Origin of the sequence: Actinoplanes sp. NBRC 103695 (assembly GCF_030269485.1) — a bacterium.
In the GTDB taxonomy this organism is placed as follows: Bacteria; Actinomycetota; Actinomycetes; order Mycobacteriales; family Micromonosporaceae; genus Actinoplanes.
The window spans coordinates 280,557-370,277 of the sequence record NZ_BSTL01000009.1 but is presented as its reverse complement, the minus strand read 5'-3'; the positions used below and the strand labels follow the sequence as shown (position 1 = coordinate 370,277).

Annotated in this window: 67 protein-coding genes and 1 tRNA gene (1 of these 68 cut by a window edge); 25 read left to right on the top strand and 43 right to left on the bottom strand. The window is 71.3% G+C overall.

Annotated features, from left to right (window positions below):
- Positions 1-462: 462 nt before the first annotated feature.
- Together QSK31_RS18710 and QSK31_RS18705 are read right to left on the bottom strand one after the other, a co-directional pair.
- Entirely contained in the window at positions 463-1,830 is a 1,368-nt protein-coding gene (locus QSK31_RS18710) for an amidase (protein ID WP_285685402.1), read from the bottom strand.
- Positions 1,831-1,862: 32 nt separating this feature from the next.
- Positions 1,863-3,020 carry a cystathionine gamma-synthase gene (locus tag QSK31_RS18705; protein WP_285685401.1) on the bottom strand — a complete coding sequence of 386 codons (1,158 nt, stop codon included), beginning with the start codon at positions 3,018-3,020 and terminating at the stop codon, positions 1,863-1,865.
- A gap of 24 nt (positions 3,021-3,044) precedes the next feature.
- Here QSK31_RS18705 and QSK31_RS18700 point away from each other — a divergent pair, with 24 nt between their 5' ends.
- Together QSK31_RS18700 and msrA are read left to right on the top strand one after the other, a co-directional pair.
- A complete protein-coding gene (locus QSK31_RS18700) occupies positions 3,045-3,482 on the top strand; it encodes an HIT family protein (RefSeq protein ID WP_285685400.1) in 438 nt (145 codons plus the stop codon).
- Between the two features lie 11 nt (positions 3,483-3,493).
- Entirely contained in the window at positions 3,494-4,153 is a 660-nt protein-coding gene (gene msrA / locus QSK31_RS18695) for a peptide-methionine (S)-S-oxide reductase MsrA (protein ID WP_285685399.1), read from the top strand.
- Positions 4,154-4,209: 56 nt separating this feature from the next.
- Here the strand turns inward: msrA and QSK31_RS18690 are convergent, their stop codons facing one another.
- Positions 4,210-5,709: a hypothetical protein gene (locus QSK31_RS18690; protein ID WP_285685398.1), complete on the bottom strand. Its 1,500-nt coding sequence runs from the start codon at positions 5,707-5,709 to the stop codon at positions 4,210-4,212.
- A gap of 793 nt (positions 5,710-6,502) precedes the next feature.
- Here QSK31_RS18690 and ilvA point away from each other — a divergent pair.
- Complete coding sequence (gene ilvA / locus QSK31_RS18685) at positions 6,503-7,750, top strand: threonine ammonia-lyase (protein ID WP_285685416.1); 1,248 nt, start codon at positions 6,503-6,505, stop codon at positions 7,748-7,750.
- On the opposite strand, the gene greA is transcribed toward ilvA, so the two are convergent.
- Complete coding sequence (greA, locus tag QSK31_RS18680) at positions 7,747-8,241, bottom strand: transcription elongation factor GreA (protein WP_285685397.1); 495 nt, start codon at positions 8,239-8,241, stop codon at positions 7,747-7,749. The genes ilvA and greA overlap by 4 nt on opposite strands.
- A 73-nt stretch (positions 8,242-8,314) precedes the next feature.
- Complete coding sequence (locus QSK31_RS18675; protein ID WP_285685396.1) at positions 8,315-8,737, bottom strand: DUF4307 domain-containing protein; 423 nt, start codon at positions 8,735-8,737, stop codon at positions 8,315-8,317.
- Positions 8,738-8,845: 108 nt separating this feature from the next.
- Between QSK31_RS18675 and mca the strand changes: the two genes are divergently transcribed.
- From mca to QSK31_RS18635, 8 genes are all read left to right on the top strand, one after another.
- A complete protein-coding gene (mca, locus tag QSK31_RS18670) occupies positions 8,846-9,730 on the top strand; it encodes a mycothiol conjugate amidase Mca (RefSeq protein ID WP_285685395.1) in 885 nt (294 codons plus the stop codon).
- Between the two features lie 17 nt (positions 9,731-9,747).
- Positions 9,748-10,101 carry a hypothetical protein gene (locus tag QSK31_RS18665; protein ID WP_502872978.1) on the top strand — a complete coding sequence of 118 codons (354 nt, stop codon included), beginning with the start codon at positions 9,748-9,750 and terminating at the stop codon, positions 10,099-10,101.
- Between the two features lie 284 nt (positions 10,102-10,385).
- Positions 10,386-12,920: a putative bifunctional diguanylate cyclase/phosphodiesterase gene (locus QSK31_RS18660; protein ID WP_285685394.1), complete on the top strand. Its 2,535-nt coding sequence runs from the start codon at positions 10,386-10,388 to the stop codon at positions 12,918-12,920.
- A gap of 98 nt (positions 12,921-13,018) precedes the next feature.
- Positions 13,019-13,348: a hypothetical protein gene (locus QSK31_RS18655; RefSeq protein WP_285685393.1), complete on the top strand. Its 330-nt coding sequence runs from the start codon at positions 13,019-13,021 to the stop codon at positions 13,346-13,348.
- A gap of 217 nt (positions 13,349-13,565) precedes the next feature.
- The gene (locus tag QSK31_RS18650) at positions 13,566-14,975 is read left to right on the top strand and encodes a CYTH and CHAD domain-containing protein (protein ID WP_285685392.1); all 1,410 of its coding nucleotides are present in this window, start codon (positions 13,566-13,568) and stop codon (positions 14,973-14,975) included.
- A 133-nt stretch (positions 14,976-15,108) separates the two neighbouring features.
- Complete coding sequence (gene ppk2 / locus QSK31_RS18645) at positions 15,109-16,068, top strand: polyphosphate kinase 2 (RefSeq protein WP_285685391.1); 960 nt, start codon at positions 15,109-15,111, stop codon at positions 16,066-16,068.
- Between the two features lie 305 nt (positions 16,069-16,373).
- Entirely contained in the window at positions 16,374-17,312 is a 939-nt protein-coding gene (locus QSK31_RS18640; protein ID WP_285685390.1) for a ribonuclease Z, read from the top strand.
- Positions 17,275-17,784 (top strand): GNAT family N-acetyltransferase, encoded by a 510-nt coding sequence (locus tag QSK31_RS18635; protein WP_285685389.1) that lies wholly within the window; start codon positions 17,275-17,277, stop codon positions 17,782-17,784. The genes QSK31_RS18640 and QSK31_RS18635 overlap by 38 nt, the downstream gene beginning before the upstream one ends.
- A 401-nt stretch (positions 17,785-18,185) precedes the next feature.
- Here QSK31_RS18635 and QSK31_RS18630 read toward each other — a convergent pair whose 3' ends face one another.
- Positions 18,186-18,518 (bottom strand): hypothetical protein, encoded by a 333-nt coding sequence (locus QSK31_RS18630; protein WP_285685388.1) that lies wholly within the window; start codon positions 18,516-18,518, stop codon positions 18,186-18,188.
- Positions 18,519-18,699: 181 nt separating this feature from the next.
- Here QSK31_RS18630 and QSK31_RS18625 point away from each other — a divergent pair, with 181 nt between their 5' ends.
- The gene (locus QSK31_RS18625) at positions 18,700-19,626 is read left to right on the top strand and encodes a S1C family serine protease (protein ID WP_285685387.1); all 927 of its coding nucleotides are present in this window, start codon (positions 18,700-18,702) and stop codon (positions 19,624-19,626) included.
- A 44-nt stretch (positions 19,627-19,670) separates the two neighbouring features.
- Here the strand turns inward: QSK31_RS18625 and QSK31_RS18620 are convergent, their stop codons facing one another.
- Both QSK31_RS18620 and QSK31_RS18615 read right to left on the bottom strand, forming a co-directional pair.
- Positions 19,671-21,029, bottom strand: coding sequence for a cystathionine beta-synthase (locus QSK31_RS18620; RefSeq protein WP_285685386.1), 1,359 nt, complete (start codon positions 21,027-21,029; stop codon positions 19,671-19,673).
- Between the two features lie 3 nt (positions 21,030-21,032).
- The gene (locus tag QSK31_RS18615) at positions 21,033-21,377 is read right to left on the bottom strand and encodes a YkvA family protein (protein WP_285685385.1); all 345 of its coding nucleotides are present in this window, start codon (positions 21,375-21,377) and stop codon (positions 21,033-21,035) included.
- A 69-nt stretch (positions 21,378-21,446) separates the two neighbouring features.
- Between QSK31_RS18615 and QSK31_RS18610 the strand changes: the two genes are divergently transcribed.
- From QSK31_RS18610 to QSK31_RS18600, 3 genes are all read left to right on the top strand, one after another.
- The gene (locus QSK31_RS18610) at positions 21,447-22,580 is read left to right on the top strand and encodes an SGNH/GDSL hydrolase family protein (protein WP_502872977.1); all 1,134 of its coding nucleotides are present in this window, start codon (positions 21,447-21,449) and stop codon (positions 22,578-22,580) included.
- Positions 22,577-23,368, top strand: a complete 792-nt coding sequence (locus tag QSK31_RS18605) for an SGNH/GDSL hydrolase family protein (protein WP_285685384.1) — start codon at positions 22,577-22,579, stop codon at positions 23,366-23,368. The genes QSK31_RS18610 and QSK31_RS18605 overlap by 4 nt, the downstream gene beginning before the upstream one ends.
- 171 nt (positions 23,369-23,539) lie before the next feature.
- Positions 23,540-24,784 carry an acetyl-CoA C-acetyltransferase gene (locus QSK31_RS18600; protein ID WP_285685383.1) on the top strand — a complete coding sequence of 415 codons (1,245 nt, stop codon included), beginning with the start codon at positions 23,540-23,542 and terminating at the stop codon, positions 24,782-24,784.
- A gap of 47 nt (positions 24,785-24,831) precedes the next feature.
- Here the strand turns inward: QSK31_RS18600 and QSK31_RS18595 are convergent, their stop codons facing one another.
- From QSK31_RS18595 to QSK31_RS18580, 4 genes are all read right to left on the bottom strand, one after another.
- Positions 24,832-25,137, bottom strand: coding sequence for a hypothetical protein (locus QSK31_RS18595; protein WP_285685382.1), 306 nt, complete (start codon positions 25,135-25,137; stop codon positions 24,832-24,834).
- Positions 25,138-25,295: 158 nt separating this feature from the next.
- Entirely contained in the window at positions 25,296-26,126 is an 831-nt protein-coding gene (locus QSK31_RS18590) for a Bax inhibitor-1/YccA family protein (RefSeq protein ID WP_285685381.1), read from the bottom strand.
- Between the two features lie 155 nt (positions 26,127-26,281).
- Positions 26,282-31,012 carry a ricin-type beta-trefoil lectin domain protein gene (locus QSK31_RS18585; RefSeq protein WP_285685380.1) on the bottom strand — a complete coding sequence of 1,577 codons (4,731 nt, stop codon included), beginning with the start codon at positions 31,010-31,012 and terminating at the stop codon, positions 26,282-26,284.
- Between the two features lie 28 nt (positions 31,013-31,040).
- Entirely contained in the window at positions 31,041-39,623 is an 8,583-nt protein-coding gene (locus QSK31_RS18580; protein ID WP_285685379.1) for an RHS repeat-associated core domain-containing protein, read from the bottom strand.
- Positions 39,624-39,861: 238 nt separating this feature from the next.
- Here QSK31_RS18580 and QSK31_RS18575 point away from each other — a divergent pair, with 238 nt between their 5' ends.
- On the top strand, positions 39,862-40,518 hold the full coding sequence (locus QSK31_RS18575) for a DUF6882 domain-containing protein (RefSeq protein WP_285685378.1): 657 nt from the start codon (positions 39,862-39,864) through the stop codon (positions 40,516-40,518).
- Entirely contained in the window at positions 40,518-41,480 is a 963-nt protein-coding gene (locus QSK31_RS18570; RefSeq protein ID WP_285685377.1) for a LuxR C-terminal-related transcriptional regulator, read from the top strand. The genes QSK31_RS18575 and QSK31_RS18570 overlap by 1 nt, the downstream gene beginning before the upstream one ends.
- A 74-nt stretch (positions 41,481-41,554) precedes the next feature.
- On the opposite strand, the gene QSK31_RS18565 is transcribed toward QSK31_RS18570, so the two are convergent.
- The 16 genes from QSK31_RS18565 to eno all read right to left on the bottom strand — a co-directional run bounded on the left by QSK31_RS18565 (position 41,555) and on the right by eno (position 56,599).
- On the bottom strand, positions 41,555-44,602 hold the full coding sequence (locus QSK31_RS18565) for a BTAD domain-containing putative transcriptional regulator (RefSeq protein ID WP_285685375.1): 3,048 nt from the start codon (positions 44,600-44,602) through the stop codon (positions 41,555-41,557).
- A 162-nt stretch (positions 44,603-44,764) separates the two neighbouring features.
- A tRNA-Leu gene (locus QSK31_RS18560) sits at positions 44,765-44,850 on the bottom strand.
- A gap of 76 nt (positions 44,851-44,926) precedes the next feature.
- The gene (locus QSK31_RS18555) at positions 44,927-46,285 is read right to left on the bottom strand and encodes an NAD(P)/FAD-dependent oxidoreductase (RefSeq protein WP_285685373.1); all 1,359 of its coding nucleotides are present in this window, start codon (positions 46,283-46,285) and stop codon (positions 44,927-44,929) included.
- Between the two features lie 93 nt (positions 46,286-46,378).
- Complete coding sequence (locus QSK31_RS18550) at positions 46,379-46,936, bottom strand: hypothetical protein (RefSeq protein WP_285685372.1); 558 nt, start codon at positions 46,934-46,936, stop codon at positions 46,379-46,381.
- An 11-nt stretch (positions 46,937-46,947) separates the two neighbouring features.
- The gene (locus QSK31_RS18545; RefSeq protein ID WP_285685371.1) at positions 46,948-48,309 is read right to left on the bottom strand and encodes a DUF58 domain-containing protein; all 1,362 of its coding nucleotides are present in this window, start codon (positions 48,307-48,309) and stop codon (positions 46,948-46,950) included.
- Positions 48,302-49,300, bottom strand: a complete 999-nt coding sequence (locus QSK31_RS18540; protein WP_285685370.1) for an AAA family ATPase — start codon at positions 49,298-49,300, stop codon at positions 48,302-48,304. Before QSK31_RS18540 ends, QSK31_RS18545 begins: the two co-directional genes overlap by 8 nt.
- A 32-nt stretch (positions 49,301-49,332) precedes the next feature.
- A complete protein-coding gene (locus QSK31_RS18535) occupies positions 49,333-49,944 on the bottom strand; it encodes a hypothetical protein (protein WP_285685369.1) in 612 nt (203 codons plus the stop codon).
- Entirely contained in the window at positions 49,941-50,642 is a 702-nt protein-coding gene (locus QSK31_RS18530; protein ID WP_285685368.1) for a DUF4129 domain-containing protein, read from the bottom strand. The genes QSK31_RS18535 and QSK31_RS18530 overlap by 4 nt, the downstream gene beginning before the upstream one ends.
- 10 nt (positions 50,643-50,652) lie before the next feature.
- Positions 50,653-51,390, bottom strand: coding sequence for a uracil-DNA glycosylase (locus tag QSK31_RS18525; protein ID WP_285685367.1), 738 nt, complete (start codon positions 51,388-51,390; stop codon positions 50,653-50,655).
- Between the two features lie 9 nt (positions 51,391-51,399).
- Positions 51,400-52,317 (bottom strand): HAAS signaling domain-containing protein, encoded by a 918-nt coding sequence (locus tag QSK31_RS18520; protein ID WP_285685366.1) that lies wholly within the window; start codon positions 52,315-52,317, stop codon positions 51,400-51,402.
- Positions 52,314-52,670: a PadR family transcriptional regulator gene (locus tag QSK31_RS18515; protein ID WP_285685365.1), complete on the bottom strand. Its 357-nt coding sequence runs from the start codon at positions 52,668-52,670 to the stop codon at positions 52,314-52,316. Before QSK31_RS18515 ends, QSK31_RS18520 begins: the two co-directional genes overlap by 4 nt.
- A gap of 60 nt (positions 52,671-52,730) precedes the next feature.
- The gene (locus QSK31_RS18510; protein ID WP_285685364.1) at positions 52,731-53,642 is read right to left on the bottom strand and encodes a Ppx/GppA phosphatase family protein; all 912 of its coding nucleotides are present in this window, start codon (positions 53,640-53,642) and stop codon (positions 52,731-52,733) included.
- A complete protein-coding gene (locus tag QSK31_RS18505; RefSeq protein WP_285685413.1) occupies positions 53,639-54,133 on the bottom strand; it encodes an amino-acid N-acetyltransferase in 495 nt (164 codons plus the stop codon). Before QSK31_RS18505 ends, QSK31_RS18510 begins: the two co-directional genes overlap by 4 nt.
- The gene (locus QSK31_RS18500; protein WP_285685363.1) at positions 54,133-54,618 is read right to left on the bottom strand and encodes a DUF501 domain-containing protein; all 486 of its coding nucleotides are present in this window, start codon (positions 54,616-54,618) and stop codon (positions 54,133-54,135) included. Before QSK31_RS18500 ends, QSK31_RS18505 begins: the two co-directional genes overlap by 1 nt.
- Positions 54,619-55,209 carry an FtsB family cell division protein gene (locus QSK31_RS18495; protein ID WP_285685362.1) on the bottom strand — a complete coding sequence of 197 codons (591 nt, stop codon included), beginning with the start codon at positions 55,207-55,209 and terminating at the stop codon, positions 54,619-54,621.
- 106 nt (positions 55,210-55,315) lie between these two features.
- A complete protein-coding gene (gene eno, locus QSK31_RS18490) occupies positions 55,316-56,599 on the bottom strand; it encodes a phosphopyruvate hydratase (protein WP_285685361.1) in 1,284 nt (427 codons plus the stop codon).
- A gap of 179 nt (positions 56,600-56,778) precedes the next feature.
- On the opposite strand from eno, the gene QSK31_RS18485 reads away from it, so the two are divergent.
- Both QSK31_RS18485 and QSK31_RS18480 read left to right on the top strand, forming a co-directional pair.
- Complete coding sequence (locus QSK31_RS18485) at positions 56,779-57,402, top strand: hypothetical protein (protein WP_285685360.1); 624 nt, start codon at positions 56,779-56,781, stop codon at positions 57,400-57,402.
- Positions 57,403-57,445: 43 nt separating this feature from the next.
- Positions 57,446-58,108, top strand: a complete 663-nt coding sequence (locus tag QSK31_RS18480; protein ID WP_285685359.1) for a hypothetical protein — start codon at positions 57,446-57,448, stop codon at positions 58,106-58,108.
- Between the two features lie 132 nt (positions 58,109-58,240).
- On the opposite strand, the gene QSK31_RS18475 is transcribed toward QSK31_RS18480, so the two are convergent.
- The 5 genes from QSK31_RS18475 to mfd all read right to left on the bottom strand — a co-directional run bounded on the left by QSK31_RS18475 (position 58,241) and on the right by mfd (position 66,662).
- The gene (locus QSK31_RS18475) at positions 58,241-58,909 is read right to left on the bottom strand and encodes a class I SAM-dependent methyltransferase (RefSeq protein WP_502872976.1); all 669 of its coding nucleotides are present in this window, start codon (positions 58,907-58,909) and stop codon (positions 58,241-58,243) included.
- A 771-nt stretch (positions 58,910-59,680) separates the two neighbouring features.
- Positions 59,681-61,291 (bottom strand): DUF885 domain-containing protein, encoded by a 1,611-nt coding sequence (locus tag QSK31_RS18470; RefSeq protein WP_285685358.1) that lies wholly within the window; start codon positions 61,289-61,291, stop codon positions 59,681-59,683.
- Positions 61,292-61,322: 31 nt separating this feature from the next.
- Positions 61,323-62,267 (bottom strand): nucleoside triphosphate pyrophosphohydrolase, encoded by a 945-nt coding sequence (locus QSK31_RS18465; protein ID WP_285685357.1) that lies wholly within the window; start codon positions 62,265-62,267, stop codon positions 61,323-61,325.
- Positions 62,267-63,004, bottom strand: a complete 738-nt coding sequence (locus QSK31_RS18460; RefSeq protein WP_285685356.1) for a hypothetical protein — start codon at positions 63,002-63,004, stop codon at positions 62,267-62,269. Before QSK31_RS18460 ends, QSK31_RS18465 begins: the two co-directional genes overlap by 1 nt.
- Positions 63,005-63,026: 22 nt before the next feature.
- Complete coding sequence (gene mfd / locus QSK31_RS18455; RefSeq protein WP_285685355.1) at positions 63,027-66,662, bottom strand: transcription-repair coupling factor; 3,636 nt, start codon at positions 66,660-66,662, stop codon at positions 63,027-63,029.
- Positions 66,663-66,858: 196 nt separating this feature from the next.
- Between mfd and QSK31_RS18450 the strand changes: the two genes are divergently transcribed.
- Positions 66,859-68,616 (top strand): enoyl-CoA hydratase-related protein, encoded by a 1,758-nt coding sequence (locus QSK31_RS18450; protein WP_285685354.1) that lies wholly within the window; start codon positions 66,859-66,861, stop codon positions 68,614-68,616.
- Positions 68,617-68,659: 43 nt separating this feature from the next.
- On the opposite strand, the gene QSK31_RS18445 is transcribed toward QSK31_RS18450, so the two are convergent.
- Positions 68,660-70,180 (bottom strand): lysyl oxidase family protein, encoded by a 1,521-nt coding sequence (locus QSK31_RS18445; protein ID WP_285685353.1) that lies wholly within the window; start codon positions 70,178-70,180, stop codon positions 68,660-68,662.
- Between the two features lie 66 nt (positions 70,181-70,246).
- Positions 70,247-71,875 (bottom strand): lysyl oxidase family protein, encoded by a 1,629-nt coding sequence (locus QSK31_RS18440; RefSeq protein ID WP_285685352.1) that lies wholly within the window; start codon positions 71,873-71,875, stop codon positions 70,247-70,249.
- A gap of 173 nt (positions 71,876-72,048) precedes the next feature.
- On the opposite strand from QSK31_RS18440, the gene ppc reads away from it, so the two are divergent.
- The gene (gene ppc, locus QSK31_RS18435) at positions 72,049-74,844 is read left to right on the top strand and encodes a phosphoenolpyruvate carboxylase (protein WP_285685351.1); all 2,796 of its coding nucleotides are present in this window, start codon (positions 72,049-72,051) and stop codon (positions 74,842-74,844) included.
- Between the two features lie 46 nt (positions 74,845-74,890).
- On the opposite strand, the gene QSK31_RS18430 is transcribed toward ppc, so the two are convergent.
- The 3 genes from QSK31_RS18430 to QSK31_RS18420 form a co-directional block, all read right to left on the bottom strand.
- Positions 74,891-75,208, bottom strand: a complete 318-nt coding sequence (locus QSK31_RS18430; RefSeq protein WP_285685350.1) for a PspC domain-containing protein — start codon at positions 75,206-75,208, stop codon at positions 74,891-74,893.
- Positions 75,209-75,279: 71 nt separating this feature from the next.
- Positions 75,280-77,886: a GGDEF domain-containing phosphodiesterase gene (locus QSK31_RS18425; protein ID WP_285685349.1), complete on the bottom strand. Its 2,607-nt coding sequence runs from the start codon at positions 77,884-77,886 to the stop codon at positions 75,280-75,282.
- A gap of 66 nt (positions 77,887-77,952) precedes the next feature.
- Positions 77,953-79,320, bottom strand: coding sequence for an APC family permease (locus QSK31_RS18420; RefSeq protein WP_285685347.1), 1,368 nt, complete (start codon positions 79,318-79,320; stop codon positions 77,953-77,955).
- Positions 79,321-79,401: 81 nt separating this feature from the next.
- On the opposite strand from QSK31_RS18420, the gene QSK31_RS18415 reads away from it, so the two are divergent.
- Positions 79,402-79,815: a universal stress protein gene (locus QSK31_RS18415; protein ID WP_285685346.1), complete on the top strand. Its 414-nt coding sequence runs from the start codon at positions 79,402-79,404 to the stop codon at positions 79,813-79,815.
- A gap of 335 nt (positions 79,816-80,150) precedes the next feature.
- On the opposite strand, the gene QSK31_RS18410 is transcribed toward QSK31_RS18415, so the two are convergent.
- The 5 genes from QSK31_RS18410 to QSK31_RS18390 form a co-directional block, all read right to left on the bottom strand.
- Complete coding sequence (locus tag QSK31_RS18410; protein WP_285685345.1) at positions 80,151-80,861, bottom strand: ABC transporter permease subunit; 711 nt, start codon at positions 80,859-80,861, stop codon at positions 80,151-80,153.
- Positions 80,861-81,772, bottom strand: coding sequence for an ABC transporter ATP-binding protein (locus tag QSK31_RS18405; protein WP_285685344.1), 912 nt, complete (start codon positions 81,770-81,772; stop codon positions 80,861-80,863). The genes QSK31_RS18410 and QSK31_RS18405 overlap by 1 nt, the downstream gene beginning before the upstream one ends.
- The gene (locus QSK31_RS18400) at positions 81,769-82,632 is read right to left on the bottom strand and encodes an ABC transporter permease (RefSeq protein ID WP_285685343.1); all 864 of its coding nucleotides are present in this window, start codon (positions 82,630-82,632) and stop codon (positions 81,769-81,771) included. The genes QSK31_RS18405 and QSK31_RS18400 overlap by 4 nt, the downstream gene beginning before the upstream one ends.
- Positions 82,625-83,539: an ABC transporter ATP-binding protein gene (locus tag QSK31_RS18395; RefSeq protein ID WP_285685342.1), complete on the bottom strand. Its 915-nt coding sequence runs from the start codon at positions 83,537-83,539 to the stop codon at positions 82,625-82,627. The genes QSK31_RS18400 and QSK31_RS18395 overlap by 8 nt, the downstream gene beginning before the upstream one ends.
- A gap of 735 nt (positions 83,540-84,274) precedes the next feature.
- Positions 84,275-85,534, bottom strand: coding sequence for a glycosyl hydrolase (locus QSK31_RS18390; RefSeq protein ID WP_285685341.1), 1,260 nt, complete (start codon positions 85,532-85,534; stop codon positions 84,275-84,277).
- 186 nt (positions 85,535-85,720) lie between these two features.
- On the opposite strand from QSK31_RS18390, the gene cysC reads away from it, so the two are divergent.
- From cysC to QSK31_RS18375, 3 genes are all read left to right on the top strand, one after another.
- A complete protein-coding gene (gene cysC / locus QSK31_RS18385; RefSeq protein ID WP_285685411.1) occupies positions 85,721-87,229 on the top strand; it encodes an adenylyl-sulfate kinase in 1,509 nt (502 codons plus the stop codon).
- Positions 87,230-87,455: 226 nt separating this feature from the next.
- Positions 87,456-89,171, top strand: a complete 1,716-nt coding sequence (locus QSK31_RS18380; RefSeq protein WP_285685340.1) for a Wzz/FepE/Etk N-terminal domain-containing protein — start codon at positions 87,456-87,458, stop codon at positions 89,169-89,171.
- Positions 89,168-89,721: the beginning of an O-antigen ligase family protein gene (locus tag QSK31_RS18375; RefSeq protein WP_285685339.1), read on the top strand. Its footprint extends 817 nt past the window's final position; only the first 554 of its 1,371 coding nucleotides appear in the window; the start codon lies at positions 89,168-89,170; the stop codon falls past the right edge of the window. Before QSK31_RS18380 ends, QSK31_RS18375 begins: the two co-directional genes overlap by 4 nt.

Below are 89,721 nucleotides of genomic sequence, written 5' to 3'. Positions count from 1 at the left end.
GCGTCGACTGCCATCAATAGCCTCCTACACCCGTTACCTCGCTCACCTGACGCCGACTTCCTACCGAGCGAACCTGAGACGAGCGTTAATACCGCCGCTCAACCCGGTTTGACGAACCAGATACCCAGCGCACGCACCGGCGCGGTGACGTCGAGGTCCCGCCCTGAAGATGGCCGAGGCCCACACGCCCGTGCCGCCGGAGGGTGGCGGCACGGACGAGTACCGGTGCCAGGTGATCGATCCGGGCCTGGCCAAGGCGCAGTTCCTGACCGGGACCCAGGTCATGCCGGAGAAATCGCGGCCCCTGCCGGCCCTTGAAGAGAGCGACCCGGCCGACATCCAGGGCCGCGAGACCGCGTATCCCACCGAGGTCGGCACCGGAACATCCCGGTCACTGCCCGTCAGGACGCGCCGCGCCCTCCGGCCCCATCCATGGGAGCGCCGGAGGGCGACGGCTGACCGTTACACGATCGCCAGGCGCTGCCAGGGGTTGGCGACCTCGAACTGGCCGGCGATGGAGAGCAGCAGCACCTCGGAGTCGGGCGGGCCGACCAGCTGGACCGCCAGCGGGAGACCGTCGGGGCGGGTGCCCACCGGGACCACGATCGCGGGCAGGCCGGCGAAGTTCCAGGGCGCGTTGTAAGGCGCGTACTGGGCGCTGGCCTGGAAGCTCTTGCGCCAGCTCGCCTTCGCCCAGCCGTCCGCCGCCGGGGGCGGGCCGGCCAGAGCAGGCGTGAGCAGCACGTCGACCTTACGGTCGGCGAAAAACGCTATCGACCGCTCCCGCCAGGCGTCGCGCTGCTCCTGGCGTACCCAACCGCGGTTGAAAACGAACTTGCCGAGCCTGGCGTGCATCCGGCTGCGGCGTTGCAGGGACGACAGATCGACGCCCAGCGCCTCGGCCTCGCGGTGCGCCGACGCCAACCAGGTCGCCACGGCCTGCGGGCCCAGCTTGACGCCGTAGTCAGGCTCGGCCGTCAGCGTGCTGTGACCGGCGTCGACCAGCAGTTTCGCGGCGGTGGCCACGGCGTTGCGGTTGGGCTCGTCGGCCTTCGTGCCGGCCACCGGTGACCGCAGCGAGACGCCGACGCGCAGGCGGGACGGCTCGGTCAGCTTCACCGGACGACGGCCCGCCAGCACGCTGAAGCCGACCGCGGCGTCGCCGACCGTGGTGGTCAGCACGCCGTTCTCGGCCATCCCGAACCAGCCGTCGATGCCCAGGTCACAAGGGACCACGCCGCGGCCGGGCTTGAGGCCGACCAGACCGCAGCAGGCCGCCGGGATCCGGATCGAACCCAGGCCGTCGTTGGCGTGCGCCATCGGCACCAGGCCGGAGGCGACCGCGGCCGCGGACCCGCCGGACGAGCCGCCCGGCGTACGGTCCAGCGCCCACGGGTTGCGGGTGGCGAGTTCCTCGTCGTCGGTGAACGGCCACAGGCTCAGCTCCGGCGCCCGGGTCACCCCGACCACGACGGCGCCCGCCCCGCGCAGGCGGCGGACGATCTCGTGGTCCTCCTCGGCCACCGCGGTGCGGACCGCCGCCGAACCGTTCCACGTCGGCAGGCCGGCGACCGCGGTGTTCTCCTTCACCGCCACCGGCACCCCGGCCAGCGGCAGGTTGGAGAGGTCGTCCTGATCGTCGACCTTCTCCGCCTCGGTCATCGCCTCCCCGCCGCGGATCACCCGGAAAGCGTGCAGCTCCGGATCGCTGATCGCGATCTGCTCCAGATGGTCCGCGACCACAGCGGTGGCCGTGGTGTCGCCGCGGCGGACGGCCCGCGCGATCTGTTTCGCGGTGGCGCCCACCAAAGTGGTCGGTACGTATTCCATCGCGTATCCCGTTCTTGCCGGAATGAGAGGCCTCAGGAGACCTCGAGGGCCTGCTCCAGGTCGGCGAGCAGATCCTCAAGCGTCTCGATGCCGACAGACAGTCGCACGAGATCAGAGGGGACTTCAAGCGCTGAGCCCGCAGCACTCAGGTGTGTCATCTGTCCCGGGTGCTCGATCAGCGACTCCACACCGCCCAGAGACTCCGCGAGAATGAACAGCTTCGCCCGGTTGCAGACCTCGATGGCCTGGTCACGGCCACCCGCGAGCCGGAACGACACCATGCCGCCGAACCGTCGCATCTGCTTGGCCGCGATCTCGTGTCCGGCATGCGACTCCAGACCCGGATAGAGCACGTCGGACACCAGGCGGTGGGAGAGCAGATATTGCGAGATGCGCTCGGCGTTGTCGCAATGCCGATCCATGCGTACGCCGAGAGTCTTGATGCCGCGCAGCGTGATCCAGGCGTCGAACGGGCCTGGCACCGCACCCATCGCGTTCTGGTAGAAGGCCAGTTCCTCGCCCAGCCCGTCCTCGGCGGCGACCAGCGCGCCACCGATCACGTCCGAGTGACCGCCCAGGTACTTGGTGGTCGAGTGCACCACGACGTCGGCGCCCAGGGCGATCGGCTGCTGCAGGTAGGGCGAGGCGAACGTGTTGTCCACCACGAGCATGGCGTCGTACTCGTGCGCCATCCCGGCCAGCGCGGCGATGTCGGCGATCTTCAGCAGCGGGTTGGTCGGCGTCTCGGCCCAGATCAGCCGGGTGTGGCCGGGGCGGAAGGCGGCGCGGACCGCGTCCAGGTCGTCCAGCGGCACGGCGGTCCAGTCGAGGCCCCAGTTCTCGGCGACCTTCGCGAAAAGACGATAGGTGCCGCCGTACGCGTCGCCCGGGATCACCACGTGGTCACCCGGCCGGCAGACCGCCCGCAGCAGGCAGTCCTCGGCGGCCAGCCCGCTGGCGAAGGCCAGGCCGCGACGACCGCCCTCGAGCGCGGCGATGCATTCCTGCAGCGCGTCGCGGGTCGGGTTGCCGGAGCGGCTGTACTCGTACCCCAGCCGCGGTGAACCGACCGCGTCCTGCGCGAACGTGCTGGTCTGATAGATGGGCGGGACCACCGCCCCGGTCCGCGGATCCGGTTCCTGCCCGGCGTGGATGGCAAGCGTGTCGAATCCGTACTGATCGGCGCTCATGACCGGCAAGGCTAGTCTTTACTCATGGCGGCTTGCCTGTTCTGCGGGATCGTGGCGGGTGATGTCCCCGCCTTCCGGGTGGCGGACCACCCGTCCGGCGTCGCGTTCCTCGACATCCGGCCGGTGTTTAAAGGCCACGTGCTCGTGGTGCCGCGGCCGCACGTACCCGAGCTCAAAGATCTTGACCTTGACCTGCTGCCCGGCTTCTTCACCCTGGTCCGGGCCCTTTCGGCTGCCGTTCCCGCCGCTTTGGGGGCGAAAGGGACATTCGTCGCGATGAACAACGTCGTGTCGCAGTCCGTGCCGCATCTGCACGCCCACGTCGTGCCCCGGACAAAAGGTGACGGACTTCGCGGATTCTTCTGGCCACGAACGAAGTACGACTCCGACGACGAGGCTTCGTCATTCGCCGAACGCATCGGTAAGGAACTGGACGCCTCCGGCGTTACCTCTACCGGATGAAGGGAGTGACCGTGTTCCTACGGCACAAGAAGCTCGACCTGCCCACCGCTGAGACCGCCCTCCCCGGCCGCCTGCTGGGAATGCCGGTGGCGGACAAGCACACCGAGCTCGGCACCCCGCTGCAGGGCCCGTGGCCGGACGGCTACCAGGTCGCGGTCTTCGGAATGGGCTGCTTCTGGGGCGCGGAGCGGATCTTCTGGCAGCTGCCCGGCGTCTACTCGACCTCGGTCGGCTACGCCGGCGGCGTCACGCCGAACCCCACGTACGAGGAGACCTGCTCCGGCAAGACCGGCCACGCCGAGGTCGTCCAGGTGGTGTACGACCCGGCGAAGATCAGCTACGAGCTGCTGTTGAAGGCGTTCTGGGAGAACCACAACCCGACGCAGGGCATGCGCCAGGGCAACGACGTCGGCACGCAGTACCGTTCGGCCGTCTACACCACGACCGACGAGCAGGCGCGCATCGCGCAGGCGTCCCTGGAGGCCTTCCAGCCGGTGGTGACGGCGGCCGGCCACGGCGAGATCACCACGGAGATCGCGCCGCTGGGCAAGTACTACTTCGCCGAGGACTACCACCAGCAGTACCTTTCAAGTCAGAAAAACCCGTACGGGTACTGCAACCACGGCCCCAACGGCATGACGTGTCCGATCGGCGTCGCCGCGGCCGACTGACCTCAGCAAACAGGTGGGCACCCGCACCGGGTGCCCACCTGATCCTCGACATCGGCCTATCCCGCGTTGAGCTGCCGGAACACCTCGAGCGCCACCGGCACTCCGGCGAGTTTCGCCACCTCGCGAGCCCAGGTGCCGGCCCGTGCCAGAGCCGAGCGGGCAGCGGGCGCATCACCCTTCCTCGCCTCTTGCTCAGCCCGGGCGACCTCGGCGATTGCCAGGTCGTGCTCAGGCTCGGTCGCTTGGCCGCGGAGAGCGGCTCGCAGCTTCGCCAGTTCTGCGGCGAGCACGTCGAGATCGATGTCCGGGCCCGAGTCTGTTTGCTGAATTCCGCTGCCCTGAAAGTTGCCGCCTGACACGTTTGCGTGGCCGCCGATCACCGCGCCCGTGGGGCCGGAATTTTGAATGTTCTGCGCGTTCTCACCGGTTACCATGGTTCCTCCTCCGAATATCGCGTACTGGACATTGATGGCGCCGACGGGTCCGCCGGCACCTCCGCTCGACTGGTCTCTGGCAGCCGGCATGACGGAAGCCGTCAGACCGGGACTTCCCACCTCATCGAGTACCTCGCGAAGGCTGTGCAGTTCGTCTTCGTTGACCAGGGCGTCGAGTCCGTACGCATAGTCCAGCAACGCGCGCTGCGGGAGCCCTTCCGCCGAGATCCTGCGCAACCTTTTTGATTGCTTGTCGAGGTAGGCACGAAGGCTTTCCGACTTCGCGGGATGCAACTTCTTGTCCAGGCAGAGACCGAGGACCGCGCGAAGCACCTCCCGCTCGTTATGGATCCGCCAGAGGTGGAGCCTGAGCGCGCGCAATTCCTCCTTCGAGACCCGAGGGTCGAAGAGGAGGGCCCAGACGGGTATCTGGCTTCCACGCCGGTTCAACGATAGGGGGTAGTGCACGATCATCGGCTCTTCGCCGGCCGGCCACTCCCCCTGTTTGGCCAAGGCGAGATCATCCAGCCCGGAATAGCGGTCATCGTCGTAGAGATCCTCGACGAGGATCAACGGTCGAGCCGCGGTCATCCACCAGGACTCGACTCGCTCCGGCGGGATCCTCAGAGACGTGGTCACCTGGAGTATCCGTTTGGCCACGGCCGGCCCCAGGGTCACGAGTTCCCTGGCTCTGGGTGCGATCATCGGCACGAACATGGGTAACGTCAGAACGCTGAGTGCCGCGGCACGCAAGATCTGGGTACCACTCATCGGCTTCTCCGCCCGCCATCGTTCGACGGTGAAACCGAGATCGACCCGAGCCACGGGACCGGCGACGAAGTATCGCCGGTAGGCCGGGGTCAGTGGAACGCCACCTTCCGCGCCGCGCACCGGCTTGCCGGGACCGTGTGCGAACTTGATCGCGCCGCGCGCGTCGCAGCAGAGGTGTTCGCCGGTCCACGGAAGCGCGCCGCCCCCAGGCCGTTGGCGCACGATGCCCACGCTGCGGACAAAATCATTGTCGACTTTCGGGATGGGCCACGTCGGCCTGTCCAGCCGGCCGGTTTCTCCCAGCCCGAAACTTCGCACGTCGGCGAGCGGAAACTGGACCCTTACAAACACGATGCGGTTCCGATTTTTGGCGCAGGCCTCCCTAACGGCGAACGCTAGGGAAGACTGCCGTGCGGCTAGAAGGGGCTTCCGCCCGCGCCACCTGCCAAGGCTCAGCGACTTTACTCGCTCAGATCCATGAGAGGCGGCGAATAGGTGTTTCAATCAACCGGAGGACCCTGGTAAAGGGAACGCCTCCGGCATGTGATCACTACAATCACTTCTGATGTGTAGTTCCTTTTTCGTTCCAGGAGCCGCCGATGCGGCACCTATATCTGCTCCTCCTTTCCGGGCGAGCTTCCGGACCCCCATTACTCCCCTGTTGACGATCCGGGATTACGTCCCGCCAAGGTCAAGGCGTTGGCGGATTTACTTGCTCGACCGACAACTCCGCCGGTCATCGAACGCACGGCGCACCGGACCCATCAGATCTTCCGACCTCCACCAGCGAACTGATCTTGTCGGACGACCCCCAGAAGCCCTGCGCTGACCAGTCTGCCGCCTCGAAGCCCGCTGTCAAGAAGCCGGTCGATAAAAGTCGAAGACGCGTCAGAGATTTGTCGCGACGAATAGATCAAGAGGCGAAGCGCGACCATCCGGCTCAGGTCGCACGCCAAGTGCAGTCCTCGTAATGGAAGCATCGGTGAAGCCGTCACACGGGCGACGAATTCGCCTCGCCACGCCATCGAGCGGCTGATCGCCTACGCACGCGGGCCGCAGGACGAGGTTCGGCGGCTACCGAGGCGCAGGTGATCCACGGAACAGCGCCGATCGGCGGCTGTTCTGCGACGATCGGGGCATGTCGGTGCTGGATCTGGTGCGGCTGGAAGACATCGAGAAGGCGCGTGACCTGCTGGCCGGGGTGGTGGTGCGGACCCCGCTGGAGGAGTCTCGGCCGCTGACCGAGTCGCTCGGCGTGCCCACGTTTCTGAAGTGTGAGAACCAGCAGCGCGCCGGGTCGTACAAGGTGCGCGGCGCCTACAACCGGATCTCCCGGCTCAGCGAGGCCGAACGGTCGCGCGGGGTGGTCGCCGCCAGCGCCGGCAATCACGCTCAAGGGGTTGCGCTGGCCGCGGGTCTGGTCGGCACGCGGGCCACGGTCTTCATGCCGGAGGGCGCGCCACTGCCCAAGGTCACGGCGACCAAGGGGTACGGCGCGACCATCGAGTACGCGGGACACAGCGTCGACGACGCGCTCGTGGCGGCCAAGGCGTTCGCCGAGCGGACGGGGGCGGTGCTGATCCACCCGTTCGACCATCCGGACGTGATCGCGGGGCAGGGGACGGTCGGGCTGGAGATTCTCGACCAGTGCCCGGCCGTGGGCACGATCATCACCGCGGTCGGCGGCGGCGGGCTGGTGTCGGGGGTGGCGGTGGCGGCCAAGGCGCTGCGGCCGGACATCCGCGTCATCGGGGTGCAGGCGGCGGGCGCCGCGTCGTATCCGCCTTCGCTGGCCGCCGGCTCGCCGCAGAAGCTGACCGCCTCCGACACCATCGCCGACGGCATCGCCGTGCTGCGGCCGGGCGATCTGACCTTCGCGCACGTCAGCAAGCTGGTCGACGAGATCGTGACGGTCACCGACGACGACCTGTCGGCGGCGCTGCTGTTGCTGCTGGAACGGCACAAGATGGTGGTCGAGCCGGCCGGTGCGGCCTCGGTCGCCGCTTTGCGTACGCATCGGCCGGACACGCCGGGGCCGATTGTGGCGATCCTGTCCGGTGGCAACATCGACCCGATGCTGCTGCTCAAGGTGATCGAGCACGGTCTCGCGGCGGCGGGGCGGTTCCTGCGGCTCTCGGTGCGCTGCGGCGATCAGCCCGGTGAGCTCGCCGGGGTGCTCACGAAGATCGCTCAGTACCGGGCGAACGTGATCGACGTGGAACATTCCCGGCAGAACCCGCGGCTCTCGTTCGGGCAGGTCGAGGTGTTCCTGTCCGTGGAGACCCGCGGGCCGGACCACTCGAAGGCGTTGATCGGGGCGCTGCGCGACAGCGGATACGAGCTCACGATGCTGCCGGGGCAGCACCCCGCCACGCGTTACCAGGTGCCTTAGCCCTGGTAGGGCTCCGCCTTCACGACGGTGACCTTGATGTCCGCGCCGGAAGGGGCCGTGTAGGTCACGGTCTGCCCCTCGTTCGCGTCGAGGATCGCCGCGCCGAGGGCGGACTCGGGGCTGTAGACCGTCAGGTCCGTGGTCGACGCGATCTCGCGTGAGCCGAGCAGGAACGTCTCGGTGTCGCTCTGGTCGTCGTCGAAGTAGATGGTGACCACCGAGCCCGGCGCGACCTTGCCGGAGGCCGGCGGCTCGCCCACCTCGGAGGTGCGGAGCAGTTCCTTCAGGTAGAGGATGCGGCCCTCGGCCTTGCCCTGTTCCTCACGGGCGGCGTGGTAGCCCCCGTTCTCCCGGAGATCGCCCTCCTCCCGGCGCGCGTTGATCTCCGCCGCGATGGCCGGACGATTGGCGATCGCCTCGTCGAGCTCGGCCTGCAACCGGTCGTAAGCGTCCTGCGAGAGCCAGGTCTTCGACGCTTCGGAACTGGACACGGTCGATCTCCTCGGTGAAGGGCAACGGAATGTAGCGAATCCCCAACTCTACCAGCGTCATGCGCACCGAGCCTCAGCTCGAAGCGCGGCACCGGACCACGTCGCCGTGGGAGGCGCGAGCGCTGGTGGGTACGTCCTCACGGGCCCTGATGGAGCCTGCCGAGCCTGGGTTCGCGACCCGCACCTCACGCCGCCCGACCTCGGCGCCGTCGTACGACCGGGCACGCAGGACGCACGTCGCCGCACCGGCAGCCGGGACGCGCACGTCGAACTCGATCGTCAGCCTGGTGTCCGAATCGTTCGACCAACCGACGATCTTCGACTCGTAGGCGGTCTGCCCCCACTGGTCGTAGAGACGGACGGTGAGCAGCACGGACGCCACCAGGATGAGGACACCGAAGACGATCGGCACGATGCGCCGGCGCATGCCGGGGGCCCGCCGGTGACCGTAGCGGCCGGGCGGGAAGACCGGTGCTGTGGCGCGCGTCTCGTTCACCTTGGGCGCCTCTCGTGCGTTTTCTGTCGTAGCGATCGGCCAGAATGGCAGTGTTCATTCTTCCAGGGCGCCGGTTCTTCTCCGACGCCCGGCCTGAGGGGTCTTTCGGTGACGGAGCAGTTGCGGTTGATGGCGGTGCACGCGCACCCGGACGACGAGTCGAGCAAGGGCGCGGCGACCATGGCGCGTTACGTGGCCGAGGGCGTCGACGTGCACGTGGCGACGTGCACCGGTGGTGAGCGCGGCAGTGTGCTCAACCCGAAGATGGACCGGCCCGAGGTGCTGGCCGACATCACCAACATCCGGCGCGCCGAGATGGACAGGGCCCGCGAGATCCTGCGCATCAAGCAGGACTGGCTCGGCTTCGTCGACTCCGGCCTGCCCGAGGGCGACCCGCTGCCGCCGCTGCCCGAGGGCTGCTTCGGCCTGCAGGAGCCCAAGGAGGCGGCGCTGCGGCTGGTGAAGTTCATCCGCGAGTTCCGGCCGCACGTGATGACGACGTACGACGAGAACGGCGGCTACCCGCACCCCGACCACATCATGTGCCACAAGATTTCGGTGGTGGCCTTCGACGTGGCCGGCGATCCCGAGGCGCATCCCGAGCTCGGCGAGCCGTGGCAGCCGCTGAAGCTCTACTACAACTCCGGCTGGACCCGTACGCGCATGCTCGCGCTGCACGAGGGGATGCTGGAGCAGGGCCTCGAGTCGCCGTACGCGGAGATGCTGGAGAGGTGGGCCGACCGCGACGATCGCGGCGACAAGATCACCACCCGGATCGAGTGCGGCGAGTACTTCGGGGTCCGTGACGACGCGCTGCGCGCGCATGCCACCCAGGTCGACCCGGACGGCTTCTGGTTCAAGGTGCCGCTGGATCTCCAGCAGAAGGTGTGGCCGACCGAGGACTTCGAGTTGGCCCGTTCGCTGGTCGACAGCCCGGTGCCGGAGTCGGACCTGTTCGCCGGGATCCGGGGCACGGAGTACGCCTCCCGCTGAGGGGTTACTCTCTGTATGTGGACCTCGTAGCAGTCAACAACTTCGGTGACACCCGTGAGGGCGGCTTGGCCGGCCCGATGGGTCTCTTCATCATCGTGATGATGTCCATAGCGACTGTTCTGCTGATTCGCAACATGAATAAGCGCTTGCGTCGGCTTCCCGACAGTTTCGACAACGTCGATGCATCGAGCAAGGGCGCCGGAAAGGTCGATCCGGAGTCCCTCGCGTCCGGCGAAGAGGCCGCCGAGAACGCCGCGGCCGTCGACGACGATCGATCAGATTCGACTGCCGTCGAGACAGAACCGCAGGTCAGCCGCGTGGAGCCGCATGATCGTCCGGCCGCTTCGGACGGCACCGGCATCAAGGGCTGACCATTCGTGTGGCCGTACACAGTGGCCGGATGACCACCGTGGACGGCCATCACTCTTAGTTACACACCGGAGATCGACGATCACATTCCGCCGACCTCTGTTCTCTGCCCGTCGATTGGCTTAGCCTTCCGCCGGGGGCTTCAATGTCCCTTGGACCCTGTGCGGAAGGGGGCGCTGATGTCGACCACATTCAGCCAGCCGCTTCCTCCACTGCAGATGCACGTGCATCCGCCAGTGCCGATGTTGATCAGCTCTCCGGCGGTGGTGGCTCGGGGGGTCCGATGGTGACTTCCTCTCTCACCACTACGGCTCCGCCGCCCGATCGGTTCGGTCTCGTCGGCAGGCCACGCCAGGTCCTCGCCCTCTACGCGACCGTCCTCTGCGCCGCGCTCGTGCTGATCGCCATCGGGCTGCTCACCCCCGGCGCGGCGCCGGACGGGGCTCCGCTGTCGGTGCTCGGCGGGCTCGGCGTCGCCGCCGCCGTCGTCGCCGGTGGACAACTCGCCCGGCTCCGGTTCCGGCTCGGCCGCGGCACCGTCAGCGTGTCCTGGGGCGAGGCCGCGTTCATCATCGGCTCCGCGCTGGTGCCGCCCGGCTGGCTGCCGCTGGCCACCTTCGTCGGTGCCGCCGGCGCGTGGCTGCTCATCTCCTGGCTCAGCGACCACCGCTCGATCGCCGACATCGTCCACCTCGCCGCCTCGCTCACCGTCGGCGCGGCCGGCGCGGCGGCGGTGTCCACGCTGGTCACCTCCGGCGCCCGCACCGGCGACACCCGGCACCTCGTCGGACTCGTGGCGGGCGCCTGCGCGTACCTGGTCATCACCCTCGGCCTGGCCACGCTGACCCTCGCCCTGCACCGCGACGCCTCGGCCGGCCAGATCCTCAGCCGCGCCCTCAACGCCAAGATCCCGATGCTCGTCGGCAACGTGCTGATCGCGCTGCTCGGGCTCTGGGTGCTGATCCGCGAGCCGCTCTGGCTGCTGGCCTTCCCGCCCGCGCTGTGGCTGCTCCAGCGCACCTACCGGTACCACCTGGTCGCCGAGGAGGAGCGCCGCGTCTGGGCGGCGTTCGCCAAGGCCACCGCCGCCCTGCCCGGCGTCGTCGAGGCCGACGTGGTGCGGGCCGGCCTGCGCGGCGCCATGGACGTGTTCGGCGCCCGGCGGGTCGAGATCGAGTTGCGCCGGCCCGGCGGGACGATGCGGCGCTACTACGAGGACGCTCCCGGGCAGGACGTGGCCGCCTCCGGTCTGCCCGGGCCGGTCATCACCCGGAGCATGAGCGTGGCCGGAACGGCGATCGGGGAGCTCACCGTGTGGCTGTCCGAGCCGACGCTGCCCGTGACCCGCGACGAGCTGGCCGTCTCCGCGTACGGCGACGCCCTGGCCGGCGCCCTGCACGACGCCGCCTCCCACGAACGCCTGGTCGAGCTCGAGGCCCGGGTCGCCCGGGACGACGTCCTCGACCAGCTCACCGGCCTGCTCAACCGGTCGGCGTTGCTCGGCGACGGCGACCGGGCGCTGCGGGCCGTCGCCCGCGAACGGCACGTCGCCCTGATGCTGCTCGACCTGCGCCGTTTCCGCGAGGTCAACGACACCCTCGGGCACCGCTCCGGCGACGAGGTGCTCACGGTCATCGCCGAACGCATCACCGACCTGGCCCGCGCCGGCGAGCTGGTCGCCCGGATCGGCGACGACGAGTACGCGCTGCTGATGCCGGCCGTGCTGGCCCTCACCGACTCGGCGTCCCGGCTGCAGGAGGCGCCCAACCCGCTGCCGCAGGTGGTCCGCCGCGCCCGTGACCTGGCCGACCAGCTGGCCCAGCCGATGGAGGTGGCCGGCGTACGGCTCTCCGTCGAGGCCGCCGTCGGCGTCGTCGTCAGCCGCGCCGGCATGGGCGACATGGCCGAGCTGATCCGCCGCGCCGGCCTCGCCCTGCAGCACGCCAAGGACCTGGGCGTCACCGTCGGCACCTACGACAGCGCCCGCGACCTGGGTTCCACCGACCGCCTCGCACTGCTCGCCGAACTCCGCGACGCCCTGCAGGCGACCGACCAGATCGTGCTCGCCCTGCAGCCCGCGGTCGACCTGGAGACCGGCGCGCCCACCGGCGTCGAGGCGCTGACCCGCTGGAAGCATCCGCGCCGCGGCCAGCTTCCGCCGGGCGAGTTCATCCCGATGATCGAGCGCAGCGAGCTGCTGGGCGAGTTCACCCGGTACATCCTGGACCGTTCCCTGGCGTCCGCGGCCGGCTGGGCGCGGGCCGGCTTCGACCTGCCGGTGTCGGTGAACATCTCGGCGCGCAGCCTGCTCGACCCGACCCTGCCCGCCCAGGTCGCCGAGGTGCTGCGCCGGCACCACATGCCGGCGAGCCAGCTGGTCCTGGAGATCACCGAGTCGGTGGCGGTCAGCGACCAGGAGATCGTCGACGAGGTGCTGGCGGGCCTGCGCGAGACCGGCGTCCAGTTGTCCGTCGACGACTTCGGCACCGGCTACTCGTCCCTGACCTTCCTCACCCGGGTGTGCGTCGACGAGCTCAAGGTCGACCGCTCCTTCGTGGACGGCATGATCGATTCCCCGGCGGCCGAGGCGGCCGTCCGCGGGGCGGTCGAACTGGGCGGCCGGCTGAACGCGCGGGTGGTCGCCGAGGGCGTGGAGACGGCCGAGCAGCGGGTGGCGTTGATCGAGCTGGGCTGCACGGTCGCTCAGGGCTACCACTTCTGCAAGCCGCTCCCGGCCGACAAGATCGTCTATGCGCTGCGCCAGCTCGCCGAGGCGGCACCCGCCAAGATTGTCCCCCTCCGCGCGGACGACGCCTCCTGACCGTTCTGAATTAGCCCTTGTGGGTGGAAAAGATCGACATCCGCCTACCTCGCGGTGACACTGAGTGAGGAGAGATCACACTGACCGGGGGGTGCGTTATGCCCGGGTTTCAGACTGACGAGGAGCGGGTCGCCTGGGCGATCGCTGAGTCGCTGCTGGAGAAGGCTCGAGCGATGATGCGCCAGGCCGAGAGTGCGCTGGAGAACTTCAAGCGCGGCAAGGAGATCAACCGGCAGCTCTGCGCGCGCCGCGGGATCAACGACACCGATGCCGAGATTCGCTGGGCGGGCAGCGCCAAGGCCAAGAACGCGCTGGCCGACAACAGCTTCCACACCGGGCTGGCCACGATGTATTTCGGGGCGGCCAACACCTACTACGCACGGGCGCTGTATCTGAGAAACCGCAGCCGCAGCGATCTGGCGGCCTGAACAAAGCGCCGCCCCGACCGGGGCGGCGGTCGGAGCGGCGCTCGAACAAGGCCTCGGGGCCGCCCGGCACGCACGGGGGACGGCCGGGCGAGCCCCGAGGGGTCTGCACCCAAGGATGCGAGTGATTCCTGTGATTCCGCTGAGCGCCCGCAATTGATCCTCTGAGAAAAGTGGGACGCCCTGTGTTACCGCTCGGTTACCCGGCAACATGGACAAGATGCAGATCAGCACGGAGACCGAGCGCAAGTACGACGTGCCCGCGGATTTCGTGCTGCCGGACCTGCCTGGGGCGGCCGACGGCGCGACGCACGACCTCGACGCGACCTACTTCGACACGACCGACCTACGGCTCGCCCGGCACCAGCGCACGCTGCGGCGGCGCACGGGTGGCGACGACGCCGGCTGGCACCTGAAGACGCCGGGCGACGGCTCCAGCCGGACCGAGCACCGGATGCCGCTCGACGGCGAGGACGTGCCCGATGATCTGCTGACCGAGGTCCGGGCGATCGTCCGGGACACTCCGGTGCGGCCCGTCGCACGACTGCGCACGCACCGCCTGGAGACACCGGTGCGCGACGCCAAGGGCCGCATCCGGGCCCTGATCGCGCAGGACACGGTGACCGCGGAGACCGACGACGGCACGCAGACCTGGCAGGAGGTCGAGGTCGAGCTGACCGAGCGCGGCGACAGCAAGCTGCTCGACGAGATGGAGCGTCTCCTGCTCGCCGCCGGCGCCTCCCCAGCCGAGGGCCCGTCCAAGCTGGCCCGCGCACTGGCCGCACGTCTCGCCGCCACGTCACCACGCAAACGACCCAAGATCAAACCCGTTCTGGCGTACGTACGTGAGCAGCGCGACGCCATCCTGGAGCACGATCCGGGCGTACGCCACGGCGACGCCGAAGCCGTGCACAAGATGCGGGTCGGCACCCGCCGCCTGCGCAGCACCCTGAAAACGTTCAAGCGCTCCTTTCCGCCGGACGCCGTCGAGTTCCTCAAGGCCGAGCTCAAGTGGCTGGCCGGTTCGCTGGGCGAGGTCCGCGACGGCCAGGTTCTGGAACACAAGCTGCTGGCCGCCGTGCGGGACGCCGGCGACGAGTTCGCGCCGGTCGCCGACCAGATCCGCGACCACCTCGAGGCCAAGGTGACGGCGGGCACGGCGCAGCTGGCCGACGACCTGAACGGCGAACGCTACTTCCGGCTGCTGGACGCGATCGACGAGCTCATCGCCGGCTGGGACGGCGGCGAGAGCAAACCCCTTCGCCGGGTACGCAAGGCGCTGGACAAAGCCGACCGGCTGCTGGACGAGGCGACCCTGGCGGGCGCGGACGAACCGTTGCACGAGGCCCGGAAGTCCTACAAGCAGGCCCGGTACGCGGTCGAGGTGTTCGCGCCGGAGGCCGGCAAGCCGGGCAAGCAGCTGGTGAAGCGCCTGACCGACCTCCAGGACGTGCTCGGCACGCATCAGGACTCGGTGGTCGCCCAGGAGATCCTCCGCTCCGTGGGGGATGGCTTCCCGCACGGAGTGCTGTGGGAACGTCAGGCCCAGATCGGCCGGGACACCCTCGGCGAGCTGCCCCTGGCGACGCGCGCCTCGCGCAAGCGCGAACTGCGCTCCTGGCTGGGCTAGGGCGTGTCCTGCCGATCAGCCGCACTCTGGACCCCGCCGCAGCCCCGGTTGATCGGCGGGACACGCCCTCGTTCACCTTGGCGCCATCTCCTGGTCGGCGTGCTGTCGGCCTGATTGGGTACTAACTCAAGCTATGCAGGCGGAGGAGAACGGGACTCGCGTTCAGGACGACACGACCACCGAGCCCTACGACGGGCCGAACGAGGCGCTCGGCGGATACCGGGTCGCGGACGACGACGATGACGACCCGGTGCTCCTCAATGCGGACGGCACGCCGGTCGACACGTGGCGCGAGGAGTACCCGTACGGCGAGAGGATGCCGCGGCAGAACTACGACCACGACAAGCGGCTGCTGCAGATCGAGCTGCTGAAGCTCCAGAACTGGTGCAAGTCCACCGGCGAGCGTCTGGTGATCCTCTTCGAGGGGCGGGACGCGGCCGGCAAGGGCGGCACGATCAAGCGCTTCATGGAGCACCTCAACCCGCGCGGCGCCTCCGTGGTCGCCCTGGAGAAGCCCAGCGAGCGGGAGAGCACGCAGTGGTACTTCCAGCGCTACATCAGCCACCTGCCGTCGGCCGGTGAGATCGTGCTGTTCGACCGGTCCTGGTACAACCGGGCCGGCGTCGAGCGGGTGATGGGTTTCTGCAGCCGCCACGAGTACCTCGAGTTCATGCGGCAGGCCCCGGAGCTGGAGCGGATGCTCGTACGCTCCGGCGTCCACCTGGTCAAGTTCTGGTTCTCGGTGTCCCAGGGCGAGCAGCGCACCCGGTTCGCGATCCGCCAGGTCGACCCGGTACGCCAGTGGAAGCTCTCCCCCATGGACCTGGCCTCGCTGGACAAGTGGGACGACTACACCGAGGCGAAGGAGGCGATGTTCTTCTACACGGACACCGCCGACGCCCCCTGGACCGTGGTCAAGAGCAACGACAAGAAGCGCGCCCGGCTGGAGGCCATGCGCTACGTGCTGAGCCGCTTCGACTACGACAACAAGGACGTCGAGGTGGTCGGCACTCCTGACCCGCAGCTCGTCGGGCCGGCGTCGATGGCGGTGGAGGGCGGCGACATGTCCCCCCGCGCATTCCCGCGACTTTAGTGATTTAAAAATCGTTGTCTCCGAGCCTCTCCGGTGGTTAACGTGGCGGTACACGTGAAGGGAGGTGGTCCGAAGTTGTATAGCAACGGGACTCGTGAGGTGGCTGTCCGCTAGCCGCTGTCCTTGACAGCTTCGTCGGCTGCTCTCCTTGCAGCCAAGTAGTGCGTCGAGACCGTGTGGCAGCGGTGCGGCGAATTTCAGATAGCCACCCGACCCCTGGGGATCCGGCCTAGTCCGACCGGACCACGCTACGGCGTGGAAGTCCCCAGGGGTCGCTTAATGTCCGCTTCCGATCAGGTGGCCTCATGCGTGAGCTCGTTGTGCTCGGCACCGCCAGCCAAGTGCCGACGCGCTACCGCAACCACAACGGCTACGTGCTGCGCTGGGACGACGAGACCATCCTGTTCGACCCCGGCGAGGGCACCCAGCGGCAGATGCTGCACGCCGGCCTGGCGGTCACCCCGCTCACCCGGATCTGCGTGACCCATTTCCACGGCGACCACAGCCTGGGCCTCCCGGGCGTCATCCAGCGGATCTCCCTGGACCGCGTCCCGCACCCGGTGGCCGTGCACTTCCCCGCCGGCGGCCAGGTGTTCTTCGACCGGCTGCGGCACGCCACCAGCTTCTGGGACCAGGCCGACCTCGCGGTCCAGCCGGTCGACGCGGGCTTCGCGGTGGAGACCCGCGCGGGGCGGCTCACCGCGCTGCCGCTGCGGCACGTCATCGACACGTACGGGTACCGCCTGGAGGAACCGGACTCGCGGCGGATGATCCCGGCCCTGCTGGACGCGTACAACATCCGTGGCCCGGCGGTCGGGGAACTGCGGCGCACCGGCAGCCTCGGCCCGGTCCGGCTGGACGACGTGAGCGCGCCGCGGCCCGGTCAGCGGTTCGCGTTCATCATGGACACCGGACTGTGCGACGCCGTCTACGAGCTGGCCGAGGGCGTTGACCTGCTGGTCATCGAGTCGACGTTCCTGGCGGCGGACGCCGAACTGGCCGAGCAGGTCGGCCACCTCACCGCCGGGCAGGCAGGCGCCGTGGCCCGCGAGGCCGGCGTACGCACCCTGGTCCTCACCCACTTCTCGCAGCGCTACACCGACCCGGCGGCCTTCCGCACCGAGGCCGCCGAGCAGTTCGACGGCGAGATCGTGGTGGCCGAGGACCTCATGCGAGTGCCCGTCCCGCCACGGCTAACGTCGACGGATGACGACCGCGCAGCTGCGTCCCGGACAGAATCCTGACCTGCCGCACGTCGGCAACCTGCACTTCCGCTCCCGAGCCGACGCCTACCGCCACCTGCTTCGCCCGGAGACCCTGGAATTCGGCGGCGACGGCGCCCTGGCCGAGTGGTGGACCGAACGCTGGAAGTGGGAACAGCCGACCCACCGCCTGACCGTCGCCACCATCGACGCCGACCTGGTCGGCTTCACGTACGTCGGCCCGAGCCCCGACGACGGCGTCCTCGAGCTCTACGCCATCCACGTCGACCCGGCACACGTCGGCACCGGCGTCGGCAGGCTGCTGATGGAGGAAGCGCTGGACCACCTGGGCCCGCGCGCGGTCCTCTGGGTCCTGCCGGGCAACGAGCGGGCGCGGCGCTTCTACGAGAGCGGCGGCTGGCAGCCCGACGGCACGACCAGAGTGGAAAAGATGGGCGACGAGGAGGTCCAGCACATGCGCTACACGCTGACCCGCCCGGATTTGCCGCGTTAGCGGCGAGGGTGACCACTTACGCACGTGGAGCGAAGCGACCCTCGGCGTGAGCAGCGGTCTGTACCCACCACCCCGCTACGACCCGCAATTCATGATCTTGATCTTGATGTGGAATGGCGGGGACACGTGACCGAGTGAATGCGGGGGAACCTGTGGTCACGCGTCCCCGCCAACCGTGCCCGCCCAAAACCGGGGGTTGCGCCTGGCCGGAGGCGCGGACCGGCGGAGGCGTGCCGGTCCGATTCCGTTATGGGCGGGTCTGGGTGCGGGATGCCGCTGTGCTGGCGGGGCACAACGGTGTCACCGCTGATGGACGCCGTCCCGGGCCGATGGATCGGGCCTTGCCGGGGGACGGTCAAGCTCCCGGGGCGGACGTCCGCAGACTCTGATGTGGAGTTGTGTCAGGCAAACGCGCCGCGGTTGCCGCGAGCCGCCGTTCGAGGTCGCTGATTGGGCCGGCGCCTGCGGCCACGAGGGTCGTCGAGGCCGGGCATGGCGCGGATGCTGTTCAGGTCGTGCCGCAACGTCCAGGCCTCCCGCCACGGGCGACGGGATGCCGCCGACGCACGCTCGGCGAGACGACGCGGTGCGCACGGCCACCGCCATCCGCACCAGACGCAGGTGCCGTCCGGATCGGGCCGCATGTGCCGGCCCAGCATCCGCTGCGCGTCCTGCCACAGCAGAGGATCCACCACATCGGCCGGTGCGAGCTCGGTCCGGTCGGCGTTGACCATTCCTCCCCCTCCGTCGTCCTGCGGTTGCGGCGACTTCCGTCACAACACATACAACCGTCGGGGACACCCCCTCGGTCGGACTTTCTGTGCGATTGTCCCCACGGACTGTGACGGTTCCGTGTTCGCCCTCGGCTTAGGGCCAGGTGAGATGGGGTGCGGCCGGAAGGACGTTTCGGCAGACATGGATACCGACGAGGCGCTCGACGCCTACAGCCGCGTGGTGACCGGAGTCGCCACCAGCCTCCTGCCGTCGGTCGCCGCCCTCTCCGTGCGGACACCGCGCGGCGGGGGCGCCGGATCGGCGGTCACCTTCACCGACGACGGATTTCTGCTCACCAACGCGCACGTGGTCAACGGCAGCACCGGCGGCACCGCCGCGTTCGCCGACGGCACCGAATCCCGCTTCGACGTGATCGGCGCCGACCCCCTCTCTGACCTGGCCGTCGTCCGCGTCCACAACCCCGGCGCACCGGCCGCACCCCTCGGCGACGCCGACAAACTCCGCATCGGACAACTCGTCGTGGCCGTCGGCAACCCGATGGGCCTGGCCGGTTCGGTCACCGCCGGCGTGGTCTCCGGCCTCGGCCGTTCGCTGCCCGCCCGGGACGGCCGCCGGATGCGCGTCATCGACAACGTCATCCAGACCGACGCCGCCCTCAACCCCGGCAATTCCGGTGGGGCACTCGCCGACTCGACCGGCCAGGTGGTCGGCGTCAACACCGCCGTCGCCGGGTACGGGCTGGGCCTGGCCGTCCCCGTCAACGAGCCGACCCGGCACATCATCGGCGAACTGCTCGCCCACGGCCGGGTACGCCGCGCCTGGCTGGGCGTAGCCGGAATGCCTGTCCCCCTGCCACCGCCGACCGCCGACCGCCTCGGCCAGAAGCACGGCCTGCGCGTGGTCGAGGTGGTCCCGGGCAGCCCCGCGGGCACGGCCGGGATCTACCTGGGCGACATCCTGATCACCGCGGGCGGGCGGCCGGTGGAAACGGTGCAGGCGTTGCAGCGCCTCATGCTGGGCCCGGCGATCGGCGTGAACCTCCCGATCACCGTCCTGCGCCGCAACGCCTACGTCGACGTGGTCGCCGTCCCGCAGGAGCTGCCATAGGTCGTGTTTCACAACCCGCGCCTGGCCCGGGTTTGAAACACGGCCTACGAGACGTGGGCGAGCAAGTCCTGCCTGGTGACCACGCCGGCGGGCTTGCCGTCGACGAGGACCATGGCGGCGTCGGCGTGCTCGAGCATGGCCACCGCCTCGGAGACCGGCTGGCCGCCGCCGATCATCGGGAGCGGGTCGCCCATGTGCCGTTCGATCGTGTCGTGCAGGTGGGCCTGGCCGGTGAAGATGGCGTCCAGCAACGCCTTCTCCGCGATCGAGCCGGCCACCTCGCCGGTCACGACCGGTGGCTCCGCCTTGAGGACCGGGAGCTGGCTGATGCCGTACTCCCGCATGTAGTCGATGGCGTCGCGCACCGTCTCGGTCGGGTGGACGTGCACCAGCGGTGGCATCGCCCCGCCCTTGTTGGCCAGCATGTCGGCCACCGTGGGCGAGCCGTCCGAGCTGTGCAGGAAGCCGTAGCGGGCCATCCAGCCGTCGTTGAAGATCTTCGACAGGTAGCCGCGTCCGCCGTCGGGGAGCAGCACGACCACCACGTCGTCGGGGCCGGCGCGGCGGGCCACCTCCAGCGCCGCCACCACCGCCATGCCGCAGGAGCCGCCGACCAGCAGGCCCTCCTCACGGGCCAGGCGGCGGGTCATGTCGAACGAGTCCGAGTCGGACACCTCGACGACCTCGTCGCAGACCTCCCGGTCGTACGTGTCCGGCCAGAAGTCCTCGCCGACGCCCTCGACCAGGTACGGCCGGCCGGTGCCGCCGGAGTAGACCGAACCCTCGGGGTCGGCGCCGACGACGCGTACGGTGCCCTGCTCCTTGAGGTAGCGGCCGACCCCGGAGATCGTGCCGCCGGTGCCGACGCCCGCCACGAAGTGGGTGATCCGGCCGGCGGTCTGCTCCCAGAGCTCCGGCCCGGTCTCCTCGTAGTGCGAGCGCGGGTTGGCCGGGTTGCTGTACTGGTCGGGCTTCCACGCGCCGGGGATCTCCCGGGCCAGCCGGTCGGACACGTTGTAGTAGGACCGCGGGTCCTCGGGCGCCACGGCGGTCGGGCAGACCACCACCTCGGCGCCGTACGCCCGCATCACGTTCTGTTTGTCCTCGCTGACCTTGTCGGGGACGACGAAGACGCAGCGGTAGCCGCGCAGCTGGGCCACGAGGGCCAGGCCGACGCCGGTGTTGCCGCTGGTCGGCTCGACGATGGTGCCGCCCGGGCCGAGGAGGCCGGATTTCTCCGCGTCCTCGACCATCCGCAGCGCGATCCGGTCCTTGACCGAACCACCGGGGTTGAAATATTCCACCTTGGCCAGCACTGTGGCCTCGATGCCCGCGGTCACGCTGCGGAGACGCACGAGGGGCGTATTGCCGATGATCTCGACGACGTTGTCGTAGTAGCGCACACCTCAGACTACGACGACCCGATCACGCTGCCGCTCCCACTCCAGGAAGCGCTCGGTCTCGGACAGCATCGTCCCCGCCAGCCAGGTGATCATCACGGCGTCGTCGGCGAGCCCCACGACCAGCAGGGCGGCCTCCGGGATGAAGTCGAACGGCGACACGACGTACGCGGTCATCGCCGCCATCGCGGCCACCCGCCAGCCGCCGTCGTACTCACCTCTGGCACTCGCCTTGATCATCCGGGGCAGCGCGGCGACCCGCTTGCCCAGGGTGGGACCTCCGCGTGAGCCGCGCATGAGCGCACGCCCGAGAGCGGTGAACGCCGAGGCACGTTTGAGCGTCTTAGCCATGACATCTCCTTTCCCCGATTGCTCAAGGATGACTCTCCGACTCAATGGTCGCTTTAACCGGACAGCGAAATGTCGTCTTGGCGCGTTAGCTTGGAGCTTGTGGAGGGGATCAACTGGGGCCGCGCCGGGCGCGCGGCCGGCGCAGTGGCAGGCGGCGTCGCCGGGGCGACGGGCCTGTTTTTGGCATTGCTCCTGCACCAGGCACGTGACGCCCGGCGGATCATCCCCATGGCCGAGGCGCCTCCGCCGCGTGGCGACGGGCTGTACGGGCCGAAGTTTCCCGGCAAGCCACTGAACATGGTGGTCCTCGGCGACTCGACGGCGGCCGGCTACGGCGTGCACCGCCCGCGTGAGACGCCCGGCGCGCTGCTGGCCACCGGGGTGTCCCGGCGGTTGCGCCGACCGGTCCGCCTGCACCGGCTCGCGGTGGTCGGCGCGATGTCGGCCGGCCTGCCCTACCAGGTGGACGCCGCCTTGGAGTACGCGCCGGAGATCGCCGTCATCCTGATCGGTGGCAACGATGTCACTCATTGGAGCGGTTTCGGCGCGGCGGCCAAACAGGCAGGTGACGCGGTCCGGCGGCTGCGCGCCACCGGCTGCAAGGTGGTCGTCGGCACCTGTCCCGACATCGGGGCGATCCAGCCGATCAAACGCCCGCTGCGCTGGCTGGCCCGGCACTGGAGCCGGCAGCTCGCCGCCATTCAGACGGTGGCCGTGGTCGAGGCCGGCGGCAGCACGGTGTCCATCGGTGACCTGCTCGGGCGCCAGTTCGAGGCCGACCCGCTGCGGATGTTCGGCTCGGACCACTTCCATCCGTCGGCCGAGGGGTACGCCCGGGCGGCCGCCGTGATCATGCCGACGCTGATGGCCATGCTCGGCGAGGACGACCGGGTCACGCCCAGCGGGGCGGACACCGTGCGCAGCCTCGAGGAGGCCGCTCAGGAGGCGGTCCGCGCGGCCGGCACCGAGGTCAGCCCGACCGAGGTCAACGGGCGCGCTCGCGGGCCGGCCGGGCTGTGGGCCGAGCTGCGCCGGCACCCGTGGTTCGGCGAGCCGCGCTCCTGGTTCGGGCACCGGGCAGCGGCTTCGCCCACCACTGCAACCTCGCCGGCCGCTGCCGCGTCATCTTCCGAGGAGGCGGTTCCGAGCGGCCGTTCCTCGGCCACGGCCGTAGGGTGGACACCGGAAGGAGGCGAGACATGACGGGCTGGACTTCTCGAGTCGGCAAGGCCGCGGCGACCACGCTGATCGCCGGCGCGGTGGGCAGCGTCGCGTTGATCGCGGGCGAGGCGATCGCCGCGAAAGGGCGGCGGTACGCCAAACCGACCATGGGTCTCGCCCTGCGCACCTCCATGGGCCCGGTGCACGCGCCCAAGCTGCGCCTCGTCCTGCTGGGCGACTCCGCGGCCATCGGCGTGGGCGTCGAGTGGCTCTCCGAGACGGTCGGCGGGCAGCTCGCCCGGATGCTGGCCGAGGGCACATCCGAGACCGGCGAGCGGCACGTGCTGCTCTCCAGCGTCGGCGTGGCCGGTTCCCGCTCCACCGACCTGGCCACCCAGGTGGCCCGCGCGCTGCTCGGCGACAAGCCCGACGTGGCCGTGGTGCTGATCGGCACGAACGACGCCGCCGGGCTGCGCGTCCCCGAGGAGGCCGCGGAATATCTTGGCGCGGCCGTCCGGCGGCTGCGCGAGGCCGGGGTCGAGGTGGTCGTCGGCACGTGTCCCGACCTGGGCGCGGTCCGTTCGATCGCGCCGCCGCTGCGGCAGATCGCCGGGATTCTCGGCCGGCGCGTGGCGAAAGCCCAGATCAGGGCGGTCACCGAGGCCGGTGGCGTGGTGGTCGAGCTGGGCCGGGAGACCGGGGCGGTGTTCCGCGCGGACGCCGGCACGCTCTGCTACGACGGTTTCCACCCGTCCGCCGACGGCTACCGGGTCTGGGCACACGCCCTCTACCCCGCCGTCGAGGAGGCGGCGATGTCCGCCGCGGTCTGACGGGTTTGGGTTTTGAGCGCAACCGCTCACGCAGGTGGAGCGAAGCGACCCTCGGCGTGAGCGACGGTCCGCACGCACCACCCCGCTACGACCTCAAGCTCTTGATCTTGATTTTTGGTGTGAGAAACCTGCACTACCGTCAGATGTTACTGGCGGGTTAACGTGAGTCTCATGCCGGAAGCTGTCATCGTCGCCACCGCCCGCTCCCCGATCGGCCGCGCGGCCAAGGGCTCGCTCAAGGACCTGCGCGCCGACGACCTCGCCGCCACCATCGTCGACGCCGCCCTGAGCAAGGTGCCGCAGCTCGACCGCACCCTCATCGAGGACCTCTACCTGGGCTGCGGTCTGCCCGGCGGCGAGCAGGGCTTCAACATGGCCCGGGTGGTCGCCGTCAAGCTCGGCCTGGACGGGCTGCCCGGCGCCACCCTCACCCGCTACTGCTCCAGCTCACTGCAGACCACCCGGATGGCGTTCCACGCCATCAAGGCCGGCGAGGGCGACATCTTCGTCTCGGCCGGGGTCGAGACCATTTCCCGGTACGCCCGGGGCAGCTCCGACGGCCTGCCGAGCGAGGCGCAGGCGCTGGTCGGGGGCAGCTGGCACAACCCCGAGTTCGTGGAGGCCGAGGCGCGCACCGCGGCCACCGCCCAGGACGGCGGCGTCTGGTCCGACCCCCGCGAGGACGGCAGAATCCCCGACGTCTACATCGCGATGGGCTACACCGCGGAGAACCTCGCCCAGCTCAAGGGCGTCTCCCGGCAGGAGATGGACGAGTTCGGCGTACGCAGCCAGAACCTGGCCGAGAAGGCGATCGCGGACGGCTTCTGGGAGCGCGAGATCACCCCGGTGACGCTGCCCGACGGCACGGTCGTGTCGACGGACGACGGCCCCCGCCCCGGCGTGACGGTCGAGGGCGTGGCCGGGCTCAAGCCGGTGTTCCGCCCCGACGGCCGGGTCACCGCCGGCAACTGCTGCCCGCTCAACGACGGCGCCGCCGCGGTCGTGATCATGAGCGACACGAAGGCCCGCGAGCTGGGCCTCACCCCGCTGGCCCGGATCATCTCCACCGGCGTGACGGCCCTCTCCCCCGAGATCATGGGCCTCGGCCCGGTCGAGGCGTCGAAGCAGGCCCTGGCCCGCGCCGGCATGACCATCGACGACATCGACCTGGTCGAGATCAACGAGGCCTTCGCCGCGCAGGTGATCCCCTCGTACCAGGACCTGGGCATCCCGCTGGACAAGCTGAACGTGAACGGCGGCGCGATCGCGGTCGGCCACCCGTTCGGCATGACGGGCGCCCGGATCACCGGCACGCTGATCAACTCGCTCGACTGGCACGACAAGTCCATCGGTCTCGAGACGATGTGCGTCGGTGGTGGCCAGGGCATGGCCATGGTCATCGAGCGCCTCAGCTAGGTCGTATTTCAAAACCCGGCCAGGCGCGGGTTTTGAAATACGACCTGTCAGAGCAGGCGGCGGGTGTCCTCGACCGCCTGCTCGGCCCGGGCCAGGGCGTCGGCGGGCGGGTCGGCGGCGAGCAGGTCGTCGGTCATCACACGGAGCTGGTCGGGCAGGACCATGTCGTGCACGCGCGGGACCGGCCGGTGCGGGCGGCTCTCGGCGTCCGCGCCCAGGTCGGCGAGCGTCTGGATCAGGGTGTGCACGGCGTCCGCGCGGGTGCCGTCACCGGCCGGGCGGCGCCAGCGGGACTCCTCCCAGTAGGCGATCTGCTTGAGCAGGCGCTCCACGCCGGCGCTGAAGTCGGTCACCGGCCGAAATCTACCGGCGCGACGCGACCGCCCGGGAACGGGACAGCACCCAGGCCGGTCGGGAGACGGCCCGGAAACGGGACAGCGCCCGGGCCGTGGGGAGACGGCACGGGCGCTGTTGGCGACCGGCGAACCGCCGGCCGTCGCTGGGGTGGTGCTCAGTCGTCGCCCTGGAAGTAGCTGATCAGGCGCAGGACCTCCAGGTAGAGCCAGATCAGGCTGACCAGGATGCCGAAGGACGCCGTCCACGCGTAGCGGGCCGGCAGGCCCAGGCGGACGCCCTCCTCGACCTCGTTGAAGCTGAGGATGAAGCTCAACGACGCGACGACGATGCAGACGAGGCTGAAGCCGATGCCGAGGATGCCGTTGTCGCGCAGGCCCGTGTTCACGCCGAAGAGCGAAAGCACGAAGTTGATCAGCATGACCGCGAACAGGCCGCCCATGACGGCGATCAGGCCGCGGGCGAATTTCGGTGTCGCGCGGATGACCCGGGCACGGTAGAGCACCGCCATCAGGAAGAACACGCCGAACGTGGCGAGCACCGCCTGCAGCACGATGCCGTTGTAGAAGCTCTCGAACGTCTTGCTGACCAGGCCGACGAAGGCGCCCTCGACGACCGCGTAAGCGACGACCAGGCCGGGGTTCGCCACCCGGGAGAACGAAATGATCAGACCGAGCACGAGGCCGACGACGGCCGCGCCGATCCACGCCGCGCCGAGCAGCGCGTCGGGAATGAGGTTCCACGCCGCGGTGGCGGAGACGCCGACGATGCCCAGCAGGATGACCGTCTTGACGACGACGTCGTCGATGGTCATCGGCTGCACGGCGGGCGGCGCCGACGGGTAGCCGCCATCAGCCGACGGGTACGGCTGCCCGTAACCCGGCTGACCGGCGGCCGGTCCGTATGGACCTGCCGGGGAATAGCCGGCGGCCCGCTCCCGCTCGGCCGCCTGGCCGAGGCGCGAGAGCACCGGGTTGCTTGTCTTCACTGTGTCCAGCCTCCCTTTGAGGTTGCACGCACGATGGTGCCGTTCAAGAGTAGGCGCAAACGGTCCGCTCCACCCTCCCCGGTGGCTGTGAGCCCGCTGAGAGGCCCAAAAACGTGAGACCCGGCACTACCTGCGGAAATGGGGAAGTGACTCCACTAAAAGCGGCGAGCAGCCGGGCGGCCCAGCTCGGCGATGTCGGCGGCGGACAGGACGCCCTCGTACAGCCGTACGTCGTCGATCTGGCCGGGGAAGAAGTTGGCCCCACCGCCGTTCCACATCGTCCGGCCTACCGTCGTCGGCCCGGTTGCCTGCGGCAGCTGCGGCGCACCCACCGTCTCGGCCTCGAGCTGCCCGTTGACGTAGATGCGCATCCGCTCCTCGGCCTGGTCGTACACGGCCACCAGATGCACCCACTGGCCGGCCGTCACCCGGGTGGCCGACTGGATGGCCTTGGCCTCGCCGGTGGCCCGGTTCGGCCAGACGATGAACTCCCAGCGGCCCTGGTCCGGGCTTGTCTCGATGGCGAACCCGCTGTGCTGGGCGTCGTCCTGGGCGACCACGCCGAACCACGTGTCCGCGGCGCGGCTCGGGCGCACCCACGCCGCCACTGAGAACGACCGGGTGGTCTGCACGACCGGCGTCCCGGTCGCCGCGGCGTCGTTCGAGCCGTCCAGCGACAGGGCGTTGCCCCGCTGACCCGGGCCCCAACCGGCGCCGCCGGTGAGCGATGCCCGATGCCCCAGGCCGGAGGCGTCCGCCGCCGTCGTGCCGGACGTCTCGTCCATCGGCAGGTGGGCGACCAGCCGGGCGGCCGGGTCGCTGCGCAGGACGCCGGCCGGCGCGCGCACCGGCAGGGCGAACCGCTGGTTCGCGCCGCCGTGACAGGCGTGCAGGTAGAGCTTCGCGCCGTTGTCCGAGGCCGGCGCGTCCACGCAGCGGCCGGTCAGCGGGAAGTAGAGCGAGCCGTCCGGGCGGGGCAGGAACTGCTGGAACGGCAGGCCGTTGCACTCCCACAGCTTGATCCGCTTGTCATCCGGGTCGCCGGTGGCCGGCCCGTTGCCGTCCAGACACTTGCCGCCGACCCGCAGCGTGCCGTCGCCCGGCACGGTCACGTGCTGGTTCCACTCGTTGTGGCAGTCCCACAGCTGGACCGCGGTGCCGTTGGCCCGGCCGTACCCGTCCAGGTCGACGCAGCGCCCGGCGATCCCGGTGACCGGGCCCCACGCGGCCTGCGCCGACGGCAGCGTCCACTTCTGGTTGGCGCCGTCATGGCAGGGATAGACGTGCAGCATCGCGGTGTCGTCGGTCTGCGCGTCCAGGCAGTTGCCCGAAGACGGGTTGAGGAGCCGGCCGTTCGGCTGGGCCACCCACTGCTGAGCGGCCAGGCCGTGACAGGTCCACAGGTGCGCGTCGTGCACGCCGTGGCCGTTGATCGGCCCCAGCGCGTCGACGCACTTGCCCATCACCCGGATGGTGCCGTCGCCCGGCAGGGTCACCGCCTGGTTCTCCTTGCCGGCCTGGCAGGGAAACAGGGTCAGTTTGGTGCCGTCCGCCGGGTTGGCGAACTGCACGTCGAGGCATCGGCCGCCCGCCCCGGTCAGCGCACCGGCACGCGCGGCGGGTCGGTCGGCCCGGACCCGGATGTTGCGGAAGGCGACCGCACCGCCCTGCAGACCGACGTGACCGGAGCTCACCAGGCGACCCTCCGGCACCACCTGGTCGTTCACCACCGCGTCGTTGAGCCGGACGGTCACCCGTTTGCCGGCGACCTGGATCTCGTACGCGTTCCACTCGCCCACCGGACGTTCGGCCAGCGTTGCCGGGCCGGCCACCCCGGTCAGCGCGCCGGTGGCGGTGCCGCCCGCGCCGTCGTGCTTGATCTGCGCCTCGACGCCGCGTACGCCGGGACCGCCCGGATCCGTGCCCGGGTCGGGGAAGCCCAGATAGACCCCGGAATCGGCGGACTCCGCCGTGGTCCGGAAGTCCAGCCGCAGCGTGTAGTCGGACGGCAGGTGCTCGGCGGCGTACCAGCGCACCGATGGAGACCCGGACGGGGTCAGCTCGCACCCGGACTCCGTGGCCGTCCCGGCGCCGGCGGTCAGCCAGCCGCGGCTCGACCGCGACCGGCCGTCGTGGAGCGGCGTGAACCCGGCCTCCGCGTCCAGGGTGCAGGAACCGGTGTCGTCGGCGAGTTCCGGCCCGCCGGTGAAGTACCCGGCCACGGTCGCGGCCACCTGGGCGGAACCCGCGTCGTTGCGGATCCGCAGTCGTCCGGTGCGGCCGAGCCGGGCCACGGTGACGCCGGTCTGGGTGGCACCGGCGGCAATGCCGTCCACCGCGGACCGGCCGGACCAGCCCGACTCGGCGGGACCGGCGGACAGCGACGTCCAGCCGTCCCCCGCGCCGGTCAGGGACACCACCGCGGCGGTGGCACCCCGCGGGATCGCGGCCACGTCGCTGACCTGGACCAGCGCGGTGTCGCTGGTGCCGAGCGGGCGTTGCGGCGCGCCGGTGCCGGTCCGGGTGTCGAGCAGCCGCGCGGGGCGGGGCAGCGCGACGTACCGGGAGCCGTCGCCCGCGGCGTACCAGCCGACCACCTCGACAGCGACCCGCACGGTGCCGCGGTCGTTGCGGATGCGTACCGCGCCGTCGTCGCCGATCGCGCTGACGGTCACCGTGTTACGCACCCGGTAGGACGCCGACTCCAGCGTCGTGTACGCCGCCGGCCGGTCCTGGGCGTACACCGCGATGCTGCTCTCCTCGGTGCCCTCCCGCGCGGTGACGTTGAGCTGCACCGCCGTCGCGATGGCCGGCACCCCGCCGACGCCGCGTACGCCGAGCGCGTGAACCTGCCCGGCGGTCAAGGTGGTGTCCAGAATGGCCGCCGGCTGGTCGGCCGGGGTGTAGAGGCCGGCGGCGGCCGGGTCGAACTGACCGAGCAGATCGACCGACGCGTGCGCGGCGCCGCCGGTGTTCCGCAGCCGGATCGCCCGGTCGGAGCCGAGGGTCACGACAGACGTGATCGACCGCTTCTCGCCCGGCATCAGGTCGACCGCGGCCCCGTCGGCCAGCCCGTCGGCGTCCCGGGCCAGCGCCAAGGTGGTCCGCTGGTCGGACCAGGCGGTCAGCGTGACCGCCACCGCGGTCGTGTCCGAGCGGGCACCGTCGACCGGCAGCGTGAAGACCTCACCGTCGGTGAACTGCCGGTTGTGCCCACCGGTCGCGGTCGACGAGTCGAGCAGCCGCGCCGGCACGGCCGCCGGCCGGAACCCGGCGCCGGTGACCGGCTGCGGCACGAACGGCGCACCGAGCGCCAGCGTGCCGTGGCCCCAGACGTTGTCCGACGCGGACGGGTCGGCGCGGTCCTCCAGGATCGTCTGGAGGACCGCCGCGTCCAGGGCGGTGTTGGCGCCCTTCAGCAGCGCCGCGGTGCCGGCCACGTGCGCCGCCGCGAACGAGGTGCCGGCCGCCGCGGGCGCCGGGCCGTAGGTGAAGGTGCTGGTGGCGTCGAAACCGGTCAGGTCCGGCTTGCGCCGGCCGTCGATCGTCGGGCCCTGCGAGCTGTACGCCTGGATCCGGCCGCTGCCCGGGCGGGTCGCGCCGGTGGCCAGCGCGTACGGCGAGGTGGCCGGCTCGAGCACACTGCCGCCCGGCACCGCGAACTGGATGCTGTCCGCGTCGCCCTGCACGAAGAGGTCCGCCCGGGTGCCGGCGTAGGAGGCGCGGGCCGGGACGAAGATGTAGTACTGCTGAATCGCCCCGGTCGAGTTGGTGATCGTCACCGTCTCGGTCGGCGACAGCGGCGTCTGGCTGTCCGCCTGGGCACGCGTCGACAGGCCGGCGATCAACGGGTCGGTCGGCCCGGCCGGGTATTGCGGCCGGCTCATCACGATCAGGTTCAGGTCCTGCCGGGTGGTCGGCCAGCCGTCCCAGCGCAGGAACACCTGGGCCGAGCCACCCGGCGGCAGCGAGAACCCGTTCGTCTCGGCGGTGCCGCTGAACTCCATGTAACTGTTGGCGTTGGCGTCGGCCGCGGTACCGGACCAGTGCTGCTGCGCGGCGTTGCCGGCGGCGTTCACCCAGAGCACGCCGGCCAGTCGGGCGGCGCGGACCACGTCGGCCGGGGTGCCGGTCGCGCCGGTGCCGTCGCCGCGGCCGGTCGCCGGGAAGCCGACCGCCGACAGGATGATCGAGACGCCTTGCGCGCGGAGCCGGTCCGCCGCCGCGGCGAAGGTCACCGAGTCGGGCGCGCAGGCCAGGTGCAGGATCGCGCCGGGAGCGACGTCGTGCAGCGTCTCGGCGACCGCGGTGCCGTGCGAGCTCTGGCCGCTGCCCGGGCAGTCGGCGCCGTGCAGGGTCAGGGCGCTGCCGGTGGGCAGTTCCCCGGCGTCCTGGGCGTCGGCCAGGTCGGCGAACCCGACGTCGATGACGCCCACCTTCACGCCCGCGCCGGTCTTCCCGTCCCGGATCCAGTTGCCCGCACCGGATGCGGCGACGCCCTCCGAGGTCACCGCGAGCGGGATCGCCCGGTCGGGTTGCCGAACCTCGGTGACCGCCCCGGATCCGGCCAGCTCGACCAGCGCCTTCGGCGAGATCTCCGCGCGTACGGTGGAACCGCGCTCACCGGACACCGTGCCACCGGCCCGGCGCACCGCCGCGCGCACCTTCGCCCGATCGGGTCCGTCCACATAGGCCCACACCTTGCCGCCGGTACCGGCGTGTCGCAGCAGGCCCGGGTCGAGTTTGCGCGGAACGCCCGGCACCGTGTAGGCGGCAGGACTCTCCGGCCCGGGCCGCGGGTCGGCGCCCGCCGGCGACGCGACCAGCGCCACGCCGGTCAGCGCCCCGGTCACCGCGGCGACCACGCCGCGCCAGGTTGTCTTCACAATTCCCTCCCCGTTACCCAACACAAGGTCATATGTCGTTCTGGAGCGTGATCAGGACGCCGCCGTGCGGGGTCGCGATGATGATCCGCAGGTGAGTGGGCACCGGATTGGCGCCGTCGTAGATCGGCTCGACGCGGTAGTAGACGGTCTGGCCCAGATCCTTGACCAGGATCGCGACGATCCGCTCGGCGCCGGCGTACATCCCGCTGACGTTCACCATGCGCTGGTATATCGGCGTGAGATTCCGGAGATCGGTGCCGCTGCCACCGAGAGAATGCGCGATCAGATGTCCGGCCGCCATGTCCGGGCTCGGGAGGCCCGGCGGGAGATTGTTGCCCACAGGCGTCCCTCCTGACGGGAGGACCCCTTGGTAGCAGGCCTCGCCTCGGACGGCGCGTCCCCCGGTGTCCCGCTCCGCGTAGCGGATCGGGCCCCCGTTCCAGCTGCCGTCGAAACACCCCTGCCGGGCCGCGTCGTAGGCGGCGCTGCCGTTCGGATCGTCGACGAGGTCTACATAGGAGTACCGCTCGTTGTTCCGGACGTTCGACTTCGCCATCCTCTTCTGCCACCAATCGTGCAGGGACTCGCCCGCGCCGAGGGCGGCGGCCGCCGCCACGGCGATCGTCGCGAACGAGCCCGCGTCGATGATCGGGGCGTCCTCGACCCGGGTGAAGCTGTCCGTGATCCCCGGGCCGGGGTCGATCCGGTTCTCGTCCGGCGGATCGGACGGCACCCTCGGCGGACGCGGCTGCGCGTGCGTTCCCGGCGGGGGCGGCGGGATCGGGACGAAGAGCGGCGGGATCCAGGGCGGTGGTGGCGGCGGCAACGGCGGACGCCAGCCGCGACCGCCGCCGCCTCCGGAGTCGAACCGGTCGTTGATGGTGAAGGTGTCGTCGTAGTAGTTCGTCAGCCGATTGGTCGAGGTGTTGCCGCCACGAGCGCCGCCCGGAACCAGCTCCTGGTGCCAGTTGGCCTCCATGTCCCACGCGAGGACGTAAAGGCAGAACAGGTTGTCGATCGGGTCCAGCCGATGCAGCACCCACATCGTCGCCTCGAGCGGGCTGACGTTCTTCCCGGGAATGCAATGCTCGTGTGCGAACTGCTCGAAGGAACTGCCCCAGCCGCCGGGCTCGTGGCCGGTCGGGTCGGTCAGGCCCAGCGGGTCGGCCTGGGCGTACGCGTAGCGGTTGCCGGCGCCGGCGGCGTCCGGGTCGACGGTCAGCGTGTCGCGGCTGAGGAAGGCGCCGGTGCCGGGGTCGTACCAGCGGGACGCCATGTTGACCGCGCCCGTGGCGGCGTCGGTCCAGCCGCCCTGGTAGCCGACCGACGGGGACTCCCCCGAGGTGGCCGTCGGCGAGCCGAACGGGTCGTAGGAGCGGGAGCCGCCGAGCACCGCCGACCGGTACCTGCCGGTGACGTCGCCGTGCTGGTCGGCGTAGAGCTGATGCCCGGTGCCCGACCCGGCGGTGGCCGCCTTGTCGGCGAACGGCGCACCGGTCGCGTCCCGGCTGACCAGCCGCTGCCCGTCGCTGACCACGGCGTTCGTCGGGCCCTGGTAGAGCAGTGCCTGGTCGCCGTGGGACGCCACGCGGTCGAGGGCGTCGTACGCATAGCTTGTCGTGCCGTCCGAGACCAGGCGCTCGAACGCGTCGAAGCTGGTGGCCCGCCCGCCGGCCGAGCTGAGCGTGCCGCGCGGGGAGTAGGTGTAGCCGGTCGTTCCGTCGGTGAGGAGCCGGTTGCGCTCGTCGTAGGTGGCCGTCCTCGGTCCGGCGCGGGTGCGGTTGCCGGCGTCGTCCCAGCCGTACGACGTGGTGGTCCCGTCCGGCCGGGTCCACTCGACGAGCCGGCCGGCGTCGTCGTAGTCGTAGGAGCTCGCCGACGCCTGGCCGTCGCGGATCTCGGTCTTGCCGGTCACCTTGTCGTCCAGGTCGTACGCGTAGGTGGCGCCGAGCAGGTTCCGCGGCGGAACCCCGCTGTCGATCCGCTGCTCGACCACGTCCCGTTCGAGCCGGCCGAGGTCGTCGTAGCGCAGGACCCGGGACACCCGCGGCGCCGACCGGTCGGTGACGTTGCCCAGCCGACCGGCCGCGTCGTAACCGAAGTCGACGGTCCGCCCGCTGACCGGGTCGGCCATCGAGGCCTGGCGCCCGGCGGCGTCATAGGTGAACGTGGCCGTGCCGGTCGCGTCGGTCCGCGACTGCAGCCCGCCGTCCGCGAAGTAGGCGTACGTCTCGGTGCCTGCCGCACCGGCGGACTCGACCAGCCCGCCGCGGTCGTTGTACCGGTAGGTGGTGTCCCCGCGGGGCCCGCCGGCCAGGGTCAGCCGGCCGTCCGCGTCGTAGCCGAGCCGCCGGTCGGCGGTGGCCGTCTCCGCCCCGGAACCCCGCTCGACCGTGAGCCGTCCCTGCGCGTCGAACTCCCGGGTCCGCTCGACGCCGCCCGGCAGCACCTCGCGGACGGCCTGACCGGCCGCGTCGTAGCCGGTGGTGAACGTGCGCTGGGCCGGATCGGGGTGGGCGGCCGTCGACGGCTCCACCGTGGACTCCGCGAGACCCCACGAGTTGAACGTGTACGTGGTGGCGCGGCCGTTGCCGTCGACATAGCGGGTGGTGTTGCCGGCCGCGTCGTACCCGAGCCCGATCGTGATGCTGTGGTCGTCGCCGGTCCGCGAGGTCCGCGTGACGACGCGGCCCAGGGCGTCGTAGCCGAGCGTCTGCCGCCGGCCTTCCCCGCTGACGGTCGCCACCGGGTTGCCGGCCGCGTCGTACTCCACCGCCGAGCGGCGCAGCACCGAGCCGTTCTTGCTGTCGGTCACCCCGGACGGGCGGCCGAGCAGATCGTAGGAGGCCTCGGCGACCAGGCCGGAGGGGTCGGTAGTGGTGCGCAGGCGACCGGCGATGTCGTACGTGAAGGTGCTGGTCCGGCCCGTCGGGTCGGTGCGCGTGATCTGGTCGCCGGCGGTGTTGTAGGTCGCGGTCGTGACGTTGCCCTGCGGCGTCGTGATGCGCCGGACGCGGCCGGCGTCGTCGTGGGCGAACCGGGTGATCAGGAAGCTCGCCGGGCCGGGAACCCGCTCGACGAGCGTCCGGGTCACCTCGTGGCCGAGGGTGTTGTAGGTGGACCGGGTCTGCGCGCCGCCCGGGGTGGTGGTGGAGAGCAGTTCGCCGGTGCGGCTGTAGGTGTACCGAGTCGTGGACGGCGCGTCCCCGACCGGCGGCGCGGTCTCGCTGAGCAGATCGCCGTACGGGTCGAAGACCGAGGTCGTGACCCGGCCCAGCGGATCGGTGACCCGGTTCGCCCGGCCGAGCGCGTCGTAGCCGATCTGCGTCGTGGCGGTCAGCGGGGCGCCGCCCGGCGGCGTGTACGCCGGGCTCGTCACCGACTGCACCCGGCCCATCGCGTCGAACCCGGTGACGTCGACGTTGCCGTTCGGGTCCTTCTCGTGCGTCGGCTCGCCGAAGGCGTTGCGCGCGGTGACCGTGACCGGCCGTACGCCCGGGGTCCGCACGCCGTCGCGCCACACGTCGACGGCCGGCTGGACGGCCGACGTCATCCGGCCGGTCGCGTCGTACCCGACGGTCGTGGTCTGACCACGCGGGTCGCGGACCGCGATCGGGAGACCCCGCTCGTCGTACGTCGTGACCATGGTGATCTGCACGCCGTCGCCGAGAACCGCGTGCATGTGGGTGGGCTGCCCGTCCGGCCCGTACTCGGTGAGCCTGGTCTCCTGCCGGCCGGGCTGGGCCGCGCCGGTCAGCGTCGTCCGGGTGGCGTTGCCGTCGGCGTCGCGGGTGTACTCGGTGACCCGCTTCTCGCCGGCCGGGTCCACGGTCTCGGTGCGCGGCAACCCGGCCGGGTCGTACGTGTACGTCGTCGCCCGGCCGCCGGCCTCGACCAGCTCGCTGACGTTGCCGGCCGGGTCGTACGACTGCCGGCCCAGCACGACCGATCGCGTGGTGCCGTCGTCGTCCTGGTGGTTCTCCCGCACGACCGTCGCGGGCAGCCCGTCGCCGTAGTAGGTGAAGCGGGTGAGCCGGCCCGTCGCGTCGGTGACCGTGGCCAGGTCACCGGCCGGGTCATAGCTGCGGAACTCCAGCGCCATCGCGGTGGCGGACGGGTTCTGCGGGTCCACGCCGGCGCCCTCGACGCTACGCGCCAGCAGCCGGCGCTGGTCGTCGTACCGGTCGTGCCACACGGTCCCGGCCCGGTCGGTGGTGTCGATCTGCAGACCGTCGAGGCTGTACCCGCGGCTCTCGGTGCGGCCGTCCGGGAACGTCGTGAGGGTCAGCCGGTCGCTCGCGTCGTACCGGTAGGCGGTGGTTCGGGGCGCGTCGCCGCCCTCGGCCGCGGGGGTGGTGTCGCCGACCGTGACGGCGGTCCGGTTGCCGTTGCCGTCGTAGTCGTAGGTCGTGATCCGCTGGTGCCGCTTGCCGGTCACCGCGTTGGTCACCGCCGGCTCGGTGACGGTCTTCACCTGGGACCGCTCGGTCCACGTGGTGGTCGTGGTCCCGAAGGCCACACCGCCGCTGTTGGCCGGTGTGGTCTCCCGGACCCGGCCCAGGCTGTCGTAGGCGTAGCGGGTCCGCAAGCCGGTCGGCGACGTCGTGCTCACCAGGTCGCCGGTGCGCGCGTACGAGTGCGTGGTGGTCTGTCCCCTCCGGCCGGTGGCGACGAGCAGCAGCCCGGCCGGGACAGTGCCGCCACCCTCGGCCGGTTCGCTGCCGGTCGCGTACCGCCACGTCTCCACGGGCGCGGTGGTCACGCCGGCGGGCAGCGGATAGGTGTACTTCAACGGGCGCCCGGCCGGGTCGTACTCGAAGACGGTCTTGAAGCGGTTGTCCTCCGGACCGGACGAGCGGGCGTCGGAGCTGCTGATCAGCCGGTCGTTGCGCGGGTCCAGCGGTTCGCCGGCGTTGAGGAAGTAGCCGGCGTACGAGGTGTTGCAGGAGTTGGCGGCGCGACAGGTGGTCGTGGACAGCACGTTGCCGCGGCGGTCGGTGGTGAACCTGGCCTCGCGGCCGTCCGGGTCCACGACGGCGGCGAGGAAACCCGCGACGTTGTAGCGGTACGACTCGGTCGCGCCGTCGTGGGTCTTGCTCACCGTCCGGCCGCCGTTGTCCGCGTCGAACGTGTAGGTCCAGTCCGGGTAGGGGCCGTGCAGGGTGACCTTGCGGACCGCCTGGTCGCGGACCGGCGGGTCGAGGTTCCAGACCCGGTTCCAGTTGTCGGTCAGGGTGCGGACCCGGTCGAGGGTGTCGTCGTAGGCGACGGTGACGTACCGGCGGTCGTCCTGCGGCAGCGTGATGCCGGTGAGCAGGTCGATCGAACGGGCCGCGTCGAAATGCTGGCGTACGGCCAGCGGGCCGAGGCTGTGCTCGTACAGGGCGACCTCGTCGATGCTGCCCGCGAACGGGAACCGGTCGCCGGTGGTGGCCGGCCAGTCCTTGCCCTGACCGGCGCCGAGCGTGAGCTGGGTCTGACCGCGGTGGTCGATCACCCCGGACGCGGTCACCTGCTGCGCGACGCCGTCGACGTACAGGGTCTGGGTGTCGATCGCGGCGGAGAGCACCGCGTGGTGCCACGCGCCGTCGTTGACCGCGGCGTTGCTCACGGCCTGCCGCGGGCCGGCCGGTTTCGGCACCGGGAACCCGCCGTAGAGCAGACCGTCGGTGCCGACGTAGAGGATCGGCGTCCACGCCTCGGCCGCCTCCGGGTACGCGGCGCCCTTCTGTGAGCTCAGCAGCACCCCGGCGTCGGTGGTCTTGAACCACATCTCGGCGGTCAGCGACATCGAGCGCGAGGCGGCCTCGGCGGGCAGGTCGACCCGGCTGTTCACCCCGTCGAAGACGGCGGCCCGGTCGGCGGTCCCCGCGATCGCCCCGGCGCCGCCCAGCACCACGCCGTCGTAGCGGCCGCCGTCCAGCCCGGCGGCTCGAGCGGTGGCGCTGGTCGCGGTCGTGCCGGTGGTCTCGCCGAGGCGCCAGTACGCGCGCGGCCCGTCGTCGGCCACCGAGCTGCGGTAGTGCGACCCGGTGCCGTAGTGGTAGGTGGTGCAGTTGGGCGCGGCGCCCGGCGCGCAGACCCGGGTCAGCCGGGACCCCTCGTAGGCGTACGTCCAGACCGGCCCGTCGTTGGCCTGCACCGTGGCGACCCGGCCGTTCTGCCAGCCCAGGGTGAGCTTGCGGCCGCTGGTGTCGTTGCGGATCTCGTAGACGTGGTCATTTGCGTCGTACCGCAGCGTCTCGGTCAGCCCGGCCGGGTCCGCCACGGTGATCAGCCGGCCGAGGACGTCGAAGATCCACCGGCTGCCGGTCGCGTCGCGCTGGGTCCAGCGTCCGGTCGCCGAGTCGTAGGTGAGGGTCAGCGCCTGGCCCTGCGGCGCCGCGTACGTGCCGTCGGTGTTGCGCCCGAACCGCACCTGCCGCCCGGTCGGCAGGGTGACCACGACGCTGCCTGAGGTGTCGATGTCGCGGGACAGCCGCATGTCCACGCGCGACGCCCAGCCCAGGCCGAACGCGCTGTCTCGCCTCGGGTCCAGGCTGTTGTACGTGCGGACGACGGTGAGGTCGGGCCCGGCAGTGGCGACCGACGCGTCGGTGACCATAGTGGAGTAGTTGCCGATGCTCGGGTCGAGCCCCGGCGCCTGCACCGAGTCGGGGCTGCCGGCCAGCCGGGCGGTGATCTCCGGCTGCGGCACCTGGGTGCGCAGCGTCAGCGGGCCGGCGTACGGCCCGGCGTCGGCGCCGTCGTGCGCCCGTACCCACCAGAAGTAGGTCTCGGACCAGCGCAGCGCGCCGGCCGGTGGCGTCCAGGTCTGCCCGGTCCAGCCGGACTCGTGGCAGCCGGTCGGCGCGTCGGGGGTGCCGCCGCAGATCTTGAAGTCGTACTTGAGGGTGGCGTCCGCGGGCCAGTTGTCCGGGTTCACGCCCGAGGCGTAGAGCGTCGGCACGATCGAGCCCACTCCGGCGCCGCTGCCGGGCTGCTGGTAGTTCACGGCCGGGCGGACGTTCGTGACCTTCATCGGCGTGGTGCCCTTCGGCACGCCGTACGCGGAGTTGAAGTCCTGTCCCTGCGGGTTGACCATGCCGATCTCGAGCGTGTACTCGTCCGGCGCCAGCGGCGGGATGGTCAGGTCGATCGTGGCCACGCCCATCGGGCCGACGTTCGTGGCGGGTGCGACCGGCGCAGGCGCGGCCACCACCTGGCCGCCCCGCTTGACGGTGAGCCCGAGCCGGTAGCCGCCGCCCGCCTGCCAGGTGCTCGACCCGAGGTTGGTGGCGCGGACCCGGATCCGGCCCGGAGCGTTGTTGGTGGGCTGGAGCAGCTCGTCGGTCTGATACGCGGCGCCCTCCGGCGCATAGGTGACGTCCAGGTACGGCGGGTTGACCGACTCGGCCGCCGCGAACCGCTTGAACCCGGCCGTGTCGCGCTCGTTGGACGCCCGCACCCCGAGACCGTGGAACGCCGCGCCGTGCGTCCACCGGGTCGCGGCGTCCGGGTCGACCCGCAGCGCCTCCCACGCGGCCGGGCACCCGCCGCTGAGGCCGCGATGCGCGAACGACCTGGTGTCGTAGGCGGCGTTGACCGGGGCGCCGGGCCACCGCAGCGAGCTGCCGGACCAGGGCGAGGCCACCTCGAACACGGTCACCGGCGCCGGCGCGCAGGAGGTCGCGTAGTTGTTGAGCAGGACCAGCGAGGCGCCGTTGATGTACTGGTCGCGCAGCCGGGTGGCGAGCTGCCCGAAGTGGAAGTAGGCACGGCCGGCCGTCCGTCCGCCGTCCGGGGTGCCCACCTGCAGGTCCGGCGAGTTCGACTGGTCACCCAGCCCGCTCATCACGAACGTGTCGTCCGCGTCCACCCCGACCGTGGTCGCCGCCGCGATCACGACGCTGACCGTCTCCGCGTCCTTGAAGATCAGATCCTTGCGTACGCCGGACCCGGTCGCGGTCAGCCGCAGGTCCACGCCGGGCCGTACCCCGGCGAACGTCGCCGTGCTCCCCCGCACCACCGGGCGCACCACCCGCCGGCCGGGCTCGTCGACCACGGTCCGCTCGCCGTTCTCGGCGACGATCTCGGCCAGCGGCTCACCGGCGGCGCCGTCCCGGACGGTCAGCCGATACGACGTGCGTGCCGTTCGCCAGCCCGCGCCGTCCCGCTTCAGCCGGGTGTCGACCGGCAACCAGCTGCCGTCCGGCTGCCGCACGTTGACCGGCTGGGTGTGGAGCCGCAGCGTGCGCGTCCCGTCCGGGTTGGTGAACTCGGTGGTGGCCGCGTCCCGGCCGGGCAGCCGCCGGCTCCGCTTCGCGTCGAAGCCGGCCGCCGCCGGACCGGGCGTCAACCGTGCCGGGACCGGACGCGCCACCGCCGGGCGGTCACCGGTCCGGGCCGGGATGCTCAACCGGTCGGCCACCGCGCCGTCCGGGCGGACGGCCTTCCGGGCCGGGAGACGGCCGCCGGCCGCCGTGCTCGCCGCCGGAGCACGATGGCCGGCGCCGGTCGCGGTGCCGCTCGCCTGTTCCGGCGCCGCGTCCGCGTATCCGTCGGCCCGGACCGGCGGATCCGCCAGTGCCGGAACGGCGAACGGCCCGCCGGTCAGAACGAGCAGCACCACGAGGGACAGGACCAGGCCCCGTCTCCGTCTCCGTCCACTGTGCTCCGATCGGCGCATGACGTCCCCCCGGTTTCCGACCGCCCCCGATGTGTGATCGACGCTAAGGTCGGCGGACCGGTCGTGGTGATCCCGGAAACGACCGGCACCGGCCAATGGCCGGATCCGGCCGCGGGTCCGCCGGACGCCCGGCCGCCGTTGGGTACCCTGCGTCTCGTCGCCGAGCGGAAGGGTTGATCAGGTGCACGGCTTCACGGAGGAGTTCGCCCGGCACGTCGGCACCGCCCTGGCCCGCCAGCTGGCGCTGGCCGACCACCTCGGGGAGCGGAGCTGGGCGGTGGACATCACCGCGGGCACGGCGTCATTCGGTGACGATCTGACGTACCGGATCCAGCTGCTGGGCACCGAGGCCCACGACGACGGCACCTGGCTGTGGGCCTGGGCCAACAGCCAGAGCGGACTGCCGGACACGGTGTTGCGGGCGGCCCGGTGGCTGCGCGACCGCGGCCGGTCGACGGGTCCCGTCGAGCTGGCCGAGCCCGGCTTCCCGCTGGAGCGGGCCGACGGGCACCGGCTCGCGCTGCTGGCCTCCGGCCTCACCGGCAACTGCTACTACCGCGGGCCGTACCCGGGTGGGGCGCTCTTCTTCCAGCTCGAGGGTGTGCCGGCGGCGGTGCTGGCGCCGAGCTCCCCGGAACGGGCGACGACCGTGCTGACGCAGGTGATCCAGGCGTACGCGCTGGACCACCGCACCGTGGTGGAGAGCTTCTTCGCCCAGCAGGGCTGGCGGGTGGACGTGGCTCCGGCGGCGGTGACCGGCCACCACCCCGGCGGCACGGCGCTGCGGGTCACGTTCGACGACCTCGGCCGGATCGGCGAGATCAGCGCGGCGGCCTGATGTGGCCCGAACTCTCCGTCGTGCTCTCGGCGGCGGCGGCGGAGCAGTACCAGCATCTCGTGGAGAGCGGCGGCGTGGCGCTCGCCGACGATCCCGGGGTGGAGGACCGGCCGGAGACCCGGGAGCTGATCGGCAAGGGGTTCGCCCGGGTCCGCTACGTCGGGACGCCGCTGCTGGTCGCCGTCGAACCGGCCCGGGCGATCGACAACGCGCTCATCGTGCGTCAGCGGGAGCTGCTCGACCAGGTCGAGGCGCTGGTGCGGCTGCGCGACGGCGCACCCGGGCTGCAAGAGCGATACCGGCTGGCGGCGCCCGGCGACGACACCGACGGCCCGATCCGGGTGCTGACCGACCGGGATGCGATCGGGGCGCTCTCGGTGGAGCTCGCGCTGTCCGCCCGTTCCGAGGTCGCCAGTCTGGAGACCGAGCATTTCAGCCGCCCGCCGGACCCACGGTCGGCACGGCCGCTCCCGGCCGATCTGGTCGCCCGCGGCGTCCGCTTCCGCAACGTCTACAGTCGCGCCGCGCTCGAGGTCGCGGGCGCCCGGGAGATGCTCCGGCTGTCGGTGGAGGCCGGCTGGTCCTCGCGGGCACATCCGGACGTGCCGATGAAGATGGTGCTCGTCGACGACCGGGCGGCGCTGCTCCCGCTCGGGGCCACCGGCATGGAGGGCGCGGTTCTGGTGCGGGCGCCGGTCATCGTGGCCGCCTTGCGCGGCTACTTCGAGATGCTGTGGGCCGCCGCGGTGCCGCTCGACGGCAGCGCGGTCCGGCTCCCACCGGAACAGGACCAGGTGCTGCGTCTGCTGCTGACCGGCATGACCGACGGCGCCATCGCCCGGCACCTGGGCATCAGCGAGCGGACGGTGCGCCGGCATGTCGGCGCGCTCCAGGAGGCGCTGCATGCCGGCAACCGCGTCACCCTCGCCGCCTCCGCTGTCCGGCAGGGGTGGGTCGATTGATCGGACTCACTGCCATTCCCATGGTTCCCGTTCAGCCATGAGCCGGAGCGTGCCGAAACCCGCTGTCCGTACGCTTACCCGTACTCCGCCCGTACCCCGGCCCGTGCCCCGGCGCGCAGCTCGGCACGCAGTTCGGCCGCGCCGGGATGGCCCAGCTCGTCGAGGATCGCCAAGGCCCGCCGGTACGCGTCCTCCGCCGCCGCCCGGTCACCGAAATGGTCGTACGCGCGGCCGAGATTGGTGAGCGTCTCGGCCATCGGATAGCGCGCACCCACTCCCTGGTAGAGCTCGAGCGCCCGCAGGTAGCAGACCTCGGCCCGGCCGCGGTCGCCCAGGTGGCGGCGCGCGAGCCCGATGCTGTCCCAGGTGGCCGCCTCGGTGTAGCGGTCCCCGGTCTCCTGGAGCAGGGCCAGCGCCTCCTCGCACGCGGCCAGCGCCCGCTCGTGTTCGCCGAGCTGCGCCCGGTGCCAGCCGATCGTGTTCAGCGTCCAGGCGCGCTCGATGTCCCGGCTGCCCGGCGGGAACAGGGTCAGCGCTTCCTCGGCCCGGGCCAGCGCCGCCGCCGGCTGCGCCAGGTGGTCGTGCACGCGGGCGAGGCCGAGCAGGGCGGTCACCCGGCCGAGGTGGTCGCCGGTCGTGGTGCTCCGGGCGAGCGCCAGCTCGTAGTGCCCGGCCGCCTCGTCGACGCGGTCCAGGCCGGTGCAGGCGCGGGCGATGGCTCGGTGCGCGAACGCCTGCCCGGTCACGTCGTCCTGCCGGACCGCGGCGTCGAGGGCGATCCGCTGGGTCGCCAGCAGTTCGTGCCACGACCCGCGCCGATCGAGGAAGTTCCACATCGTCCACGCCAGCTGCCAGCAGTGCGTACCGAACCCGTCGGCCGCCCGCGCCACGACCGCGCTGAGCACGAGATGTTCCGCGCCGAACCAGACCAGCGCCTCCTCGGCGTCGCCGACCCGCCGGACCACAGTGCCGGGGTGCGGCGGCGGCGGTGCGATCGGCCGGCGGCCCGGGTTGAGGAGCAGCGCGGCGGACAGCGCGGTGTGCAGATAGTGGTCGAGCATCCGCGCCGTGGCGGCCTTCCGCTCCGCCTCGCCGCACACGTCAACGGCAAGTTCTCCGGCGTACGCGCGGAGCAGGTCGTGCAGGGCGAACCGCCCCGGCCTCGGCTCGGCCAGCAGCTGCGCCCGGACCAGCTCCGCCACCAACGGCCGTACCTCGGCCGGCTCGGCACCGGCCAGGCTCGCCGCGGCGTCGACCGACACCTCCGGGCCGGGATGCAGCCCCAGCAGCCGGAACAGCTCACCAGCGCCCGGGCTGAGCAGGCAGTAGGACCAGGAGAAGACCGAGCGCACATCGGCTGCGGGACTGCCGGTGGACAGCACGTCGAGCCGGCGCCGCTGGTCGCGGAGCTCGCCGGCGAGTGTCGCCAGCCGCAGTCCGGCCGTCGTCGCCGCCCGGGCGGCGACGATGGCCAGGGCGAGCGGCAGCCGGGCGCACCGCTCGACGACCTCCGCGGCGGCGCCCGGCTCGGCCGCCGTCCGTGCCCGGCCGAGACGGCCGACCAGCAGATCCTCCGCCTCCTGTGCGTCCGGTAGGCCGAGCGGCAGCGCCTCGGCGCCGGCGGTCGCGACCAGCCCGGCGAGTGGATCCCGGCTGGTGACCATCACCAGGCACCCGGCGCTGCCGGGCAGCAGGTGCCGGACCTGGTCGTCGTCGCGGACGTTGTCCAGCACGACCAGCATCCGCCGGTCGGCCAGCAGACTGCGGAAGAGCGCCGCCTGCGCGTCCAGCTCGGTCGGCAGCCGCTGGGCCGGGACACCGAGGGCGTGCAGGAACCGGCCCAGCGCCGCGGCCGGGGTGACCATCACCCCGGACGGGTCGAAGCCGCGCAGGTCGGCGTAGAGCTGCCCGTCGGGGAAATCGTCGCGGGCCCGGTGCGCCCAGCGGAGCGCGAGGGTGGTCTTGCCGATCCCGGCCGCCCCGGTGATCGCGACGACGACCACGCCGCGCCGGCGCCGGGCGGCGAACGCGTCCAGCCGGGCCAGCTCGGCGCGGCGTCCGGCGAACCGCGCGACATCGGCCGGCAGCTGGGCCGGAAAGGGATCCGCCGGCCGGTTGCCACCGGCCCGGCGCAGCGCGGCGTCCCGGGCGGCGGCCAGTTCGGCGCCCGGGTCGAGGCCGAGTTCGTCGGCGAGCCGGCGACGGACGGCGTCGAACATGGCCAGCGCGTCGGCGGTCCGACCGGCGGCCGCGAGCGCGCCGACGAGGCGGGCGTGGACCGGTTCGTGCAGCGGATGCTCCCCCGCCAACCGGCGCAGCCCCGGCACGGCGAGCTCGGGCCGGCCCTCGGCGGCGGCCAGGTCGGCGTGGCGCAGCGCGGCCGCGACCCACTCCTCCTCCAGCATCGTGACGAGGGAGTGCCCGCGCAGTTCCGGCACGTCGGCCAGCGGCGCCCCACGCCACAGCTGCAGCGCCTCGCCGAGCACCCCGCGCTCGGCGTACGGGTCACCGGCGAGCTCGGCCCGCCGCCGCAGCGCCCGGAACGCGAGCAGGTCCGACCAGTCCTCGCCGAGCCGCAGCCGGTAGCCGTTCACCACGGAGTCCAGCGTCCCGTCCCGCCGCTCGGGGTCGACCTCCGCCCGCAGCCGGGAGACGCAGGTCTGCAGCGCGCCGACCGCGGACCGGGGCGGCTCGTCCGGCCAGAGCAGGTCGATCAGCTCCGAGACGGTCACCACCTCGCCGGCGTCCGCGGCCAGCCGCGCCAGCACCGCGCGGCGCCGGCCGCCCGGAAGCGGGACCTCGGCGCCGCCCCGGCGCATCACGAGCGGGCCGAGCACGCCCACCCATACCGGGCCGGCCGAGGGCGGCGCCGCGCGCTCAGCGCGGGCGGCGGCGGGTGCCTCGGTGGTGGCCGAGAGCCAGGCCGCGGCGATGTCCGGCGCCGGATTCAGGGCGTCGACGAGAGCCCGCACGGAGAGCAGCCTCGGCCGGCGGGTCCGGCCCTGTTCCAGGTCCCGCAGGGTGGCCAGGCTGAGACCGGAGCGCTCGGCCAGGTCCCGCTGGCTCAGCCCGGCCGCCCCGCGATGGGCCCGGATCAGCGACCCGAGTGACAAGGCATCCATGATCGCGACCGTAGTGAACCGGCGTCGTCCGGCCAGGAGAGAATTGTTCGGTAGTTGTCCGCACCTCGGGTCCGCGGGAGTCGCGCGAACCTCGATGACGGGTTTGGCCGGTCCTGCGTCATCCGGGAGACGATGACCGATTCCACCGGAAACGATCCACCCTGGTGCCCGGGGCGGGGGTCGAACCCGCACGCCTGTGAGGGCAGCCGCTTTTAAGGCGGCCGTGTCTGCCTTTCCACCACCCGGGCCTGGAGAGGGGCTGTGCTCACCGTATCTGCTGGCCAGCGCCCGGCAAGACGCCGGACGGCTGAGTACACCCCGGTCCTACCGGATGCCCGCACCCACCGGCTCGGACGGTCGGTGGCTGGTCAGCGGGGGTGTCACGTCGGTGAACTCCTCCCGCGGCTCGTGCAACTGTCCGAGCGAGATCGTCTCCCGGCGGAACACGAACGCGAGCGTCCAGTCGGCGACCACGCGCGCCTTGCGGTTGAACGACGGGATGCGGCTGACGTGGTAGGTCCGGTGCATGAGCCAGGCCGGCAGGCCGGTCAGCTTGATGCCGTAGACGTGCGCCACGCCCTTGTGCAGACCCAGGCTGGCGACGCTCCCGGCGTACTTGTGCTTGTAGGGCTTGGGAACCCCGCCCAGGATCACCTGGCGGATGTTGTCGGCCAGCACCTTGGCCTGGCGCACGGCGTGCTGCGCGCTGGGTGAGCAGAACGCGCCCTCGGGCTTGGTGAGGTCGGGCACCTGGGCGCAGTCGCCCGCGGTCCACGCGCCGTCGAGCACCCGGTCGCCGTCCACCACCTGCAGCGTCGGCAGGGCGACGACGTGGCCACGCGGGCCCCGCGGCAGGTCGGTGCGGTCGAGCATCGGCGACGGCTTCACCCCGGCCGTCCAGACCAGCGTCTCGGCCTTGAACCGGTCGCCGTCGCTCAGCTCGACCCAGCCGTCCACGCATGACTCCAGGCGGGTGTCCAGCCGTAGGTCGATGCCGCGCTTGTCGAGCTGCCTCGCGGCGTACGCCCCCATCTGGGGACCGACCTCGGGCAGGATGCGGTTGGTTGCCTCGACCAGGACGAAGCGCACCTCCTCCTGCCGGAGCTCGGGGTAGCCGGAGAGGGCGTCGCGAACCACGTCCTCCATTTCGGCCAGCGCCTCGATGCCGGCGTAGCCGCCGCCGACGAACACGAAGGTCAGCGACGCCGCGCGGACCGCCGGGTCGGGTGTCACGGCCGCCACGTCGAGCCGGTCGAGGATGTGGTTGCGCAGGTAGATGGCCTCGCCGATGGTCTTGAAGCCGATGCCGCGCTCGCGCAGGCCGGGGATCGGCAGGGTGCGCGACACCGAGCCGGGCGCCACCACGATGTGGTCGTAGGTCATCTCGGTCGGCGGGCCCTCGATCGGCTGCACGGTGACCATCTTGCGGTCGTGCTCGACGCGGATCACCTCGCCGGAGACGATCCGGCAGCGCTTGAGCTCGCGGCGCAGCGGCACGACCGAGTGGCGTGGCGAGATGTTGCCGGCCGCCGCCTCGGGCAGGAACGGCTGGTAGGTCATGTGCGGCTGGGGGTCGATCACGACCACCTCGGCACGGCGCGGGCTGAGCTTGCGCGACAGACGCAAGGCGGCGTAGAGGCCCACGTGGCCGGCTCCGACAACAATCACTCGCTGAGGTCTCACGTGGTCCATTGTCCGTACCGGACGGCTCCGGTGCGGCCGGTTGTGACGCAGCACAAGCCCAGGTGAGGGGTGCTGAGGAACACACGTAAAAGGTTAGTTACCGGTGCGTCGCAGCAACCTTGCCAGCAGCAGCGTCGCGGCGGTCGCGGCGGCCAGGCCGACCACCGTCGCCAGTACGAAGGCACTTCCGGCGAGCACGTCGGACAGACCCAGCGCGATGACCGTCAGCACCGCGGCCATCAGCACCACCGCGGCGGCCCGCAGCAGCCAGCGGATGATCACCTCGATGTTGATCACCCCGTCGAACGGCAGCACGGCGGCCAGCGCCGCGAGGGTGTGCCCGAGGTAGAGGAAGGTGCCGATGGCGATCACCCGCCACGCCTCCACCGGGCCGTCGTAGTAGCTGGTCCCGGCGAGCCAGCCGCCGACCACGACCAGCACCGCCATGGTCGGACCGCGGCCGCGCGGCGCGAACGCCGGATAGACCGCGAAGAGCAGCAGCGGCAGCACGAACTGGCTGAACACGATCACCGGCGGCCAGGCGACCAGGACCGCACCGGCGAACGCGGCCGCGATCCCGACCTTGACCAGCAGGGGAATCAGGGTCGCCCGCTTGATCGCGTTCTGCATCCGGGTGAGCCGATTGGTCACGCCGTCGAGCATCAGTGCCCCCTCGGCGCGGACGCCATCCGCGCCACGTCGCGCAGCACCAGGTCGAGGCTGCCGGCGCCGGCCCAAGCCACCACGGGTACGCCGTGCTCGCGCAGCCGGCCGAGCACGTTCTCCCGTTCGATCCGCCACAACCGGCCGGCCAGCGGCGTCCACTGGCTGCGCTGCGGCGGCGCCAGGCCGTCCGGCAGGGTGTCCACCGCCACCGTGTACCGGCCGGACTGGGTGAGCCGGGCCAGCATGTCCGCCGACCGCGGGTCGACCAGCGGGGTGAGCACCACGACCAGCGCGTCCGACGACACGTGGTGGGTGCCGAAGGCGTGCTCGAACGCGGCCTCGGCGTCGTTGTCCGCCTTCACGTCGAGCAGCCACTCCAGGACGGTCAGGTACTGCCGGCGTCCGGTGGCGGCCCGCAGGCGGCGGGCGTTCGCGCCGTACTCCAGCAGGGACACCCGGTCGCCGCGCTTGAGGTAGTGCTCGGCGATCGCCGCGGAGGCGCGGACCGTGGTGTCCAGGACCGAGGCGCTGCCGTTGACGCCGCCCGAGACGCCGGCTTCGCCGAGCACGTCGAGCAGGAGCAGGACCTCGGCGTCCCGGTCCGAGAGGGTCGAGGCGACATGCAGGTCACGCGTACGCAAGGACACCCGCCAGTCGATCCGGCGCAGTCGGTCGCCCGGCGCGAACGGGCGTACCCCGGCCAGCTCGCCGCCCTCACCGGGCCGCCGCGACCGGTGCGGACCGACCAGCCCGGCCGCGGCCGGCATCGACTCGACGGCGGCGAACGGCTCGGTCACCGGGTAGACCCGCACCGCCCGGCCCGGCGTCACCACGGGACGGCAGGCGAGCAGGCCGGTGCAGGCGGCGACCCGCGCGGCCGCCGGGCCCACCTCGTGCCGGCCCCACCGGCTGGCCTGGCCGGTCAGCTCGACCTCGGTCCAGTCGCCGGACGGCACCCTGATCGCGAACGACCGGTCGGCCTGTTCCAGCTTCACCCACGGCGACGTCCGGGTCCGCAGCACCACCAGGTCGTAGTCGATGACGTCCGGGTTGGCCACGGTCACCCCGGCGGTCACCACGCCGCCCTCGACCAGGTGTTCCTCGTCGGCGGAGATGGTCACCTCGGGCGCCGAGCGCGGCATCCGGCGCAGCGCCATCGCCGCGCCGATCGCGAACGGTGCCCCGAGCAGCACCAGATCGATCCGGCCCAGCGCGACGCCGAGCACCAGCAGCAGGCCGGTGAGCAGCACGGTCCGGCCCAGCGCCCGGGTGGGCACCCAGGCCGGCCCGGTCAGCGCGTCATCGGCCTCGTCCGCCGGGGGCGGTGCCGCCAAACGCAGCCGCGGCGCCTCACTCATGCCGCGCGTACGTGGGCATCGCGCCGCTGGCCGGCGCCGGCACCGCGGACAGCACCTCCTGGACCACGAACTGCGGGTCGACCTTGCGCAGCCACATCTCCGGCTTCAGCGTGATCCGGTGCGCCAGTGCCGGGACCGCGACGTCCTTGACGTCCTCGGGCACCACGAAGTCGCGACCGGCCATCACCGCACGCGCGCGGGCCAGCAGCAGCAGCGCCAGCGAGCCACGCGGCGACGAGCCGACCAGCGCGGACGCGTGCTCGCGGGTGGCCGAGGTGAGCGCCACGATGTAGCGGCCGATCGAGTCCTCGACCACGACCTGCTCCAGCGCCGCCTGCATCGCCAGCAGCGTGGCCGAGTCGACCACCGGGGCGAGCTGGGCCTCCTCCTGGCGGCGGGACATGCGCCGGCGCATGATGTCCCACTCCTCCTCGGCGGTCGGGTAGCCGAACGACACCCGCAGCAGGAAGCGGTCCAGCTGGGCCTCGGGCAGCGGGTAGGTGCCCTCGTACTCGATCGGGTTGGCCGTGGCCAGCACGTGGAACGGCGGGTCCAGGCGGTAGGTCACGCCCTCGACCGAGACCTGCTTCTCCTGCATCGCCTCGAGCAGCGCGGACTGCGTCTTCGGCGGCGTCCGGTTGATCTCGTCGGCCAGCAGCATGTTGGTGAAGACCGGGCCGGCCCGGAACGCGAAGTCGCCCTTGCGCTGGTCGTACAGGAACGAGCCGGTGACGTCGGCGGGCAGCAGGTCGGGGGTGAACTGCAACCGGCGGAAGTCCAGCCCGAGCGCCTGCGCGAAGCACCGCGCGGTCAGCGTCTTACCGAGGCCGGGCAGGTCCTCCAGCAGCACGTGTCCGCCGGCCAGGATCCCGGCCAGCACCAGCTCCAGCGCGTCCCGCTTGCCGACCACCACGGTGCCGACCTGGTCGAGCACCGCACCGGCCAGCCGCCCCGCGTCGTACGGGGAAAGGCCCTGCGCCGCGTCCGCCACCGATTCACTCCTTCGTAGGCTCATTCACCAAGTCACAGTCGTTCGAGAGCGTCCACGTGCGTGGCCAGCTCCGCCCGTTTCGGCGGCCGCCGGCCGGGGTCGGTCAGCAGCTGCCAGAGTGGCTCGCCGAGCAGCTCGCGCGCGCGGAGCGGGTCGGAGGTCCGGGTGATGCCGTGCCGCAGCCGCAGGCGTTCGTCGGTCAGCTCGCCGAGCACCGGCAGCACGTTACGCGAGAACCGATCGGCATCCGACTGCGACCAGTCCAGCCGGAGTTCCCACCGCCGGACCGCGGTCCGCAGCGAATCGCTCCCGGCCCAGCGGTACTCGCCGGGCTCCTCCCCCGCGCGGCGCCTGTCGGCGCGGGACACCGGGGGCGGCGCGACCGCGGCGACGGCCAGCATGAGCAGCCGCAACGCGACGAACGCGGACACGACGACGAGCAGCGACGTGCTGAGCCCGGCCATCCGCATCCCGGCCACGGTGACCGTGGTCGCGGCGGCGACCAGCAGGATGTTGCGCACGATCCAGCCGGCCCGGGACGGCGGCCGCTTGACCGGCGGCGGCGCGGGGGCGGCGGCGGGCTGCTCGTCGGCGTACTGGAAGAGCGCGTCGAGCCCGCCGCCCGCGGCGTCCTCGCGGCTCATGACGGCACCTGCGCGGCGCCCAGGTCGGCGCGCAGGCGCTGCAAGGCCGAGCGGGCCTGGGAGCGCATCTGGTCGTCGACGGTGTGCGTGGCGTACCGGGCCTGCCGGTAGACCTCGAGCAGCGCGGCCAGCACGCCGGCGTCCACCTGCTGCTCGCGGAGCAGCCGGCCGACCAGGTCGGTGGGACTGTCCCCGGCGTGCCGGGTGGTGCCGGCCGCGGCGGCGGCCTGTTCCAGGCGGACCCAGCAGGCGATCACCGCCCGGCGCGGGTCACGGTCGGCGTCGGAGAGCTCCTCCAGGCCGGCGTCCAGCGCGGCGACCAGGTCCTCGGCGGTGTTCGGCTCCCGCTCGCGCTCCGGCCGGGCCCGGCGACCGCGGCGTCGTGCCTGGTCGCGCAGGATCGCCCAGATCACCAGGCCGATCAGGACGAGCGCGGCGATGCCCAGGACGATCAGCGCGACCGTGCCGATCCACTCGGGCAGGCCGTTCTCCTGCGGCGGCGGGGTGCCGCCCTCGCCCTCGATCGAGTTGGGTGTGGCGATCGGCTTGGTGGGCAGCAGCGGGGCGGCCTCCTCGGGCGCGTCCTGCCGGATGCGCTCCAGCTGGGGCGCCGACCGGGTGGCCGCGACGGAGGCTAGGAAGAGCAGGCCGAGGACGGCGGCCAGCGGCCACCATCGACGCAGTCGGGCGAGGTCCATCGAGCACGCATCATGCCAGGCCCGCGAGTGCTTTGGCACGGCCGAGCACCTCGTCGAGCATCGTCGGGGTCAACCGGCCGGTGAATGTGTTCTGTTGGGACACGTGGTAGCAGCCCAGAAGCACCGGCGCGGCGGGCATGAAGACCTCGGCGCCGTGGCCGAACTTCGGGCGCGGGACGGGCGCCCGGGCCCCGTACACGTTCCAGAGGGCCGGCCACCACGCGGCCCAGGCGAAGGCACCCAGCGCGATGACCACCCGCAGGGTGGGTCTGATCAGAGTCAGCTCGCGGTGCAGCCACGGCGCGCAGGCGTCGCGCTCGGCCGGGAGGGGCTTGTTGTCCGGCGGGGCGCACCGGACGGCCGCGAAGATCCGGGTGTGCGCGAGCGTGAGGCCGTCGTCCCGGTGGACGCTGAGCGCCTGGTTGGCCAGGCCGACCCGGTGCATCGCGGCGAAGAGCACGTCGCCGGAGCGGTCGCCGGTGAAGATCCGGCCGGTCCGGTTGCCCCCGTGCGCGGCCGGGGCCAGCCCGAGGATGCCGATGGTCGCGTCGGCCGGGCCGTACCCGGGAATCGGGCGCCCCCAGTACTCCTGGTCCCGGAAGGCGGCGCGACGCTCGGCGGCGACCCGCTCACGCCAGGCGACCAGCCGGTCGCAGGCGAAGCAGTCCGCCACCTCGGCGTCGAGTCGCGGCAGGTCGGGCGCTTGCGCGGCGTGCGCCACAACCTCTTCGGGGGTACGCGCGGTCACGCACGGACGTTAGCGCGGGGTGGGCTCCGGAGCCACGCTCGGGCTGGTCTCGCCCATCCGGAAGGGTGCGTTCTCCACGCAGTAGGGGTAGGTGCCGTTGTCCTCGCGGCTCATGTAGCTCTGGGTCGCCTCGTCGAAGCAGACCCCGTTGCCGAGCCGGATCGGCTGGCCGTTCTGGTCGAGCAGCCGGGCCCCCTCGATCAGCTTGCCCTGTTTGTCGTAGACGAAGACATCCTGCACATCGGCGTTCTGGTCGATGTAGTTGGCGGGGCTGAACTCGTCCTGGAAGCGGGTGTTCTGGTCGGCGTCGGAGAACCCGCTCAGCCCGATGATCAGCAGGATCGCGGTGGCCACGCCGTGCCCGAGCCGGAACGTCTTGTTCAGCTGGAACCGGCGCCGCCCGAACCAGATCGAGGCGACCACGCACACGCCCAGCAGCAGGAAGGCGACCAGCTCGCTGCCGCCGGCCCGGGGCAGCAGGCCGAGCGAGCCCTCCGAGCCGAGCATCGACGCCAGCACCATCGAGATCAGGTAGCCCCGGAGCACCCACCAGGCCGGGCGCAGCTGGACCAGGAACTCGGTGGCCCGGGACCTGCCGAAGAGCGGCCCGGTGGCCACGTCGAGCTGCCGCGCCCGCCGGCCGAGCGCGCTGCCCCAGCGGCGGGGCAGGTCGCGGCGGCGCGGCGACGGTGGCGGGTCGGGGAAGCCGCCGCCCACGAAACCGGCGCTGGCCAGCAGCTCGGCGGCGTAGACCGAGGGCGGGCCGAGCCGGTCGGCCAGGGTGCCGATGTCGTCGGCGACCACCTCGGCCAGATGCTCGGGCAGATCCTCGAGGAGGCCCTCGCGGACGTCCTCAGGCAGGCCGGCAAGGGCGGCACGGACCGCCTCGACGTAGCCCGTGATCTCGTCGGTGTCGGTTGCGTTCACGCCGTCCCCCGCTCGCGAAGAAGGTCGTCCACGGCGCCCTCGCGCAGAAGGTCGTCCATGGCGCCTGAGAACTCGTGCCAGATCTTGCCGGAGCGCTGCAACTCGGCCCGGCCGGCCGCGTTCAGCGCGTAGTACTTGCGGTGCGGCCCCTCGTCGCTGGGCACCACGTAGGCGTTCAGCAGCCCGGAGTTGAAGAGCCGGCGCAGGGTGCCGTAGACGGAGGCGTCGCCGACCTCCTCCAGCCCGGCCACACGCAGCCGGCGGAGGATGTCGTAGCCGTAACCGTCCTCCTCGCGAAGCACCGCGAGGACGGCCAGATCGAGCACGCCCTTGAGCAGTTGCGTCGCATCCACGCACGGCACACTACTGTGCAGTGCGAAGTACCGTCAAGAACGGACTAGCGCGAGGACGGATCAGCCCAGCGCCAGTCCGTACGCGATGCCGTCGAGGATGTCGTGCTCGCTGACCACCACGTGGTGCTGTTCGGCCCGCTCCATGATCGTCCGCAGGATCAGCGCGCCGGCGCCGATCACATCCGCCCGCCCAGGGTGCATCACCGGCAGCGCGCGGCGCTCGGCCACGGTCGCCGCCAGCAGGCTCGCCGTGACCTTGGCGACCTGGTCGTACGAGACCGTCGCGTGGTGGATCCGGCTCGCGTCGTACCCGGGAAGGTCGAGAGCGAGAGCCGCCACCGTCGTGACCGAACCGGCCAGCCCGACCAGAGTGTGCGCGAGGCGGCCGGGCACGGCCGCGAGCGCCTTGTCCACCTGCGCCGTGACGTCCTTCTCCGCCGCCGCGATCTGCTTGGCCGTGGGCGGGTCGGCAAGCTTGTGCCGCTCGGTCATCCGCACGCAGCCGATGTCCACCGAGATCGACGCTTCCACCGCCGCCACGCCCGTGACGAACTCGGTCGAGCCGCCGCCGATGTCCACGACCAGGTACGGCGGCTCCTCGGTCAGCCCGTGCACCGCCCCGGTGAAGGAGAGCGCCGCCTCCTCCGTACCCGTGATCACCTCGGGGTCGACGCCCAGCACCGAGCGGACCATGCCACGGAACTCCGCCGCGTTCTTCGCGTCCCGCGACGCCGAGGTGGCGACCATCCGCACCCGGTCGATGCCCAGTTCCGCGATCTCGGCCGCATAACCCAACAGAGCTTGACGGGTACGCTCGAGAGCTTCCGGAGCGAGCCGTCCGGTGCGGTCCACGCCCTCGCCCAGCCGGACGATCTCCATCCGCCGGGACACGTCGGACAGCCGCTCACCGTCCACGTCGGCGATCAGCAACCGGATCGAGTTGGTACCGCAGTCGATCGCCGCGACCCTCATAGATGCAACAGCATTCGTGTGTTTCCCAACGTGTTCGGCTTGACCCGTTCCAGGTCGAGGAACTCGGCGACACCTTCGTCGTACGAGCGCAGCAGTTGTTCGTAGACGCCGTGCGGCACCGGCGCGCCGTCGATCTCGGTGAACCCGAACGAGCCGAAGAACCGGGTCTCGAAGGTGAGGCAGAAGACCCGGGCGACCCCGATGTCGCGCGCCACCTCGAGCAGCTCGGTGACGATCCGATGACCGATCTTCTGACCACGGTACGAAGGGTCGACCGCGACCGTGCGGATCTCGGCCAGGTCCTCCCACATCACGTGCAGCGCGCCGCAGCCCACGACCCGGTCGTCCGGATCGGTCGCGACCCAGAACTCCTGCACGCTCTCGTACAGCGTCACCGTCGCCTTGCTGAGCAGCCGCCGGTCGGTGGTGTAGGTGTCCACCAGCGCCCGAATGTCCTTCACGTCCTTGGTCCGCGCGCGCCTGATGCTGATCACCGGCAGCGACCGCCCGACCAGTACGCGCCGATCGCGTCCCGGACCTCGTCACCGAACGGGTTGACGCCCGGCCCCGCCGCCAGCGCGTGCGCCAGATGGACGTGCAGGCACTTGACCCGATCGGGCATCCCGCCGGCCGACACCCGGGCGATCTCCGGCACGTCCTCGATCTCGGTACGCCGCGCCAGATAGTCCTCGTGCGCCTTCGCATAGCGCGCGGCCAGCTCCGGGTCGGCGGCCATCCGCTCCTGCATGTCCCGCATCAGACCCTCCGACTCCAGCCGGCTGCACGCCGCCGTCGCATGCGGACAGGTCAGATAGAACAACGTCGGGAACGGGGTGCCGTCGTCCAGGCGCGGCGACGTCTCCACCACGTCCGGATTGCCGCAGGGGCATCGGTGCGCGATCGCGCGGGTGCCACGAGGACGGCGGCCGAGCTGGGACTCGACAACGTCCAGGTCGGCCTGCTGGGGGGATTCCATCTACTTCCGAGGCTCCGAATCGGCTGCTTGCACGCTGGACCAGAGAGTGTCGTACCAGCGGTCGGGCGCGGGGGCGGCCGGCGCCTGACTCGACTCCCACGCCGCGCTCTCCGCGCTGTTCAGCACGATCAGCGGGGTCTCGCCGGGACGCACATAGTAGAAACGCTTACGCGCCTGGGCCACCACGTACTCCGGGTCCGACCAGAGCGCCACCTGGTCCGCCCGCTCCGCGATCAGCCGGCGCTGAACGTCCTGCGCCTGCTTCGTCTTCGCGATCTGCGACTCCTGCGCGAGGTACACCCGCAGCGGGTACGTGTACGCCAGGACCAGCGCCACCAGCACGGCGATCATCACCATCGCCCGGCCGGTGACCGCCCTGGGCCGCGGCGCGACGGTCCGCTTGGTCGCGCCCTTGGCCGCCGCCGCGCGTTTCGCGGCGGCCGGGCGGGCCTGCCGGGCGGCGCGTGGCTGCGCCCTGCTGGCCATCGTGCTCGACGTCGTGTCGCGCACCCGAACACGCTGCGTAGGGCGGGAAGCGCGGCCCGGTCTGCGCGCCGGGCCTTGGCCGCTCGGCGTGCGGCGCTGCGTCATCCCTGCCCTCCCCCGGACTCAACTGGTCATGGAGTTGCGGCACCTGCTGCGCCGAACCTATGCCCGGCGCGCCGATGCCACAACTCCATGATCCGACGCTGAGGGACTACGCGGTGCGGTAACGCGGGAACGCGCCCGCTCCGGCGTACCGGGCCGCGTCGCCCAGCTGCTCCTCGATGCGCAGGAGCTGGTTGTACTTGGCGACCCGGTCGGACCGGGCCGGAGCACCGGTCTTGATCTGGCCGGAGCCCACCGCGACGGCCAGATCGGCGATCGTGGTGTCCTCGGTCTCACCGGAACGGTGGCTCATCATCGTCTTGAAGCCGCTGCGGTGCGCCAGGTCGACGGCGTCGATCGTCTCGGTCAGCGAGCCGATCTGGTTCACCTTGACCAGCACGGCGTTGGCGGCGCGCTCGGCGATGCCCCGGCCGATCCGGGTCGGGTTGGTGACGAACAGGTCGTCGCCGACGATCTGGATCTTGTCGCCGAGCTGCGCGGTCATCGCCGACCAGCCGGCCCAGTCCTCCTCGGACAGCGGGTCCTCGATGGAGACGATCGGGTACGCCTCGGCCAGCTTGGCGTAGTAGTTGATCATCTCCTCGGACGTCTTCGGGGTGCCCTCGAAGACGTACGAGCCGTCGGAGTAGAACTCGGTCGCCGCCACGTCCATGGCCAGCACGATGTCGGTGCCCAGCGCGAAGCCGGCCGCCTGCACCGCCTCGGCGATCAGGTCCAGTGCGGCCGCGTTGGTCGGCAGGCTCGGCGCGAAGCCGCCCTCGTCGCCCAGGCCGGTGGACAGACCCTTCTTCTTCAGTACGGACTTGAGCGCGTGATAGACCTCGGCGCCGGTCCGGAGCGCCTCGGAGAACGTCGCCGCACCGATCGGCGCGACCATGAACTCCTGTACGTCGACGTTCGAGTCCGCGTGCGCGCCACCGTTGAGGATGTTCATCATCGGGACGGGCAGCAGGTGCGCGTTCGGGCCGCCCAGGTAGCGGTAGAGCGGCAGCTCGGAGGAGATCGCGGCAGCCTTGGCGACGGCCAGCGACACGCCCAGGATCGCGTTGGCGCCCAGCTCCGACTTGTCCGGCGTGCCGTCCAGGTCGAGCATCTTGGCGTCGATCAGGCGCTGCTCGTCGGCCTCGTAGCCGATCAGCTGCTCGGCGATCTTCTCCTCGACGTTCTCGACCGCCTTGGTCACGCCCTTGCCCAGGTAGCGGCCCTTGTCGCCGTCGCGCAGCTCGATCGCCTCGAACGCGCCGGTCGACGCGCCGGACGGCACGGCGGCGCGACCGACCGAGCCGTCATCCAGCCCGACCTCGACCTCGACGGTGGGGTTGCCTCGCGAGTCGAGGATCTCCCGGGCGACGATCACTTCGATGGTGGCCATCTGTCTGTGGCTCCTTGTGCTCGTACGGTGCTTCAGGGCCGCGACGATGCGGCCGACACCTGGGAAGGGTATCGACCTCGCGGTACCGGCATGCCAGCGCCTCAAAGTTGTCCGTTTTGTTCCGTTTATTTATTGTCGATTTGTCTCAACCTCCGGGAGCGCGTGCCGATGTCCGGCACATGAGCGAACACGTGCTTCCCGAGACCGGTGCCACCATCGAGCTCACCGTCACCAGCGAGACGGTGCCCGGAGTCCGCGTGGTCGCCACCGAGCCCGGCGCCATCACGTTGTCGCTCGCCCTGGCCGCCGTCCCCCCGGCCGGCGCGAACGTCACCCTCCGGTGGCCGGCCGGCATCCGCGGCCGCTACGCCCTGCCGGTCCACGTCGAAGAGGTCGACGAGAACCGCATCCGGGTCCGCCCGATCGGCCGCGCCGAGATCCAGCAGCAACGCAACTTCGTCCGCGGCGGCGGAGGCGAACGGGTCATGCTCCGCCGGCCCCGCTGCCCCGACGTGTACGGCTGGATCCGCGACATCAGCGAACAGGGCATCCGCGCCCACTTCGAGGACGTCATCCTGGCCGAGAACGAAGAGATCAAGGTCGTCGTCGAACTGGAACAGGAAGTCGTCGAACTGGCCGCGGTCACCAGCCGGGTGGCGTCCCTGCGCCAGACCGTCCCGGTCCGCGGGCCGATGTCCGTCGAGGTGGTCGCCGCGCTCCTGCCCGACGAGCACCAGGCCCAGCTGATCCGCCGGTACGTCATGCGGCAGCAGGTGCTCAACCGCGCGCGTACCGCGGGCTGATTTTGGGTTTGCTTTTTTGTTTGCGTCTCGCTTAGGTGGGCGGATGCCGGCCACCCGACTGCTCAGATCACTGACCGGGTTGCTGCTCCTCTCCGCCTGCGGCGACCTGGACGCGGCGTCGGCGCAGGGCATCGCGGGCAACGACCTGGTCGCCGAGATGGTCGCCCAGCTCAGCACCTCGGCCACGCTCACCTACACGGCGGCCTACCACCTCGCCGGCGGCGCCACGGCCACACTCACCCAGGCCCAGAAACCACTGCGTCAGGGGTACGACCATCCCGGCGGCCGCCTCGTCGTCGCCGAGGACGCGGTGACCGACTGCAGCGCCTCAGCCTGCACCCTGACGACCCCGCCGGCGACCGGCGCCCTGCCGCCCGCACTGACCACGGTCCAGGCCGCCGGCATGGCCCCGCCGCCGATGGTCGTCCAGCTGCTCGACGCGGCGGCCCTCGACCAGGCGGTGACCATCAAATCCCGCGACACCACGATCGCCGGGCACCACGCGACCTGCCTCGACCTGACCGGCGTGGACAACGCGGCGGCCCGCGACTTCAGCGCGTGCGTCACCAACGACGGGGTGCTGGGCAGCTTCAAGGGCACGATCGCCGGTACGGCCACGGATATGACCATGACGGAGTACGACCCGGCCGCCCGGTACACGGCCTTCACGCCGCCGCCTGGAGCGGTCACGCGCGACCGGCGCTGACCGCGGCGCAACCACTCGCAGCCCCGCTGCGACCACTCGCGGCCCGACGTTGGCTCTCGTCGCAACCACCCACGGGCTGGGCGCGCGACCAACCTCCGACTTCTCGCGCGCCGCCCCTCCGCCTTCCGCGGTTTATCCCACGCGTTCCGCTGCGATCGCGGCGTGCGGGCGACGATTGCCCTCACCCGCCGGGCGCTGCCGGCGCTCGGTCTCGGCGAACCCGGCCTTCTCCAGCCGCGCGGCCAACTCGTCGGGCGGCCAGCGATAGGCGGTAACAACCTTGTGGTCGAACGCCTCAACCTCGTCACCATCGAAGAACCCGACGACCAGCCGCCCGCCCGGCACGAGCACCCGCCGAAACTCGGCGAACACCCCGTCGATCTCCGCCGGCCGCAGATGGATCGTCGAGTACCAGGTCAATATCCCCGCGACGGACTGATCGGCGACGTCCAGCCCGGCCATCGACCCCAGCCGAAAGCCGACCCCCGGATGCGTGGCCCGAGCATGAGCGACAAACTCGGGCACCAGATCGATCCCGCTCGCCTCGACGCCCAGCGAGCACAGGTAGGCGGTCAGATGCCCCGGCCCACACCCCACATCGAGCACCGCACCGGCCCGCCCCGACAGCTGCCGCCCGATCAGGTCGAGATCGTCCCGATGCACCTTCTCGCTGGTCCCGAACAACTCGACATAAAGATCCACAATTTTCCCGTACGCCAACCGCACCCGCTCGCTGTCCACAGAAAGAAAATGTCGCAGGCCCGCGCTGGGATCAAGGGCGTGGATTTCGAGTCGCTTCATCGCCGTCGGTCAGTCGGAGCTGCACGTCGTCCAGCGGGGCGACCCCACCGTGCGGCCTGCACTGACCGGCCGCAGTCTCGGAGGCGATCGCAAGGTTTCACCGGCCTGCACTGACCGGCCGAGGCAGCAAACGGGCTCCATGCCACCGCGCCCGGCGCGCCACCGTGGCGCGGGACCGAGCCCGCAAACCCCAGCGCAGCACGGCGCGGAAGCAGCGCCGGCGCGGATGGGCCGATACTTTCGTCGTGCGTGGAGTCCGGCTGGGTTGCCAAGCCGCGGAGGTGCCCACCCACTGCCACTGCCGCCGCTATCGCCCGACCGGGGTCGAGCCGGGTTGCCAGGCCGCGGGGTGCCCGCTCACGGCTGGTGCCGCCGTTCACGGCCCCGGCCCGGCACGCAGTGGTAGAACCCGACGCAAGTGGTAGGACCAGCCGAAATGGCAGCGCAGGACGGTATTTCACCTCGAAATACCGTCCTGCGCTACCACCATCTGCACTCGTGGTAGCCAGGAGCGGTCTCACGGTCCTGGATAGCGCCCAGACCTACCACCATCCGCGCGAGCGACGGGCCCGCGAAGCTCCAGCCGACCGGCCACGCCCGGATACCGCGCTCGGCTACCACTTTCGCGCCCGGCTACCACCGCGAGCGGCGGCACCAGCCGTAACCAGGCACCCCGCCGGCCGGCAACCCAGCGAACCCCACGCGCCTGACGAAAGCACCAGAAGCTAGATAACGGAGCCCAACATCAGACCTTGCAACCGCGAAAGGCTGCTAGACGTCGAGGAGGGTGCGGAGGTGGCGCGGGGGCGGGGAGCCGTGCGCCAGCATCGCATCGTGCCAGGCCTTCGGGGTTGCGCCGAAAGGACGGGACGCCGCGATCGCCGCGATCTCGCTGTAGCCGACGAAGTAGGTGGAGAGCTGCGTCGACGTCAGCTGGGCGCGGCGCCACTTGCCGGCCGCCTCGCCCTGCTCCTGGAAACCGGCGCCGGTCATCAAGGCCATCGCCTCGGACTCGGGGAGGTTCTCGCAGTGGACCAGTTGGTCGAGGATGGCGTTCAGGCTGGTGCGCAGCTGCATCTTGAGCTGCTGCATGCGCACGGGCGCGCCACCGAAGCCGAGGCCGGCCAGCAGCTCCTCGGCGTACACGGCCCAGCCCTCCACGAACGGGCCGGAGCTGCCGATGGCCCGGACCCTGGTGCGGCCACGGAAGCGTCGCGCGTGGGCGATCTGCAGGAAGTGGCCGGGCATCGCCTCGTGCACCGTCAGGTTGCGGACCATGTGGTCGTTGTATTCGCGGTACAGCGACTCGGCCCGCTCGGCCGGCCAGTCGCTGGGCGCCGGCGCGATGCAGTAGAACGTGGGCAGGCCGGCCGGCTCGAACGCGCCGGGTGAGTCGCAGTAGGCGACGGCGACGCCTCGGGCGAACTCCGGCATCTCCTCGATCACCAGCGGGTCGTCGGTCAGTGTCAGCAGGTCGTGGTCGCGGACGAACGCGGTCGCCTCGTCCAGGCTGAGCCGGGCCAGGCCGACGATCGTCTCGCCGTCGGGGTGGTCGGCGGCCAGACGGTCCAGGGCTTTGCGGACGGTTGCGTCGGAGGCCGGTTCGCCGACGAGTTCGGCGGCGAGCTCGCGGAGTTCCGCGCCGGCGTCGGCCAGGTTGCGCCGGGCCCGGTCGAGGACCTCGGCGGCGGTGAGCTCGGTGTCCAAGGTGTGCCACAGTCGCGCTTCCCACAGCGGGCGGCCCAGGCGCGGGTCGCGGCCGGGGACGTCGAGCTGGGTGCGGAGCCAGGCGCCGAACTCGGTCAGGGCGGCGACGGCGGCCGCGGCGGCGGGCTCCACGGCCGTACGCAAAGAGGGCTCTTCGTCGAGCAGGGCGGGGATCTCGTCGCGGATCAGCCCGGTCACCCCGGCGAATTGGCCGATCGCGGTCTCGGTGTGGATGCGTGGGATGTCCCGCAGCACCGCGCGGGCGGTGGCCAGCGCGTCGGGGATCGCGGCCAGGCGGCCACCGAGGCTGGCCAGTCGTTCGTCGAGCGGCGCGAACGGCCGGGCGATCAACGCGTGCAGCAGGCCGCCGGGGTTGTGTGCCAGCGGGTTCCACTCGTGCTCGCGGACGTCGGACAGTTCGAAGAGCGCCCGTTCCACCCGGGCCGACAGGATGGCGTGGTCGACCTGTTCCTCGGCGTCGAACGTGTCGGGGTCGATGCCGGCCAGCGCGTCGGCGGCCTCGCGCAGCATGGTGTTCCGCTCGGCGACGGCGCCCGGTGACAGGTCGGGCAACCGGTTGTCGTAGCGGTGGTCGCCCACGGCGGAGGCCAGGCGCGGGTCGGTCTCCAGCAGAGCGTCCACGATCTGCTCGGCGGTGTCCACGAAGTCCGGCATGTCAGCAACCTACCTGCGATCATCGCCGCGATCAGGACTCGGCGGCTCGGACCTGCTTCGCGTATGCCAGGGTGGCCTCGCGCAACGCCTGCTCGGCATCCCCGCCGGCCAGCCGCACCTCGGCCACGAGACGCAGCAGCGTCGCACCCAGGGAGTCGTCCGTCGGGAGTGCCACGTCCAGTCCGGCGCGGGACGTGCGCTGCAGGATCTTCGCTGCCAGGGCCAGCGCGGGCTGGGACAACGCCACCCCGTCGAGGGCCGAGTCGCGGGATTTCTCCTGCTTCTTGATGCGCTCCCAGTTGTCGATGATGGTCTGCACCGAGTCGACCTGCTCGCCGGCGAAGACGTGCGGGTTGCGGCGGATCATCTTGTCGACCAGCGTGCCGGCCACGTCGTCGACGTTCCAGGCCTCGTCCTCGGGCAGGTCCTCGGCCAGGCGGGCGTGCAGGACCACCTGCAGCAGGACGTCGCCGAGTTCTTCGCGGAGAGCGTCCAGGTCGTTTTCGGCGATCGCGTCGTACGCCTCGTAGGACTCCTCGAGCAGGTACTGCGCGAGGCTCTGGTGGGTCTGCTGCTGTTTCCACGGGTCGCCGCCGGGGGACACGAGACGGTCCATGACGGCCACCGCGTCGAGCAGGCGGGCGCCGGGCGGATCCCAGGAGCCGTACATCAGCTCCATCTCGGCCAGCTGGGGCTCGCGGGCCAGGCGCAGGCCGAGTTGCCGGGCGAAGTCCTGGTCGCCGGTGGGGCCGGCCAGCCAGACGACGGTGTCACTGGTGGCGAGTGCGCGTACCAGAGCCTCGGGGTCGGGCCCGATGACCGTGACCGGCGCGCCTGCCGCACGCAGCGCCGTGGCCTGCGCCGACTCCTCGGCCGCGTGCACGGGGTGGGCGCGGACCAGGTCCCACGCCGCCGCGGTGAGCAGCCCGGTGGGCAGGCGCGGCGACGTGACCAGCAGGACGATGCGGCGGGGCATCAGGACTTTTCGATCACCGACGCCGCGTCGGAGTCGGCCAGGGAGACCGAGACCAGGTTGAGCGGCTTGTTGTCGGGGCCGTTCTCGACGTAGACCGGGATCTCGGCGTCGCCGAACCGCGGGTTGATCCGCAGGTCGAGCTTGTCGGCCTCGGCCTGCACGTCCTTCTTGACGTTCAGCGCCTTGCCCAGTGTCTGCAACGCCTCGGGCGACACGCTGGACTTGAACTCCTGGTAGGTCAGACCCGGCTTCATCTGGCCGGTGGACTCGAAGACGTCGAACACGTGCTGGACGTCGGCGTCCGGCGGGGTGCCGGGCTGCGCGGCCTGGAGGAGCTCGTTGAGCAGCAGCCGGCTCTCGCCGTACAGGCGCACGTACTCCGCGTCGGCGGCCAGGCTCAGGCTGGCGCCGATCTCCTGCAGCGGCACCTCGGCGGGCAGCTTGACGTTGCGCGCCTGCGCGACCTGGGCGACCACGCGCTGGCTGATGATCGCGCTGACCACGTCGGGCATCGTGACCGTGGGCGGCGCGGCCGGTGCGGCGGATGCGCCCTCGGCGGCGGGCCGCGCGGCCTGCTTGCGCTGCGCGTCGTCGTAGATCCGCTGCACCTCGGCCACCGAGATCTTCTCGTCGCCGATGTAGGCCGCGACGCTCGGGGCCGAACGGCAGGCGGACAGCCCGCCGACGGTCAGGGCGGCGGCGACGACGGCGGATGCGAGACGGCGGGCACGCTGCATGCCGATGACTCTCTCACGTCCGTCACGAGGCACGCGGCCGACCCCCGGAAGTCACCGGCGCGGGGGCCTCGCCGAGCAGGTCCTTGAGCAACTGGGCGCACCACTGCAGCAGCGGCTGGTCGCGCAGCGGCTCGCCACCCACCCGCCGGGTCTGCGGCCGCGGCACGCTGACCTGGTCGTTGGTCGTCTTGTAGACGGCGTCGGGGTGGTACCGCTTCAACCGCATCTGCTTGGAGTCGGGCAACGGCAACGGCGAAAACCTCAGGTGCTTTCCCTGTACGGAGACATCGGCGAGCCCGTAGGCCCGGGCCAGTTGCCGGAACCGTGCCACCGCGATCAGGTTGGCCACCGACGAGGGCGGTTCGCCGTACCGGTCGGTCATCTCGGCGACCACCTCGTCGAGGCGGGCACCGTCCCGTGCCTCGGCCAGCTTCCGGTACATCTCCAGGCGCAGACGCTCCACGTTGATGTACTCGGTCGGCAGGTGCGCGTCGACCGGCAGATCGATCTTGACCTCGGTCTCCTCCTCCTGCCGCTCGCCCTTGAACTGGGCCACCGCCTCGCCGACCATCCGGACGTAGAGGTCGAAGCCGACGCCCTCGATGTGCCCGGACTGCTCGCCGCCGAGCAGGTTGCCGGCGCCGCGGATCTCCAGGTCCTTCATGGCCACGTACATGCCGGCGCCGAGCTCGGTGTGCTGGGCGATGGTGGCCAGCCGCTCGTGTGCCTGTTCGGTGAGCGGCTTCTCCCGCGGGTAGAGGAAGTACGCGTACGCCCGCTCGCGGCCCCGGCCGACCCGGCCGCGGATCTGGTGCAGCTGGGACAGGCCGAGCAGGTCGGCGCGCTCGACGATGAGCGTGTTGGCGTTCGGGATGTCGATGCCGGACTCCACGATGGTGGTGGAGACCAGCACGTCGAACTCCTTCTCCCAGAAGCCGACCATCACCTTCTCCAGGGCGTCCTCACCCATCTGCCCGTGCGCCACCGCGACCCGCGCCTCGGGCACCAGCTCGCGCAGCTTGCGAGCCGCCTTGTCGATCGTCTCGACCCGGTTGTGCAGGAAGAACACTTGGCCGTCGCGCAGCAGCTCGCGGTGGATGGACGCGGCGACCTGCTTGTCGTCGTACCCGCCGACGAAGGTGAGGACCGGGTGCCGTTCCTCGGGCGGGGTGGCGATGGTGGACATCTCGCGGATGCCGGTGATCGCCATCTCCAGGGTCCGCGGGATCGGGGTGGCCGACATGGACAGCACGTCCACCGACGCCCGCAGCGACTTGAGCTGCTCCTTGTGCTCGACGCCGAAGCGCTGTTCCTCGTCCACGATGATCAGGCCGAGGTTCTTGAAGCGGGTCGAGTTGGACAGCAGCCGGTGGGTGCCGATCACGATGTCCGCGGTGCCGGCCGCGGTCTGCTCCAGGGTGAGCTTGGCCTCGGTGGGCGTCTGGAACCGGGAGAGCTGCTTGATGGTGATCGGGAACTGGTTCATGCGCTCGGTGAAGGTGTTGAAGTGCTGCTGGGCGAGCAGCGTGGTGGGCACCAGGATGGCCACCTGCTTGCCGTCCTGCACCGCCTTGAACGCCGCGCGTACCGCGATCTCGGTCTTGCCGTAACCGACGTCGCCGCAGATCAGCCTGTCCATCGGGACGGCCTTCTCCATGTCGCCCTTGACCTCGATGATGGCGGAGAGCTGGTCCGGGGTCTCGGTGTACGGGAACGCGTCCTCGAGCTCGCGCTGCCACGGCGTGTCCGGTCCGAACGCGTAGCCCTGCGACGCCTGCCGGGCGGCGTACAGCTGGATCAGCTGCGCGGCGATCTCCCGCACCGCCTTCTTCGCCCGGGCCTTGCTCTTCTGCCAGTCGGAGCCGCCCATCTTGTGCAGCGTCGGCGACTCGCCGCCGACGTAGCGGGACAGCTGGTCGAGCTGGTCGGTGGGCACGAACAGCCGGTCGCCGGGCTGGCCGCGCTTGGACGGCGCGTACTCGATGACCAGGTATTCCCGCTCGGCGCCGTTGACGACGCGCTGGACCAGCTCGATGTAGCGGCCGATGCCGTGCTGCTCGTGCACGACGTGGTCGCCGGCCTTGAGCTCCAGCGGGTCGATCGTGTTGCGCCGCCGCGACGGCATCTTGCGCATGTCTTTGGTCGACGCGCCGCGGCCGCCGGAGATGTCGTTGCCGGTGATCACCGCGAGCTGCGCGGCCTCGTCGACGAAGCCGTGGTTGAGCCCGCCGCAGGTGATCATCAGCTGGCCGGGCTCGATCGCCGTGGGGATGCTGTCCACGGGGGTGACGCCGAGGCCGGCGTCGCGCAGCAGCTCGGTGGCCCGTTGCGCGGTGCCGTGGCCCTCGAAGACCAGCGCGATCGCCCAGCCCGAGGAGACCCAGGCGGACAGGTCGGACGCCAGCCGCGAGGTGTCACCGTGGTAGAGCGGCACAGGTTGGGCAGACAGCGACAGAAAGTCGCCCAAGTCCGGCGAAACATCGGAGGTGGGGGCCTCGAGCCAAGGAGTTTCGTCCGATTTCTCCTCCGTCGGGGAGTCCAGCCCGAACGGCGACAACGTCCACCACGGCTGGTGCAGCGTCGCCGCGTGCGCCCGCACATCGGCCAGCGTCCGGAAAGCCGCCGCGCCCACGTCGATCGGCGCCTGCCCGCCGACGGCAGCGGCCGCCCAGGACGCCTCGAGGAACTCGTCGGAGGTACGAGTGAGGTCATGCGCCCGGGTGCGGATCCGCTCCGGGTCGCAGAGCAGCACGTGCGTCCCGGCCGGCATGCAGTCGATCAGCAACTCCATGCTGTCGGTGCCCTGCAGCAGGGCCGGCGCCAGCGACTCCATGCCCTCGACCGGGATGCCGTCGGACAGCTTGTCCAGGATCTCGGCGATCTCCGGGTGCTCGGCGGCCAGCTCGAAGGCCCGGGTCCGGACGGCCGGCGTGAGCAGCAGCTCGCGGCAGGGCGGCGCCCACAGCCGCTGCACCGGGTCGATGGTCCGCTGGTCGGCCACCGCGAACGTGCGGATCTCCTCGATCTCGTCGCCCCAGAACTCGACCCGGGACGGGTGCTCGTCGGTCGGCGGGAAGACGTCCAGGATGCCGCCCCGGACGGCGAACTCGCCCCGCTTGGTGACCAGGTCGACCCGCGCGTACGCCATGTCGGAGAGCCGCCGCGCCACCTGCTCGAGCTCGGCCTCGCAGCCGGTGGTCAACTCCACCGGCTCGAGGTCGCCGAGCCCCTTGAGCTGCGGCTGGAGCAGGCTGCGCACCGGCGCGACGATGATCCGCAGCGGTTCGCCCTCGGGGTGCGCGAGCCGGCGCAGCACGGCCAGCCGGCGGCCGACCGTGTCCGAGCGCGGCGACAACCGCTCGTGCGGCAGCGTCTCCCACGACGGGTAGACGGCCACCGCGGCCGGGTCGATCAGGCAGCCCAGCGCGTCGGCGAGGTCGTCGGCCTCGCGGCTGGTGGCGGTGACGGCGAGCACCGGCCGGGACGCGCCGCCGCTGTCGGCGGGCGCGGCGACGGCGGCGACCACGAACGGGCGCAGCGAGGCGGGTGCGGTCAGGTCGAGGGCGTCGGAGTCGACGCCGCCTTTGCGGGCGAGGTCACGGGCGCGGGCGAGCCCACGGTCGCGCAGGGCGGCCGGGATGAGACCGGACAGTTGCACGGAAGGCACTCCTAGCGAGCAGACACGTGGAACAGCCCCACGCCCAGCTGGGACGGGGGGTTACGGCTTCCAGCTTAGTCCGCCGGTCTGACAGAGAACGTGAGCAGCCGCTATCGGACACCATGTCCGACATGGGCGACTGTGCGCCAACAAGACTTCCCGATCACTGTTGCCAACTTCCCGGGGAGGGGCAGACGTGCGGGTTCTGCTGCTTGTTTCCGCATTCAACGGCCTCAGTCAACGTGTCTGGTGCGCGTTGCGGGAGGCCGGTCACGACGTCGGTGTCCTGCTCGCCACCGGTCCGCAAGACATGATCAAGGGGGTACGCGCGGCAAGTCCCGACCTCGTCCTCTGCCCGTTCCTCAAGGAACGCGTCCCGGCCGAGGTGTGGCGCGCCTGGCGCACCGTGATCATCCATCCGGGCCCGGTCGGCGATCGCGGTCCGTCCTCGCTGGACTGGGCGATCTCCGAGGGCGCACGCCGCTGGGGCGTGACCGCGCTGCAGGCGGTCGAGGAGATGGACGCCGGTCCGATCTGGGCCACCCGCACCTTCCCCCTCCCCATGGCCGCGCCACGCAAGTCGTCGCTCTACAACGGCCCGATCGCCGACGCCGCCCTGGACCTGGTCGCCGAGGTCCTCGAGAAGGCCGCCGACCCGGGCTTCCGGCCGGTGCCCACCGACGACATGCCGACGGAGGTGCCCGGCACCAGGCCGCGCCCATCGATGCGCCCGGCGGACCGCGCCTTCGCCTGGGAGGACTCGACGGACCACATTGTGCGACGCATCCGGGCGGCCGACGGCACACCGGGTGTGCGTACCTCGTTGGCGGGCCTCGATGTGTTCGCCTTCGACGTCCACCGGGGCCCGGCCCGGGGCGGCACACCCGGCGCGCTGCTGCGGCGCCGGCAGGGCGCGGTGCTGGTCGGCACCGGCGACGGCAGCGTCTGGCTGGGCCACCTGCGCGCCCCGGACGGCATCAAGCTCCCCGCGGCCCGGCTGCTCGGCAAGCGTCTGCGGCACGTCCCCGACGCTCCCCTGCCGCCCGGCGTGGAACCGGAGGCGCCGGGCACGTACCGGCAGATCCGGTACCGCCGCGACGGCCCGGTGGGCTGGCTGTCGTTCGACTTCTACAACGGCGCGATGGCGGACTGGCACAGCCGCCGGTTACTGGCCGCGCTGCGCCACGCGTCCGCGCAGAACACCGAGGTGCTGGTGCTCCGCGGCGGCACGGACGCCTTCAGCAACGGCATCCACCTGAACGTGATCGAGGCCGCCGCCGATCCGGCCGCCGCCGCGTGGTCCGCGATCCGCGCGATCAACGAGGTGTGCCGCGAGATCATCACGTGCACCCGGCAGGTGGTGGTGGCCGGCTATGCGGGCAACGCGGGCGCCGGCGGCGTGATGCTCGGCCTCGGTGCCGACGTGGTCGCGGCCCGCTCCGGGATCGTGCTCAACCCCTACTACGACATCGGCCTGTACGGCTCGGAGCTGCACACCTACACCCTGCCCCGGCGGGTGGGAGCCGAGACGGCCCAGCGGCTGATCGACGAGAAACTGCCGGTCGACGCGGTGCGGGCGGCATCACTGGGCCTGGTCGACGAGGTGGGCCCGCGCCATCCCGAGGCGTACACGAATTGGCTGGCCGCCCTGGCCGAAGACCTGGCCGACCCCCGGGCCGCCAAGGCCCGCCGCGCTGCGAAGGCCCGCCGCCTGGCGGGCGAGCGGGTGCCACTGGACGTGTACGAGGCGCGCGAGCTCGCCGAGATGAGCCGCGACATGTGGGCCGACCGGTCGGGTTTCGCGGCTGCCCGCCGAGCATTCGTGACCAGGCAACGCCCGTCCACGACGCCATCGCGGTTGTTGCTGGCCACGCCGGAGTCCAAGCCGGTCACCCGCCCCCGCACCGGCGGAAGCAAGCCGTCGGTGCGCCCCGCGGTTCCCGTTTCCGCCTGACGGTCGTCGCGGGCCCGGAGAGTGCCACCGGGCCCGCAACGCGCTAGTCCAGACCGTGCACCGACGGCACGCGCAGGGTGCGCTCGCCGCCCGGGGTGCCGCCCAGGATGATTTTGCGGAAGGACGAGTTGTTGGCCGTGCGGAGCTCGGCCAGCTTGCCCTCCGGGTTGGCCTTGACCTCGATCCAGTACGTGCCGTTGGGCACGTCGGTCACGTCGAAGGACTGGCCGGGCAGGTATTGCAGGTAGGTGTCGCCGCTGCCGATGTCCAGGCGCTCGCGTACGGCCACCGCGGTGTTCTGGCCGCACGACATGGACAGGTCGTTGTTCGGCGGCTTCCACGCCGCGTTCGGCAGCAGGTAGTCGACCGGGTCGGTGTTGGCCAGGCAGAACGCCTCCTTGCCGGACCGGACGGCCAGGGTCTTGTCGGCGCTGAGCAGGTTGTACTGGGCGAAGTCGGTGAAGTGCCAGTGCAGGTGGCCCTCGCGCGGATCCCACTCCATCGTCCCGGCGGGACGGACGCCGACCTCGTTGCCGGCTGCGTCGTAGAAGTACTGGTACGCGTCCATCAGGTCGGTTCCGGTACGACGGAAGCCGTCCACCAGCAGCGGTGACGTGCCGGCGTTCCAGACCGTGGCGGCGAACGTGACGCTGGTCCGGCCGTCGTAGTCGTCCAGCAGGATGTCCCAGGCCGGCAGGGAGCGCAGGTCGGGGCGCGGGCCGGCGGGCACTTCGGCCAGCGGTGCCGGGATCTTCGCGGGCGGCCGCAGGAACGGGTGGTAAGCCGACAGCTGCTTGGTGGCGTCACCCTCGTGGTCGTGCCCGCCAGCCTTGGACCCCGCCTCGGACCCCGCCTTGGCCGCCGGCTTGCGGCGCAGGCCGACGTCGCCGGGTACCACGGTCAGGTTCAGGTTCACCGTGGCGTCCGCGGCCGGCACGCCCAGCCAGGTGCGGTACTTCTCGGCCAGCCGGACCGTCACCCGGTACGAGCCGAGCGGCAGGTCGAAGAACGTCCCGTCGGCCTGGACGAAGGGGAAGCTCTCGATCGGCGAGTTGTGGCCGGCCTGCACGCCCCAGACCGCGCCGAGGGCGAACGGGTTCTCCGCCCAGCCGCAGTTGAGCGGGTACGGGCTGGTCGGCGGCGCGTCCGGCCGGATGCGCACCGTCAACGGCGAGTTCGGGCACCACTTGCTGGTGTACTGCTTGACCACGGCGCCCGACGGCTCGGCGATGGTGATGTCGACGAAGTCCTTGAAGCCGTTGAACGAGGTGAAGAGGCCGTCCGGCAACGGCGTCCGGGTCGCGCCGGTCACCTGGTACGCCTCGATCGGCTCGGCGTAGGTGTCGCGATGGGCGCGGATCTCGAACGGCTGCCGCCCGGCGATCAGGTTGATCCCGAAGTCCATCTGGAGGTCGGCGAACCCGTCACCCCAGTCGTAGCGTTTGGCGGTGACGTCATGGGTGGCGATGGAGAAGGCCAGAGCGGGTGGATCATCGGCCGGGGCCTGGGCGCCTCCGGTGATGGTCAGCAGAGTGACGGCGAAGAGTTTCGTGACAAATGACATGGACACCCCCCGATTAATCGGAGGGTGACCATATCAATACGTTTCGTTGATCACTGTCCTGTTCGGTCAGCCCTCGATGCCGTGCACGGCGGGAACCTTCAGGGTGCGCTTCTCCGGCGTGCCACCGAGGATGATCTTGCGGAGCGACGAGTTGTTGGTCGTCTTCAGCTCCGCCAGCTTGTTCTCCGGGTTGGCCAGCGTCTGGATGAAGTACGTGCCGTTCGGCAGGTCGGTGATCTCGAACGACTGACCCGGGCGGGCCTGGCTGTACGTGTCACCGCTGCCGACGTCGAGCACCTCGCGTACCGCCACCGCGGTGTTCTGGCCACAGGAGGTGGACAGGTCGGTGTTGCTCGGGCGCCACTTGGCGTTCGGGATGGTGTAGTCCACCGCGTCCGTGTTGGCCAGGCAGAACGCCTCCTTGCCGGACCGGACCGCGAGGCTCTGGTCGGCGCTCAGCAGGTTGTACTGCGCGAAGTCGGTGAAGTGCCAGTGCAGGTGACCCTCGCGCGCGTCCCACTCCATCGTCCCGGCCTCGACCGAGCCGACCTCCTTGCCGTTGGAGTCGTAGAAGTACTGGTACGCGTCCATCAGGTCGGTGCCGGTGCGGCGGAAGCCGTCGACCACCAGCGGCGACGTGCCGGCGTTCCACACGGTAGCGCCGAAGTTCACGTAGGTCTTGCCGTCCTCCTGGGAGAGCTCGATGCCCCAGGCGGGCAGCGACCGCAGGTCCGGCTTCGGGCCGGCCTTCGGCGTGGCGGCCAGCGTGGCCGGCACCTTGGCGGGCGGGCGGAACTCCGGGTCGTACGCGGAGACCTGCACCGACGCGTCGCCCTGACCGGCGTGCTCGCCGTGCTCGCCGCGGGTCGCGAGCTTGCCGGGCGCCAGCTCGTCACCGACGGCGGCGGCCCTCGTCGCGGCCTTGGCCTTGGCCAGGCCCTCCGGCGTGCCCTCACCGCGCTCGTCGTAGTCGACGACGGTCACGTTCAGGGCGACCGTCGCCTTGTCGGCGGGAACCTGGAGCCACGACCGGTACTTCTCGTTCAGCTTGACCGTCACCTGGTACTTGCCGCCGGGCAGATCGAAGTCCTCGTTCGGCTCGCCCTGGCTGTAGTCGACCCGCGGGGTGCTCTCGATCTGCGCGTTGTAACCGGCCTGCACGCCCCACACCGAGCCGAGCAGGAAGGGGTTGCCACCCGAGCAGGACTGCGGGTACGGCGTCGACGACGGCGCGTCCGGCCGGGTACGCAGCGACTCGTACGTGTTCGGGCACCAGTCGGTCTGGTAGTCCTTGACCGTCTCGCCGGCCTCGTTCTTGATCGTGATCGCGGTGAAGTCCTCGAACCCGTCGAACGTGGTGAACAGGCCCGCCGGAATGGTCACGGCCGACTTCTTGCCCTTGGCGTCCGTGACCATCTGCTGGGCCACGATCGGTTCGGCGTAGTTCTTCCGCTTCGCCTGGATCTCGAAGGGCTGCTTCCCGGCGATCAGGTTCACGCCGAGATCGAAGTTCATGTACGAGTAGTCCTCCCCGACGTAACGCTCGACGGTCACGTCGTGGGTGGCGGCCTGGAACGCCAGGGCGGGCGGTTCCTCGGCCGCGCTGGCGTAGCCGTACCCGGCACCGGCCAGTGCCACGGCGGTGACGACCGCCCCGGCGGTCAGCACCCGCGTGCGGTTCTTTCGAGTGGACATGTGTCCCCTTCGATTTGTTGGTGGAGCGAGAAGGAAATCCGATGGGATGTGAGGTGGCGGTGAGGTCATATGAGACTTGCCTCAAAGCACCCAGCCCGGGACCGGTGCCGATACGATCGCGGGAGTCGGGACAGCGCTGTCCGCCGTACGCCTGTCTTTGAAGGAGCGCTGAGGTGACCGACCAGCAGGGTCAGATCGACCCCGAAGGCCCCGACGCGGCATTGCGCGCGGATATCCGCCGCATCGGAAAGCTGCTCGGACAGACCCTGGCCCGGCAGGAGGGCCCGCCCCTTCTCGACCTCGTCGAGGAGATCCGCGCCCTGGTCCGGCAGGACGCGCCCGCGGCCGCCGAGCGGCTGGCCGCGATGGACGTGACCACCGGCACCAAGCTGGCCCGGGCCTTCTCCACCTACTTCCACCTGGCGAACATCACCGAGCAGGTGCACCGCGCCCGCGACCTGCGGCGGCGCCGGGCCCGCGACGGCGGCTGGCTGGACCAGGCCGCCAAGCGGATCGCCGAGCGCGGCGTCCCGGCCGACGAGATCGCCTCCGCGGCCCGCCGGCTCGCCGTCCGCCCGGTCTTCACCGCGCACCCGACCGAGGCGGCCCGCCGCTCGATCCTGTCCAAGCTGCGCGGGCTCGCCGACACGCTGGACGCCGAGGCGGCCGCCGCGGTGCTCTACGGCGCCACCGACACCACCGCCTCGACCCGGCGCTTCGCCGAGCTGATCGACCTGCTCTGGCAGACCGACGAGCTGCGGCTGGACCGTCCGGACCCGACCGACGAGGCCCGCAACGCCGTCTACTACCTCAAGGACCTGTACGCCGACGCGGCGCCGCAGGTGCTCGACGACCTCGCCGAGACCCTTCGCCAGCTGGGCGTGGAGACAGCGCCGTCGGCCCGGCCGCTGACCTTCGGCACGTGGATCGGCGGCGACCGCGACGGCAACCCGTTCGTCACCCCGGCGGTCACCCGGGACGTGCTGATGATCCAGCACGAGCACGGCATCCAGGCCACCGAGCGGGCGATGGACGCGCTGATCGACGAGCTCTCGGTGTCCCGCCGCCTGCGGGGCGTCTCCCTCGACCTGTCCGCCAGCCTGGCCAAGGACCTGGACCTGCTGCCCGAGGTCGCGGACCGCTTCCGGCGCACCAACGCCGAGGAGCCGTACCGGCTGAAGGTCCGCGCGGTCAAGGCGAAGCTGGCCAACACCCGCGCCCGGCTGCGCAACGGCACCCGGCACGTGCCCGGCCGCGACTACCTCGGCACCGACGAGTTGATCAGCGACCTCGAGTTGATGCGCGCCTCGCTGGCTCGCAACTCCGGCCAGCTCACCGCCGTCGGGGTGGTCGCCTCGGCCATCCGCACGGTGTCCGCGTTCGGGCTTCAGCTCGCCACGCTCGACGTGCGCGAGCACGCCGAGAAACACCACGAGGTGCTGGCCCAGATGTACGCGCAGGTCGGCGAGGTGGACGACTACACCACCCTGGACCGCGCCGAGCGCACCAAGCTGCTTGCCACCGAGCTGACCGGGCGGCGGCCGCTGTCGTCGGCGGACACCCCGCTCACCGACTCGGCGCGCAAGACGTTCGACGTGTTCCACACGATCCGCGACTCGCAGGACCGGTTCGGCGCCGACGTCGTCGAGTCGTACATCATCTCGATGACCTTGGGTGTCGACGACGTGCTGGCGGCAACCGTGCTGGCCCGTGAGGCCGGCCTGATCGACGTGCACTCCGGCCGGGCCCGGGTCGGCATCGTGCCGCTGCTGGAGACGCCCGCCGAACTGGACGCGGGCGGCGACCTGCTGGACGAGATGCTGTCCATGCCGGCCTACCGGGAGATCGTCAAGGCGCGCGGCGACCTGCAGGAGGTGATGCTCGGCTACTCGGACTCGAACAAGGAGGCCGGCATCACCACCAGCCAGTGGTCGATCCACAAGGCGCAGCGGGCGCTGCGTGACGTGGCCGCCCGGCACGGTGTGCGGCTGCGGCTCTTCCACGGCCGCGGCGGCACGGTCGGGCGCGGCGGCGGGCCCACCCACGAGGCGATCCTGGCCCAGCCGTACGGCACCCTGGACGGCGCCATCAAGGTGACCGAGCAGGGCGAGGTCATCTCCGACAAGTACACGATCCCGGCGCTGGCCAGGGAAAACCTGGAGCTCACGGTCGCCGCGGTCCTCCAGGCGACGCTGCTGCACACCACGCCCGCGGTCGACCTGGAGCGACTCGCCCACTGGGACTCCGCCATGGACACCGCTTCCGGCGCGGCGTTCGCCGCGTACCGTCGTCTGGTCGAGGACCCGGACCTGCCCGCGTACTTCTGGGCGGCGACACCCACCGAGCTGCTCGGCGCGCTGAACATCGGCTCGCGGCCGGCGAAGCGGCCGAACACCGACGCCGGGCTCGGCGGCCTGCGCGCCATCCCGTGGGTCTTCGGCTGGACCCAGACCCGGCAGATCGTGCCCGGCTGGTTCGGCGTCGGCACCGGGCTGAAGGCGGTCCGCGAGGCCGGTCTGACCGACACCGTCACGGAGATGAAGGAGAACTGGCAGTTCTTCCAGACCTTCATCAGCAACGTCGAGATGATGCTGGCCAAGACCGACCTGAGCATCGCCCGCCGGTACGTGGAGACCCTGGTGCCCGAGGCCCTGCACCCGATCTTCCAGCGGATCCAGGAGGAGTACGACCTGACCGTCCGCGAGGTCCTGGCCATCACCGGCGGCGACGGCCCGCTCTCCGGCCAGCCCGAGCTGCACCGCACCCTGGGCGTCCGGGACACCTACCTGGAGCCCCTGCACCACCTCCAGGTGGCGCTGCTACGGCAGTACCGCGAGGTCGGCGACAGCCACCGTCAGCTGGCCACCGCCCCCGGCGGCCGGCGCGCCCCCTCCGAGGCGACGGCCTTGGAGCGGGCACTGCTGACCACGGTCAACGGCATCGCCGCCGGCATGCGCAACACCGGCTGAGACTGCGACGCGGGGGGTGGCTGCCGAGGCAGCCACCCCCGCGCTGTCAGGCTGCGGCCGGAGCGGCCTCGGGAGCGGGCGCCGTCTCCTTCTCGTCGGTGGGCATCATCGCCCACAGCACCGGGTACACGGCGAGGATCTGGGTGCCCGGGATGACCAGCAGCGTCGCGGCGATCGCGGCGCGCGAGGTCCACGGGTCGAGGCCGAAGCGGCGGCCGATGCCGGAGAACACCCCGCCGACGAGACGGTCGTCGTTCGGACGGGACAGCCCGTTGCGGGCCATCGTGCCGTGGACGGCGTCGACGCCGCGGGCCACTGTCTCGCGGATGGCGGTCATGTCGATCGTTCGCGCGTTCTCGCTCATGACTCCATGCTGTGGCACCGGGCACCCGAGCGGCATCAGGGATCAACCCTGGCTCGCCCCGGAGCTCCTTTTCAGCTCCGGTGGGAGCGGTCGCGGTGCTGTTCCAGCAGCGCCTCGAAGTGTTCCGCCGGCAGCGGGCGGCCGAGCAGATCGCCCTGGGCGAAGCGGCACCCGGCGGCCTCGACGGTCTCCAGGTCGTCGTCGGTCATCAGGCCCTGCGCGACGATCTCCATGCCGAGGCGGCGGCCCAGCGTCACCGTCACGTCCATGATCGCGCCGAGCCGGCGGGGCGCGCCGGCCGGCTGGCCGAACACCTCGCGGTCGATGCGCAGCAGGTCGACCGGGAGGATACGCAGCCGGCTCAGCGAGGTCGGACCGGCGCCGAAGTTGCCGACCGCGGTCCGCATGCCCTGCGCGCGCAGCCTGCCCAGGTGCCCGGCCAGGTCGTGGTCCGGGTCGTCCTGCAGGTCGTGTTCGGCGACCTCGATCACCAGGGCCGCCTCGGGGACCAGGTTGGTGGCCATCGCGGTCTCCAGGGCGGCCTGGAAGACCGGGTCCGGCAGCTCGCGCGGGCGGACGTTGACCGACAGCCAGAGGTCCTCGTGCTGGTGGCGCCAGCCGGACAGCTGACGGCACGCCCGGTGCAGCATCCAATGCCGCACGTCGCCGAGGAATCCGAGGTCCTCGGCCAGGGCGAGCAGCTCGACGGCCGGAACCCGGCCGTGCGTGGGATGCCGCCAGCAGAGCACCGCCTCCACACCCACCGGCCGCCGGCCGGGTAGCTCGACGACCGGCTGGTAGTGCAACTCCAGCTCGTTGCGGCCGATCGCGCCGGGCAGGTCCTGCTCCAACGTGGACCGGCGGAGCAGCCGCTCCTCCATCTCCTCGTCGTACCACTCGACGGCACCGGGCGGGCCGGTGCGGATCGCGCGCAGGGCCAGCGCCGCCCGCCGGATGACCTCCTCGACGCCGGCGTCGGGCGTCAGGTCGGCCATGCCGCCCCAGACCGAGAGGTGCGCGTCGGTGCCGGCCGCCGAGTACGGCGTGGTCAGCACCGTCACCAGCTGGCTGGCCAGCACGTGGGCGTGCACCGCGCCGCCGTGGGTGAGCACCGCGAACCGTGCCTCGCCGATCCGCGCGGGTACGTCCGCGCCCTCCACCCGGGTCCGCAGCCGGCGGGCCACCTCGGCCACCACCAGCTCGACCACGTCGGTGCCGTGCACGTCGGCGACCGCGGTCAGCCCGCCCAGCTCCAGCACGATCAGCGCGCCCGCGCCCGGCATCGGGTCGCCGGCCCGGATCAGGCCCTGCCGGTTGGCCAGGCCGGTCTGCGGGTCCAGATGCGCCGACTGCCGCAGCGCCTGTTCCAGTTCGAGCTGCTCGGTGACGTCCCGGACGTGGACCACCAGCGTGCGGCCGGGTTCGGCCGGGTCGGCGCCGCCGGCCGTCCACTCGGTCTCCCGCCAGCTGCCGAAGCCGTCCCGGAACCGCACCGGCAGCGGCCGCCCGGCGGTGTGTTCCTGCGCGTCGCTCATCCGCTCGGACAGGTACTCGTGGACGGCCTCGGCCTGGTCCGGGTCGACCAGGGCGGTGACCGGCCGGCCGAGAACGTCCTGATCGGACAGCCCGAAGTGGCGGGCCGCGGCCGGCGACTGCCAGCGGACGGCGTGCGCGGTGTCCAGCACCATTGCCACGTCGGACGAGCCGAACATCAGGCTGCGCAGCCGGTTGCCCTGGTCGGCGAGGTGGTCGGCCTGGCGGCGCAGCACGATCGCCGACACGAACTCGCGGGCGGCCACCGCGATCAGCGCGGTGGTCGCCAGGATGATCGAGCTCGCGTCCAGGTCGCCGCCGGTCATCAGGTGGTAGGCCACGACCAGCCCGCAGCCGAGCACCGGCAGCGCGAAGAGCGGGAAGCCGGCGGCCGGTTCGCTGCCGACCGGCGGGAGCGGGCCGGCGTCCGGGTTGACGCGGACCGAACCCCACCAGAGCACGGCGGCGGACGCGTTCAGCGCGGCGGACGCGGCGACGGTGGCGATGGCCGCGTTCGACTCCAGCGGATGGTCCATCGCGATGGTCAGCGCGGTCAACCCGAGCAGCGACAGCGCGGCGCCGGGGCCGCACCACTGCAGGGCGGCCCGGTGCCGGATCGCGTGCACCCCGGACACCACGGCGACCGCGATCGCCGCGCCGCCGAACAGGACCGCCGTGACCGAGGCGCCGCGCCGCTCCCCCGCGCTGAACAGCACCAGCCACGGCGGGAACATCAGGCAGGCGGCCACCCCGACGGTGTCCAGGCCGACCCGCAGCCGGGCCAGCGGCTCGCGGCGTTGCTGCGGGCGAAGCAGGACGGGCAGGTAGAGCGCCGCGGCCAGGAAGACGCAGACCAGCGAGATCTCGGCGGGCAGCGGAACGCCGTCCACCTTCAGGTCGGGCGCGGCCACCACGCTGATCCCGCTGGCCACCCCGGCCAGGCCGGTCAGCAGAGCGCCGGCGCCGAGACCGATCGCCCGGAGCCGGGCGCCGGTCGGCAGGCCGCGTGCCGCCGACCGCAGCATCGCCACCCCGAATCCGGCCGAGCCCACGGTGAGCACGCCGGCGGCGGCCGGCAGGGGTAGCAGAACCAGGGTCGTCACCGCGAACGCGGAGCCCAGCAGGGCCAGGAGGACAAGCCGCATCGACCGGACCGAATTCACATCAGCACCGTACTCGTCCACAATCGATCACCGGATGGAACCCCCGGATCACTGTGCGCGACTGAATTGCCGGCGGGACGCCCAGGTGATCAGCCACAGGATCACGCCGATCACGAGCAGGATGCCCGCCACCCGGTAGTCGGCCGCCGCCCGGCCGGAGAGCGGGCTGGCGAGGTACGCACAGGCGATCGCTCCGATCACCGGGATCGCGGTGGGCGCCCTGAAGTGTTTGTGCTCGACCGGGTTCCGGCGCAGCACCAGCACCGCGATGTTCACCACGGTGAAGACGCAGAGCAGCAGCAGCGAGGTGGTGCCACCCAGGGCGGTCAGGTCGGCGAACCAGATCAGGCCGAACGCGATCACCGTGGTGAAGACGATCCCGATCCAGGGCGTACGCCGGGAGGGGTGGACCTTGCCGAGGATCTTGGGGAGCACGCCCTCGTTGGACATGCCGTAGAGCAGCCGGGACGCCATCAGCATGTTGATCAGCGCGGAGTTGGCCACGGCGAACATGGTGATGAACGCGAAGATCCACAGCGGGAAGCCGGACGCGCCGGCCTGGACCACCTTGAGCAGCGGCGCATCGCCCTCGCCCAGGTCCTCCGGCGAGACCAGGGCCACCGAGGAGATGGAGACCAGCACGTAGATCACGCCGGTGATGCACAGGCCGGTCAGCATCACCTTGGGGAAGATGCGTACCGGATCCTTGGTCTCCTCGGCCATGTTGACCGAGTCCTCGAAGCCGACCATCGCGAAGAACGCCAGCGCGGTCGCCGCGGTCACCGAGAAGAAGGCCGACTCCCCGTCCGCCGTGTGGAAGTCGGTGAGCCGGGACAGGTCCCCGTTGCCGCCGCCCAGCGCCCACGCGCCGATGCAGATGATGATCAACAGACCGGTCAGTTCAACACAGGTCAGGAGTACGTTGAGCTTCACGCTCTCGCCGACGCCACGGAAGTTGATCAGCGCGATGAGCGTCATGAAGGCCAGCGCCACCGCGATCAGCCCGGTGCCCTCGCCCAGCGTCAGGTCGAACGCGTCGGCGAAGTTCGCGGCGAACGCCTTCGACGCCGACGACGCCGAGGTCAGCCCCGAGCACATCACCGCGAAGGTGACCAGGAACGTGAGAAAGTGGATGCCGAACGCCTTGTGCGTGTACAGCGCCGCCCCGGCGGCCCGCGGGTACTTCGTCACCAGCTCCAGATAGCTGAACGCGGTGAGCAGCGCGACCACGAAGGCGATCAGGAACGGCAACCAGACCGCGCCGCCGACCTCTTTCGCCACCCGGCCGGTGAGCGCATAGACGCCCGTGCCGAGGATGTCGCCGACCACGAAGAGAAGTAGCAGGCCAGGGCCCATGACGCGCTTGAGCGTGGGCTCGCCTGTGGTGGTTTCCTGGTCTGCCGCAGCGTCCGCCATATACGGAGGGTGGTACAAACCTGCCGGTATGTCGAGCCTTGCTATCGACGGATCGCAGTCGAACCGGTAGAAATCTGTGACATGCGCATCATCGTGGCTGCGAAACCGGACGCCGATCAACCATGGGTCGCCGAGTCGGTGATCAGCCTCGCGAAGCAGACCGCCGCCGAGGTCACCGTGGTCTCGGTAGACGCCGTCGAACTGGAACGCCTGGCCGCGGTCCCCCGCAGCGTCTTCACCCAGGCCGCGGAACACGCGGCAGCGACCATGGCCCGCCGTATCGGCGAGGCCGGCATCACGGTCAGCCACACGGTCGTCTCCGGCCGCCCGGTAGACGGCATCCTGGACGTGGCAGACCGCCAAAGCGCCGACCTGATAGTCGTAGGCGCAACCACCAAACCAGCAGTAGCCGAGCGCCTCCTAGGCAGCGTCCCGTTGGACCTGGTAAAGCGCTCAACCCGCCCAGTAGTGGTCATAACCAACCCCCACAGCTAGCCCAGACCTGCTCCAGACCTGGCCCAGCGCTAGTCCAGACCTGGCCCAGCGCTAGTCCAGAGCTAGCCCAGCGCTAGTCCAGACCTGGCCCAGCGCTAGTCCAGACCTGGCCCAGCGCTAGTCCAGACCTGGCCCAGCGCTGCTCCAGAGCGGGTCCACCGCTGGGTGAAGCGCAACCACCCGCATTTCGCCCGCTGGCGACTTGGCCGCGAAAAAGTGCCAGGCGAAGCCGAGGTACTTTTTCGCGGCCAAGTCGCCAGCTCCTCGGGGCGAAATGCCCGGAGGAGCGAAGCGACGACCAGCAACTCAGCCGTACGCACCCAGCCCAGCCACCATCAACTGGTCTCCCCAGCCATGCTGAACGAACGCAGCCGATCAACAGCAAAGAGAGTGCAGCCAACAGTCACAATCGCAGCCATGACGATCGTCACCGGCAGACCAACCTGCCCGACGAGCAGATCAGTAGGCGCGATCCGGTCAGCAATGGCGATCACATACTGCTCGATCGACAAAACCCGGGTACCGCTGACAAAACGCCCCAGCAGCCCTTCCCAGACCAGGATGTAAACCAGCCCGAGTAGCACCGGCCGGCGGGTAAGCAGACTCAGGAGCAGAAAGAACGCCGAGTAAGCCACCGCCCCCACCGCCGCCCCAGCCGCCAGGGCCAGCCCCAACTTGGGCGAGTCGGCCAGCCACCCCGCGATGAACAGCGGCACAGCCGCCGTGACCGCCGAGACCCCGACCGCCACGCCCAGCTTCGCCAGGATGATGTCGCGGCGCGGCAGCGGTTTGGTGAGGATGTGAACGATGGTGCCGTCGTCCACCTCAGACCCGAGGACACCGGTCCCGACGATCAGCGCGATCACGGGCAGGACCACTGCCAGGCCCAGCCCGACCAGGACCGTCGGACCCCAGTTCCGCGGGTTGACGTCGTACGCGACACAGAGAGCGGCCAGACCGACCAGCAGAAGTGGCAGTGGCAGCAGGAGCAGAGCCCGGCGCCGGCCGAAAAGGCCGCGCGCGGTGATGTAGGCGACCGTGGACATCATGCCTCCAGCAGGTAGGAGAAGACGCTCTCCAGCGACTCGTCGGAGGGCAGCAGCTTGCGCAGCCGGATCCCCTCACCCAGGGCGATCCGGGGCAGGGCCCGGGTGAAGCTGCCGTAGTCCGACGCGCGGACGGTGAGACCGGCGTTGTCGATTTCCACGCCGCTGACCGACTTCTCGCTGATCAGGGCGACGGCCAGCCGCCGGTCGTCGGACGACTGCAGCGCGAAGACGTGCGGCCGGTTGGTCATCAGGCGGCGGATCTCGCGGAAGTCGCCGGAGGCGGCCAGCCGCCCGGCCACGATCACCTGGACGGCGCCGGAGACCTGCTCGACCTCTTCCAGGATGTGCGAGCTGAAAAGGATCGTGTGGCCGCGTTCGCCGAGTTTGTTCAGCAGATCCATCATGTGCATCCGCTGGCGCGGGTCCATGCCGTTGAACGGCTCGTCCAGCAGCAGCATCTGCGGGTCGTGGACCAGTGCGGCGGCGACCCGGGTGCGCTGCCGCATGCCCTTGGAGTAGGTGCCGATCCGGCGGTCCTGCGCGTCGGTCATCTCGACCAGTTCGAGCGCGCGCTTGGCGGCGGCGTCCGGGTCGGGCAGCTTGTGCATTTTGGCGCTGGCCCGCACGAACTCGTACGCGGTGAGGAAGGTGTGCACCGCCTCCCGCTCGCTGACCAGCCCGAGCTTGGCGTACACGGCCGGGTTGCGCCAGGTCGGCTCGCCGTCGAGCAGCACCCGGCCCTTCGACGGCGACAGGAAGCCGGCCATCATGTGCAGCACCGTGGTCTTGCCGGCGCCGTTCGGGCCGAGCAGGCCGGTGACGCCGGGGCCGAGGGTCATGCTGACGTCGTTGACCGCGACCACGTTCCCGTACCAGCGGGACACGTTCTGCAGATCGACCGTGCTCACAGGGAGGCCACCTTCCGGTATCGGGCCAGCAGCAGCAGGAGGCAGGCGGCGACCAGGGTGACCACCTCGATGGCGTAGACCGGGCCGAACCGGCCGACCGGCAACCCGGTGTTGCCGGCTTTGAAGAGCCAGGTGCCGACGCCGCTGATCAGCATCATCGGGCTGGCCAGGCCGGCCAGTTCCTGGGCGGTGCGCGACGGCAGGCTCATCAGCACGCCGAAGATCGGGGTGGTGACCAGGAAGACCGCCACGATGCCGCCGGCCGCGAACGCCCGCTTGCCGGTCAGCGACGCGATCAGCAGGCTGATCGAGGCGAAGACGACGGCCCAGATCAGGGTGTACCCCCAGGCCGGTAGGAGATCGCCGAGTTCGTCCCACACCCCGGACATGCCGGTCTTGGTGGTGAACGCGGCGCCGAGGAACATCACGAACTGCGGCACACCGAGCAGCAGCCACACCGCCGTGACCAGCGCGACCCACTTGGCGCCGAGGTAGTCGGCGGCCCGCAGCGGCCGGCTGAAGTAGAGCGGCAGCACCCCTGATCTCATGTCCCGCGACACGAGCTCGGGCGCCACCACGGCGACGAACAGGATGACCAGCCAGCTCATCGCGTCCGCGTACTGGACGTAGTTGAGCGGGATGACCCCGGCGTACGCGCGGACCGCGGCGAGGATGACCCCGACCAGGATCGTGATGCCGAAGACCAGCCAGGGGAAGATCTTCGACTTGGCGCTGCGGCCGAACCCGAAGGCGGCGCGCAGGCCGTGCGCGTAGATCGCGCCGAGCACCGCGCGGCGGCCCAGCCGGGGGCCGTCGTACCGCTGGTACCCGATGTCGTGGATGACGCTGGCCTCAGACATCGGCCATCTCCCTCGGGGTGAAGAGCTCGGCGACGCGATGCCGTCGCAGGTCGAGGCGGTGCAGCGGCAGATCCAGGTCGGCCACGGCCTGCAGGATCCGGTCGTACGCGTCGTCCGCGGTCAGCTCGACCAGCAGGAGCCGGCCGTCCCGGCTGACCTTCATGTCCAGCTTGCCGAGCGCGGTGGCGAGTTCGTCGACGCCCTCGGCCACCTCGACGGCGAGCACGTCGGACGCCTCGGTCATCGCCGAGATCCGGGCGGCCCGCAGCAGCCGGCCGCCTTCGATCGCGATGAGCGAGTCGCAGATCCGCTCGACCTCGCCGAGCAGGTGCGAGCAGACCACCACGGAGATGCCGAACTCGGTGCCGATCCGGTGGATCAGCGCGAGCATGGCGTCCCGCCCGGCCGGGTCGAGGCCGTTGGTGGGTTCGTCGAGCAGCAGCAGGTCGGGGTCGTGCACCAGCGCCTGGGCCAGCTTGACCCGCTGTTTCATGCCGGTGGAGTAGCCGCCGATCTGGCGGTACCGCTCCTCGTAGAGGCCGACGTGCCGGAGCGCCTCGGAGGCGCGTTCCCGTGCGGCGGCGCGGGGCAGGCCGCTGATCCGGCCCAGGTGGGTGACGAACTCGGCGGCGGACACATCCGGCGGCAGGCAGTCATGTTCGGGCATGTACCCGACCCTGAGGCGCACCTTGTCCGGCTCGACCGTCGGGTCGATGCCGAACACCCGGACCTGGCCACTCGTCGGCGCCAGCAGTCCCAGCATGATCTTGATGAAGGTGGATTTGCCGGCGCCGTTCGCCCCGACCAGACCGATGACGCCGGGCTCGACGTCGACGGTGAGGTCGGAGAGCGCGGTCACCCGCCCCCCATATGTCTTGGTCAACGCTTCCGTTGCGATGAGGCTCACGGCGACCAGCCTAGAAACCCCGGTCACGCAAGGGATCAGGTGGAACCCCGAGAAGACTCTCAGGTCTCTCAGGTCTCTCTCAGGTTTCGCCGGCCGTGGGGTAGGGCCGGGTGCCGGCTCGCCGTCGCTGCGGCCCCTCTCGCCGGGCGTGGCGCCGGGACGGGTCGCCAGGCGACCGGGGTGCCCACTCACGGTGGTAGCCGCCGCCAACGGTGGTAGCCGCACAGCCGAGTGGTAGCCGCACAGCCGAGTGGTAGCCGCACAGCCGAGTGGTAGCCGCACAGCCGAGTGGTAGCCGCACAGCCGAGTGGTAGCCGCACAGCCGAGTGGTAGCCGCACAGGCGGCATCCCGGGCCCGGACGGCCCGCCACGATCGCCCCGGCCGGCCTCCGTCGCGGCCGGTGGTAGGACCGGGCGCCACCCGGCACCGCCAGACCGCTCCCGGCTACCACTCCCGCGGACCGTGGTAGCTCAGCGCGGTATTTCGGCCTGGACCCCGCGCTGACCCACCACCGCGTGCTGGTCCTACCACTCGCGCCTGCTCCTACCACCGACCGCGCCCGGCCACGCCCACGCCCGGCCACGCCCACGCCCGGCCACGCCCACGAGCGGCCACGCCCGCGCCCGGCCACGCCCGCGCCCGGCCGCAGCGACAGCGAGCATGCACCCGCCCGCCTGGCATACCCAGCACCGCGCACCAGCGGCGGCCGACGCCACCCGGCTCCGGGCATTCGGTCAGGACAGGGCGTTGTCGACCTCGACCTGGAAGATCGGGAGGTGGCCGAGCCTGCGGTACGCCGCGAGGGACTCTCTCGTGGCGTCGACGCGGGAGTCCATGCCCTTCTGGTTGTGCGGGGTGTCGAAGTGGACCATGGCTCGGATGTTCTTGAAGCGGGGGATCTGCCGGGCCATGTCCCGGTAGAAGCCGGCCTTGTGGCCGGGGTTCTTCTTCGAGCTCCAGACGCCCCACTCGGCGACCATCAGGGGCTTGTCGGCGTGCCGGTTGACCGCCCAGTTGTAGAAGCCGGGCCAGGTGGGCCGGCTGCCCATCCGGCGGTTGAGCAGTTCGGTGAGGTCGCCGTGGCCATAGCCGGGGTCGCTGTACGCGTACGTGTCGAAGCCGATCCAGTCGACCACGTCGTCGCCGGGGTACATCCGGTCGAACCAGCTCTTCGTGGTGTGCGGCACGTACGCCATGTGGACCAGCACGGTGACCAGGTTGTCGACGCCCCTGGCGCGTAGCCGCTTGACGACGTGCCGGTACATCTTGGCGTAGTCGTCGGCGGTGTAGCCGGAGCCGGACTTCTCCCGGACGTTGTCCTCGGCCTCGTGGTGCACCGTGAAGAAGAACTGTTCGCGGTAGTTCTTCCTGATGTGCTTGGCGAGCCGGTCGAGGTAGGCGTCGGTCTTCTTGTCGCCCTCGGCGATCTCCTCCCAGGACGCCCCGACCGGTTTCCAGTTGAGGAAGAGCAGCCGTTCGCGGCCCCTCTCGCGGGCGATCCCGATCTCCTCCTTCGTCGGGAAGAGCTGCTTCTCGCCGCGGTGGTAGGCGTGGTAGATGTCCTGGTGCCGCTCGGTCTTGCGTTCGAAGGCGGCGAGCGCCACGGCTCCGCGCTGCTCGGTGAACGCGCCGGGGGCCACGCCCCAGAGGATGCCGCAGGTGGGCACCAGCTTCTCGCCGGTGCGGCAGGAGGGGTTGCGCACCGGCGGTGCCGGGTGCGGCCTTCTGTCCGGCCCGGCGGTGGAGGGCGCGGCGGTGGTGGGCCGGCCCGGGAGACCTTGATCGGGTACGGCGGGCACGCCCGGCTCGGGCGCGGTGGGGTCGATCCAGCCGTTGCTCGGATCCACGTGCACGGTCGGGCTGCCGTCGGCGGCGGATCCGGGGCCGGAGGCGCCGGGGTGGCTGTACGGCAGCGGGATCCCGAGTTCGTCGACGCCGCCGGTCCATGCCCAGGCGAGGGTGGTGACCACGGACAGCGCGAATGCCGTGGTCACAGCGGCCAGATGAAGGAGCCGCAAGCGGCGGGGGCGTCTCACGATCGCCCAGTATTCGACCTGTTGTCCGTTTTGTCTAACATGTGCCCCGGGAAGGTGACGATCGAGCCCGGCTCGACCGGATCAGCCCATGCTGCGAAACTGTCCTCCAGTCGGCTCCAGGGGGATGTGACGGTGAACGGTTCGATGCTGCCCGAGGATGTGGTGCGCGACGCCCCGTCGTACACGCCACGGCCCCATGAGCTGGCGGATCTCGAGCTGTTGCTCTCCGGGGCCTATGCGCCGCTCACCGGCTTTCTCGGCCGGGCCGATCTGACCGCGCTGCGGCGGACCGGCCGGCTCGCCGACGGAACGCGGTGGCCGGTCGCGGTGACGCTCGAGATTCCGGCCGAGATGGCCGCGAGGCTCGACCCGGACGATCCGATACGCCGGGCCGTGGTGATCACCGACCCGGAGGGTGCGCCGGTCGCCGCGATCGAGGTGACCGACACCTGGCCCACCAAGGACGGTCTCGCCGCGGTCGGCGGGGCGGTCCGCCGGATGGGCGACGGCGGGCACGGCCCGTTCCAGCGGCTGCGGCGTACCCCGGAAGAGGTGAAGGCGCTGCTGCCTCCGGGTCGCGTGCTCGGGGTGATCGCCGACCGGCCGCTGCACCGCCCGCAGCTGGCGCAGATCGCGCACGCCGCGCGCACGCTGGCCGCGCACCTGCTGATCTTCATCCCGGTGACCGGCCCGGGTCCGGAGGGCCTGCCGCCGGAGTCGCTGGTGCGGGCGATCTTCGCGGCCCGCGACCGGATGCCCCCGGCCACGATCGTGGCGGTCCCGCTGGTCGCGCGGGGCGACGAGATGCGCGACGCCCTGCTGCGCGCGCGGGTGGCCCAGTCGTACGGCGTCACGCACGTGCTGTCCACCGGCGAGATGCTGTCCGGCGGCGGCCTGCGGGTGCTGGTGCCGCGGGAGCTGGCGTACGACAACCGCGACGGCCAGTGGCGCTGGCGCGACGACATCCCGCCGCGCAACCGCCGGCTGGCGATGACCATCGCGGAGATCAACGACACCCTGGACCGCGGCTTCCCGCTGCCCGAGTGGCACACCCCGCCCGCGGTGGCCAAGGAGATGGCCCGGATGCGCCCGGCCCGGCGCTTCCGCGGTCTGGTGGTGTTCTTCACCGGCTTCTCCGGTTCCGGCAAGTCGACCGTGGCGCGGGGTCTCGCCGACCGGCTGCGCGAGGACGGCGAGCGCACGATCACGCTGCTGGACGGCGATGTGGTGCGCCGCGAGCTCTCGGCGGGGCTGGGCTTCAGCAAGGCCGACCGGGACCGCAACGTACGCCGGATCGGCTGGGTGGCGGCCGAGGTGGGCCGGCACCACGGGATGGCCATCGCCTGCCCGATCGCGCCGTACGAGTCGGCCCGCGCCGCGTCCCGCCGGAGTGCGATGGAGGCCGGCGCCGGATTCGTGCTGGTGCACGTCAACACCCCGCTCGAGGTGTGCGAGCAGCGCGACCGCAAGGGCCTCTACGCCCGCGCCCGGGCCGGCCAGCTGCGCGGCCTGACCGGCATCGACGACCCGTACGAGGTCCCGACGGACGCCGAGCTCACGATCGACACCACGACGATCACCATCCCCGAGGCCATCGACTCGGTGCTGGCCTACCTCGTCGAGAACGGCTGGGTCGAGCCCAAACTGCCGTAGGCAGGAGGAGCGCAACCAATCACGCACGTGGAGCGAAGCGACCCTCGGCGGGAGCGACGGTCAGCACCACCCACCCACCTACGACATCGATCTTGTCTTTTTCCTTGAATCAAGACCAGTTCGGCTCAATGAGTTACGCGAACGCAGAAAGCCCGTTTACCCCTCGTGGGGCGAAACGCCCGATCTGCCGACCGAACAACTCACCCCCGAAAGGGCCGCCGAACCGATGGAAGCGACTCGCCCCGGATCCGCCGACCTCTCGCACTACGTCGGCATGGTCCGTCGCCACTGGTGGGTCGTGCTGGCGGCGACCGGCGCCGGCCTAGGCCTGGGCGCGGCGCTGACCAGCACGCTGCCCAAGGTGTACGAGTCGAGCACGTCGGTGCTGGTGCAGGCCGTCGAGCAGGACACCAACCAGTCCGGCGGACGCACCAAGGGCTCGATCAACCTGGACACCGAGGCGCAACTGGTCGGCTCGGGCGCGGTGGCGGTGAAGGCGGCCGCCCTGCTGCGCAGCGGGGTCAACCCGCTCGAACTGGCGCACGACGTCTCGGTGGAGGTACCGGCCAACACCACCGTGCTGGTGATCCGCTTCGAGGCGGACACGCCGCAGAAGGCGCAGGCCGGGTCGCACGCGTTCGCCGAGGCGTACCTGCGGAACCGGGAGCAGACCGCGCGCAGCGGCCTGGACTCGCAGATCAAGTCGCTGTCGCTGAAGATCCGGCAGCTGACCACCAACCTGACCTCGATCAACGGGCGGCTGGCCAACTCCCTGCAGGGCAGCTCGGAGCGGGCCAACCTGGAAAGCTTGCGCAGCAACTCGCAGAACCAGCTGAACTCGATGACCGGGCGGCTGAACGAGCTGACCACGACGACGGTGGCGGCCGGCAGCATCATCAGTGACGCCCGGGTTCCGGAGGAGCCGACCAGCCCGAACGCGATGGTGAACATCGCCACCGGAACGATGCTCGGCCTGCTCGCCGGGCTGGTGCTGGCGTTCGCCCGGGAGCGGCTGGACCGCCGGCTACGGACCGCGGCGGACGTGCGGGACCGGGCCCGGATGCCGGTGCTGGCCGCGCTGGACGAGCGGACCACGCCGCACTTCGACGACGTGCTCCAGCCGTACGGGCCGGGCGGGCGAGTCTTCAACCGGCTGCGCAACGAGGTGCTGGCCAGCCTCGACCCGAGCGACAAGATCATCGTGGTGACCGGCGCCAGCCGCGGGTCGGCGAGCACGCTGGTCGCGGCGAACCTGGCGGCCGCGCTGGCGCGTACCGGCAGCGACGTGGTGCTGATCGGCGCGCACCTGCCGGACAGCATGGTGGACGCGGCGCCGCTGGCCCGGATGCTCGGCGTCAACGCCGTGCCGGGCCTCTCCGACCTGCTGGCCGGGCGGACCGCGCTGAGCCGGGCGATGCAACGGACCCCGCGCATCCCGTCGCTGCGGGTGATCACCACCGGCGGCGCGGCGACCGCGGCCGGGCTGATGCAGTCGCAACGGCTGCGGGACACGCTGGAGGCGCTGCGCCGGCAGACCGGGTACGTGGTCATCGAGGCGCCGTCCACCAGCAGCAGCGCCGACGCGCAGAGCCTGGCCAGCCTGGCCGACGCGGCGATCCTCGCGGTCGAGCTGCGCAAGGCGCGCCGCCCGATGCTGGTGGACGCGGCCGAGCAGCTGCGCCGGGTGGGCACCCCGCTGCTGGGCGCGGTGGTGCTGCCGCGGCTGACCGGGCTGCGCGCCGCCGAGATCCACCCGCCGGCCGTCGCGCTGACCCCGCCGATGCAGAGCCGCGGCCCGTCGCCGGAGGACACGGCGATCCTGGACGCCGAGAAGACCATGCGCCTGGCCAACCGCCCGGCGCCCCGCAAGAGCGTGGACGAACCGCCGACCGCGGTGATCGAGCTCGCGCCGCTCAAGCAGGACGGCGAGAAGGACGAGTGACGGTCCTCGCCCCGCCCTTACGGACGCAGAAGACCCTCGCTCCCCTCCCGGCCTGGCCGATCACCGCGATCCTGGCGCTCTATCCACTGTGGTGGGCTCTCGGGCTGGGCGTGCTGATCTTCCCGATCATGGCCCTCCCGATGCTGGTCATGCTGCTCAAGCGGCGGGCGGGCGGGCGACGGCTGCTGATGCCGCCGGGGTTCGCCTGGTGGGGGCTGTTCCTGGCGGCGGTCGTGGTGAGCGTCGCGGCGCTCGGCGTCGACCCGCCGGGCACGGTCGCCGAGCACGCCTCGGACCGGCTGATCTCGGTCGGCTACCGGCTGACGCTCTACCTGACGATGACCGTCCTGCTGCTCTACGCCGGGAACCTCACCGAGACCGAGTTGCCGCGGCGCCGGCTGGTGAAGCTGCTCGGCTGGCTGTTCGTGGTGACCGTCGGGGGCGGACTGCTGGGCATGTTCGCCGGGTCGTTCGAGTTCACCTCGCCGGTGGAGTGGCTGCTGCCGCAGAGCGTCCGGAGCAAGGGCTTCGTGCAGTCACTGGTCCATCC

Coding starts and splice junctions, on each gene's coding strand:
- QSK31_RS18430 (WP_285685350.1), bottom strand. CDS start 75,208: ATGAGCGAGAACGCGCGAACGATCGACATGACCGCCATCCGCGAGACA.
- QSK31_RS18475 (WP_502872976.1), bottom strand. CDS start 58,909: ATGAAGCGACTCGAAATCCACGCCCTTGATCCCAGCGCGGGCCTGCGA.
- QSK31_RS18600 (WP_285685383.1), top strand. CDS start 23,540: ATGCCGGAAGCTGTCATCGTCGCCACCGCCCGCTCCCCGATCGGCCGC.
- cysC (WP_285685411.1), top strand. CDS start 85,721: ATGCTGCCCGAGGATGTGGTGCGCGACGCCCCGTCGTACACGCCACGG.
- QSK31_RS18640 (WP_285685390.1), top strand. CDS start 16,374: ATGCGTGAGCTCGTTGTGCTCGGCACCGCCAGCCAAGTGCCGACGCGC.
- QSK31_RS18535 (WP_285685369.1), bottom strand. CDS start 49,944: ATGAGCCGCGAGGACGCCGCGGGCGGCGGGCTCGACGCGCTCTTCCAG.
- QSK31_RS18655 (WP_285685393.1), top strand. CDS start 13,019: ATGCCCGGGTTTCAGACTGACGAGGAGCGGGTCGCCTGGGCGATCGCT.
- QSK31_RS18635 (WP_285685389.1), top strand. CDS start 17,275: ATGACGACCGCGCAGCTGCGTCCCGGACAGAATCCTGACCTGCCGCAC.
- QSK31_RS18710 (WP_285685402.1), bottom strand. CDS start 1,830: ATGGAATACGTACCGACCACTTTGGTGGGCGCCACCGCGAAACAGATC.
- QSK31_RS18610 (WP_502872977.1), top strand. CDS start 21,447: ATGTCGTCTTGGCGCGTTAGCTTGGAGCTTGTGGAGGGGATCAACTGG.
- QSK31_RS18495 (WP_285685362.1), bottom strand. CDS start 55,209: ATGACGCAGCGCCGCACGCCGAGCGGCCAAGGCCCGGCGCGCAGACCG.
- QSK31_RS18615 (WP_285685385.1), bottom strand. CDS start 21,377: ATGGCTAAGACGCTCAAACGTGCCTCGGCGTTCACCGCTCTCGGGCGT.
- QSK31_RS18440 (WP_285685352.1), bottom strand. CDS start 71,875: ATGTCCACTCGAAAGAACCGCACGCGGGTGCTGACCGCCGGGGCGGTC.
- QSK31_RS18630 (WP_285685388.1), bottom strand. CDS start 18,518: ATGGTCAACGCCGACCGGACCGAGCTCGCACCGGCCGATGTGGTGGAT.
- QSK31_RS18400 (WP_285685343.1), bottom strand. CDS start 82,632: ATGTCTGAGGCCAGCGTCATCCACGACATCGGGTACCAGCGGTACGAC.
- QSK31_RS18465 (WP_285685357.1), bottom strand. CDS start 62,267: ATGCCCCGCCGCATCGTCCTGCTGGTCACGTCGCCGCGCCTGCCCACC.
- QSK31_RS18410 (WP_285685345.1), bottom strand. CDS start 80,861: ATGTCCACGGTCGCCTACATCACCGCGCGCGGCCTTTTCGGCCGGCGC.
- QSK31_RS18530 (WP_285685368.1), bottom strand. CDS start 50,642: ATGGACCTCGCCCGACTGCGTCGATGGTGGCCGCTGGCCGCCGTCCTC.
- QSK31_RS18460 (WP_285685356.1), bottom strand. CDS start 63,004: ATGCAGCGTGCCCGCCGTCTCGCATCCGCCGTCGTCGCCGCCGCCCTG.
- QSK31_RS18605 (WP_285685384.1), top strand. CDS start 22,577: ATGACGGGCTGGACTTCTCGAGTCGGCAAGGCCGCGGCGACCACGCTG.
- QSK31_RS18500 (WP_285685363.1), bottom strand. CDS start 54,618: ATGGAATCCCCCCAGCAGGCCGACCTGGACGTTGTCGAGTCCCAGCTC.
- QSK31_RS18470 (WP_285685358.1), bottom strand. CDS start 61,291: ATGCCGGACTTCGTGGACACCGCCGAGCAGATCGTGGACGCTCTGCTG.
- QSK31_RS18545 (WP_285685371.1), bottom strand. CDS start 48,309: ATGAGTGAGGCGCCGCGGCTGCGTTTGGCGGCACCGCCCCCGGCGGAC.
- QSK31_RS18445 (WP_285685353.1), bottom strand. CDS start 70,180: ATGTCATTTGTCACGAAACTCTTCGCCGTCACTCTGCTGACCATCACC.
- QSK31_RS18700 (WP_285685400.1), top strand. CDS start 3,045: ATGGCGGCTTGCCTGTTCTGCGGGATCGTGGCGGGTGATGTCCCCGCC.
- QSK31_RS18625 (WP_285685387.1), top strand. CDS start 18,700: ATGGATACCGACGAGGCGCTCGACGCCTACAGCCGCGTGGTGACCGGA.
- QSK31_RS18650 (WP_285685392.1), top strand. CDS start 13,566: ATGCAGATCAGCACGGAGACCGAGCGCAAGTACGACGTGCCCGCGGAT.
- QSK31_RS18480 (WP_285685359.1), top strand. CDS start 57,446: ATGCCGGCCACCCGACTGCTCAGATCACTGACCGGGTTGCTGCTCCTC.
- QSK31_RS18510 (WP_285685364.1), bottom strand. CDS start 53,642: ATGAGGGTCGCGGCGATCGACTGCGGTACCAACTCGATCCGGTTGCTG.
- QSK31_RS18420 (WP_285685347.1), bottom strand. CDS start 79,320: ATGGCGGACGCTGCGGCAGACCAGGAAACCACCACAGGCGAGCCCACG.
- ppk2 (WP_285685391.1), top strand. CDS start 15,109: ATGCAGGCGGAGGAGAACGGGACTCGCGTTCAGGACGACACGACCACC.
- QSK31_RS18565 (WP_285685375.1), bottom strand. CDS start 44,602: ATGGATGCCTTGTCACTCGGGTCGCTGATCCGGGCCCATCGCGGGGCG.
- QSK31_RS18485 (WP_285685360.1), top strand. CDS start 56,779: ATGAGCGAACACGTGCTTCCCGAGACCGGTGCCACCATCGAGCTCACC.
- QSK31_RS18570 (WP_285685377.1), top strand. CDS start 40,518: ATGTGGCCCGAACTCTCCGTCGTGCTCTCGGCGGCGGCGGCGGAGCAG.
- QSK31_RS18425 (WP_285685349.1), bottom strand. CDS start 77,886: ATGCGGCTTGTCCTCCTGGCCCTGCTGGGCTCCGCGTTCGCGGTGACG.
- QSK31_RS18415 (WP_285685346.1), top strand. CDS start 79,402: ATGCGCATCATCGTGGCTGCGAAACCGGACGCCGATCAACCATGGGTC.
- QSK31_RS18380 (WP_285685340.1), top strand. CDS start 87,456: ATGGAAGCGACTCGCCCCGGATCCGCCGACCTCTCGCACTACGTCGGC.
- eno (WP_285685361.1), bottom strand. CDS start 56,599: ATGGCCACCATCGAAGTGATCGTCGCCCGGGAGATCCTCGACTCGCGA.
- QSK31_RS18705 (WP_285685401.1), bottom strand. CDS start 3,020: ATGAGCGCCGATCAGTACGGATTCGACACGCTTGCCATCCACGCCGGG.